This window comes from Mesorhizobium sp. WSM4821, from assembly GCF_055901555.1.
Genome location: NZ_CM148371.1, coordinates 5,042,036 through 5,157,378 on the forward strand (window position 1 = coordinate 5,042,036; position 115,343 = coordinate 5,157,378).

The following is a 115,343-nucleotide window of genomic DNA, read 5'->3' on the forward strand; positions in this document are numbered from 1 at the left end:
GCTGGCGGGTTCAGCCCGCGCGCCAACCAGGAAAGCGTCGACATCACCCGCGACATCAACGGCAAGGTCATGACCGGTCGCGTGCCCACCTCCGACCCGCTTCTGCCCGGCGATACGATCTACGTCCGCGAACGCCTGTTCTAGACCACGTGGCGGACACACTAAGGATCGTCCACTGCTTTCGCTCACCTGTCGGAGGGATTTTTCGTCACGTGCGCGACCTGACCGAGGCGCAGGTCGCCGCTGGGCATTCGGTCGGCATTGTCTGCGATTCGACGACTGGCGGCGACTTCGAGGAACATCTGTTCGGACAGATGAAAGGCAGAATGGCGCTCGGCATCCATCGCACGCCGATGCAGCGCCATGTCGGGCCGGGTGATCTCGCCTCGGCCTGGCGCACTTTTGGGATCATCAAGGAATTGCGGCCGGACGTGCTCCACGGGCACGGCGCCAAGGGTGGCGCCTATGCCCGCCTGTTCGGCTCATTGTTGCGGGTATCAAGGTCTCGCGTAGCCCGCCTTTATTCGCCTCATGGCGGCTCTCTCCACTATGACGAGACCACCGCCATGGGGAAGCTGTTCTTCGCGCTCGAACGGTTCATGGGGCGTTTCACCGATTATCTTCTGTTTGTCTCCGATTATGAAAGGCAGACATATCGCAGGAAGGTCGGCGAACCGCCCATCCCCAACAACCTTGTCTACAACGGCCTGCGCGCCGCCGAATTCGAGCCGGTGCGGGTCGAGCGGAATGCGGCCGATGTCCTCTATATCGGCATGATGCGCGACCTCAAGGGGCCGGACATCTTCATCGATGCGCTGGTTCTTGCCGGAACGCGGCTTGGCCGCCCGTTGAAAGCGGTGATGGTCGGCGACGGCGACGACCTGCCGCGCTACCATGCACAGGTGAAGCGGCTCGGGCTCGAAGGTCATATGCGCTTCCTGCCGCCGATGCCGGCGCGCGAAGCCTTCGCGCTGGCCGAGTTGGTCGTCGTCCCCTCGCGCGCGGAAGCCATGCCCTACATCGTGCTGGAGACGCTCGCCGCCGGCAAATCGATGATCGCCACCGCCGTCGGCGGCATACCGGAAATCCTGGGCACCGGTTCTCCGGCGCTGATCCGGCCCAATCCGCGCGAACTCGGCGACAAGATGAGTACGGCGCTGGCCGACCTCACGGCCTACGGTAAATTGATGCCCGACACCACCGACCTCAAGGCGCGATTCGGCGCCGAGGTGATGGCCGGCGCGATCGAGACGGCCTATTTCGCAGCACTCAAGCGCTAAACCCAAAGCCGCTCCAAAGCCACCTGTTGTTTCAAGGGTTCCTTAGCTCTCTTTTGCTACTCACCTGAGGGAAGCTTTGCGGATACATCATGAACGAGATCGACCCCGCTCGCCGCTTTTCGATAGAGGCGGTGCGCAAATTCGACGGTTCTGCCGAGGACCCGACGTCCGGCGGCATGAATGACGTCGCCCGTCAGGTCGCGACGCAGTACCGGCGCGATACCATGTCACCGATCATGGTCAGCGGCGTCTTGCGCATGGTCGAGTTCGCACTGCTGTTCCTGTCCGGTCTCAGCCTCTATTTCCATTATGTCGGCTTCTTCAACCATCTCGCCTGGCAATATCCGCTGACGATCGCCGCCGCCTCGTTCCTCGCCGTGGTGCTGTTCGACGTCACCGACTGCTACCAGATCGTCTCACTGATGCGGCCGATCGCCAATTTCGGCCGTCTCCTGCTGGTCTGGGCCGGCACCTTTGCCTTGATGGCGCTTACGGCATTCATCATGAAGATGTCGGAGGATTACTCGCGCCTGCTTTTCGGCACCTGGTTCGTCGTCGGTTTCGTGCTGATCTTCGGTCTCAGGCTCATGATGTCCAAGCTGATCCGGCGCTGGGCGCGCGACGGGCGCATGGAACGTCGCGCCGTCATCGTCGGCGGCGGCACGGCGGCGGAAGTCCTGATCCGCTCCGTCGAAAAGCAGCCCTACAACGACATCCGCATCTGCGGCATCTTCGACGACCGCGGCGACAAGCGCTCGCCACCCATCGTCGCCGGCTATCCGAAGCTCGGCACCGTTTCCGAGCTCATCGAGTTCGCCCGCATCGCACGCATCGACATGCTGATCGTGTCGCTGCCGCTGACCGCCGAATCGCGCGTCCTGCAGCTTTTGAAGAAGCTGTGGGTGCTGCCGGTCGATATCCGGCTCTCGGCGCATTCGAACGCGCTGCAGTTCCGGCCGCGCTCCTATTCGTACATCGGCTCCGTGCCGATGCTCGACATCTTCGACAAGCCGATCAACGACTGGGATTCGGTCGCCAAGCGCGCCTTCGACATCGTCTTCTCGATCATCGGCATCATCGTCTTCTCGCCGGTCATGCTGGTGACCGCGATCGCCATCAAGCTCGACAGCAAGGGACCGGTGCTGTTCCGCCAGAAGCGGCACGGCTTCAACAACGAGATCATCGAGGTCTACAAGTTCCGTTCGATGTATACGGACAAGGCGGACCCGACAGCCAAGCAGACGGTGACCAAGAACGACCCGCGCGTCACCCGCGTCGGCCGCTTCATCCGCAAGACCTCGATCGACGAGCTGCCGCAGTTCTTCAATTCGCTTTTCGGTTCGCTGTCGCTGGTCGGCCCGCGTCCGCACGCCATTGCCGCCCAGTCGCACAACCTCCTCTACAATGAGGTGGTCGACGGCTATTTCGCGCGCCACAAGGTCAAGCCCGGCGTCACCGGCTGGGCGCAAATCAATGGCTGGCGCGGCGAAATGGACACCAACGAAAAAATCCGCATGAGAACGGAATACGACCTCTACTATATCGAGAACTGGTCGCTGCTGTTCGACCTGAGGATCCTGTTCCTGACACCGGTCCGGCTGCTCAACACGGAAAATGCCTATTGAGCGCCGTCACACGCGAACTGCCGCCGGCCGCGATCAACGCCAAGCTGATCGCGCTGATTGCGTCGGGCGCGGTTTTCCTCGGCGTCTTCCTGTCCGGCTTCGTCATCGACGAGCCGGCGCCGTACGACCTCTACATGGCCGGGCTGATGGCGGTGTGGACCTTGTTCGGCCTGCGCATATCGCGCGCCGCAGCGCCGCTGCTGGTGCTGCTGGTGATCATGAATATCGGCGGCATGATCGCGATGACCCAGATGTCGGATATTGCCAGCACCCCGCTCTATCTCTCCGTGTCGCTGTTCCTTGCCTTCACCGCGGTGTTCTTCGCCTCGGTGACATCAGTCCAGCCCAGTCTCTACCGGCTTATCTTCCTGGCCTATGTGATGTCGGCGGTGCTGACCTCGCTGCTCGGCATAGCAGGCTATTTCCATGCCTTCCCGGGGGCGGAGATCTTCACCAAATACGACCGCGCCGCCGGCGCCTTCCAGGATCCGAACGTGTTTGGGCCGTTCCTAGTGCTGCCCGGCATCTACCTGCTCTATCTCCTGCTGACAGGCCCCGTCTCACGCATGCCCTTGCTGGCGGTGCCGCTGCTGATCATCGCGGCCGGCATTTTCTTCTCCTTCTCACGCGGTGCCTGGGGCATGTTCGGCGTTGCGGCGATCCTGCTCACTGGCGCCCTGTTCCTGCAGAGCGCCAGCGGCAAGTTCCGGCTGCGTGTCGTCGTCATGATCGTTGCCGCCATCTCGCTTCTGGTCATCGCGATGCTCGTAATCCTGCAGCTGCCGGGCGTCTCGGAGATGTTTTCCAGCCGCGCCCAGCTGGAGCAGAGCTATGACACGGCCCGCCTCGGCCGTTTCGCCCGCTATACGATCGGTTTCCAAATGGCGCTGGAGCATCCGCTCGGCATCGGTCCGCTCGTCTTCGGCACGATCTTCGGCGAGGACACGCACGACATCTGGCTGAAAATGCTGATGGACTATGGCTGGCTCGGCTTCGTGTCGTTCCTGACGCTGACCTGCTGGACGATTTCAGCCGGTTTCCGCATTCTGCTGCGCGACAGGCCGTGGCAGCCCTATCTTCTGTGCGCCTATGTCGCCTTCATCGGCAATATCGGATTGGGCACCTTCATCGACATCGACCACTGGCGCCACGTCTATCTGCTGCTCGGACTGATCTGGGGCGCCATCGCGCTCGAATACCGCCATCAGCGGCAGTTGCGGCCGGCGGCGCAGCCCACGCCGGCGGCCGCAATTCCATCTGGCAGAAAAGCCGCCGAATTCGGTTGACCGGAACCGGGTTATCACGATACATCGCGACCGGTCCGGAGTGTAGCGCAGCCCGGTAGCGCACTTGACTGGGGGTCAAGGGGTCGTCGGTTCGAATCCGGCCACTCCGACCATTAAGCCCTTGAAGTCCAAGGCTTATTGAAATCCGGGGAACTGGGGACGCGCAAGAACTGGAAATTGGGCCTTTCAGGGCCTCTTCCTTGTCCGGCCGCCATGGCCTTTTGGGGCCGTGCCCTCCAGCCGATCAGCTCGCGTCAAGCCCAGCATCAGCTCAGTCTTTTTGATACAACGCCGATGGATACCACACACCAAAGGGGGATCAAATGTGGGCGGTCCATCGAAACCGGCATCGAATGTAGCCGGCAAATACTCCCATGAGCATGCATGACGTATGTCAGGACTGAGGTATCTTTAGGCGCGGGAGTGTCTAACTTTCGCTTGACCGGCGCTGCCAGGCATCCCCTACACTTGCTGCGCCGGTCACCCTTGTTCTTGTTTCCCAAGGGCTTCCTGGGCGTGGAGGACACGGACGCGCTGCAGTCAAGGAATCGGAGCTCAAGCCGCGCGGTTTCGAACCCAGCCATTTGATGCCGCATGGTTCTTCGCCGTTCATTTGCTGTCGGCACCAGTTTACCTGGGACGCAACCCCACCGACCATGATGCGGCAGGCCGCCCCCCTTCTCGAAGGCGGCCGCCGCCGTTGGACGGCCACAAAACGGCCATCAGATCCGGGGATCGAGAGCTCGCCGGTTCGAATTCGGCCGCTCCGACCCCACTGGTGTTGCTGCTATGAGATGGGTCGATTTTCCGCGGGTTGTGCAAGCACGGCTGTATCGATCAGCGCGTTTTCCGGCAGTCGAAGCGCAGACGCTATTCGTCGAAGCTTCGACGGGTCGGCATTCCTGCCGTTTTCGATGTCCGCGATCTCATCGATCGCCAGGCCGCACGTCAGAGATAGCTCTTCCATGCTGTATCCCCTGGTTTCCCGGATGGCTCTGAGGGCGCTGTGATCAGGTGCGGCTTCGATTGCCGCCAGTTCGGAGAAGGGTTCTTTTTTTGCTATGTGGGGCATTGGCAACTCCATGGGCTGAAAGAGTTTGATCAAATAATGATGTTGCCTGGGACGGATGCGAGAATGCCCGGACATTAACGATTTGCCAAGCACCAAAAAAACCGTCACGGCATCGTGATACCGACCGGCGCAGCCCCCGGCATAGGCCGCAGCGACGCCGACGCGGGATGCCATTCCGAGCAGGTTCTTTTGACTGGTCGATCGCCGACTCGTTCGACGGCTCCGAGCCGCTCGCCTGTCAAGCGACTGTCCCTCGCCACCAGCCCGTTTCGAGAGATCGGATCAGCGGCGGGAAGTTGATGCAGGCGCAAACGCATCAGGCGCCGCGAATTTTTTTGAAGCCGTGTGAACCTTTCCTCTGAGAGCCGCACCAAGATGGCATGGACGCCAAGAAGGCGGTCCCCAACCAGAAGGACGCCAGGACGGCGGTCCTCGATCCAGAGAAGGAAATGCTCAAATGACCAATATCTCGAACTTCAAGCGCCTTTCGCTCGCCGCTGCCATCGCCGTCTCGGCATTCGGCTCGATTTCCGTTCCGAGTTCGGCCTTCGCCAACGGCACACATCCCACCGGCAACGGCGGCGCGGTTTGTAAGGGCGCCGGCCACTGTCTGGTGCTGCAGCTCGACTGCAAGGGCACATACACCGACGCCACCGACTCCAACGGCACCGTCTACGGCAAGTGCAGCCAGGTCATGAAAGTCGACCCGAAGAGCCGGCTCAAGCTCGCGCGCTGATCGACTGTCACTGACAAGAAATGGCGGTCGTCCGCGGGACGGCCGCCATTTCCGTTTGTCTCAACGAGCCGATCTCGATGTCGGTCGCGACGTTCTCTGCTGTCGGCTGAGCAACAGACTTGCGATAAGCCCGACCACAACCAGCCCGACAGCAGCCGCTGTCGCCGGATGGTCGCGCGCCGTCTTCTCGACCGCCCTGCCTTGCCTCCGGATCGCGGGCAGAGCGTTACTGAAGCGCTCGGCAATATCCGAGTAATAGTCCGATGCGGCCTCACGCCCATCCTCGTAGTAGGAACCGCCCCGCCTGGACACGGCTTTCCTCAGCGCCGCCAGCTCCCTGGAGAGGGCCGCGACCTGCTTTTCGAGATCGATTTCGGAGAGGGTCGAAAATAATGCCATGATGTACGTCCTTCCTTTTGCGGAAAGAACGCATGATTCCAAAAGCAGTTCCGACATCTGCCGGCGATCGATCGGCGCTTAAAGCGCTTGTAGCACTTTAACTTTGCGCATGATCCTTTCCCAAACAGATTTCGATTTTCGGGGTCATGCGCTAGCGCACCTGGTCGAGCAGGCGCTTGCATTCCAGAAGGTCGAACAGCGCTTCCTGCAGCAAGGCACGATTGTCGCGCGAGAGTTTCGACGTGCCCGGCTGCACCGGGCCTTCGTCGTCGGTCTTGCCCAGGCCGAAAAAGCGCCGGCTGGGTTTCACCTTGGGCTCGCCGACCAGCATCTCGTCATCCGCGCCGCGCGGCTGGGCAGCCGGCGTCAGCGGCACAGCGTCGGCCTGCCGGCGTTGCGCGATCGCCTCGACGGCCGCCATGTCGCCATTGCCGATGGCGACCAGGAAATGGTTCCCGTTCTCGCGCAGCAGCTTCTGCACGCCCTTGATCGTGTAGCCCTGGTCGTAGAGCATGTGGCGGATGCCTTTGATGAGTTCGACATCCTGCGGCCGGTAGTAGCGACGGCCGCCGCCGCGCTTCATCGGCTTGATCTGATTGAAACGCGTTTCCCAGAAACGCAGCACGTGCTGCGGCAGGTCGAGATCTTCCGCGACCTCACTGATGGTGCGGAAAGCATCGGGGCTCTTGTCCATGGGCGAAATCCTCACGCTGGAGCATGATCCCGAAAAGTGGAATCGGTTTTCGGACAACACCATGCTCAACAAAGAGTCATTCCGATCCGGCCTGTCCTGCCGAATCGGGCTTTATTTCAGCGGTTTATGAAACAATATTCAAGCCCGGCGTCAAAGGGGGCGGCTGTTTTCAACCGAAGTCTTGAAAGCAGGCGCTACTTACCGCCCTTAGCCTTGCTGTTCTGGTGGGCGCGCAGGATGCGATTCTTCAGCACATTCGACGATTTGAAGGTCATCACGCGGCGCGGCAGGATCGGCACTTCCTCGCCGGTTTTGGGATTGCGCCCGATGCGCTCGTTCTTGGAGCGGACATGGAACGTCGCGAACGACGATAATTTCACCGTCTCGCCGCGAACGATCGCTTCGCAAATCTCGTCCAGAACCGCTTCGACGAGTTCCGCCGATTCAGTACGCGACAGGCCAACCTTGCGGTAAACGGCTTCGGCAAGGTCGGCGCGCGTAAGTGTCTTTCCCCCCATGCGAACCGTCCCATCAGCTCAAAAACATAAATCGATACAAGCAAAGGCAGAGCCTAAGTAATTGATCCGGCAAGGTCAAGGACCGAACCTGTCAGTTCGGCACTTACCAGCGAACCAAGACCGCGCCCCAGGTGAAGCCCCCGCCCATCGCCTCGAGCAACACCAGGTCACCCTTCTTGATGCGGCCGTCGGCGACGGCCACCGACAGAGCCAGCGGCACGGAAGCAGCCGAGGTGTTGCCGTGCAAATCGACCGTAACCACCACCTTTTGCTCTGCTATTCCGAGCTTTTTGGCGGAAGCGTCGATAATTCGTTTGTTGGCCTGATGCGGCACGAACCAGTCGAGATCCTCAGCGGTGATGCCGACAGCCGAGAACGTCGCCTCGATGACGTCGGTGATCATTCCCACCGCGTGCTTGAACACTTCGCGGCCTTCCATCCTGAGATAGCCCACCGTTCCGGTCGTCGATGGTCCGCCATCGACGAACAGCTTGTCCTTGTGGGTCCCGTCGGAGCGCAGGCTGGCCGCCAGCACGCCGCGGTCGGCAATGCTGCCCGTCCCCTCTCCTGCCTCCAGTATCATCGCGCCGGCGCCGTCGCCAAACAGGACGCAGGTCGAGCGGTCGCTCCAGTCGAGGATGCGCGAGAAGGTTTCCGAGCCGATCACCAGCACGCGTTTGGCCAGGCCGCCACGGATATAGAGGTCGGCGGTCGTCACCGCGTAGACGAAGCCGGAGCACACCGCCTGCAGGTCGAAGGCGAAGCCGTGATGCATGCCGAGCCGGTTCTGGATGTCGACGGCGGTCGCCGGAAACGTGTTGTTGGGCGTCGAGGTCGCCAGCACGATCAGATCGATGTCGGCGGGCGTCAGGCCGGCATTGTCGAGGGCCGCGCGCGCCGCCGCCTCGCCGAGCGAAGCCGTCGTCTCGTCGTCGGCCGCGATATGGCGCTGGCGGATGCCGGTGCGCTGGGCGATCCACTCGTCGGAGGTCTCGACCATGCCTTCGAAATCGGCATTCTTCATGATGCGGCGGGGCAGCGCGGCGCCTGTGCCGCGCACGACTGATCTGATCAAGGCTCTGTCCTATTCCTTCGCGTCGGCAACGACGTCGGATTTTCTGGATGTCTGGGCATGCGGATTGCGCGCATGGAACAGGTCGAGATCGGCTTCGATGCGATCGAGCAGATTGTTGCGCACCATGTCGTAGCCAAGCTCGATTGCTGCCGCGAAGCCATCCGAATCAGCCCCGCCATGGCTCTTCACCACGATGCCGTTCAGTCCCAGGAAAACGCCGCCGTTGGAGCGGCCGACATCCATCTTCTCGCGCAGGCGATCGAAGGCGCCCTTGGCGAATATATAGCCGATCCTGGCCATCAGCGTCCGGTTCATCGCGGCACGCAGGTAACCGGCGATCTGTCTTACCGTGCCTTCCGCCGTCTTCAGCGCGATGTTGCCGGCAAATCCTTCGGTGACCACCACGTCGACAGCGCCCTTGCCGATATCGTCGCCCTCGACGAAACCATGGTAGTTCATCGAGGCCATGTTGGCCTCGCGCAACATGCGGCCCGCCTCCTTGACCTCTTCCTGGCCCTTGATCTCCTCCACGCCGACATTGAGCAGGCCGACGCTCGGCCGTTCGATGCCGAAAACCGAGCGCGCCATGCCGGTTCCCAGAATGGCGAAATCAATCAGTTGATGCGCATCCGCGCCGATGGTGGCGCCGACGTCCAGCACCACGCTTTCGCCCCGCAATGTCGGCCAGAGCGCCGCGATCGCCGGGCGGTCGATGGTCGCCATGGTGCGAAGGCAGAATTTCGACATCGCCATCAAAGCACCGGTGTTGCCGGCCGAGACGCAGGCATCGGCAGTGCCTGCCTTGACTGCCTCGACCGCTTTCCACATCGACGATTTCCAGCGGCCATGGCGCAGCGCCTGGCTCGGCTTGTCGTCCATGCTGACCGCTATCTCGCAGTGGATGAACTCGCTCACTGCCGCCAGCTTGGGGAATTTTGCGAGTTCGGGGCGCACCGCCTCCTCGCGACCATATATGACGAAGCGGATGTCGGGACGTCGGGTCGCGACCGTCATGAGCGCCGGGATGACCACGCTTGGTCCGTGATCGCCGCCCATGGCATCGATGGAAATCCTGATCACGCGGTAATCATCTCACAGTTTGAGCGAGCGCCTGGCGCTTGCGACGGTTCGGGGCTCGCGAAGGTTCGGCGAAAATAGCGGTTTTAGGCTGCCGCACAACCGGCTTTTCTCCGATTGGGTCGGGTTTCAGGATTTTCCAAGCAGGGAACGCAGCTTTTGCTGGAATTCGCTTTCCGCAGTCCCGGCATCGTCGGCAGCCTCCAGCGACACGCCTTGCTTGCGCGGATAGGGATCGATCGCCAGTCCAAAGAACTGTTCGGCGAGCGCCCCGACATCGATCGTGTTGCCGGAAAATGTTTCCGGGCTGTCCGGCCCTTCGGCATCGAGCAGAATCTCGCCGCCGCCCTCGAAACCCTGCCGCCCGAGCTTGGACTGCTCCGGCAGGAACAGTCCGTCGACCGCCTCGTCGATATGCGCCTCGACCGGGTCTAGGGTGACGATGCAGGCCTGGGTGATGTCGGCTTCGACACGGCCGCTGACCGTGACGCCATTGCGTTTCCATGGCGCCACCAGCAGCTCGGCGCGGTAGCTCTCGACCGAAAGCAACTCATGCTCGCTTGCCAGCGCGGCACGCTGCGCGGCGTCGGCCTCGATCACCACCGGCAGCCCCTTTTGCGGCAGCCGGGCGACATTGGCCACGAAGGACACGGGGCTCTTGGTATCGGCGTTTTTCATCTTTTCCTTAGATAGTCTTGGCGGCGGGGAATGCCACCGTGCCGGAAACAATCGATTCGGTCGGCTGTTCCGCGAGTTGTCTGGAGACGACGGCGACATAGCCGGCCAGATGCGTTGCTTGCGGCCAGGCGCCGGCATCAGGCCTGACATTGCGGGCAAGGGCTGCAGCGAGTGCATCATGGTCATTTCGTTCCAGCGCATCGTCATAGGCGGCGGTGCGGCCATAGAACATCTTCGCCAGTTTCTTCATGCGCTTCGGCACACCGACGTCGCCGATGCCCAGTTCCCGCAGCGAATCCTCGACATCCATGAAGAACTCGTCGATCAGCACCTGCGCGACCTCGCCTGCAACACCGCCCTCCCCGCGCAGCCGGTGCTGGAACAGGAACATGTGCAGCGACAGCATCTCGAAGCGGCCAAGCGGGGTATCCGGCACATTCCACTCGGAATAAAACAAAGTCTGCCGCGCCGCTGCCACGATTTGTGCGTAAAGCGCCTCGGTGATAGCGCGGTTGGCGTGACGCTCGCGGCCAAAAAGGCGCTGGAACATTGAGGGTGGTCTCCTGGGGACCGTTTGTTGAATTGGCCTTGTTGCATCGGCGAGCAAGCTGGTTTACCGGTTTTGCGGCCCAGCGCAAGTTGCGGCCAGCTAATGGAGTTGTAGTTGCGCGCGCTGAAATTCAAGTCGACTTTTCTGCCCGGCTCCGCCGGCGTTGTCTCGGTGCTGGTGATCGCTTCGGCGCTTTCCGCCTGCAACTCGTCCAAGATGATCGGCGATCTCAATCCCAGCGAGACGCTGACGCAGGGCTATGTCATCGACCAGCAGGCGATCGACCTGGTGCCGGTAGGCTCGAGCCGCGAACAGGTGCTTCTGGCGCTCGGCACCCCGTCGACGAAGGCGACGTTCGACAATGAGGCCTTCTATTACATATCGCAGACGCGCAAGCGTTACGTCGCCTTCGACAAGCCGAGGCTGGTCGATCAGAAGGTGCTGGCCGTCTATTTCGGCGAGGACGGACGCGTCTCCCAGATCGCCAATTACGGCTTGAAGGACGGCAAGGTGTTCGACTTCATCTCTCGGACCACGCCGACCGGCGGCAAGGACCAGAACTTCCTCAGCCAGATCATCAACGGCGCCAGCAAGCTGGCGCCTGGCCTCCCCGGCGGCGGCGGCAGCACGCCCGGCGGCACCTGATCCCTCCGGACAGAATCAGCTCCTCTTCCTTTCTCCTTTCCTGCTTCGCTGGAAGCAGTACCCATCTCAGGCGACCGAAAACCCGCGGGAGCGATCCTGCGGGTTTTTGTTTTCGAGACAGCAGCATTGCCGCAGGTTTCGAACCTCCGACGCTTGAATGCACCCGGACCCGTCACAACATCAAAAACAAGACCCGCGGGATCGCTCCCGCGGGTTTGGTTGTGGATTTCGGCTCTGGAAAGGCCGAGCGGGCTCAGCCGTGCGCGAGCACGGCCAGCAGCAGCAGGGCGACGATGTTGGTGATCTTGATCGCCGGGTTGACTGCCGGACCGGCGGTGTCCTTGTAGGGATCGCCGACCGTGTCACCGGTCACCGAGGCCTTGTGCGCCTCGGAGCCCTTGAGGTGCTTGACGCCGTTCTTGTCGGTGAAGCCGTCCTCGAACGATTTTTTCGCGTTGTCCCAGGCGCCGCCGCCGGAGGTCATCGAGATGGCGACGAACAGGCCGTTGACGATGACGCCGAGCAGCGAGGCGCCAAGTGCTGCAAAGGCGGACGCCTTCGAGCCCGAGATCAGCAGCACGCCGAAATAGACGACCAGCGGCGCCAGCACCGGCAGCAGCGACGGAATGATCATTTCCCGGATCGCCGCCTTGGTCAGAAGGTCGACCGCACGCGCATAGTTTGGCTTCGAGGTGCCGGCCATGATGCCCGGATCCTCGCGGAACTGCTTGCGCACCTCCTCGACGATGGCGCCTGCCGCGCGGCCGACGGCCGTCATGGCGATGCCGCCGAACAAATACGGGATCATGCCGCCGAAGATGAGACCGGCAACGACGTAGGGATTGGAGAGGTCGAAAGAGACTTCGCCCATGCCTTGGAAGTATGGATATCTGTCGCCATTGGCGGCAAAGAACTTCAGGTCGTTGGAGTAGGCTGCGAACAGCACCAGAGCGCCGAGGCCGGCCGAACCGATGGCGTAACCCTTGGTCACCGCCTTGGTGGTGTTGCCGACTGCGTCGAGCGCATCGGTGGATTGGCGCACTTCCTTGGGCAAGCCGGCCATTTCGGCAATGCCGCCGGCATTGTCGGTGACCGGGCCGAAGGCGTCGAGCGCGACGATCATGCCGGCGAGGCCGAGCATCGTTGTGACCGCGATCGCCGTGCCGTAGAGGCCGGCGAGCTGGTAGGTCGATATGATGCCGCCGACGATAACGATCGCCGGAAGCGCCGTCGATTCCAGCGAGACCGCAAGGCCCTGGATGACGTTGGTGCCGTGACCGGTGACCGAAGCCTGGGCGATGGAGTTCACCGGGCGCTTGTCGGTGCCGGTATAATATTCGGTGATCACCACGATGAGGCCGGTCACCGCGAGACCGATCAGGCCGCAGATGAACAGGTTCTTGCCGGTGATGGCCATGCCGGCGACCGTGCCGATCTCGCCCCAGCCAAGCGTCAACGAGGTGGCGCCGCCGAGCCCGACGATCGACAACAGGCCGGTAACGATCAACCCCTTGTAGAGCGCGCCCATGATCGAGCCGTTGGAGCCGAGCTTGACGAAGAAAGTGCCGACGATCGAAGTCAGGATGCAAGCGCCGCAGATGGCCAGCGGATAGAGCATCGTGGCGCCGAGAACGGCGGTGCCGCCGAAGAAGATGGCGGCGAGGACCATGGTGGCGACCACGGTCACCGCATAGGTCTCGAACAGGTCGGCGGCCATGCCGGCGCAGTCGCCGACATTGTCGCCGACATTGTCGGCGATGGTGGCCGGATTGCGTGGATCGTCTTCGGGAATGCCGGCTTCGACCTTGCCGACGAGATCGCCGCCGACGTCGGCCCCCTTGGTGAAGATGCCGCCGCCGAGACGGGCGAAGATCGAGATCAGCGAAGCGCCGAAGCCGAGCGAAACCAGCGCGTCGATGACGATACGGTCGTCGGGCTGAAGGCCCATGAACTGGGTCAGGATCAGGTAGTAGATCGAGACGCCGAGCAGGGCCAGGCCAGCGACCAGCATGCCGGTGATGGCGCCCGACTTGAAGGCGATCTCTAGGCCGGCCGCGAGGCTGTTGGAAGCCGCCTGCGCGGTGCGGACATTGGCGCGCACCGAGACGTGCATGCCGATGAAGCCGGCGGCGCCCGACAAAACGGCGCCGATCAGGAAGCCTATGGCGGCGCTGATCGAAAGCAGCCACCACGCGAGCAGCAGCACCACGACGCCGACGATGGCGATGGTCGTGTACTGGCGCGCCAGATAGGCCTGCGCGCCTTCGCGGATGGCCGCGGAGATTTCCTGCATACGCTGATTGCCCTGATCGGCCGCAAGGACCGAACGTGTCGCCCAGATGGCGTAAAGGACTGAAAGCAGGCCGCAGGCGATGACAGCGAAAATTATGGTCATTGCCGAATTTTCCTCGATTGATGGCCCAAAAGAACCCCTCCCTGGGCCGTTGAGACGGAAAGCGGATTCCGCGCGCGGAATCCGCTCCCTTCGCACCGGCTTATGCGAAACAGGGTTGCGAACGTCAAGATATTGTTCGGTTTTTGCCCGGCTTTCGCCCAAAAGCCATGGGCGGCGACATGTTCGCCAGCACTGCCACCCAATTAGATCGATTGAAATCGGCTGGCGGTCGTCAGCGTTTGCGCAGGTCGCCGTCGGGCTGGACGACGAATATCAGCCCTGCCAGCATGATAGCACTTTGCGCATGATCCTTTCTGGACCTTTGGTTCGGGGTCATGCGTTGGTCTGCCGCGCGTTCGTCATCTTCAACACGCCCAGTGCCACGAAGCACAGCACCGTCACCGGGAAGATGATCCAGTTCAGCATGTCCCAGCCCCAGGCATTGTAGACGGCGCCCGACATCAGCGAGGCGAAGGCGACGGAGCCGAACAGGACGAAGTCGTGAAAACCCTGGACCTTGCCCTTTTCGGATGGCCGGTAGCTGTCGGCGACCATGGCGGTAGCGCCGATGAAGCCGAAATTCCAGCCGAGCCCGAGCAGGATCAGCGGGGTCCAGAACTGCCACAACGCCAGGCCCGAGAGCGCTATCACGGCGCAGCCGATCAGCAACACAAGTCCGGTGGCGACGATCCGTTCGGCGCCGAAGCGATGGATCAGCGAGCCGGTGAAAAAGCTCGGCGCGAACATCGCCATGACGTGCCAGGAAATGCCGAGCGTGGCATCGTCCGTCGACAGGCCGCAGCCGACCATGGCCAGCGGTGCGCCGGTCATGACGAAGCTCATCAGCGCGTAGCTGCCGACGGCGCAAAACAGCGCCGCCACGAACCGCGGCCTTGTCACGATCTCGGAGAGCGGCCGCGCGTCGCCGTCGGCGATTTCCACTTTGCCCGTTGCCTTGGCCGGGATGCGCAGGAACGACAGGATGACGGCCCCGACCGCCGCCAGAACCAGGATGGATGCGAACGAGCCGGCAAACATCACCGGCGCAAACAATTCGCGGGTGAAGATGACGATCTGCGGCCCAAGGATGGCGGTGACGATGCCGCCGGCCAGCACGAAGGAAATCGCGCGCGCCTTGAATTCTGACGGCGCGTTGTCGGCGGCGGCGAAGCGGAATTGCTGGACGAAGGCACCGCCGATGCCGATCACCAACAGGCCGAAGGCGAACAGCCAAAAGCTGGCGTGGAACAGCGCCAGCGTGGCGACCAGACCACCGAGCGCGGTGACGATCGTTCCGGTCATGAAGCCGTCGCGCTGGCCGAGCCGGCGGATGATGGCGGCGGCCGGCAATGCGCCGAGCGCCACGCCGACGTTGAAGCCGGTGATCGGCGCCGTCGCCAGCGACTTGTCGGCGGCAAGCAGATAGTGCCCGGCCAACCCACCCATGGAAATGGCGATGGGTGCGGCCGAACCGATGATTGCCTGCGAAGCGGCGAGGATGAGCGCCGTGCGGCGCGCTTCCCTGCCAGCATCGGTGATGACGATGGCCGTCATGAGGCGTCCTTGCCACGCCCCTCGCCGCGCACCCGGCGCGACACGCGATCGAGCACCGCGTTGACCAGCTTCGGCTCGTCTTCTTCGTAAAACGCCTTGGCGATATCGACATATTCCGAAACGATGACGGCCACCGGCACGTCCGCTCGCTTCATCAGTTCGTAAACGCCGGCGCGCAGGATGGCGCGCAGCGTCGAATCGAGCCTGGACAACGGCCAGTCCTCGGTCAGCGCCTGGCGGATGATCGGATCGATGGTCTTCTGGTTCTCGACCACGCCGGCGAGGATGGCGCGAAACCATTGCGCGTCCGCCTCGCGATAGAGCGCGCCGTCGACTTCCTTGCCGAGCCTGAATGCCTCGTATTCGGCGGTGATCTCGAAGATGCCGCTGCCGGCCACATCCATCTGGTAGAGCGCCTGCACGGCGGCCAGACGGGCAGCACCGCGCTTGTTGGCGTGGCGTGTCGCGGGCTGGCCGGGTGATGCGGGTTCGCTCACGATCGCTCTCCCAGCCGTTGCTTCAGGGCAATCATAGTCAGCGCCGCGCGCGCGGCAAAGCCGCCCTTGTCGCCCTCCGAACGCCTGGCCCGCGTCCAGGCCTGCTCGTCATTTTCGGTGGTCAGGATGCCGTTGCCGATGCAGACCGCTTCCTGCACGGAGAGGTCCATCAGGGCACGGCTGGATTCATTGGCGACGATGTCGAAATGATAGGTGTCACCGCGCACGACGGTGCCGAGGGCGACAAAACCGTCATAGCTCGGCCCGCCTTCGGCGGCGCCGTCGAGCGCGAAGGAAATCACCGCGGGAATTTCGAGCGAACCCGGGACGGTGACGACATCGTATGTCGCGCCCGCTTCCTCGAGCGCGTTTGTCGCGCCTTCCAGCAGCGCGTCGGCAAGATCGTCGTGGAAGCGCGCCTCGATGACAAGAAGGTGGGCCTTCTTCTTCGGGCGGATGAACGCTTTGCCGTGTTGGGATGTGCCAGCCATAGATGTCTCCGGGATCGCCGGTGACTTAGGCCGAAGCCGGTTTGATCGCAAGCGGAAGATTGCCGGAGACGAGCCAGGCTTATCGCATCTTTGGGCGAGATGCAGAGCGGGGCAGTCTGTACCGAGGCTTTCAGCCCAGGCAAGAACGGCTTCGTGATCCACCACACGGGCCGTCATCCACATCGGCCAATGCTTCGCGCGTCAGCCGCTCTTCCGCTTGGGACTTCCTGCTGTCCATCAAAGTCTCTTCCTCATTTGAACAGCTCTGCGATATCGGCCATCGGCCGGAACAGCTTCACTGGCTGATCTGGGAACGGCAGAAAGCTCTCGCGTTGATAGAATCGGCGTGCGTCTTCGCCTTTGACATCGACGACAACGGCGAACGAGGCGATCTCGCTTCTGACGCACCGGGAGAGTGCATCGGCCAAGAGATAGCGACCATGGCCCTGCCCTCGATATCGCCGATCAACGGCGAGGCGACCAAGCAGCGTCGCTGGAATGAGGGGGTAGCGAGGAAGCTTGCGGATGGTCTGGGCGGGCCACTCGCCAATATCCACGGCAGTCGCCGACAACGTGTAGTAGCCGGCGATGGTTCCGTCCGGCAGGACAAGAACAAACGGTGCCGCGATGTTCTTGCGCGCGTCCTGTCCAGCCTGCATTCGGAAATATCGATCGAGCGGCTCTACGTCGCTCTCGAACGAAGTCCTTTCGTGCTGTGGGCCAAGCACCTCAACCCCAAGGGAATCCTCCTTGGAAGCGCTCAATCGTCAGGTGCCGGTGGCCTGACGATACCGACGCACAGTATCGCGCAAACGATCGTTCACCGGCTGCGGATTGATCAGGGCATCGATGAAGGCCCGGCTGTCGCGGACAGACAAATCGAGACGCTGATGCTCCTCGATGGCCCTGCGGGCGGCTTCTTGCACACTGGTCAGCACGAAATCCGTCACCGTGCGGCCCTGCAGGGCCGCAGCATGTTCAATTAGGCTTTTCTGGTCGGCGGTAACGCGCGTTTCCAAACGTTCGCCACGGACACGGCCGCGAGGTCGGTGTGCATGTGCTGTCATCGTCATTCTCCAGCCGACGATGTACGGCCAACGGCCGGAAACTTCAAGACTGCCTCAAAGCTCCTCTTTCGTGGCTTCCACCAGGCGCGCCGCGTAGCGGGCCATGGTGTCGATTTCCAGGTTTACCCGGTCGCCGACCTGGCGTTCGCCCCATGTGGTCACCGTCAGCGAGTGATGGATCAAAAGCACGTCGAAGCGCGTGCCTTCGACCTTGTTGACGGTGAGCGAGGTGCCGTCGAGCGCGACGGAGCCCTTTGGCGCGATGAATTTGGCCAGGTCGCGCGGCGCTTCCAGCGTGAAGCGCACGGCGTCGCCCTCCTCCTTGCGCGCCAAGATCTCGGCCATGCCGTCGACATGGCCCGATACAATGTGGCCGCCGAGCTCGTCGCCGATCTTCAGCGCCCGCTCCAGATTGATCCTGGTGCCGGATTTCCAGCCCATGGCTGTCGTCAGCCTGAGCGCCTCTTCCCAGGCCTCCACCTCGAACCAGCGCGCATTGGCGCCGCTTTCCGGCAGCGCCGTCACCGTCAGGCAGACGCCGCCGCAGGAAATCGAGGCACCGATGGCGATGGTCTGCGGGTCATAGGCGGTATCGATGCGCAGCCCGACGCCCTCTCTCAGCGGCTTCACGACGGCGACGGTGCCGACATCGGTGACAATCCCGGTAAACATCAGACTCTATCTTTCAGTTTGACCATGATCCTGTCCAAAAACCTTGGGATCATGGTTTTATCCACTCGGCATAACTGTCTTCGCCGAAACGCATGTCGCGCAATTTGCGAAATCCTGCCGGGATATGATTGGCGTCGATGGGCGATGCAATCCCGCCCTTGCCGATCGGCTCCTGCCCCTGGAACAGCACGATGCGGTCGACCAGCCCTTCGGCAAGGAAGGCCTTGGCCACCTTGGCGCCGCCCTCGACCAGCACGCTCGCCATGCCGAGCGCGGCCAGATCCTCGACCAGCTCCGGCAGCGCGATATCGCCTTCATAGGTCTCGGTGCCGATGAAGCGCACGCCGGCGCGTTCGAGCGCGGCCCGCCGTTGCGGGTCGGCGTCGGCGCAGGCGGCGACGTAGAGCGGAACCCGGTCGACGCCGGCGACCAGTTTCGACGTCTCCGGCAGCCTGATCTGGCGGTCGAGCACGATGCGCGCCGGCGAACGGTTTTCCAGCCCCGGCAACCGCACCGTCAGCGCCGGATCGTCCTCCAGCGCCGTGCCGATGCCGATCAATATGCCGTCTACTTCGGCCCGCATCAGGTAGACTTCGCGCCGGGCGACGTCGCCGGTGATCGAAACCTGCCCCTCGCCTTCCATACCGATCTTGCCGTCGCTGGAAAGCGCAAGTTTCAGAATCACCTCCGGGCGCTTTTTGAGAGATCGAATCATATAGCCGGCCATCTGCTCGGCGGCCTCGGCCGCGAGCACCTTTTCGACCACCTCGACACCGGCGGCGCGCAGGATGGCGTAGCCCTCGCCGGACACGCGTGGATCGGGGTCGCTCGCCGCCCCAACCACCCGCGCGACGCCGGCATTGACCAATGCATTGGCGCAAGGCGGCGTGCGGCCGTGATGGGCGCAGGGCTCCAACGTGACATAGGCGGTTGCGCCGCGCGCGAGCTCGCCGGCCTCGGCCAACGCCTCGGTTTCGGCATGCGGCCGGCCGCCGACAGCGGTGACGCCGGTGCCGACGATCATCGGCCCGGTGCCGTCGTCGCGCACGATAAGCGTGCCGACTGAGGGATTGGTCGAGGTCCGCCCGGCGTTCTTGCGCGACAGCCTGAGGGCGGCCGCCATGAAGCGGCGATCAAGAACCTCTTGTTCGGCTTGGCTGCAACCGGACCCCGCCATGCTCAGCCGGCGTCCTCTTCCTTGAGCTCGTCACCCTTCAGTTCACCCAGCACGTCGTGGAAATCCTTGGCCTCGCGGAAATTGCGATAGACCGAGGCGAAGCGCACATAGGCGACGTCGTCGAGCGACTTCAGCGCCTCCATCACCAGGCGACCGACTTCGCCCGAGGCGACTTCGGTCTCACCCGAGCTTTCGAGCTGGCGCACGATGCCGGTCACCGCGCGGTCGATGCGCTCGGGATCGACATTGCGCTTGCGCACCGCGATCTCGACCGAGCGCAGCAGCTTGTCACGGTCGAACGGCACCTTGCGTCCAGACTTCTTCACCACCACGAGGTCGCGCAACTGCACGCGCTCGAAAGTGGTGAAGCGACCGCCGCAATCGGGGCAGACGCGCCGCCGGCGGATCGCCGCGCCGTCTTCGGCGGGGCGCGAATCCTTCACCTGCGTATCTTCGGACTGGCAGTAGGGACAGCGCATGGAAAGCCTTCGGTTCGCGATTCTTAGAGCATGATGCCGAAAAGTGTGAAGCGGTTTTCGGACGACATCATGCTCTTTCTATTTGATTTAGAGCCGGGTTCAGATTTCAGGTCGATTCGACCTGAAATCATCCGGCTCTGGTGAGCGAAAGGCTTAGAGGTTTTTGCCGCAATGGCAAAGTGTCGGGGACCAGCCTCTCGCGCCTCAGAGATAGCGAGGCGCAAGGAAAATTGCCAGCATCATACCAGACGGCAACACCGGCCGATCATGGCGCGACGTCATCGGTCGGGAAGCCGCATGATGCGCCGAGGCTGCGATAGGCCTTGGTGAAGCCATCCATCGATACCGTCGCGACCGGCTTGTCGGCGAATGTGACGTCGAGCGCGCCGGCACGGCGCATGGCACGCAGCAGCGCCAGGCTGGTCTCGGTCTTATTGTTCATCATCCACCGTCCGCCGCCATCCGAAATGGTTTTGACGGTCGCCTTGACCTTGCCGTTGGTATCCCCGAACACCGCCGCAATGTTCTCGCCAGTCGGCAGTTCCTTGTTTTTCATGGCGATGACAAGGGTCGGATAGCCCTCGGGCGGCAGGGCGTCACCGTCCGAGATGGCGAGCGTCAGGGTGCCGCTGGTACCGCTCGCGTCGAGAAAGGCGGTCGAGGCGGCGCAGGTCTTGCGCACATCCTCGCCGGTGTCGACCTCGTCGACGATGGTGGACCATTTGCCGAAGGTCTCCATCCTGGGCGCCGCCTGGGCGGGCGCGTCCTGGGTGGACGCAGCCTGCGCCAAGGCGAATCCGGATAGCGGCAAGAGGCTCGCTGTGGCGAGAGCGCCAAAGCGGGCAAGACGGAAAATTCGTATCATCGTCAAGGCTCCTTCCGGGACCGCGCACTTGTATCCGGCCGACAAGGGATGACTGCCTGCGTCAGGTCAACCGAGATACGGATAGAGCGGAAAACGATCCGTCAACGCTCCCACCTTCGCCTTCACCGCTGCCTCGACGGCCGCATTGCCCTCGTCGGAATTCGCGACCTTGAGCCCGTCCAGCACCTCGGCGATCAGCTTGCCGATCTCGCGGAACTCGGCCTGGCCGAAGCCACGCGTGGTGCCGGCCGGCGTGCCGAGCCGCACACCGGAGGTGACGAACGGCTTTTCGGGATCGAAAGGAATGCCGTTCTTGTTGCAGGTGATGTTGGCGCGGCCAAGCGCTGCCTCGGCACGCTTGCCGGTGGCGTTCTTGGGCCTGAGGTCGACCAGCATCAGATGATTGTCGGTGCCGCCGGAGACGATATCGAGGCCTGTCTCCTGCAGACTGGAGGCCAGCGCCTTGGCATTGGCGGCGACGCTCTCGGCATAGGTCTTGAAGCTTGGCTTCAGTGCCTCGCCGAGCGCTACCGCCTTGGCGGCGATGACATGCATCAGCGGCCCGCCCTGCAGTCCCGGAAACACCGCCGAATTCATCTTCTTGGCGATGCCCTCGTCGTTGCACAAGATCATGCCGCCGCGTGGGCCGCGCAGCGATTTGTGCGTGGTGGTCGTCACCACATGGGCATATGGCAGCGGCGACGGATGCACGCCGCCGGCGACAAGGCCGGCGATGTGGGCCATGTCGACCATCAGATAGGCACCGATCGAGTCGGCGATCTCGCGAAAGCGCTTCCAGTCCCAGACACGCGAATAGGCGGTGCCGCCGGCCAGGATCAGCTTCGGCCTGGTCTCGTGGGCGGTCTTCTCGATCGCATCCATGTCGAGCAGATGGTCGTCCCTGCGCACGCCGTAGGAGACGACCTTGAACCATTTACCGCTCATGTTGACCGGAGAGCCATGGGTCAGATGCCCGCCCGAGTTCAGGTCGAGCCCCATGAAGGTGTCGCCGGGCTGCAGCAGCGCCAGGAACACCGCCTGGTTCATCTGGCTGCCGGAATTCGGCTGGACGTTGGCGAAATTGCAGCCGAAGAGTTTCTTGGCGCGCTCGATGGCCAGTTCCTCGGCCACGTCGACGAACTGGCAGCCGCCATAGTAGCGCTTGCCCGGATAGCCCTCGGCGTATTTGTTGGTCATGATCGACCCTTGCGCCTCCAGCACGGCGCGGGACACGATGTTTTCCGATGCGATCAGCTCGATCTCGTGGCGCTGGCGGCCGAGCTCGTTGCGGATCGCGCCGAAAATCTCCGGATCGGCATCGGCCAGCGTGGTTTCGAAGAAGGATTCGAATTTGTTCGACACTGCCGCTGCTGTTGCCATGGCTTGCTATCCTTGAGGTCCCGGGGGGTCTGCCGCGCCATTAACACAGTTGCTCTTGCCCCGCCACGTTTGCAGCGCGAAATTTGCTGGCCGGATTGCGGCAGCGCTGGTCCGCGGTTGCTATTTCCGCGCCTGCTGGCCCTTCAGCAGGGCCTCGGTGAGGGTGATCTCGGTAAACAGCGCCCGCATCGTATGATCGTTGATTTCGCGGCTGCGAAACATGGCGCGCACGGCCGCGCGCTCTGCCTCGATGCCGGCGAGGCGCAGTTCGAGCTCCAGCCGCCCGGCTTCGCGGGCCTCGGCGCGCGCCTCGTCGGCCTCGTCGGAAGCTGCAATGCGGCGCCGGTAGCCGGCGACGATGCTGTCGGCTATCGCCAGCCGGGCGCCGGCCTCCTCCCCTTCGCTGCCGTCATTGGCAATGCTCTCGATCCGGGCGATTGCCACGTTGGCCGCGCCGACACGCGCCAGCCGCTCCTCGGCAGCGCCTGGATCCTCACCCGGCTCGACCAGCCCGCGCGCGATCTTCGGCAGGGCGAGGCTGGCGATCACCAGCGAGCAGATGATGACGCCGGCGGCGAGGAAGATCACCACGTCGCGCGCGGGAAACGGCGAGCCGTCGGGCATGGCGAGCGGCAGCGACAGGATGCCGGCCAGCGTGATGGCGCCGCGCACGCCGGCCACCGAACCGGCTAGCCGCACGCGCAGGCCGAACGGCTCGGCCTTGCGTTTGCCGAGCCGCGCAGCGAGGCGCTGCGCCATGTCTCCAACCCAGATCCACAGGAAGCGCAGGCCGATCAGGCACAACGTCAAGACCAGCACCGTGGCGACCGGCTCGATGAGCCAATGCCGGCTTGTGAGTTCGGGCGGCACCTTGCGGATGATGTCGGGAAGCTGCAGGCCGAGCAGGATGAAGAGCGCGCCGTTGAAGACGAAGGACAGCGTCGTCCACAGCGACATCGCCTGCATGCGCGCCGAGACGCCGAGATAGCGGAAAATCCTGGAACCTCCGGTCAAGAGGCCGGCGGTGACCGCCGCCAGGATGCCGGAGGCTCCGGCATGTTCGGCGCCGAGATAGGCGATGAAGGGCATCAGGATCATGACCAGCACCTGCGCCTCGGCCGGCACGCCGCCGATGCGGCTCAAGAGCTGCAGCGTCTTGGCGGCGCCGATCAGCGCCATCACGCCGACCAGGATGCCGACCGCCACGGCATAGAGGAAACTCAGCGATGCGGCGGCGAAGGAGAAGCTGCCGGTCAGCGCTGCCGCCACGGCGAAGCGGAACATCACCAGCCCCGACGCGTCGTTGAGCAGCGACTCGCCTTCCAGAATGTGCATCAGCCGCGCCGGAACCACATTCCTGTCGACGATCGAGGATACGGCCACGGCGTCAGTGGGCGACAGCACGGCCGCGAGCGCGAAAGCAACGACCAGCGGGATGCTCGGCACCAGCCAGTGCAAGGCGTAGCCGAAACCGACGATGGTGAAGAAGACCAGCCCGATGGCAAGGTCGAGGATGGGGCCGCGCAGCACCAGCAACTCGCGCTTGGGTGCTGCTACCGAATCGCTGAACAGCAGCGGCGGGATGAACACCAGCAGGAAAAGCTCGGGATCGATCTCGACATGGATGCCGCTCACCGGCCAGGCGAGTGCGGCACCTATGGCAATTTGCAGCACCGGCAACGGCACCCGCACCAGCGCCCCGGAAACCGCGACGAAGACGAGCACAATCAGGATGAAGATGGCGACTTGCATGGCCCTCGTACCAACGGCGCTTTCCGGCCACTGTCCAAAGCGCGCCCTCCAGCCGGATACAAAAAGGCCGCCGTCACCGGCGGCCTTTTCGGAAAAAAGATCAGTCGCTTAGAGCGCAGAGGTGATCTGCAGCTCGTTGGCTCCGTCGAGCCCGTAGATGTCGTCGCGGAACTGGACGACGCCAGGTCCCGTCGACCAGGCCGAGATGTAGAGGAAATAGACCGGAACCGGATTGGTGACCTGCACCGGGATGTTCTCGCCGCTCTTGATCGAGGCCTCGAAATGCTGGCGCGTCCAGCCCGGCGTGTCGCGCAGGATCCAGGTGACGAGGTCGCGCACGTTCTGGACGCGCACGCAGCCCGAGGAATCGAAACGCATCATCTTGCCGAACAGGCTCTGCTGCGGCGTGTCGTGCATGTAGACGCCGTCCGGGCTCGGGAAATTGATCTTGACCGAGGCCATTGCATTGCCGGAGCCCGGATCCTGGCGGAAGCGGTACTTCTCGGCGTCGTCGGTCGACCAGTCGACGGTCAGCGGATCGACCTCGCTGCCATCCGGTGCGAACAGACGGATTTTGCTGTCCTTGAGGTAGTTGGGGTCCTTCCGCATCAGCGGAATGATGTCCTTGCGCACGATCGAGACGGGCGCGTTCCAGTAGGGATTGACGATGATCTCGTTGATCTTGGAATCGACGATCGGCGTCTGGCGGTCGATCTTGCCGACAACGGCAGTGTGGCGCAGCACGACACGGTCGTTCTCGACCGCCTCGATCTGGGCGCCCGGGATATCGACCAATACATAACGGTTGCCCAGCGTGCCGGCGCGCTCGTTCAGCCGCTGCAGATTGGTCTGCAGCTGGCCAAGCCGGACCTGCGCCGAAACATTCATTGCCGCATAGGTATATTGGCCAAGGGTCCCGTCGGCGGGCAGGCCGTGACGCGCCTGGAAGCGCTTGACCGCCGAGTCGACATAGGAATCGAAAGCTTCCGAAATGCCGGCGCCCTGCGCCAGGTCGCCCGAAATCATCAAGCGCCTCCGCAACGGCACCACGTCGGGGTCGACGACGCCGAGCTGCAATTTCTTGGTGTCCGGAACCGGCCCCCAACCGCCCTGCGCAACAATGTTCTGATATTGCGCGATCGCCTGCTCGGTATACGCAACGGTCTGCAGGCTGACGATCGGCAGCGTCGAGGCCACCTTGCCGCCCTGGCTGGCGCGAGCGTCGAACTGGTCGTCCCAGTTGCTGCGGCCCGAGGATTTCAGGATATCCGCGATCACGTCCTGCGCGCTGGCGCCACCGGCGACCATCGTTGCTGCCAACGCGGAGGCTCCGGAAAGGAAGAAACGGCGACTGGTTCTCATGTACGCTCCAGACAATCTTGTAACAATTCTTTCACCGGGCGATCCCGCCCGCACTCTAGAGTTGGCATGCTTAACAATTAGCCAACCATGGCCCTGCCACTTCGGTGTAAGAACGCGCCGGGCGCGACGCGCGTTCAGGGGACGCTTGGGCTCTTGCCGCAACATCACTCGCATTCTCGCTTCCACCGGGATTATGGCGGCAACGTGACCCTGACCGCGATTTGGATCGGCTGGCCTCGCGAAACGGAAAGACCGATGCTTTTCGGCACCGGTCTTCAGGTCATGGACTTGCTCTGCGACCGCGCTTCTTCGGCGCGGTTTTCTCTGTGGGATCTGCCTTACATCCGGTAAGCGATCGTGTCGTTCCAGAAGCGGTCGAGCCGCTGCAGGGCGCGGTTCATCTGCTTGAACTCTTCCGTGTTGATGCCGCCGACCTGCTCGATCGAGCCAACATGGCGCTCGTAGAGGCCGCCGACGACTTCCGCCACCTCGTTGCCCTTCGGCGTCAGCGAGACCCGCACCGAACGGCGGTCGATGCGCGAGCGCTGGTGGTTGATGAAGCCGAGATCGACCAGCTTCTTCAGATTGTAGGAGACGTTCGAGCCGAGATAGTAGCCGCGCGAGCGCAGTTCGCCGGCGGTCAGCTCCGAATTGCCGATGTTGAAGAGCAGCAGCGCCTGGATGGCGTTGATGTCGGAACGGCCGTTACGGTCGAATTCGTCCTTGATCACGTCAAGCAGACGGCGGTGCAGCCGCTCCACCAGCTGCAGCGATTCCATGTACAGCGAACGGATTGCCTCGCGGCGGTCGTCGGATACGTTGGCGGTCTTCGCCGCCGGACGGGAATTGATCATTGTCTTTGCCTCTCGTTTGTCGCCTGGTGATTTTTTGTTTTTCACCTTGATCGCGACACTATCGAATACTCATAAAATTCGACTTAAACGCTAGGGCTAACAAGAGCTTACCGGTAATAGCTTTCGAAAGAGGCTTAATGAAGGGTCACCCGAACAAGGATGATTAACCTAAAGATTTAGCCAATGATTTCGGGCCGCCTGCCCCATCACCGGGTCCGGCGTTTCTGCAGCCAGATCGCCACGCGAAAAACGATGTAGATCAGCGCCACCGCCGCATGCGAGGCGACGATCAGCGGCCGGCGGCCGAAAAGCTCGGGAAAGCCGGCATACATGATGGTTTCGGTCACCGCGCAGATGAACCAGATCACCGGCCCCCACGAGGCCAGCATCCACAGGCCGGCGGCGGCGAAGGGAAAGAAGACGGCGAGCATCACCGCCGCCACCTGCCAATGCACCGGCATCAGGTCGAAGCGCCACAACGAGCCGGGGTAGAAGCCGATCAGCCTAATCCAGTACAAGATCCCGAATAACAGGCAGTAGCCCGATATGGCGCGCTGGAACCAGGCGAAGATGACCTCGACCATTGTGGGTTGGAGCACGACGCGTCTCGACGTGACCTCGCTCACAGCTCGAGTTCCCGTTCGCCGAGCGGCGCGAAATAGGCATCGACGTCGGCGGCTCTGACCTGATCGATGCCTGCCGGCCGCCATTGCGGCGTCGAACCCTTGTCGATGATGGCTGCGCGGATGCCTTCGTAGAAATCGTGGCCCGCAAGCATGCGGTCGAGTATGCGGAACTCCATCCGCATGCATTCGTCCATCGACAGCGTGAGCCCGGCGCTGATCTGGCGCCAGGCGACATGCAGGCTGGTCGGCGAGCGGGTGCGGATCGTCGCCAGCGTCTTTGCCGCGAATTCATCGGCGGGCGCGGCGCGCTCCAGGCTTTCGATGACATCCCCCAGCGACGGTTGCGCGAAATGCCGGGCGATCGCGTCCAGTGTCGGACTGTCCGTCTCGCGCCGGGCCGGGACGGAAAAAACACGCAGCGCCGATTCCGGGTCGCCGGTCGCAACCAGCCGGTCGAGAATGCCGGCCTGGTCCTGCGCCTTGATCGTATGCGTCGCCAGGCCCGACCACAAAGCATCGCCATAGCGGATACGGTTTCCGGTCAGGGCCAGATACCTGCCGAAACCGCCGGCAAGGCCCGGCAGCAGATGGCTGGCGCCGACATCCGGGAAAAAGCCGATGCCGACTTCCGGCATGGCGAACTGGGCGTTCTCGGTCAGCACCCGCTGCGAGCCGTGGAACGAGATGCCGACGCCACCGCCCATGACGATGCCGTCGATCAGCGCGACATAGGGCTTGCCGAACCGCGCGATGCGGGCGTTCAGCCGGTATTCGTCGGCGAAGAAATCGACAGGCGGCTTTCCCGCCCGGCCGGCCTCGTAGATGTGGAGGATGTCGCCGCCGGCCGAAAACGCCCTGCCCTCGGCCTTGACGACGACGACTTCGACGCCGTCGTCCCGCTCCCAGGCGCGCAGCGCCTTGTCGAGTGCCCCGACCATGCGATGGGTGACGGCGTTGAGCGCACGCGACCGCGTCAGCGTGACGATGCCAGCCCTGCCCAACCGTTCGAAGCGGATCTCGTCGCCGCCACCAAAATCCATCGCCTGAGAATCCCTTCCCCCGCGCCTGCGGGACTGAAGTGCTAAAGCGTGGCCTATGGGTGCGTCAATGCCGGCGGCGCCTGCCGCCTTGGCCGCCGCCGGAGGCCGATGCTAGAACTGACCATCTTGATGACGGGCTTTCGAACCGGACGGTGAGCCATGCCGCAGTTTTTGCGCCTTGCCCTGGTGGTGATCGGCCTGATGGCGGCAGGCGCGGCCGCTCGTCCCGCATCGGCCGGTGACGATCTCTACCGCGCGATAACCATCGTCACTGGACAGGGCGAGGAAAACCGCCAGATCGGCTTCAAGGCCTGCCTGGATGCGGTTGTGGTCAGGGTCTCCGGCGATCAGCGGTTGCCGAAAAAGCCTGAAATGGCGGCACTGCGCGACAAGGCTGGCAGATTCGTCGCCGAATTCCGGTACCGCGACCGGATGGAAGGCATTCCGATCCACGACGAGCAGGGCACGCATGACCGGCCGCACGATCTCACTTGCCTCTACAAACCCGCCGTCATCGACCCGGTGCTGGCATCGCTCGACAGCAAGCCGTGGCTTGCCGAGCGGCCGCGGCTGGCGATCTTCCTCGCAACCGAGCGGGCCGCAATGCATGTCACGCTGGCCGCCGACGACGAGCGCGGCGCACCGATGCGCGAATCGTTCCTGAATGCAGCCGAACCACTGGCGATGCGCATCACCTTTCCCGAGGCGTCGCTGCTCTCCGAATCCGGGCTGGACGACAAGGCACTGCGTGAGACTGACATGGCGGCTCTGGACAACGCGGCCAAACAGGCCGGTGCCGACCAGGCTCTTGCCGGCAGCATCGTCTGGAGCGACGGGGAATTGGGCTGGATCGCCGATTGGCGCCTTGCCACGGGCGGCCAGACCCATCACTGGCAGGTGCGCGGCGTCAGTTTCGACGAGGCGTTCCGCGTCGCCATGCGGGGTGCCGCGCAGGTGCTGTCCGGCAACGGGCAGCCTTGAAACGCAACTCCCCTTGTGGCTCCACAGAGAAGAGACAAGGAGATGGCTTGCAAGACTTGGGTTCCTCGCCCCCGCAAAGCGGGGAGAGGTGGCCGCGAAGCGGTCGGAGAGGGGGCCTTTTCGCAGGGCGCAGTTCCCCCTCTCCGTCTCGGCTTCGCCGAGCCTCCCCCATTCCATGGGGCGAGGAACCCAAGCTGGAAAGCTGGCACAATCGTGTCGCATTGGTCAGCGGCGAAGGCTCGTGGTAAAGCTGCCCGATCCGGAGTTTTGGCGATGAATAAATTCGACCCAGCAAAGCCTGCCGGCGCGCGCAGCGTCGACGAGATCACCGGCAGCCGCCGTTTGCGCCGCATGCGCAAGGCCGACTGGTCGCGCCGCCTCGTCCAGGAGAACCGGCTGAGTGTCGACGATTTGATCTGGCCGATTTTCGTCGTCGACGGGAAAAATATCCGCGAACCGATCGCTGCCATGCCCGGCGTCTTCCGGCTGTCGCTCGACCTAGCCATCAAGCAGGCCGAGCGCGCGGCAAAGCTCGGCATTCCGGCGATCGCCACCTTCCCCAATGTCGAGCTCGGCCGGCGCGACGAGACCGGATCGCACATCCTCGACCCGGAAAACGTCATCAACCGCGCTACGCGCGCCATCAAGCATGCGGTGCCCGAGATCGGCATCATCACCGACGCGGCGCTCGATCCTTTCACCTCGCATGGCCACGACGGCATCTTGCGCGACGGCATCATCGTCAACGACCAGTCCGTGGAGCAGGTCACGGCGGCTGCCGTCATCCAGGCCGCGGCGGGCGCCGATATCATTGCCCCGTCCGACATGATGGACGGCCGCATCGGCGCCATTCGCGATGCGCTCGACGCCAACGGTTTTCAGGACGTGGCGATCATGTCCTACGCGACGAAGTTCGCCTCCGCCTTCTACGGTCCTTATCGCGAGGCGGTCGGCACCGCCGGGCTGCTCAAGGGCGACAAGAAGACCTACTATCTCGACCACGCCAATTCCGACGAGGCCGTGCGCGAGGCCGAGCAGGACCTAGCCGAGGGCGCCGACATGCTGATGGTCAAGCCGGGCCTGCCCTATCTCGACATCATCCGACGGCTGAAGGACGAATTCCGGATACCGACCTTCGCCTATCAGGTATCGGGCGAATATTCGATGATCAAGGCGGCCGCCGCCAATGGCTGGATCGACGGCGACAAGGCAATGCTGGAATCGCTGCTGGCCTTCAAGCGCGCCGGCTGCGACGGGATTCTGACCTACTTCGCGCCCGAGGTGGCGGAGATGCTGAAGGGCTGACGCGCATCTGTAGCGTGGGCGCCTCGATGACCGCGGCGCACCCAGCTAGCGCTCAATACTTCTCCGGCACATACAGCTCGCGCGGCAGCACCTGGCGCTCGTATTCGGGATTGAAGACGCGCTCGGGCAGCGTGATCTCCTCGTGCGGGACTTCCTCATAGGGCATCTGCTTGAGGAGATGGTCGATGCAGTTCAGACGCGCCCGCTTCTTGTCGTTGCCCTCGACGATGAACCAGGGGGCTTCGGGAATGTTGGTGCGGGCGAACGTCTCTTCCTTGGCCTTGGTGTACTGCTCCCAGCGCACGCGCGACTGCAGGTCCATCGGCGAAAGCTTCCACTGCTTCATCGGGTCGTGGATGCGCATCAGGAAGCGCATCTGCTGCTCCTCGTCGGTGATGGAGAACCAGTATTTGACCAGCGTGACGCCGGAACGAACGAGCATGCGCTCGAACTCCGGGACGTCGCGGAAGAACTCCTCGACCTGATCGGGCTGGGCGAAGCCCATCACGCGCTCGACGCCGGAACGGTTGTACCAGGACCGGTCGAACAGAACGATCTCGCCGCCTGCCGGCAGATGCGGAACGTAGCGCTGGAAATACCATTGCGACTTCTCGCGCTCGGTCGGCGCCGGCAGCGCGACGACGCGGCAGATGCGCGGGTTGAGCCGCTGGGTGATGCGCTTGATGACGCCGCCCTTGCCTGCCGAGTCGCGGCCCTCGAAAACCACCACCAGCTTCTTCTTGTGGTAGGCCACCCAGGACTGCAGCTTGATCAATTCGGATTGCAGCGTGATCAGGTCGCGAAAATATTGCATGCGATCCATCGACGGCGGATGCGCGTTCTTGTAGATTTTTGCGATTTCCAGTGACAGCGCCGGTTCCGACATTTCCAGCTCGTAGTTTTCGTCGAGCGTGTCCGCGAGCTCCGCTTCCAGCCAATCCCTGGCCGGGGAATTCTGTTTCGATTCGGTCATTTGCGCTGCTCCGCGTGCAAGCCCCTGCCGGGCGCCCCGCCGCCCGGCCTGCCGGCCGAGATGGACTCCTGAGCCGACTTGCATACAGGCCGGCAATGACGGTTTTATTGCAGCTGGCCCGCGTGCCCTTCACGCGCTTCCGATCCGCGAGATGTGATCGCTCCGTCTTGCGTCACGGGGCGACAAGCCGTGCGAATTGTCCTACAAATGCCAGGCTTATTTCGGGCTGCCCTTGAAGCCCTCTCCCAACACAATCGTGAGGATCTGACATGGAATACCGCACACTCGGCCGTTCCGGGCTGAAGGTTTCGACGCTGACCATGGGCACCATGACCTTCGGCGGCGCCGGCGCATTTTCGGCGGTCGGCAAGACCGATCTCGACGAGGCGCGCCGGATGATCGACCTCTGCATCGACGCCGGCATCAACGTCATCGACACGGCCAATGTCTATTCGAACGGGCTTTCGGAAGAGATCATCGGCGAAGCGCTCGGCGGCAAACGCAAGGGCGACGTACTGATCGCCTCGAAAGCGCGCATGCGGATCGGCACCGGCCCCAACGACGAGGGCCTGTCGCGCTATCATCTGATCCGCGAGTGCGAGAAGAGCCTGAAGCGCCTCAAGACCGATGTCATCGACATCTATTTCCTGCACGAATGGGACGGCACGACGCCGCTCGAGGAAACCATCGCCGCGCTCGACACGCTCGTCAGCCAGGGCAAGGTCCGCTATGTCGGCTGTTCGAACTATTCCGGCTGGCAGGTGATGAAGGCGCTGGGGATCAGCGACCGCCAGCACCAGCCGCGCTTCGTCACCCAGCAGATCCACTACACGCTAGAAGCGCGCGAAGCCGAGTACGAGCTGCTGCCGATCTCCGTCGACCAGGGGCTTGGCGTGCTGGTATGGAGCCCGCTTGCCGGTGGATTGCTGTCCGGCAAATACCACCGCGACCAGGCGACCTCGCGCCAGCTCAGCGGCTGGTCGGAACCGCCGATCCGTGACGAGGACCGGCTGTGGCGGATCGTCGATGTCCTTGTCGAGATCGCCGAGAGCCATGGTGTGTCGGCGGCGCAGGTGGCGCTTGCCTGGCTGCTCGGCCGGCCTGCCGTCAGTTCGCTGGTGATCGGCGGCCGGACCGAAGCGCAGTTCAGGGACAACATCGCCGCTGCAAGCCTGGTGCTTGCCGACGACGAACGCAAACGGCTCGATGCGGTGAGCAGGCCGCCAGTGCTCTACCCCTATTGGCACCAGCAGTTCACGGCAAAAGACCGGTTCGGCCCGGCCGATCTGGTTCTTTACCGGGATGACATCTGAAGGATCGCCGCGGCTGTGGTTTCGGGATTCTGCATCCGCGGCAGCATTAGCTGACTGCCCTTCCGCAATGCTGCTGCAATCTTGGTGGTGGAAACACCGGTTGCGGAAAAAGCGGGAAGGCGATGAGAATCCTACTGATAGAGGACGAGAAGGAAATGGCGGATGCGCTGTCGGTGGCGCTGGGCAAGCACGGCGTCGTCACCGACCACACGATCCATCTCGCTGACGCAATCGAATTGACGCGCCAGAACATTTACGATGCGATCCTTCTGGACCGCCGCTTGCCCGACGGCGAGGGATTGACCTTTATCCCGCAGTTGCGGCGGACGGGAACCGACACGCCGATCCTCGTGCTGACGGCGCGCAACGAGCCAATGGAACGCGTCGAAGGTCTCGACGTCGGCGCTGACGATTATCTGGGCAAGCCGTTTCTCGTCGAAGAGCTGATGGCTCGGTTGCGGGCTGTTCTACGGCGGCCGGCAAGCCTGACGGAACTTCACATCACCGTGGGTCGAATGGCGATCGATCCCCTGCATTTGAGCGTGACCGTCGAGGCGATCCCGCTCGACCTGCCCAGACGCGAACTTCTCGTTCTGGCAGCGCTGGCCAAGCGGAAGGACAGAACCGTCCTTCGGTCGACGCTCGAGGCGGCGGTCTACAATTACGAGGAAGAGATCCAGTCGAACGCGCTCGATGCGCATATTTCCAGGCTGCGCAAGCGGCTGCTGGATGCTGGCGCCGGCATTGCGATCCACAACATCCGGGGCGTCGGATATCTCCTGAAGGAAGAATGATGCCCGAGGCGAACATGTCGAACCCCTCACTTTGGTGGAAGCTCAGCTGGCAGCTCAGCCTCGTCATCGTCGCCGTGGTCGCCGCAGTGATCATCGGGCTTTGCATGTGGGCGACTACGGTCATGTCGCCGAACTTCGCCATGGAGCGCAAAATCACCTCGCTGATGGTCGGGGCCGTTGAACGCGACCCGCAAGGAAAGTTAGGAATACGCGATACGCCGGAGCTGAAGTCGCTTAAGCAACAGAACAGTGGACTTTGGTACGTCGTGGCCACCACGGACGGTGCTTCCATATCCTACGGCACCATTCCCGCAGCCTATGCTGAGCTCGTCCATCTGGCGCACCTGTTCCAGGACGCAGATATCAGGGGATCGGCCGGAACAGATGAGATTGCCTCGGTCGAAAACGTCGAGACTGTGGCGGGTGAGGTCCGGATTCTTTTTGGCGGCTTCGCTGACAAAGGCTGGCCCGGTCTCGCCATTCTGGCCCACAGTTACCCGATCTACATCCCTTTGATCGCGATTGCCTTGCCTGCGATCTTCCTTGCCGTCCCCCGCATCGTTGGGCGCGGCTTGGCCGGTGTGAGCGACGTCGCCGACAAGGCATCGCAGATCGAACCGCGCCGGTACGGAGTACGGCTGCCGGTGGACGGTATTCCCAAGGAAGTCGCTCCGCTGGTGACCGCGTTCAACGGAACGCTCGAGCGGCTCGAGAACGAGTTCCGAAAACGGCAGCGTTTCCTGATCGATGCGGCGCATGAGCTCAGAACACCCATCGCCATCATGCAGACGCGGATCGATGGGATGCCCGAGGGCCAGGATCGCCGGCGATTGTTGGCCGACGTTGCTCGTCTGGCTGAGACCGCCGAACAGCTCCTCGATTTTGAGCGCAACGACCAGGCGGCCGACCTGCATGAAACGGTCGATCTCGTCGAAATCGCACGGACCGCCGTTGCCGACCTCGCACCGCTGGCGATCGCCGCCGGCTATCAGATTTCTTTTGAATGTGACGTGGAAAGCCTCCAGCGGCGCGGCAGTCCTTCCGCTTTGCCGAGAGCGATCAGCAACCTGGTTCGCAATGCAGTCGACCATGGCGGCAATGCCGGAATGATCACCATCTCGGTCTCAGCCGACGGAGAGATCAACGTGGCCGATGAAGGACCAGGCATACCGGCGGAGCATCGGGAGCTGGTTTTTGAGCCCTTCTATCGCATCACCCCGCGAAGCACCGGGGCGGGCCTTGGTTTGAGCCTGGTGAAGCAGATCGTTGCGAACCACCGCGGTCAGGTAAGCATGACAAGCGGCATGACCGGGACGCAGGTGGCGATCCGGCTCTGAGACCTGCCCCCCTTTTGGCCTCCGAGCAATCTGGAGCATAGGTTTGCGCTTCGCTCGCTGTGCCTCAGTGACGGGCTCCTCGATCTGCCAGCTGGCGATACGCACCGGCGATATCCGTCACTGCTCGAAATGATCCGTAATGCTGCGGCAATCCTACCCTCGCACGGTCATCCCGGAACACCCGCGACGGAGGCTAGAAAACGTGCGCAGCAATTCATCGATATCGATTGAAGCAACCCTCCGACGTGTCGGATCCCCACCAACATTTCCGCTGAAATCCCTATGCCTGGCATTGCCCCTGATCCTGGCGGTAGCCGGATGTGCCGCGGTGCCTCTGACGGAAGGCGGCACCCTCACCTCCTACAGCAATCTTGGCGCGCCCAAGGGCAACTTGTCCAAGAAGCGTATCTTTGTGGACGGGCAAGCTCTGGCGGTTGCGAAGACGGCGAGGATCGTTCCAGCGACTTTCGTCTTCAGCGCCGCGTCGCGGGTGAAATCGGCAGCCGATCGGCGATTGGTGGCGAACGCACTGGACCGGGCGCTCTGCGTCGCGCTCAGCGACAAGTATCAAATGGTCTCGGCCGGCCAGCCGGCCGATGTGACGATCCGACCGGTCGTCACCGATATCGTTCCGACGAACAAGGTGATGGCGGGGGTCTCAACCGTCGTAACCGTAGGCAGCGGTTTTGCATTGCCCTCCAGCGTGCCCGTCAGTGTGCCGCGCCTGCCCTTCGGCCTCGGAGGACTTGCGGTCGAGGCGGAGGCCGTCGACAGCAGTGGCGTCCAGCGCGCGGCAATGGTCTGGGCTCGCGGGGCAAACTCGATCCAGGACAACCCCCGCTTTTCGGAGGTCGGGGACGCTTATAGCCTCGCTTCGAGATTCGGCAGTGACTTTTCCCGAATGCTCATCACTGGCAAGGAGCCTAAAGTCTTCGACATCTCCATTCCTACCAAACAGCGGATCCAATCCTGGTTCGGCGGAAAACCGAAATACGCCGCGTGTGACACATTCGGTCGAATGCCGGGATTGCTGGGGGCCGTGGCGTCCAAGTACGGTGCGCCGCCGGAATGGACGGACAAGAAGCCCAAACCGCTGGCGACGAATTGAAGTGCCCTTCGCAAGTGCGCCTGGTTCAGGTTCAAGACCTATAAATTGACCAAAGGTGTCCGATGATGGTTCCGAACCCCTAGCGGACAGCGTCTCGGTGGTCTTTTTGGAACACCCGGCACCGTTCGACGGTCCCGGGCGTTGTCTGATTACAGCGTTAGCCCGCAAGCCCGACGGATGGCGACTTGGACCGGCGAAGGGGGCAAGGCCGGGTCAAAGTCACCCGTTGGTAGCAGCGGTGGTTGTGCCATGAAGCGCGGCCGCTTCCCTCGGTGAGATTGCGCGGCATGAACGAGGAATGGATGGCACAGATAGACAGTGCCTGCCGCACCAGTTGCCAGTTCAACCTTGCAATCTTGCGTAGAAGCGTAACCATTGGCAGAGATCTGCCTGAGCGTCGCGCCCGCGTCGCCATAGGGCAGCAACTCCCTCGCAATGGTGGCATGCGAACCTTTCCGTATCTTCGTGGGCGCATCATCAGCGCCAACATCCGATAACAGGAAGAGCATCAGCAATGCGCGTCCGCTGCTCTTCACGTTGGCACGCCATTCCATGAAATCCGGATTGTCGGTGCCAAAACTCATGTCCACATGCCAGCCATCATCCCCAGGAGATTCCGGTGAGGGAAAGCGGATCGGAAAGGTTCCGAGGCCTTTGGGTGCAAGCCAGCGGCGATCACTGACGAGTTGATCGTAGGCTTTGTGCAGGACCGGCGTGTTGGCGGCTTCAATGAACGGGGGAGAAGCCTTGAACCCCACGCGAACAACTGGCTGAATCCAGTTTTCAGGTTCGTCTGGCGACAGACCAATATCCGCCCACAGCTCGTCCCTGCATTGCTTTGCAAGGTGGGTGCTGAAGGCATTTCCGATTTTGACGAAACCGTCGTCGATGAAGTTCTGGACCTGATGGCAGGTCAGGCCGATGGGCTCGGTTTTGGGCATTACACATTCTCCGTTCGGCCACCGCGTCAGCGCAGCGTTTGATCTGATTGGCGCGGATGCGCCGGGACGACTTGGGCCGCTCAGATCAGGGGGAAGAATGTGGACACGAACATCATGATGGGAACGTATACCGAGGCGGAGGGCAGAAGCAAGATACGCAGGACATGCTTCGCTGAAGCGATCATCTTCCGGCTCTGATCAATGGGTGCTGAGCCTAGCTAGGCCGAGCCTGAGATAAAACGCCAGACCTCGGCATCAGGCTCGATCTGGCCGCTGAGCACGAAATATTTGTAGAGCACGAGCAGGCTGATCGCCTGCTCGGCCCGCTCATCGGCGAACTTGCGACAATAGGCGTTGGCCGCGGCAATGATGCGTTTGGCTTCAGCCGGATGCCGCTCGAAATAGCGGACCCGTTCGGCAATGTCCGAGAAATCTGGTTCGAGCGGTGCGTAATGGACGTTGGCCTCGATCTGCTTTTCAGCGAACCATGTCTCGGAAGTTGGCGGCGGCATCAGGCACAGCGAATTCGAACTCATGATCCATTTGAGATTGGTCGCCACGTCGTTTCCTTCGAGCGAAATCACGTAGCGGTAGCGAAGCTGCTGAGCGATGCTCAGATAGGGCTTGCGATATTCCGGCACTGCCGTCGGTTTGGGCGTGCCGACATCGCAAAATGGCAGATCGCGCGCGACCTCCAGAAGCAAGGTCCGTATCGGATTGTTGAGCTTGCCGCGCCAGACCGCGAGCGGGAGCTTGTCGGCGAAGGCAACATCGTCGGCGGGCATGTGGAAGTGACGGAACTTGTTGAGCTTGAACAGGACCCCGTTCCTGTTGTCGCCGGCAATCGGCCGGGCCTTGACGATCGACGGCACCCTCGGGACTTTGTTGATGTCACCGAATTGCAGGTCGATCAGCAAATCGGGATCGAAGTAGCGGGTGAATTCCTTCAGATCGTAGTAATACATACTCCGGTCTGTCGGCAGCCGGCTGACCGGCATGGCATCGGCGCCCGGCGCGAAAGCGTCCTGCAACATGTTGTAATGGTTGAGACGCGCGCGAACCGATGCGTCCGAAAGCCTGGCCCGGTCGAGCAGCCCGGCGAGCCTGCGGCGGAACAGTGCCTGCGGTGCGATATCGCGCACGGCGTTGCGCGCATAATAGAACAGCTTCTGTGCACTTCTTTGAAGGGTGGCCATCGGTCACTTGGTTTAAAACAGGTCGGCTTGTGATTGTATCGGCGGTCTCTCCTACACCATTGTGCGACCCGTCTTGCAAGCCCGGACCGCGTGGAACCCGCGTCGCCGGTCTTCGAGGGAATTTCGCAGGTGTTGTGCCCCAGGGCTATTGCACCTGCACATGCTGGCCGGATATAGCTCTGATTGGCACTGGGGGCGCTCACAATATGTCGCGAAATCCGTGTTTCTTCTTCGCTGCCGATCAAAACTATTTCCCGTACGCCTGCTTAGCCGCGCGCCGTGTGTTGGATGTATCCGGCCCTATCAAGGGCTTTGTCCTTCAGACTGGTGTCGGCGCAAAAGACTTGGAGGTCGGTGAACGCTTGCTAGGGTCCGCGGTCAGTATCCTCGACGTGTCGAACTTCATGGAAGCTACGAATTTTAATCCGGGCCATCTGACCTTGGCGACCTATATCAGGCTGTTCGCAGATCAATTGCCTGAATTCGAGCCTTATGATCACATTGTCTATGCCGACAGCGACGTGCTCTTCAATCGATCGATAGCCGACCTAGCCCATACACAACTGCAGGCGCCATTATTGGCCGCTCATGATGAGCAATGCTATTTCGACACGAAGTACCGCCGACGCCTGCCGATGAAGCCCGGCGCGCCGAAATTCAATGCGGGCGTGCTGGTATTCAACATGCCCATGGTGCGGCGAGAGGGGCTATTGCAGAGGACTCGCGAACTCGCCTCGCAGCGCATCGATGAAATGGACCAAGGTGCACTCAATGTCGCTTTTGAAGACAGATGGCAGACGATGCACCCCTACTGGAACGTCATGACGAATTTCAACAGCCAGGTACGATTCGACAAGGCATTTGCGCGTCATTTCTCGCGTGGGAAGCCCTGGTCGAATCGTCCGATCGGTGTCGAGTTGGAGGCGTTGGCTATCTATCGTCATCTTGCAAAGGACACGCCTTGGGCAGGTCATTTCGCCCGGCACGCGCGGTTCGCTCTCAAACAGTTTACCAGGAAGCTTGATGGCATAATGGGTTTCCTCGCCAACGACGAAAAACGCCGACGCAGATCCCTGTTCGACGCTGAACAGACCAGCAGGATTTTTGCAGACCACGCGGATCGGTTGATGATGGCCGTGCAATATCCCGAACGCGTTTCGGGAATTGAAAGGTAAAAAGCGCACGCCGGCCTCGGCACTCAGGCATAATGAATCCCGAGGTCCGTTACGCCTGATGAATGTAGAGAGCAACATCAATTGCCACGTTCGGAGTTAGACGCGCGGACCGATGCGTCCGAAAGCCTGGCTTGGTCGAGCAGCCCGGCGAGCCTGCGGCGGAACACCACCTGCCGTGCGATATCGCGCGTGGCGTTGCGTGAATAGTAGAATAGCTTCTGTACGTTTCTTTGAAGTGGCCATCTGTCACTTGGAAGAAAAGTCGGCTTGTTATTCGTACCCCGGTCTCTCCTACACCCCGGTCTCTCCTGCATTGCCGTACCAGCCATCTTGCAAGCTCGGAACCGCGTGGAGCCGGCCCTGCCGGCTGTCTATGGAGCCGATCGCCCATTGCGGTGTTGTGTTTGTAGCCCAATGCTCCTAGGCAGGGCTACGGCTTTCAGAATTGTGAAAGGAACAGATATGGCGCGAGCACCGAATTACGGCCAGGAACGCAAGGAACGTGACCGGCAGAAGGCCGCCAAGAAGGCGGAAAAGCTGGCGGCCAAGGTCGCAGCCAAGGAACGTTCGAAGCCCGAAGACGAGACCACGTCCGAGACCGAAGCGGCAGAGTAGAACGGCATCCGGCCGCGAGGCGGGCCGGATTTCGCCGTGTCTTCAGACCGGCGCCTTGTCGCTTACGAAGACGTTCACTTCACGCGCGGCGGCGATGAAGGCGCGCCTTGCGGTCATCGCCGGTTTGTCGCCGGCCAGCGCATCATGGCAGGCCTGCAGCGCTTCGCGGTGCTTGGGGCTGCGCTTGCCGGGCCAGCTGTTGAGCAGGTAATCGGAAGCCTCGCGCACCGTACGCAAGAGCTGATTGGTTCCCGCCGTGCCCTTGACGGTCACGGGGGTTTCAAATCGGTTGTTTTCCATCGCCGCTCTTACGCCATCGGCGCTCGCGAAGCGAGGGCCAAAGTGGTTGCCTCGGCAATCAGGCCGCGACGACGGCAAATCCCCTGGCGCGCAAACCGCGCCGGTCATTGTGCAATGATGTCACCAGCCGGTCGCGGCTGCCGACGATATGGGCCGAAAGCCGACGTGCTGCTTCACCGGCATCACCAGCCCGCACCGCTGCCAGAATGGCACGGTGTTCGGCCCAGGCACGACCGAGCGCCGCCTCGTCGCGCACCTCCAGCCAGCGGGCGCGCGACAGGCGCGTCATGGCATCGCGGACAGCCCTGAACAGGAACTCGTTGCCGGACAGGCGTGCCAGCTCGATGTGAAAATCCATGCCGACGCGGTGCCATTCCTCGCGCGGGGTGCCGGCGTCGCAGGAGTCCAGCATCGCCTCGATGACGTCGACGGCGCTCCTATCCTCGAGGGCACAGGTCAGCCTGAGCGCCGCGACCTCGACCGCCTCGCGGTAGACGGCGATCTGCTCGAGTTCGGCAAGATTGATGGGCGACACCGCCCAGCCGCGCCCGTCGCGGCAGACCAGGCCTTCCGTTTCGAGCCGCAGCAACGCTGCCCTGACCGGCGTGCGCGAGGCGCCGAAGCGGCTTTCGATCCAGCGTTCCGTCAGCCGCTCGCCCGGACCGACCTCGAGACCGAGGATCATCTCCCGAAGCTGCTTTTCGACATTCTGCATCTGCGACATGGCGGTTCCGTTCCGGCCATTTTCTTCTGGCAATCGGGTCGCTGGCCAGCGTCTACCGATCACGTTTGAGAAGGCCGCATTGACAGCAGCCGGGCTTGCGTCCATGACGAATACCAGTTTGGTATCCCAAAATGGTATCCGCAGCAAGTTTTCATGCGAGCCGGCCGGACAGGACGTGACATGCCGCAAGACAGCACAGCGCAAAGCACGCACAACATCCATTGGCGGCGCAATCTCGCCGTGTGTTTTGCCGGGTCGTTCAGCACGCTTGTCGCCATGACTTTGCTGCTGCCCTTCCTGCCGCTGTATGTCGAGCAGCTGGGTGCCGAGGGGCACGTGGCTGTTGTGCAGTGGTCCGGCATCGCCTATGGCGCGACGTTCTTTGCCGCCGCCTTGGTGGCGCCGCTGTGGGGACGGCTGGGCGACCGCTACGGCCGCAAGCTGATGCTGGTGCGCGCCAGTTTCGGCATGGCCATATGCATGTCGCTGACCGGCCTTGTCGAGACTGTCTGGCAATTGGTGCTGCTGCGCCTGCTGATCGGTTTCGCCGGCGGCTATTCCTCGGGCTCGACCATTCTTGTCGCCATGCAGACCCCGAAGGAACGGTCGGGCTGGGCGCTCGGCGTGCTGTCGGCCGGCATCACCGCCGGCGCCCTCGTCGGTCCCCTGCTCGGCGGCGCGCTGCCGCCCCTGATCGGCATCCGCGCCACCTTCCTGCTCGCCGGCGGCGTCATTTTCCTGGCGTTTCTGGCAACGACTTTTCTCATCAAGGAGAACCCTCGCCCGGTAGCCGACAAGGCAGCACTTACCGAGAAGCCGAAAGGCGGCTGGTCGCAAATTCCGGACAAGCGCCCCGTCGTCGCCATGCTGGCGACAGGCATGCTGCTGAGCTTCGCCACCATGTCGATCGAGCCGATCATCACGGTCTACGTCCAGCAGCTCATCGAGGACCAAAGCCTGTTAACGCTGACCTCCGGCGTCGTCATGTCGGCGGCGGCACTTGGCGCCATCCTGTCGGCCTCGCGTCTCGGCAAGCTCGCCGACCGCGTCGGTCACTGGAACGTCATCATCGGCGCGCTTGCCGTCTCGGCGCTGCTCTTGATCCCGCAGGCCTTCGTCACGCAAAGCTGGCAGCTCGTCGGCCTGCGTTTCCTGATGGGGCTGGCGCTCGGCGGTCTCCTGCCCTGCATCACCAGCGTCATCCGCCACAATGTTCCGGACGGCGTCGGCGGCAATGTGCTGGGACTGTCGATCTCGGCGCAATATGTCGGGCAGGTCGCCGGGCCGCTGCTCGGCGGCTTCGTCGGCGGTCATTTCGGCATGTGGGCGGTGTTTCTCGGCACATCCGTGCTGATGGCGGGCGGAGCGGCGTATAACTGGCTGGTCCAGGCGCGCCGCGAACGGGACATGCTGGTGCAGGCGGGCGAGTCGTGACACCGTTTGCGAGCCATCATTACTTCACGGAGATCAAAAACATGAGCACCGCCGAGCAATCAGCGAGCGGCAGCGGCCGCATCCTCGTTTTCGCCGGCGGCCTGTGCGGCGCGGCCGGCGTGGCGCTCTCCGCCGCGGCGGCGCATCTCGGCGGCGCTTTCGTCAGCACGGCGGCGTCCTTCCTGCTCATGCATGCGCCGGTCCTCGTTGCCGTCGGCCTCGTCGGCGCAAACCGGATCCTGCGGACCGCAAGCCTTGTCCTTCTTACCGGGCTCGTCTTGTTTTGTGGCGATCTCCTCGCCCGGGACTTCCTCGGCTCGCGGCTTTTCCCGATGTCGGCGCCGATCGGCGGCAGCTTGCTGATCGCCGGCTGGCTGGCGGTTGCCGCCTCGGCGCTGGTGCGCCCGCGCTCCTGAGGCGTGATCCCCGCATCCTTCCCGCCTCGCAGGCAGATCTCCCCACAAACCCGGTCAATCTTGCCGGCGTTCGGGCCGCGCCGGCAGGTCGCGATTGCGCGCGGCCGGAGTGGTCAGGCGCAGCCGCTCCGGCCTGTCGGTGGCCGGCGAGATGCCCCAGTAGTTGCGATAGATGTCTTCGAACAGCTGATTGATCGGATGCATGACCCGGTTTCCTTTCACTTGAATCGATCCAATCGGCAGGCCTGAAAAAGCGCCGCCGATCAGCTCCGCTTGCGCTCCACGAAGAAACGCAGATCGCGAATCCACGGACCGGCGCCGCCGCGACGTGTCCGGGTCGCGGCGTTCGAGGTGATGCTCCAGTCGTTGCGATAGATGTCTTCAAACAAGTAATTGACGGGATGCATGGCTCTCTCCTTCCTGAATCGATCCAATCGACCATTAGGCGATACACTTGGATCGATTCAAAAGTAGACCTCAGTCCGCCGATGTCAAGCAAAATTTGAATCGATCCAAGGAAAATGCTAGACAGCAATCCGGAGGCAGAGAAGAATGGCGTCATCCACCGAAGGCAACACAAGACCGGTCCGGCTGGCCGACATCGCCAGGGCCGCCGGGGTTTCGCACGGCACCGCCTCCAACGTGTTCAGCCGTCCCGAGATCGTGCGCGAGGAAGTCCGCGAGCGGGTCAAGGCGGCGGCCGAGGCGATGGGCTACGCGGGTCCGGATCCCAAGGGCCGGCTGCTGCGCGCGGGCAAGGTCAACGCGATCGGCGTCGCCACCACCGAGCCGCTGTCCTATTTCTTCGACGATCCCTTTGCCCGCACGATGATGGCCGGGATTTCCGAGGCGTGCGACGCCACCGGCGCCGGCATAGCGCTCGTATCCGCCGGCAATGAGGAGAAGCTTGCCTGGAACATCCAGAGCGCGCTGGTCGACGGCTTCATCCTGTTCTGCATCGAGGGCGGCTCACGCCTTGTCGAACTGACGCGCGAACGCAAACTCCCCTTTGTCGCGCTTGAACTCGGCTTCGACGACGCCACCGTTTCGGCAATAGGCGTCGACAATGTCGCCGGCGCCCGTTTGGCGGCGCAGCATCTGGCCGGGCTTGGCCACCGGCGCTTCGCCGTCCTGGCGCTGCCTTTCGCCGACGGCAGCACCGGCCCTGCCTCGCCGGAGCGGATCCGCACGGCCCTCTACACCGGCACGCGCGATCGCCTCGTCGGCTATTTCGAGGCGCTTTCCCGGTTCGGTGTCGATACCGCTGATGTGCCGGTCTACGAGACCGAGAACGACGAAGCCAGCACAAAAGCCGGTCTTGAAACGATCTTCGCCTCGGCGGAGCCGCCGACAGCCATCCTGGCGATGTCGGACCGGATGGCCATGGTGGCAATCGAGTGGTTGGCCGCGCGGGGCATGGCGGTTCCCGACGACGTTTCCATCGTCGGCTTCGACGGCGTGCCCGACGCCGCACTTTGCGATCCTCCGCTCACCACGGTCGCCCAGCCGATCGCCGAAATCGGCCGCAGGGCGGCACGAACGATCCTCGATTTCGACGGCACGGTGCGGCGCGAGACGCTCGGCGTCGAGCTCGTCGTCAGGGCATCTTCCGGGCCGCCGCCCAAAACAGCTTGAGCCCAGAGGCCTATCCATTTGTTTTAGCCGCATTTCTGCGACGCCAAGTTTTTCCACTTGGCTGCAAAACGGCTACGGGTTGCTAGTCGCCATACCCGCCGCGCCGAAGGACGCATCGACACGCGGCGCCTCGACGCGCACCGGCTTGCTCTTGCCGCCGATACCCGACAGCCATTCGAGGTAATAGGCAAGCGCGAACTGCATGGCGATGCCGGCGGCGAGTAGCAGGCTGTCATAGGCAAATCCGCCCGGGTTGATCAGCTTCATCACCTGCGCCGCCATGGCAATCACCGTGCCGGCGATGAAAACCGGCAGCGATCGTTTGCCCAATATGGCGAGCGGATGATCGCGGCGCGTGCGGAACAGGTTCGAGACAGCGGGAAAGGCCACGATCAGATAGCTCACCGCCAGGATGTGCAGCAGCCTCGACAGCGACAGGAATGTCTTGTCGAAACCGGTCAGCACCACGGGCAGATCCAGCCACGATACCCGCCCCCACAGCGGACTGTGTACCCACACCAACGCCGCGACGACATAGGTTGCCGCCGCGCCGACCAGCCAGCGATTGACCGGAATGCTGCCGCCGCGCCTGATATGCAGCATGCCAGCCATGCCGATGGCGAAGAGGAACTGCCACGACAGCGGATTGAGGAACCAGAAGCCGGGCTCCGGGTAATTCGGCGGGGCGATCTGGTAGATCCCGGCAACCAGCCACAGGGCTGCGGACAGTGCGAGCGCCGCCAACGGCCTGTAGCTGACGAACAGCAGAAAGGCCGGCGCCATCAGCAGCAGCACTGAATAGACCGGCAGGATGTTGTTGTAGCCGAGCTGATGGCCAAGCGCGACGATGCCGATCAGCGCCTGCGGCGCGTTGCTGATCAACGGCTCGATATTGACCATCGTCAGCATGTCCGGCCGCTTCGCGAACACCGCCGCCGCGCAGAAGATGGCCACCACCACCATCGTCGTGACGATGTGGGCGGTATAGAGCACGCCGGCGCGGCGCCACAATTTCAGTGTGGCCAGGAGCCGGTTTCCGGGCTGGAATTTTGAGCCGTAGGCCAGCGCGACGGACATGCCCGAGATCAGCACGAAGGCCTCCGCGGCATCCGAAAAACCGAAATTCTTGTAGGTCAGGGTTTCGAAAACGGTGCCCGGCACGTGATCGACAAATATGATCAGCAGTGCGAGAGCACGGAACACATCGATACGCGTATCGCGTTCCTGTATACCCGTATCCCGGACACGCATGGCGCGATCCGGGATATGCGCATCCCGTCCCTGTGAAATCGGCATGGTCATCGATAAAAGGCCTCAAAGCTGGTTGTTCATGCCCGCAGATCGATGCGACCGCCCGGCGCGCCGCTTCAATTCCTGCCACAGGAGGAATATCAGCGAAAAACGGGTTGAAATGCGCCCGGTTCAATCAATTTTGTAGGGGCTCGAAAATATTCTGTTTTGAAGCCGGCAAATTAAGAAAAACCGCATGGAATCAAAAGGATGCAACTGTGGTGGAAAAACCTCCGGAAGATGGCTTTTTGCGGCGCGACCTGGCCTTTTCCTACCGGCTTTACCGACCCGCAAAACCAAGCGGCGAATGCCTTTTCCTGCTGCATGGATCCGGCGTCGACGAGACGACGCTGGTGGCGCTGGCGCGTCAGATCGCACCGGGAGCCGTGCTGGTGGCGGTCCGCGGCCGCATAGCCCAGGAGGACGGTTTCCGCTGGTTCGCTCGGATCACGCCGACGCGCTTCGAACAGCAGAGCATCCGCACAGAAGCGGACGCATTCGCGGGTTTCATCACCGAGGCCGCGAAGCGCCACGGCCTCGATCTCTCCCGAACGGTTTTTCTCGGCTATTCGAACGGCGCCAACCTGGTTTCGACCGTCATGCTGCTCAATTCCGGCCTCATCGAACGGGCGGCATTGCTGCGCCCGATGCCGGTGCTGGACGACGTGCCCGCGGCCGACCTCGGCAAGGCGCGCGTGCTGATCATTGCCGGCGCCGCCGACCTGACCTACGCGCCGTTCGCGCCGGCACTGGTCGTGTTGCTCAGCCGGCACGGCGCCGGGGTCGATGCCCGCATCATTGCCTCCGGCCATGAAATCGGCGACCGGGATGCCGAAATCGTCAGGCAATGGCTGGCAGGATCGGGCCTGGCAGGCCCAGCCATTGCCATTGCGCAAGCGAATTGACGAGCCGAGATCTTACCCTCGCCCCATCCGGTTCCAGGCATCCAGCCCGGCAATCTTGTAGGCTTCGGCCAGCGTCGGATAGTTGAAGGTGTTGTTGACGAAGAAGTCGACGGTGCCGCCGAGATTGATGACCGCCTGGCCGATATGGATCAGTTCGGTCGCGCCCTCGCCGACGATATGCGCGCCAAGCAGCCGGCGCGTTTCGATCGAGAACAGAAGCTTCAGGAAACCGGTGTTGACGCCCATGATGTGGCCGCGCGAGGTCTCGCGGAAGCGCGCCACGCCGACCTCATACGCGCCGCCGCTCTCGCGCACTTGCTCCTCGGACTGGCCGACGGTCGAGATCTCAGGCACGGCGTAGATGCCGTACGGAAAGGTTTGCGGCGGCGGCGGCAACGGCTCGCCGAAAGCGTGGCAGGCGGCCACCCTGCCCTGTTCCATCGAGGTCGAGGCGAGGCTCGGAAAGCCGATGACGTCGCCGGCGGCATAGATGTTCGGCGCGCTGGTCCGGAAGGTCTGCGGATCGACCTTGATGCGGCCCCTGGAATCGGCCTCGATGCCGACCACGTCCAGGCCGAGCGCGCCGACATTGCCGTTGCGCCCCGCGGCATAGAGCACCATCTCCGATCGTATGGTGCGGCCGTCGGCGAGCGTCACCTCGGCGTAGTCGGGTTTCGAGGCGATCTCCTTGATGGCGCTGCCCAGCCGGATCGTCATGCCGCGGTCACGCATCTGATGGATGAAATCGTCGACGATCTCGCGGTCGACGAAATCGAGGATGGTGTTGCGCGGCTCGACCAGCGTCACGGGCACGTCGAGCGCCGAAAAAATCGTCGCGTATTCGACGCCGATGACGCCGCCGCCGATCACCGTGAGCGTCCGCGGCAGGCGCTCGAGCTCCAGCATCTCGTCGCTGTCGAAGACACGGGTCTTGTCGAAGGGCACGTCGCGCGGCCGGTGCGGGCGGGTGCCGACCGCGATCAGCGCATGCGCGAAACCGACTTCGCTGTAGTCGCCGGCGTCCGTCGTCAGGCTCGCTCGGTTGGGACCGAGAAACTTGACCGCGGCGCGCGCGCTCCTGACCGTGTTGCGCATGAACTGGTGCTGTAGCACCTCGACCTCGTGATCGAGCGTCTTGTGCAGGCGCTCGATCAGATCGCCGACCGAAATGTCCTGCTTGACCCGGTAGCCGCGACCGTAGAAGCCGCGTTCGCGCCAGCCGGAGAGATTGAGCACAGTTTCCCGCAGCGTCTTCGACGGGATGGTGCCGGTGTGCACGGAAACACCGCCAAGACGCCGGCCCCTGTCGGCCACCAGCACGGATTTGCCGAGCTTGGCCGACTGCACCGCGGCACGGCGCCCGGAAGGCCCGCTGCCGATGACCAGCATGTCATAGTCCATGTCGCCCGTCCCTCGCCCGCCTGCGCTCTGCTGCGCCGCAGCAAACTAAACGCCATCCGCGCTGCGAATTCAACCGATCCGGGCTGTGTTCGGGCTGCTTCCTATCGCCTGCCGAAAACGACTCGATCTTGATTCCGCCGCAAGACTTCACCATTTCAAAACCAGGCGGCCCGCACTCTACCCCGGGCCTGATTACGAGGAAATGACATGAACGCGCGCGTTCTCGACGGCGAAATCATCACCACCAGGCTCGACGATGTCAGGGCCTATGACGGCGTGCGCACGCGGCGTGTCCTCGCCTTCATCATCGACTATTGCATCGTCGCGCTGCTCACCATCCCGTTCGCGATCCTGGTGTTCTTCCTGGGACTCTTGACGCTCGGCCTCGGCTGGATGCTGTTTTCCGTCCTCGTGCCGGCCGTCGCCATCCTCTACATCTGGAACACGCTCGGCAGCGCCGACCAGGCCACGACAGGCATGAAGATGATGGGGATCCGGCTCGACCGTCTGGACGGCACCCGCATCGACGGGCTGACGGCGGTGGTGCATTCGGTGCTGTTCTGGGCCGGCAACGTCATCCTGACGCCGCTGGTCCTCCTGGTGACGCTGTTTGCCGACCGCAAGCGCACCCTGCACGACCTGCTGCTCGGCACGGTGGTCAGCCGCAGCGACCGCTGAAACGGCTTTTCACGAGTTCTCACGAGCGTTTATGCGCAAATATCAGGCGTCCTGTCAGACGCGCCTTCACAATCCTGTTGAATTTTTCGCCATCCGCGCCAAAGGTAGAGGGATTCGCAGGAGTGTTTCCAAGGTTCGATGACGCACCATCCTACCCAGTCGCCGCAGTTCTTCCTGACCGCGCCGTCGCCATGCCCGTATCTTGAGGGCCAGTTCGAGCGCAAGGTGTTCACGCATCTGGTCGGAGACAAGGCGCCGGAGATGAACGACCTGTTGACGCAAGGCGGCTTCCGCCGGTCGCAGAACATCGCCTACAGGCCAGCCTGCGAAACCTGCCGCGCCTGCGTTTCGGTACGCATCCTGGCCCAGGAATTCACCACCAGCCGCAACATGAGGCGGGTGATACAGCGCAATTCGGACCTCGTCGGCGCCATGCACGACGCCCAACCCTCCACCGAGCAGTATTCGCTGTTCCGCAGCTATCTCGACGCCCGCCACCGCCGCGGCGGCATGTCCGACATGACGGTGCTCGACTACGCCATGATGGTCGAGGACACGCATGTCGACACCAAGGTCATCGAGTACCGGCGCCGCGGTCCCGACACCTTCATCACCGGCAAGGGCCAGGGCGAGCTGATCGCGGTGGCGCTCACCGACAAGATGGCCGATGGCCTGTCGATGGTTTATTCCTACTTCAATCCGGACTTCGAGGACCGCTCGCTCGGCACCTTCATGATCCTCGACCACATCGCCCGCGCCAGGGCGATGGGCCTGCCCCATGTCTATCTCGGCTACTGGGTCAACGGCTCGCGCAAGATGAACTATAAGATGCGCTTCATGCCGCAGGAGCATCTCGGCCCCAAAGGCTGGGAACGCTACGACCACGAAGCGGTTTCGCGCTGATCCGCCCTCTCGCCAATCAACCTTAAAACCGTTCCCAGGAGGATGCTGCTGGCTTTCCGGCCGATTGGCCGGAGGGACAGACGTTGGCCAATTTCGTGCCCGGCCTCCGAACTCATAGCGAGAATTGCCGCATGTCGTCTCACATCGACCACCAGAAGGGTCTTCTCATCACCGCCATCGGCGGGCTGACGCTGACCGTCGACATTCCGCTGATCCGGCTCGCCGACGGCGAGGCATGGACGATCCTGCTGCTGCGCACCGGCACCACCTTGGTCGCGGCGCTGATCATCTGGGCTGTCTGGCGCTCGCTGAGCAAGAACGCGCCGCAGCTCATCCCCGGCTGGTCGGGCCTCGTCGTCGCCATATGCTACGGGCTGACCTCGGTCACCTTCGTCACCAGCATCTATCACACCACGACCGCCAACCTGGTCTTCATCCTGGCCTTCAACACCGTGTTCGCGGCGCTGCTGTCCTGGGTGGTCCTGAAGGAGCGGCCGCGGCCGGCCACGGTGGTCGCGATGCTGGTCATGATCGTCGGCGTCGCGATCATCGTCGGCGATTCGATCGGCACCGGGCACCTGTTCGGCGATTTCATGGCGCTGTGCTCGGCTTTCTTCATCGCACTGGCCATCACCCTCTCGCGCGCCAGCGGCAAGGACATGGGATTCGCTTCGCTGATCGGCGTGATCCTGCCCCTGGGCGTCGCGGTGTTCATGGTCTCGAGCGAAGGCCTTCAGGTGAACGCGCCGTGGTGGATCGTCTTCAACGGCGCCGTCATCATGCCGATCTCGTTCTTCTGCCTCGCCAACGGACCGAAATACATTTCCGGGCCTGAGGTGGCGATGTTCTATCTGCTCGAAACGGTGCTGGCGCCGGTCTGGGTGTGGATGGTCTTTGCCGAAACGCCGTCGCGCCACAGCCTGATCGGCGGCGCGATCCTCATCGTCACGCTGGTCGCCCATTCGCTATGGCAGCTGCATGCGGGGCGCAAGCGTCGCGCCGCCCTTGCGGTCAGTCACCCGGCCTGAGACTTGTTCTCGACAACGATTTCGATTTGCGGCGGAGCACCTTCCAGCTCCGCCGGGGCCGCGGGGGCAAGTTCGTCGGCCAATTCCACCTCGCGCAGCCATTCGCGCCAGATCGCGACCAGCAATGCCATCAGCACAGGACCGATAAACAGGCCGAGAAAGCCCATCGTCTTGACGCCGCCGATCAGGCCGAAAAAGGTCGGCAGGAACGGCAGCTTTATCGGGCCGCCGACCAGTTTCGGGCGCAATGTCTTGTCGACGATGAACAGTTCGACCGTCCCCCAGATGAACAGCGCCAACCCGGCCATCAGCGATCCGCTGGCGGCGAGATAGATCGAGACAAGCGTGAAGGACAGCGGGGCACCGCCGGGGATCAGCGCCATGATGCCGGTCAGGGCGCCGAGCGTCACCGGGGACGGCACGCCGGCCAGCCAGTAGGCCACGCCCAGCACCAGCCCCTCGCCAATGGCGATCACGGTCATGCCGGTCACCGTCGAGGAAATCGTTGCCGGCACGACGCGTGAAATCCGCTCCCACCTGGCCGGCAGGATGCGTTCGCCGAGACGGTCGACCTGCCCTGCGAAATGCTCGCCGTCGCGATAGGCAAAGAACAGCGCGATCATCATGAACAGCAGCGCCAGCAGAAGCCCGAAGGCGCTGCCGCCGGCGGCCAGCACGCCGCGATAGATGCTGCCGATGTTGGCGCCGCTGATCAGCTGGATCAATTCGCCGATGCCGCCGGGATGGCCGAGATTGCGCGTCCACTGCTCGTTCATCCAGTCGCCCACCACAGGCAGCGTGACGATCCAGTGCGGCGTCACCGCGCCGTCACGGTTGGTTTCGATCGCCCAGCCGACCCATTCGCGGACTTCATTGGTGGCGTAGGCGCCGGCGAGCGCGATCGGCACCACCAGGAAGGTGAGGATGAACAGGATCGCCAATGTCGCTGCGATCGTGCGGTTGCCGCCGACAGCGGCGAGCAGCCGCCGATAGAGCGGCCAGCTGGCAAAGGCGATGACCAGCGCGGCCAGCACCGGGACCAGAAAACCATGAAAGAAATAGACCCCGGCAGCGACGATCAGCACCAAGAGCCAGCGCGCCGCCGACAGCGGCGGAATGACGGCGGATCTGACCGGCGTCGACAGGCCGAACAGGCGCTGCTGCCCTTCCGGTTTCCGAATCCTAGCTTCCTTCAAATGCCCATCTCTCCCAATCGCATCCGCCCCGCCTCATGTAGCGATGCTTATGCAGGATCATAGTGCAGCAATCGTGACGATAGTCCAAATGATTGGGGATCTCCCCCCTCGAGGGGGAGATGGCCGGCAGGCCAGAGGGGGTCGCAGCGCGTGAGGCGCCAGCCTCCTCTGTTCGCGATTGGTCGCGTCAGGACGTACCGACCCCCTCTGTCGCCTTCGGCGACATCTCCCCCCAAGGGGGGAGATTAGCGGCGCTACCCGAACTTCCCCGTCCTTGGGAATCCCTTCGGCACCATGCGGCCGGCAGAGGCCCGGGCGCCGATCCATTCGACCAGCTCGTCTCGCGATTTGATGAAGGTGCGGTCGGCCGAATCCTGCCAGGAGAGCCCGCTTGCAAGCGTGAAGGTCTTGAGGTCGAGGACGCCGCCATCCTTGTACTTCTGCAGGCGAACGCCCTTGCCTCGCCCCATCTCCGGTATTTCGGCGAGCGGGAAGACCAGCATCTTGCGGTTCTCGCCGACGATGGCGAGATGGTCGCCGGCTACGGCCAAGCAGCGCTGGGCTTCGTCGGGCGCCTTGACGTTCATCACCTGCTTGCCCTTGCGGGTGTTGGCGACGACCTCTTCCTCCGGCACGATGAAGCCGTTGGCGCCGTGGGACACCAGGAGCAGCTTGCGCTTGGGATCGTGGACAAAGGCAGTGACGATGTCCTGGTCGTTGTCCATGTCGACGATGATGCGGATCGGTTCGCCATGGCCGCGCCCGCCGGGCAGCCGGTCGGCGCCGATCGTGTAGAACTTGCCGCCGGTGGTGAAGACCAGCACCTTGTCGGTGGTCTGGGCGTGGAAGGCGAGCTTGAGGCTGTCGCCCTCCTTGAAGGTCAGGGCCGAATGGTCGGTCAGGTGGCCTTTCATCGCCCTGAGCCAGCCCTTTTCCGAAACCACCACGGTGACCGGTTCGCGCTCGATCATGGCGTGGGCGATGTCGGTCAGGTCGTGTTCAGGCGCGTCGGCGAACTGGGTCCTGCGCTTGCCGAGCTCGGTCTCCGGTCCGAATTTCTCACGGATGCTGGAGACTTCCCACTTGATCGTCGCCCACTGCTTGGCGTCGCACGCAAGCAGCGCCTCGATCTGCTTCTTCTCGGTGATGAGGCCGTCGAACTCCTTGCGGATCTCGAATTCCTCGAGCTTGCGCAGAGCCCTGAGCCGCATGTTGAGGATGGCTTCGGCTTGGTTGTCGGTGAGCGACCAGCGCGCCATCATCACTTGCTTGGGCTCGTCCTCCTCGCGGATGATCCTGATCACCTCGTCGATGTTGAGATAGGCGATCAGATAGCCGGCGAGGATCTCCAGCCGCCTTTCGATCTCGCCGAGGCGATGCTTCGAGCGGCGGATCAGCACGTCGCGGCGGTGCTCCAGCCATTCCTTGAGCACGCCTTTCAGCGACAGCACGTTGGGTATCTTGCCGCGCGACAGCACGTTCATGTTGAGCGGAAAGCGGCTTTCGAGCTCGGTCAGCTTGAACAGCGATTCCATCAGGATGCCGGGATCGACCGAACGGCTCTTGGGCACCAGCACGACGCGGATGTCCTCGGCGCTCTCGTCGCGGATGTCCTCGAGCAGCGGCAATTTGCGCGCCATCAGCAGCTCGGCGATCTTTTCGATCAGCCGCGCCTTCTGGACGCCGTAGGGGATTTCGGTGACGACGATGTTCCAGGTGCCCCTGCCCTGGTCCTCCTGGCTCCATGTCGCCCTGACCCGGAAACCGCCGCGGCCGGTTTCGTAGGCTTCGAGGATCGAGGCACGGCTGTCGACGATGATGCCGCCGGTCGGGAAATCCGGACCTTGCACGAAGTCCATCAACGTTGTCACCGGCGCATCCGGATGCTCGATCAGATGCAGGGCGGCATCACAGAGCTCGGCGGCATTGTGCGGTGGGATCGAGGTCGCCATGCCGACGGCAATGCCGGACGAGCCGTTGGCAAGCAGGTTCGGGAAGGCGCCGGGCAGCACGACCGGCTCCTCGTCCTCCTCATTGTAGGTCGGCCGGTAGTCGACCGCGTCCTCGGTGATGCCGGAGAGCAGTTCGGTCGCCACATCGGTCATGCGCGCTTCGGTGTAGCGCATGGCGGCGGCGTTATCGCCGTCGATATTGCCGAAATTGCCCTGCCCGTCGACCAAGGGATAGCGCATCGAAAAATCCTGCGCCAGCCGCACCAGAGCGTCGTAGATCGACTGGTCGCCATGCGGATGGAACTTGCCCATCACCTCGCCGACGATGCGGGCGCATTTGGCAAACCCCTGGTCGGGGTTGAGCCTGAGCAGCCGCATGGCATGCATGATGCGGCGATGGACCGGCTTCAGCCCGTCGCGGACATCCGGCAGCGCCCGATGCATGATGGTCGACAGCGCATAGGCGAGATAGCGCTCTTCCAGCGCTTTCTTCAGATCGACCGGCTCGATGTTGTCGCCGCCGCCATCTCCAGGCGGCAAAAGCCTTTTTCCCATGGGCTGGGACTAGCCGAGCGGGTGATTCGCGGCAAGGGGCAAGGCCCCTTCTGCAACACGAACTGGACATGCGGCAGCGCCGACCAACATCAACCGGTTACAGGCCGCACCTATGTCAACGCGATGGACTGAGCCCGATGGACCGGGCGCGATGGACCGGATTTGCGTTTCGTCGCGTTTTTCGACCATTGTGCGGGGAGAGCGCCTTCCTCCCGTCCAGTTCGTCACGAAAGGGTGACGGCGCAAGGAATTCGAGAATAATTTAGGACACACTCAAAACACTTCAGGACATGCTCAGGGAACTCGCCATGACGATCAAACGCTCGACACTCAACAAACTCGCTTTTTCTACCATTTTACTGACGCTGCCGCTGAACGCGGCCTTCGCGCAGGATGCTGCGGTCGCCGACCGGCTGAAGGCGGCTCTCGCCGCTCAGGGCGTCGACATCTCCTGGACCGGGGTGACGGGCGATGCCTCCAGCATGGTGCTGCAAGGCGTGGCCGTCAAACCGGCGGCCGAGAACGAGGCGCTCAAGATCGGCGACGTCAAACTCGAAGGCGTGACCGAAGCCAATGGCGGTTATGAAATCGAAACCGTCTCGACTTCGGCGTTCCAACGCAGCGAGGACGGCGTGACGATCGACCTCAGCCCCTTCATCATCCGCGACATGACGGTTCCCGCCGACGGCGCCACGGGTCCGCTGGGCTCGCTGATGATGTACAAATCGGCCGAACTCGAGAACATGACGGTCAAGGTCGCCGACAAGACCGCCTTCTCGATGGACGGGCTCGCCATCGAAATCACCCCGCCGGCCGACGGCAAGGCGATGGAGTTTTCCGGCACCACGGAAAAATTCAATGCCGACCTGACGCTGATCGAGGACCCGAAGTCCAAGGACGCGATCAACGCGCTCGGTTACCAGAACATCACCGGGAACCTTGCAATGGAGGGCACCTGGCAGCCTTCGGACGGCAAGATGGAGCTGTCGAAATACGACATTTCCGTCGACAATGCCGGAACGCTCGGCATGACCTTCGGCCTCGGCGGCTACACGCTTGACGTCATCAAGTCGCTGCAGGAGATGCAGAAGAAGATGGCGGCTCAGCCCGAAGGCGCCGACAAGTCGGCCGAGGGCATGGCCATGCTCGGCGTCTTGCAGCAGCTTTCGTTCAACAGCGCTTCGGTCCGCTTCGACGACGATTCGCTGACCAACAAGGTGCTGGACTATGTCGGCAAGCAGCAAGGCATGTCCGGCAAGGACATCGCCAACCAGGCCAAGGCGATCGTGCCGTTCGGCATGGCGCAGCTCAACAATCCGGAATTGACGGCGCAGGCGTCGGCTGCGGTCGGTAAATTTCTCGACGATCCGCAGAGCATCGAGATACTGGCCGAGCCGCCGGCAGCGGTGCCGTTCGCAATGATCATGGCGGGCGCCATGTCCAATCCGCTCGACCTGACGAAAACGCTTGGCGTGACGGTCAAGGCGAACGAGGACTGACTGACCGGAGCAGTCGCTTGAAAGCAAGAAGCCCGGCAGCGATGCCGGGCTTCTTTGTGAATCAACAGAATCGGTTGCGGGAGGTTTTTAAGTCTCTTTCTTGGTCACCGCGACGCGCAGCGACAATTCGCGAAGCTGCTGCGGGCTGGCTTCCGACGGCGCGCTCATCAACAGGTCGTAGGCCTGCTGGTTCATCGGGAACATGGTCACCTCGCGCAGGTTCCTGGCGCCGACCAGCAGCATGACGACGCGATCGATGCCGGCCGCCATGCCGCCATGCGGCGGCGCGCCGTACTGGAAGGCGCGGTAGAGGCCACCGAACCGTTCCTCGACCGTCTCGCGATCCAGCCCGACGATCTCGAACGCCTTGACCATGGTTTCGGGCAAATGGTTACGGATGCCGCCGGAGGCGATCTCGAAACCATTGCAGACCATGTCGTACTGGAACGCCTTGATCCCAAGCGGATCCTCGCCGTTGAGCGCATCGATGCCACCCTGCGGCATCGAGAACGGGTTGTGGCCGAAATCGACGCGCTTCTCGTCCTCGTTCCATTCGTAGAAGGGAAAGTCGACGATCCAGCACAATTCGAAACGGTCGCGGTCGACGAGGTTCAGCTCCTCGCCGGCGCGGGTGCGCGCCGCTCCCGCGAACGAGACGAATTTCTTCGGGTCGCCGGCGACGAAGAAGGCGGCGTCGCCATCGGCAAGGCCAAGCTGGAGGCGGATCGCCTCGGTGCGCTCCTCGCCTATGTTCTTGGCGAGCGGACCGGCGCCTTCGAGCTTTTCACCCTCCTTGCGCCAGAAGATGTAGCCGAGGCCCGGCTGGCCCTCGCCTTGCGCCCAGGAATTCATGCGGTCGCAGAAGGCGCGCGAACCGCCGGTCCTTGCCGGAATGGCCCAGACCTCGGCCTTCGGATCGTTGGCGAGGATGTTGGCGAACACCTTGAAACCGGAATCACGAAAATGATCGGAGACGGCCTGCATCTCGATCGGGTTGCGCAGGTCCGGCTTGTCGGTGCCGTATTTGCGCATGGCGACGTCATAGGCGATGCGCGGAAACTCCTGCGTCACCGGCTTGCCGGCGGCAAAGGTTTCGAACACGCCCCGCATCACCGGTTCCATTGTTGCCAGAACGTCGTCCTGCTCGACGAAGCTCATCTCCAGGTCGAGCTGGTAGAATTCGCCCGGCAGGCGATCGGCGCGCGGATCCTCGTCGCGGAAGCAGGGCGCGATCTGGAAATAGCGGTCGAAACCCGACACCATGATCAGCTGCTTGTATTGCTGCGGCGCCTGCGGCAGCGCGTAGAAAGTGCCGGGATGGATGCGCGACGGCACCAGGAAGTCGCGTGCCCCCTCCGGCGACGAAGCGGTCAGGATCGGCGTCGAGAATTCGGTGAAGCCGACCTCGTTCATGCGCCTGCGCATCTCGGCGATGATTTTCGTGCGCGCCACGATGTTCTTGTGCAGCGTGTCGCGGCGCAGGTCGAGGAAACGGTATTTGAGGCGGATGTCCTCGGGATAGTCCGGCTCGCCGAACACCGGCAGCGGCAACTCCCTGGCCGCCGACAGCACTTCGATCTCGCGTGCGAAAACCTCGATCTCGCCGGTCGGCAGGTTGGCGTTCGCCGTCTCGGCCAGGCGCGCCTTGACCTCTCCATCGACGCGGATGACCCATTCGCCGCGCACGGTCTCGGCGATCTTGAAAGCCGGCGAATCCGGATCGGCGACGATCTGGGTCAGGCCATAGTGGTCGCGCAAATCGATGAACAGCAGGCCGCCATGGTCGCGCACGCGGTGCACCCAGCCCGACAGGCGAACGGAAGAGCCGACGTCGCTCTTCCTCAACTGGGCACAGGTATGGCTGCGGTAACGATGCATTGTCATTGGTAAGTCCGGATGTTGGATTGCGGCCAAGGCATGAATGGCCCAGCCTGAAAATTTGCGCGAAAAGCACATGAGAGGCCGCCTTTGTCAAGGCAGACGGCGCTCAGGCGGCATCTCGGTTCGAATTTCGGCCTTCGAGCGAGGCCGCGTGAAAACGTGTCGCGCGATATTGAATGGTGCGGGATTGCTCTCTGCGGTGATCAGCCGGTGCTCTGGCCGGGTGCGGGGCTCGGGTAATATCTGAAGAGAGCGGACAGGAGTGAGGTTAATGAGCTTCGAACTGGTGATGCTTGCAGCAAGCTGCGTGCTCTGTTTGATCCAAATTATTATTTCCTCCCATGCAACCAGTCTCCAGCGAGGTTACCGCTGGACGGCCAGCTCTCGTGATGCCGAAACGCCCCCGCTCGCCGGAGTCGCGGGCCGGCTGGAAAGGGCGCTTCGAAATTTCCTCGAGACGTTCCCGGTATTTGTGGCCGCGGTCTTGCTTGTCCATGTGCTCGGCCGCGAGAGCGCGCTCAGCGAATGGGGAGCCGGTCTCTATCTTTCAGCCAGGCTGGTTTACCTGCCGCTCTACGCAGCAGGCGTCCCCCTGCTTCGTTCTCTGGTCTGGAATGTCGCGTTCGTCGGAATTGTCCTGCTTTTGCTGGCGTCAGCCTGGCCCGAGCTATAGGACCCGCACGCGACTGCCGTCCTCTGCTTTGATCGTGATTTGGGTGGTCAAGCCGTGTACAATGGCCGTCACATCGATGGGAGGGACTACCATGCGCATTCGCACATTGACTGTCCTGATGACGCTGCTCGTCGTCACCTGCACATTTGCGCACGCTCAGACCAAGCCGATGTCGATCGAGGTGTTTCCCTTCGAATTGGAGGACAAGAGCGCCGGGGCCGGAATAATCCCTCCGGATGAGCACGACAGGCGCTATCTGTCCGAGTCGGCACAAATTGCGAAGGACATGCTCTCCCAGTCCGGTCGCTTTACAATCGTCGATGCGCCAGCCGGGGACAAGCAGGCGGTTGCGCCGCACGGATTGCGCAACTGCGGGGGCTGTGAAGGCAAAATTGCCAAGGAGCATGGCGCGTCCCTTGCCCTGCTGGGCGTCGTAACGCGCGTCAACCGGACAGAGCATACCATGTTCATTCGCATCCTCGACGCTGAAACCGGGAGACCTGTCTCGCAGGGTTTTACCGATCTTCGCATGGGTCCGAACTACGCGTGGCCCCGCTCCGTGAAATGGCTGATGACAAACAGAATTCTGCGGTAGGGCACGCCGGCGCCAAAAATTTGCTGCGAGAAAAAGAACATCGACCTGCGGTCGTTAGCCCATCGATAGGCCGAGCATCCGGAAGATTGCCTGTCGCAAGGGGGACGAGGACCGCCCGCCACCCCAGCGCGCCATCGGTGGTGCGCAAGATCGATTCTAAGCCGAAATTCGAAGTGGGAAGCTGATTGCCGGTGCTGGCCCAATACTGCCGGGAATTGCCGCTGGCATTGGCGCGGGCGATGGTTCAAGAAGGATCAACGACAGGCCTTCCTTCATGTCCTCCATCCGCCCGCTGATCCCGCTCCTCATTGCCGCCGGCATCCTGCTCGGCGGCAACGGCCTGCAGAGCACCCTGATCGCGCTGCGCGGCGCGCAGGAGGGGTTTTCGGCCTCGACCGTCGGCCTGATGGGCACGTTCTATTTCGCCGGCTTCCTGCTCGGCTGCCTCGCCGTCACCCGCATCATGAAGGCCGTCGGCCATGTGCGCGCCTTTTCCGCGCTGGCGGCGATAGCTTCCGCCGGAACATTGCTTCTGGTGCTGGTCATCGACCCGGTCATGTGGTGCGCGGTGCGCTTCGCCGGCGGGTTCTGCTTCGCCGGCCTGTTCACCATCATGGAAGCCTGGCTCAATTCCGGGGTCGCCAACAAGGACCGCGCGCGGGTGCTGGCCATCTACAGGATGGTCGACATCGGTTCGGTCACGGGCGCACAGTTCCTGATCCCGATCGTCGGCGCCGGCGGTTTCGCCATCTTCGCCATCATGTCGATCATGATCACGCTCTCGCTGGTGCCGGTGTCGCTCGGCGACCGCTCCAATCCGACCCCGCCGGAGGACGTCAAGCTCGACCTGGCCCGCGTCTGGCGGATTTCCCCGCTCGGCTGCTTCGGCTGCATCGCCGTCGGCGTCACCAACAGCGGCTTCCGCACCTTGTCGCCGGTCTATGCCGAACAGATCGGCATGTCGGTCACCGACGTCGTCACCTTCGTCAGCGTCGGCATCTTCGGCGGCGCCATCATCCAGTACCCGCTCGGCTATCTGTCCGATCGCTGGGACCGGCGTTCCGTGCTGCTGATAACGACATGCTGCGCGCTGTTTGCAGCACTTGCGCTGGCGTTCCTGGCCGGGAGCAATCCGTTCCTCAACTTCCTGACCGTCTTTGTCTTCGGCTGCTTCGCCATGCCGCTCTACTCGCTGTCGGCTGCGCATTCCAACGACCGCGCCGACAAGGGCGAGTTCGTGCTGATCAACGCGGCGCTGATGCTGTTCTATTCCTTCGGCGCCATTGGCGGGCCGGTCGCCGCCTCGACGGCGATGCAGTATTTCGGGCCAAGCGCGCTGTTCCTGTTCTGCGCCATCGTCTATGCCATCTTCGTCGTCGTCATCCTGTACCGGATGCAAGTGCGATCCGGCGTGCCGGCGGGCAAACGCAGCCGTTTCATAGCGCTTTTGCGCACATCGACGGTTTTCGCCCGGCTGGCCAAGCGTAACGACGATTCCGAAGGGCCCGGCAAGCATCGATGAAGGGCCTGCGGCTTGACGAAACCCCGCGCGGCTGAAATTGAAGGAGACCTTACCCTTGCCAAAAGCGATTTGATGCACGTCATCACCACCCAGGAAGAACTCGAGACCGCTGTCGCGGCGTTTGAAAAGTCGGATTTCGTCACCGTCGACACCGAATTCATTCGCGAGACGACGTTTTGGCCGATCCTGTGCCTGATCCAGATGGCGGCGCCCGGCTTGACGGCGTTGATCGATCCGCTGTCGCCCGACATCGACCTGAAGCCGTTCTTCAGGCTGATGGCCAACGAGGCCGTCGTCAAAGTCTTCCATGCGGCGCGCCAGGACATCGAAATCATCGTTCATCTCGGTGATCTGGTGCCGCATCCGGTGTTCGATACCCAGGTGGCGGCAATGGTCTGCGGATTCGGCGACAGCGTCTCCTATGACCAGCTCGTCCAGAAGATCACCGGCGCCCGGCTCGACAAGTCCTCGCGTTTCACCGACTGGCGTCACAGGCCGCTGTCCGACAAGCAGCTCGATTACGCGCTTGCCGACGTCACCCACCTGATCGAAGTCTACCAGCACCTCAGCGCCGAGCTGGTGAGGGAGGACCGCGCCCACTGGCTGAACGAGGAGATGGAGGTGCTGACCGCCCGCGCGACCTACGATCCACATCCGGAGGACGCCTGGAAGCGGCTGAAGATGCGACTGCGCAAGCCGCAGGAGCTGGCGATCGTGCAGGCGGTGGCGGCATGGCGTGAGCGCGAGGCGCGCGAACGCGACGTACCGCGCGGCCGGGTGCTCAAGGACGACGCCATCTACGAGGTGGCGCAGCAGGCGCCGCGCGATGCGGCAGCACTCGGCAAGCTGCGCACCACGCCGAAAGGCTGGGAACGCTCGGCGACGGCAACGGCGCTGCTTGGCGCGGTCAACGCCGCGCTTGCCTTGCCCAGGGAAGACATGCCGAAGCTGCCGAAGAGTTTTCAGCCGCCCGAAGGCTCCAACGCCGCCGCGGAACTGCTGAAAGTGCTGTTGCGGATCGTCGCCGAAAAGGAAGGCGTCGCCTCGAAGGTGCTGGCCTCCAGCGACGACATCGACCGCATCGCCGCCGAGGGCGACGCCGCCGACGTGCCGGCCTTGCAAGGCTGGCGACGCGCCGTGTTCGGCGAGGCCGCGCTCAAACTGGTGCGCGGCGAAATCGCGATCAAGTTCGACAAGCGCAGGATCGCGGTGTTCGATTTGTAGCGCCTGCCCGATCCTTCTCCCCTGGGGAGAGCGGGGAGTCAGCGCCGCCGCCGCTGACCCGTCAGATGGAAAACGACGATGACGATCGCCGGTATCGCCAGAAGCGCGAATTTGGTGACGATCAGCGCCGAGGCGAAGGACTGCGAATCCGGATTGGCCGACTGGAAATCGGAGAGCAGGCGGGCGACCGCGATGTTCTGCGCATAATCGGCGAGCATGTAGGGCAGCACCAGGACAAGCGCGAACAGCGACTGGAGCTGCGCGGGCTGAGCCCGGAAGTTCTTCAGCCTCCGCCCCGTGGCCAGGATCAGGCTGACCAAAGTCAGCGACAGCAGCGCCGGGAACAAGAGGTCGAAGGTCAGGTAGTGCCAGACCAGAATGATCTCGCTGCCGCGCCGGCCGAGCGCCGTCAGCCAGGCCATGCCCTCATCGGGGGTGAAACCGGTGAAGCGCATGTCGAGCGACGGCAACCCGCCGCTCACCTGGCGGAAATAGAGGAACTCCATCGCCGTCATGGCGGCGAAAACCGCGACGCAGACAAAACACAGTGCTGCGGCGTGGCGTGACAGCCGCAGCATCGTCGCCGCCAGGCTTCGCGCGAGCTGTTCAGGCTCCGCCGGGGTAATTCGGGCTTTCGCGGGTGATCGTGACGTCATGGGCGTGGCTTTCACGAAGTCCGGCGTTGGATATGCGCACAAAGGTGGCGCGTTCGCGGAAATCGGCAAGGTCGCGACCGCCGACGTAGCCCATAGCGGCTTTCAGGCCGCCCGCGAGTTGGTGCAGCACGCCGGACACCGGTCCCTTGTAGGGAACCTGCCCTTCGATGCCTTCCGGCACCAGTTTCAGCGTGTCGCGCACCTCGGCCTGGAAATAGCGGTCGGCGGAGCCGCGCGCCATGGCGCCGACCGAGCCCATGCCGCGATAGGCTTTGAACGAGCGGCCCTGGTGCAGGTAGACCTCGCCCGGGCTCTCATCGGTGCCGGCCAGCAGCGAACCGATCATGGCGGCACTGGCACCGGCGGCAAGCGCCTTGGCGAGATCGCCGGAATATTTGATGCCGCCGTCGGCAATGACCGAGACGCCCGATTTCTGCGCCGTCTCGACCGCGGACATGATCGCTGAAAGCTGCGGCGTGCCGACCCCGGCGACGATGCGGGTGGTGCAGATGGACCCCGGCCCGATGCCGACCTTGACGGCGTCGGCGCCGGCATCGATCAGCGCCAGCGTGCCGTCCGACGTGGCGACGTTGCCGGCCAGGATGCGGACCGAATTGGACAGCTTCTTGGCCCGCGTCACGGCGTCGAGCACGCGTTGCGAGTGGCCGTGCGCGGTGTCGATCACCAGAAGGTCGACGCCAGCGTCGATGAGGCGCTCGGCGCGCTCGAAACCGTCATCGCCGACGCTGGTGGCGGCCGCCGCGCGCAAGCGTCCCTGCGCATCCTTGGTGGCGTGCGGGTTGAGCTGCGACTTCTCGATGTCCTTGACGGTGATCAGCCCGACGCAATTGCCTTCCCTGTCGACCACGACCAGCTTTTCGATGCGGTGCTGGTGCAGGAGCCGCTTGGCCTCGTCCTGATCGACGTTCTCCTTGACCGTGATCAGGTTCTCACGGGTCATCAGCTCGTAGACCTTCTGCGCCGGGTCCGAGGCGAAACGCACGTCGCGGTTGGTCAGGATGCCGACCAGCCGTCCGACCGTATGCCCGCCGGCGCCGCCATTCTCGACCACCGGAATGCCCGAAATGCTGTAGGTGCGCATCAGCCCTAAGGCGTCGGCGAGCGTCGCCTCGGGGCCGATGGTGACGGGGTTGACCACCATACCGGACTCGAATTTCTTCACCTGCCGCACCTGCTCGGCCTGTTCGGCCGGCGAGAAATTGCGGTGAATGACGCCGATGCCGCCGGCCTGGGCCATGGCGATGGCGAGACGCGCCTCGGTGACGGTATCCATGGCGGCGGAGAGGATCGGCACGTTGAGGTCGATGTCGCCGGCGATGCGGGTGCGGATATCGGTCTCGCCGGGCATGACCTCGGAATGACCCGGCTGCAGCAGCACGTCGTCAAAGGTCAGCGCCAGTGCGCCCGTGGACGTTTCGATAATTTTTGCCATGGCCAGCCCTCGGAATGCATGAAAAGCGCTGGACCGGATGGACAGCGCCGACTCGTATCTTCCCTTTCAGGATTGGCGCTGGCTCGTAACACGTCCGATCGCCGATGAAAAGCCGGTTTGCTTGCGAGGGGCAGCGCCATAATCGGCAATCGGTCTGAAGCGATTGCCCTGACGCAGGCGCGCGATCCATATCGTGTGGGTCGATTCTGCTTGCTTTGTGACGTCAGTTTTGCTAGGAATTTATTCATGGTGCTGATTTGCGCCAATGCCCGCCTTGAGGCCCCGCCGCCGAGGCGGGTTTTTATTTGGGTGCCATTCCTCGCAGAATTCCGAACTGGCGCGGCTGCCAGGTCGCATAAATGTGACGGCACGTTAAGGCGACATCCGACCCAACCCGTGATAACCGCCAGCCTGTCGGCTTGCCCCCGGTCGGTTGCGTAACATTCAAGTCTGGACACATTCCATGAACCGCACCATTCCGCTCATCCTGGCGGTCGCTCTCTTCATGGAAAACATGGATTCGACCGTCATCGCGACCTCGCTACCGGCGATCGCCATCGACATCCAGACCAGCCCGGTGGCGCTCAAGCTGGCGCTGACCGCCTATCTGGTGTCGCTGGCGGTCTTCATTCCGATCAGCGGCTGGATGGCCGACCGCTTCGGCGCCAAGAATGTGTTTCGGGCGGCGATCGCCGTGTTCATCGTCGGTTCGGTCGCTTGCGCGGTGTCCAATTCGCTGCCGGCTTTCGTGGTGTCGCGGTTCCTGCAGGGCATTGGCGGCGCCATGATGACACCGGTGGGGCGGCTTGTGCTGGTGCGCGCCACGCCGAAAAGCGAGCTTGTCGCCGCCATGTCCTGGCTGAGCATTCCGGCATTGGTCGGGCCGCTCGTCGGTCCGCCGGTCGGCGGTTTCATCACCACCTATTTCACCTGGCACTGGATCTTCCTGATCAATGTGCCGATCGGGCTGATCGGAATTTGGCTCGCCACGCGCTTCCTGCCGGACACCGAATCGGCGCAAACACCGCCGCTCGACTTCACCGGCTTCGTGCTGAGCGGGCTGGCGGCATCGGGCATCGTGTTCGGCCTGTCGGTGGTCAGCCTGCCGGCCCTGCCGCCGATTGCCGGCTTCCTCACCGTGGCTGTCGGGCTGATGTCGGCCGGGCTTTACCTCCTGCATGCGCGCCGCGCCGAGAATCCGCTGTTGGCGCTCGAGCTGTTCCGCAACCAGGTGTTCCGCTCCTCGGTCCTCGGCGGCGGACTGTTCCGCATCGGCATTGGCGCGGTGCCCTTCCTTTTGCCGCTGATGTTCCAGATCGGCTTCGGGCTGACGCCGTTCCAGTCGGGAATGATCACCTTCGTGGCGGCGATCGGCGCCATCGGCATGAAATTCGTCACCGCGCTGATCTTCAGGGTCGCCGGGTTCCGCCGTGTGCTGATATCAGGCTCGCTGATCGCGGCGGCGTCGATCGCCATCAACGGGCTGTTCACGCCGGACACGCCCTATCTGCTGATCCTCGCCGCCCTGCTCGCCGGAGGCTTCATCCGCTCGATGTTCTTCACCGGCATCAACGCGCTTGCCTATGCCGAGATTTCGACCGCCGACACCAGCAAGGCAACGCCGATCGCCGCGGTGTTCCAGCAACTGTCGATCGCACTCGGCGTGGCGCTGGCCGGCGGCGTCCTGGAAGTGTCGACGGCAATCCATGGCGGGCCGCTCACGCTCGCCGACTTCCACATCGCGTTCTTCATCGTCGCGGCCGTCTCGGCGGCCGCATCGCTGTCGTTCCTGCGGCTGGCGCCCGATGCCGGCAACGCCGTGTCGGGGCATGGCGAGCTGACAGCGCCGAAGGCGCTGGAGGTGAGCCCGCCGGGGAGTTAAGGGCGGTGCAGCCTCCTCAGTGCTGCTGCGCAGAAAACCTTCCCACCCCCCTCTGTCCTGCCGGACATCTCCCCCGCAAGGGAGGAGATTGGCAGTTTTGGCGCTGCGCGATTCCTGCAACGCTGGAAATTGGCGGAAGCGGCTAAGACGACTGATCTCCCCCTTGCGGGGGAGATGTCCGGTAGGACAGAGGGAGTGCTGTCCCGCCAGCGTCTAAAGCTGAGGCACCCTCACCCCTTAAAGTCCTTCGCCAGCAGATAAAGCTCGACCGACTCATCGCGCGAGGCCGGCGGCTTGACATGGTGGACCGAGCGGAAATTCTGCTTGAGCCTGGCGAGCAATTCGTTCTCGGCGCCGCCCTGGAACGTCTTGGCGAGGAAATGGCCGCCCGGCTTCAGCACCGAAAGGGCGAAATCGGCCGCCACCTCGCACAGATACATGGTGCGGATGTGATCGGTCCGGCGATGGCCGGTGGTGGGGGCGGCCATGTCGGAGAGCACGATATCGGGCTGACCGCCCAGCGTCTCGGCGAGCTTTTCCGGCGCCTGCGGGTCGAGGAAATCCATCAACAGCACCGGCGCGCCGGGCACCGCATCCATTTCGAGATAGTCGATGCCGACGACATGCGGATGTTCGGCCGTCGATTTCGTGCGCGCGGCGGCGACCTGGCACCAGCCGCCGGGTGCCGCGCCAAGGTCGATGACCTTCATGCCGGGCTTGAGCAGATGGTGCTTGTCGTCGATCTCGATCAGCTTGTAGGCCGCACGCGAGCGGTAGCCGTCGGCCTTGGAGCGCTGGACATAGGGATCGTTGATGTGGCGCTGCAGCCAGCGGCGCGACGATTCCTTCAGGCCGCTCTTCTTCTTGATCCGCGTTTTCAGCACGCGAATGCCGGCGGAACCTGGCTTCTCCGGTTTCTTGGTCATTGCCGGCCACGCCCGCTATTGCGCCAGACGCCGTCGTCGGCCATCAGTTCGCTCAATATGCCCTCGCGCAGGCCGCGGTCGGCGACGCGCAGCCTTTCCGACGGCCACATCGCGCGGATCGCTTCCAGGATGGCGCAGCCGGCCAGCACCAGGTCGGCGCGATCGGCGCCGATGCAAGGGTTGGCGACGCGCTGCTGGAAATCCCAGCCGACCAGTCTCTCGACCATGCGGTCGACGCTGTCGCGGTCCATCCACAGCCCGTCGACCCGGCGGCGATCGTAACGTTCCAAGTCAAGGTGAACGCCAGCCAGCGTCGTCACCGTGCCCGAGGTGCCGAGCAAATGGAATTTCGGGCTGGCGAGCACATGGCTCAGACGGTCGCGCCCGTCAAAGGCGTGCAGGCGCACAGCCACATCCTCGACCATGGCGGCAAAAACCTCGCGCGTGACGGTGCGGCCGCCGAAGCGCTCGGCCAGCGAGACGACGCCGACCGGCAGAGATGTCCACGAGACGATGTGGTTGGCGAGCCTCGGCGAGCGGTGGCCGGTGAGGTCGATCAGCGCGATTTCCGAGGAGCCGCCGCCGATGTCGAACAGGACGACGCCTTGCGTGTCGCGGTCGACCAGCGAGCCGCAGCCCGACACCGCCAGCCGCGCCTCGGTCTGACGGTCGATGATCTCGAGCTTCAGCCCCGCCTCGCGCTCGACGCGGTCGAGGAACTCGGCTCCGTTCGCGGCCGTGCGGCAGGCTTCGGTGGCAATCAGCCGGGCCTTTCTGATCTTGCGGCTGCGCAATTTGTCGCCGCAGATCTTCAGCGCCTCGACCGCACGGTCCATCGCGGGCTGCCCGAGCCGGCCATTGGCGGTGAGGCCCTCGCCCAGCCTGACGATGCGCGAGAAGGCGTCGATGACGCGGAACTGGCCATGCCGCGTCGGGATCGCCACCAGCAGCCGGCAATTGTTGGTGCCGAGGTCGAGCGCGGCAAACACCGGCAGTTCCTGCAGCGGCGGGCGGCGAACACCCTGCTCCGGCCTTGCCTGCGGGGTTGAAGGCAAAGGCACGACGATCGCCTCGGGCGGACGGCTGGCTGGAGCGCCGGTGGCAACGGGCGGCGACAGTCCGGCCGCTGCGAGCTGAGCGTCATCGCGCGCGAAAACCTTGCGGCCGCGCCGACGCTTGCGCCGCTTCCTTGTCTTGGCCTTCTGATTCTGGCCATTCTGGTGCTGGGACGCGTCGCCTGCCTGGCCGGACCAAGGCTGCACCGGGCGGCCATTCTGCCGGCCGGCGGATGGGCTTGCCTGGCCCGAAGGCGGCGGCGAAGCCGTCGACACGCCCACTGCCGGCGCGCCGGCGCCGGTGTCGTGGTCTTCCACTTCAGTTCCTTCCGGCGCCGCGCGAACCGGAGACCGGACGCAGCAGGCGCTTTCACATGTTTTAAGTTGCCGCCAGACTAGCAGCGCCGGGCTGGATCACCAAGAGCGGTCCGGGCGAATTTTGGGGGCATAGTCTCGCCGCTCCGCTCGACCCGATGATTGCGGGACAGCGCCCCCCTCTGTCCTGCCGGACATCTCCCCCACGAGGGGGGAGATTGGCAGCTTCGGCGCTCCGCCTAACCTGCAAACGTTGGAGATTGGCGAAAGCCGACGTCACGTCCGATCTCCCCCAAGTGGGGGAGATGTCCGGCAGGACAGAGGGGGGCGCGAAGGATCGCCAAGCGTCCTTCTTCCCGCAGCACGCCTTCGCGGTTGAATAGCCGGCTTCGATAAGGCATTTCTGAAATGAAGGGATGGAACATCCGGAATCGCGCACAGTTCTCCTGAAGCGAACCGAAATGGGCAACGGGCTGCAACGCATGATCGTTACATGATGAACTGGAGGCGCTATTTCTGGCCGGTCGTCGGCATTGCGGCGGTCGTCTTCTCGCTGTGGCTGCTGCTGCATGAGTTGCGCGGCATTTCGCTCGACGACGTCTGGGACGGCATCGTCGCCATCCCTGCCCGCGGCTGGCTGCTCGCCGCGCTGAGCTCGGTCGTCGCCTATGCGTCGCTGGCCGGCTACGACCACATCGCGCTCCTGCATATCGGCAAGAAGGTCTCTTGGCTGTTCGTCACCCTGTGCTCCTTCACCACCTACGCGCTGTCGCACAATATCGGCGGCTCGGTATTTTCAGGCGCGGTGATCCGCTACCGCGCTTACGGCACAAAGGGGCTGACCGGGCAGGATGTCGGCATCCTGGTGGCGATCTGCTGGATTACCTTCGTGCTGTCGACGATCCTCGTCTCCGGCCTCGTGCTGGTCTTCGAGCCGGAGATTATCGACCGCTTTTCCGGCGTACCGCACCATGGCCTGGCCATAGCCGCGGGCCTCGCCATGCTGCTCGTGGTGGCGGCCTATGTCTTCGGCAGCTGGCTCCATCTCAGGCCGCTGAAGATCGGCAGCTTCCAGGTCCATTATCCGGCGCTGCCGATCGTCGCACGGCAGTTGCTGATCGGCCCGGTCGAGCTCCTGGCGGCGGCGGCGATCATCTTCTTCGCCCTGCCCGCGGCTGGTAATCCCGGCTATTTCGTCGTGCTCGGCGTCTTCCTGGTGTCGTTCTCGGTCGCGCAGATCTCGCATGCACCGGGCGGGCTCGGCGTGCTCGAGGTCGTCTTCCTCGCCGGCCTGTCGCATATGGACCCGGTCGGCGTGCTGGCGGCACTGCTGGTGTTCCGGCTGTTCTACCTGATCATCCCGCTGCTGATAGCGCTCGGCGTGGTGCTGTACTTCGAGCACTCGCAGCTCGGGCGGGATGGGGATTGAGGGCGCGAAAGACGTGGCGACCGGACGCCGCGATTAAAACGCGGCGATTGAAAGGCCAGCAGGCTTGACTATTTTCCGGCGGCGGCTACAAGGCAGCCCTTACAGCGACTTGGCCACAAGCCTGCGTGGTTCTTCAACCACGCCTGCTGGGGAATAGGTTAACGGTAGACCCACGGACTCTGACTCCGTTAGTCCTGGTTCGAATCCAGGTTCCCCAGCCATACCTCTTTTTTAGTTATATTTCAAACACTTAGCAAACATTAGAAACTGCTAAGTGTTACAGACAAGCGGATGATCCACATGGTGTTCTATCCGCATCACTCGGACCGGCAGGCGGCATGGATCTTCGATGGTCAATAAACCTGCGTGAGGACGGCGCTGTCGTCACTCAGGAAGGCGAATATCTCGGAACTTGGGGAATCGATGAATCGGACGCGATATATGAATTAACGCCAGACGGTGCACTTTTAAAGCGAGACGTAGCCCGCTGGCCGGGCGGGCCTCCCTTAGAACTGTCATATAGCTTTGCCGCCGGGATTAAGGCACATTGCCGTAGATGCGCAATCTATACGATACCATCACCCCCGGCCAACAGGCGGTTCGCGCGCGGACCTGCGCTTGCTTTTCACTAATTACGGCTACGCCGCTGTTGTTTGCCCTCAGTGGCCCAGTCCGGGCGGACACGGCCGTCGAGCAGATGCTTGCTAAAATGGCCGGAACGCTCGACGTTAACTAGAGCCATACATGAACGGCGGAAAGCTTTCTGGCTGCACGTTAGCCTTCGACGCGATCGCGCAAGATTGGAGTTATCGACAAGGCGGCTACATCAAAGTGTCGGGCAACGTTGGCTTTCTTCGAGCAGGTGAAACGGTCGGAGCAAACGTCAAGGTGGTGGTCCTTGAAATCGATCCCAGTGACCCGACTCTTGGCCTCCGGCCCTCTCCACCATCTCGGGCTTACCTGATTGACAAGGACTTGAAAACCAACCTCTCGACTTTACAGCGCGCGTCTCAGTCGGACACCCCAGGTGCACTGTTTTCGATATTCGAATTCTCTCCCACTTTCCAAATAGTCGTCGATGGCCTGACCAGCAATGAATTGACAGTCGCCTTCAACAGCAAAAACGGGACACCGACATTCAGCTCAAGCTTGAGCTTGATGTCCAGGACGTGACTCAGTCTGGGGAGCGGGTCCGATCAGATAAGATGAAGTCGGACTTTGCAAGGTGTCTGCAAGCCTTGGCAGATACACTCTCATGGGCCGACCCGGAGATGTCGGCCGGACCGCCGAGTTTAGGAGCGGGCCGCGTTCCCCCGGCCAATACTGTTTTGTGCTCTGCGGCGCGGGTGCCATATCAGTGACTTCGCGCATGCAGTTATTTCTGCCGTAGTTCGTGGTCTAACTGCCAGAGACATGATACAGTTTGATTGTGGGAGGAGCTTTCAGCGATGAAGTTCTGGACAACATTCGCCGTTATGTTCCTGGTATTCGGTGACGTGGCCTTGGCTGACACTCCCGCTGTTGCCGTTCGCGAAGGTAGTGGCGGCTCCGGCGGCAGTGGAAGGGCACTAGCACCGGAGGACAACGCCAGTTGCAACAAGCAAAAACTTTCGGCGTGTAGAGCCGAGAGAAAGCAGGGCATAGATGGCTGCAAATTGAATCGTCTTGTCGACTGCAGGGGCCATGTCTCCCTTGAATACTCGGAGTGCAAGGTAGACGCCGGATGTTAACAAGGCTGGCAGGCTCTGTCGTTGCTATCCTGGCCTTAAACGATCCAGCGTTTACCCAGGCGTCCTGCAACTATACCGATCCTCTCTCTGTGATGAGGAGAACTAGAGAGCTGTCGGATATCGCAGGCCTCTACTTCAACAACGCGTTTTCCAGCAGCGATCCGGTAGAATCGTGCGAAGATATGACTTCGGCGGTAGCGGTGTTGACAGAGGCTTATGAAACCGAAATAGCCTGCGGCGAGCAGCAGAGTGCCATCAGAACGATAGGGCTCATCCGCACATACAATTCGATGCGGAGCAGTTACTGTGCGGAGGCCAAGGCCGACGAAGACGATACTGGCGACGACTCTGGCGGCGACACTGACTAACGCCACCGTTTCAGCGAAAGGCGTTGAGGGCGTTGTCGATCTGTTCGGCGGGTCGGGCGCCGCAATAATCTGATGCCCTTATGTGTCTTCCCGCATATCGGCTCTAATCCAGCCCTGCACGATGTCTCTAGCCACAAACTCATTCGTGGCGTCCGACTCACTGGATTAATGTAATGTCCAGAATTCCCAGCCGCCCTCTTTTTCTCAATAAAATCAAGAATTTATCGAGATAGCAAGAACCGCAACGGAACACTTTCCGGGGCATAGAACCGGCATGATTGCGACTCGGCGACAATGCTGCAATTCTCCGACACCATGAAACCAGAGACCCTCCACACACTTATAGTCGCCCGGACGTTGTTTGATCAGGTGAATGATCTTTCGGTCGGAGAAGAAAAACACGCTTCGTCGGCTGCGCTGGTAATCCTACAGGATGCCATCGAACTCATCATGTATGCCGGTCTTACCGAGATTGGTGCTGACGACAATGTTGCGATAGAAAAGCTCGACTTCGACGGATTGATTGCAGAGCTTAGGAAAAACAACATAAAAGTTCCTAAAACCGGGACGCTGAAAGCGCTAAATAAGGAGCGAGTTATTGTTAAACATTATGGACAGCTATCCGAGCCTGCTACAGTTATAAACTATGTGAATACAGCCAGGATGGCTGCCGACGAAATTCTCCGTCAGATTGTAGGTTTCGGACTACAGAACGTTCTTGTTCACGAATTCTTGCCTGATGGCGAGACAAAACAGTTAATTAAAAGCGCAAACGACTCTATGGGAGTAGGAGATTATTTCGAGTCGTTGCGTTACATAAGAATGGCCTTGTTTTTAGAGATTGAGCTTGATTACGTTGTTGAGGGGTGGAAAAATGACGATTTGGACAAGAACCCTTTTTCTTTTTTGGGAAAAGGTGGTTTGAAGGCGCCCTATCACACGAAGAATAAACAATGGATTTCTGACAACGTTAACGATCCGTTTGAATACATTCAATTGGATCACGAAAAGATCCGCCTTGACTTGTTAGAATGGGGAATAAGGACGCAAGATTTTTGGAACTTGTGGCGGTTAACCCCACCGGTCTATCGCACTAAAGGAAGCAACAATTGGCTCACAAAATTTGATGGAAATAGACTAACTGCCACTAAGCAGGATGCTGAGTATTGCCTTGATAAGGCCGTTTCACTCATAGTTAGGAAGAAAAATCACTTTAGTTCTGCAAAATTTTATGAGGATTACCTTGGGAGAATGATGTCTGTCAAAATAAACGGTGGCTCAAACATATACAAAAAAGCTGACGCTGAGTCTATTATATTAATGTCAACCGATGCTGAGACGAAATACATGGTTGTCGCTGTTTTGGGTGGATTGGACGGAGAGACATACTTTCACGTGGCTCATTTTGAGAAGGACAAGCCTTATGTCTCTGGATACGTGAGAGGCTCGGACTGTGAACTGCTTGGCTAAATACAGCTTAAGAGCGAGCTAAGGGCTAACCAAGGGCATTAGCGCCACGCGGCTCGCCTATCTGCGAAAGGCGCGAGGCTTACACACGCGCAAGCTTTCCTTAACCGCGTCGCCCGATGCAACCCACCAATTTCGGACCACATGATACGCTCTGACTTCGCATCGCGGAGATTTTGCATGCACCGGGCCGTTCTATTACTTTCCGCCCTCTTTTGGACGTGTAGCCTGGCTTCAGCAAGTGGCGAAGAAAAATGGCCGTCCATCATCTACTACGGTGAAAGGACGAATGAGCGGATCGATGGTCCACTGTTTTGGGAAGGCGAGGCCGGGCTGCTCGCACAACAGCGGCTAGTCGAGAAGAGCCATGGCGCGGCAACCGGCTACGGTGCCATTAGCAAGGTGACGGGAAATCGTAGAACCATACCCGTCAGCGGCTACACGAAAGCCAACGGAACGCGGGTCGCACCATATTACAAGAGCCGGCGATAACTGCTCTATGGCGAGCGCAAACGAAGCCCGCCGGGGTGAGCGGCGGGCTTCCGGTAGGTCGGGCGATGCACAGGAAATCGACGTTTGTCTATAGGATCGGGGTTCGCAAGCCATGGCCATCAGCCGGCGCGCTTGCCAGATACACCGCGACAACCATCTGATGGGATGGTTGTCACACCAGCGAATCGAGGTGTCGCGAGACAGGCGACCACAGAGCCGCGACTTTCGTCGGTTGGCGCTATACCCGCAAGGGAACGGGCGGGCAGGATGATATCTGCCCGCCCGGTTTCCTTTTCTAATCGGACTTGATCACTCCGTATTTTAGTAAGATCGGCGTCGAGTCGAAGTGCCCTTTTCGTTCGGGGCCATCGGCCAAGATCGATCGGATTATGTTCGCTTCATCCTGTAAATGCCGCACCAGATTTGCGCGCCAGTTTGTGTCGTTGGGCATGTTGCTCGCGTAATTCGCAGCAATTGCCAAGCCTTTCGCCCCTCTGATTTTGTTGGCGACAATTTCCTGGAGGGCAGCGTCGGGTATCCTTTTTACACCGACGCCGTTGTCTCGGAGTTCTTTCTTCAATAGCGCAAGGCCGGAGAATTCTGCTGATATAAAGTAAGTCGCCGCTATTCTAGATATCCACCGAGTAGAACTGCGCCGACTAATATCAGCACTACCCACACCCACGTTGCCACGTTACCCCCCCCAATTCGCTAAGGTGATTTTGGCCATCACTCTATAGCTCTCCCGAAGCGAGGCAAGTCTTCGCCGGCAGGCCTCGATTGCCGGTGCGTCTAGGGCGGCCGGAGCATCCTTTCCGGTCAACCCCTTAACGTAGCCTTCAAGAAAGATGGCCCTTTCAAAAATCTCCCCTGACGACATTAACTCATAGCGCTTCCACTACTGATCAGCACAACGATTCACATGGTATCCCGTCGCCGTCCCGATCGAGCTTGCCGCCCCAAGAGCAATTCTCAAGATACCACCGTGCCTCACCGCAAGAGCTGATTCGAGAACACGTTAACCGCGGCTGGCAAGACCAACTCTGCGCGAGCACCGTCGGCCGGGTCGTCATTCGTGAGAATTGAGTCCCCGCGCTCGAAACAACGCTCGGCGGTTCCTTCGCGTGTTCCACGCGTAACGGTGAGCTATTCACGGACAACACTGACAGAGCCGTAACCAGGCTAATCACTAATTGCTTCATTGTTCCCCCACGCCTCGCGCCTTGGTATATCGCCCACACTTACGCAAAAGCGGCCTCCCTGCCCCAGATTCCTATCGCTTCGATCGTCGCCACCCCGCAGAACGGGCATCTGCTTCTGAGCAAAACCACCGTTCGCCTTTTGATTCCGAGATTCGGCTCACGTCGTAGAATTTCTGTCCTGGCATGTGATAGATGCGCTCGCCTTCGGCTGAAATGTTGCCTTTGATCTTGCACCCGATGTTGCCCAACGCGAAAAGCGGCGCGCCGGTGGACTGCCCGTTGTCGCGGTGCTCGGCGCGCCACTCCCACGGCACCTGGAACGATCCCGACCAGATTCCGCGCGCCGCTGCCTTGGCGAGCGCCTGCTGACCTGCATAGGCGCCGCCGCTATATTTCGGCCAATCGAGGGCGTTCCCGTTCTCGACCAACCAGCCTGCGATATTGATTCCGTCGCCTCGCGAGCAATTGCCGACGTAACGGCGATAGCTATCCCAACTGACGAACTCGCAGCGCACCGAGCGGGATTCCGAAAGAAACCGATCAAGAGCCGCTGCTGACTTCGCGCCGCATTGATATCGGAAGCCCCTTGCGTCGTCGCATTGTTGGGAAGACTCGGGCGCATCAATGCCATTGAAGCGGATCCGCTGGCCGTGAATTTTGCCGGCGGCAACGGAACCTTTATCGGTCGCTAATCTTCATCCACGAGCAGATATCGTCCCCCTAGGTGTCTGCTCAAGACCGGGTGGGATCTGGAATCCAGCCGTGGTCTTCGCCAGGTCTTTGGGCGTTTGTATCGGATCTCTTCTTGCCGTCTACCTCGATACGCAAATTGGAATACGATCCAGAGCGCAAAGTCCTCTCGGTGTGGTTCGTCGCCAGCGGCAAACGATACGAGTTTGAGGACGTGCCGCCGGAGACCTTCGCTGCGTTCAAAGCTGCCTTTGCCAAGGGTCGCTATTTCAACGAACATATCCGCAATCACTTCCGGTATCGGCAAGTTGCGCCCGGCGACGACCCGGACTGACGGAATGTCCGTGAAACATAGGCAGGAAGTCGTGCCAACTGCCGGTTGGTAGACGCGGCACCGCCGACGCGCGTATGATTTTCGACGATCCGTGCACCGGGCACACCCGATCCCCGCCCACACCCTGCTTGGTGAATGACTGATCGCCCGCCGAGCCGAAAGGTGCGGCGGGCTTTTTGCAACATTGCCGCCGCGCTTGAAGAGTTCCCGGGCCGGCCATCCGCCGGCGCTGAATTACTGCCCCGGCATTCAGGTTCTTCGAAGAGCCGAGGAGGCTGGTGTTTTCGATCCATCCGACCTGGCGATACTGGGCCGCGTGTTCGATCGGTTGAAGGTTGACGGCCAATCTGCGCATCAACCTAATACGCTCGCGTCCCGAATTATTGCCAACTACATGGCCGGGATGGTGGACGAGGAGGAACTTATTTCGGCTTCCAGACAGCCGCTGGGACGGTAGGCGGCCGGCACCGCAACCCGACCTCTTCCGCCTCGGCTCTCATGAATCGAACTCCAGTCGAGTGTGACCAGGTTGTTCGTGCCAAATGACCTGTCGAAGATCGCGCCGATCGACTGCCTGGCCGCAGGTTGGGCAGGAATAGAAATGTTCCCCCTCATGCTTCACGGGTTCGCCGTGTCGCGTGCCGGTGATCGGCGGCCCCAGGTCGGAGAGTTTGGTCATCATATTGCCGGCAATGCCTTCGCGGCCTCAGTCAGGATTGCCCGATCGCTGCCGTGCTTGCGGATCAGCTCGCGCACCTGCTCCGGCGTGATGTTGTTCTGCAGAGCGAAAAAGTTCACCTCATAATCATCGTCCGCCGATACCTTGTTGCGGTCGCGGAAGTCGCGTTTGCTTTTGTCGTCTGCCATATCGCATGTCCTTTAGATCTCGTTATGTTCACTATGGCTAATATACGCCTGTGACCTAGACTAGGTTCCATGCGTAGGCGGGCTGGTGCTGGCACAGACCGGCTGGAGTTCATCGATCCGTTGCTGCCGACCTTGGTGGAGAAGCCGCCCCAAGGGGACAACTGGATTCACGAGGTCAAGTTCGATGGGTATCGCTCGGAGATTGTCATCGATGCCGGCGGCGTGCGCATCTTTACCCGCAACGGGCTCGACTGGACGAAGAAATACCGTGACCTGGTTGAGGCCGCCAAGGCCCTGAATATCGAAAGCGCGATCATCGACGGCGAGATCATTGTCCTTAACGAGGCTGGCCTGTCGGATTTTTCAGAATTGCGGAAGGCGATCACCCGCCGACAGCACGACCTCTATTTCGTCGCCTTCGATCTCCTCCATTTGAGCGGCCACGATCTTCGTGACATGGCGCTAGAGGACCGGCGTGAGATCCTGGCCAGTCTGATCGAACCTGGCAGCCGTATTCAATTCAGCGAAGCGCTGCCGGGAACGGCTAAGGCAGTTTTCCACCTCATTGAGCAAGCGGGGCTCGAGGGCATGGTGTCTAAGCGCCGCGACAGCAAATATCGTAGCGGCCGATCGACGAACTGGCTCAAGGTTAAGGCTCTGACGGAAAGCGAGTTCGAACTGCTTGGCGTCGAGCGCGAGAGAGGCAAGCCCGCATTTGCGCTTATGGGCGAGCCGGGCACCCGAAAGTATGTCGGCAGTGCCTTCGTCAGCGTCAATCGCGAGATGCGGGAGCGGCTTTGGAAGCGAGTGCAGGAACACGCCGGGCCGGCGCCCAAGGGCATGAAGAAGCGACCGGCAACGCAGTGGGTGAAACAGGGCATCAAAGCCCGCGTGAAGCATCTAAAGGGCGAGGAAGATCTTCGGCACGCATCGCTGCAGGATTTCTGGGATGAAGACTAGAACGCCGCTTGTAGCTTAGGCCGCAGACGGCGGCCTTCGCGGGCGACGCGGCCCGGGTGACGACCTATCGTGCTTAGCGAGAACGCGACCGAGCCGACCGTGGTGGGATGCACCTCGAACAGGCGGGTTTGTCTTCGTATTGCGCTCAGCTGAGTTCTTGGGCAAGTCCAATCAAAAGCCCTTCAGGCCCGCGGATGTAGCAGAGCCGATACACGTCCTTATACTGGACGACTTCGCCCACGAGCTGCGCGCCGCGATTGCGGAGCCTTTCAAGCGTCTCGTCGATGTCGTCCACGGCGAACATGACGCGGAGGTAGCCTAGAGCGTTCACCGGGGCGCTGCGGTGATCTGCAACGACAGGCGGTCTGAGGAAGCGGGAGAGCTCGAGCCGGCTGTGGCCGTCCGGCGTGCGCATCATGGCAATCTCGACACGCTGATCGCCCAGTCCAGTAACACGTCCGGCCCATTCTCCTTCGATCGTGGTGCGCCCTTCGAGCTCCAGGCCGAGTTCGCGAAAGAAATCAATCGTCCCTCCGAGGTCTGCGACGACGATTCCTACGTTGTCCATCCGCTTGAGCGCCATGTTTCCAATCTCCACGGCGCGAGCAATCGCGAGCTGCGCCTCGACCTTAGCGTTTTCTTTTTGCGGTCATGTTGTCCGCGGCGATCAGCAGCTTCAAAGACCGCATGATCTCTCCACGCGTCCATCCGGCTTCGATCATGCAGTCGACGATCGCCTGGAAGCAGGGTTTCATGGCCTCCTGGCAGTCGATATGCGCGATCGGCATATTCGCTTGGGTGCCTGGGACGGTTGATCATGCATTTCCATCCACGCTGCTCTCCTCCTCCAGAGCGTAGGGGACCGGCGGATAGGCATTGGTCACGAGCCAATCGCCCACAATCGTCTTGATCAGATCCGATTTTGAGGCCCCATTTCGGCCGCGAGGCCAACAAGTGATTCATCAACATTCGGTTCCAAGACAATGCCTGTGACGTTCCTGAGCACGAGCGCTGCCCTGCGAAGCATGACCTGAAGATCAGCTCGCGAAACATCCGCAATCTGATCGGCAGCAATTTCAAGCTCTTCTGCGATGCTCAAGCGGGTCATTGCTGGTCTCCTGTCAAAGGAAGCGTTCGCCCTCGGCACGGTGTTCGAAGCAAAACCAACGTGGTGCCTGCTTCGGCTTGGCAAAGCCCCATCCTGCATCCTTGCCGCAGCCTGGTTGTTCGCAGAAATGGTGCTGGATGCCAGGTGCCGTGATGTGCTCTTGCCTGGAACGCCTAATTTCTTCGCTCATACCGCCAGTGAACGAAATGAGAACAAAAGAGTCAAGCGCACCCTTGACGGAACAGGAATATGTTCCTTATTCGTCATGTATCGGAGATTGAAAAAGGGGACAAGTGCGCGGCTGCTGGAAAAGCGTCGACCGGCGAAGCGATGGCAAAAAGGGCGGAAGACAATTTTCGAATTGAAGTTTGGGATCGCGACGAAAAGCAACTTGTCGAGACGATCTGTCGGTCCCCCGATTCCATGGTCAGCCAGGCCACCTGGCAGGCCGCAATCCGGCGCCGCCCGGGGATGCTTTTGATCCACTACAACAGTAGGCATGTGATGGAGAAGATCCTGACACCAGGCGAGGCCAAGGCCGACCCGCAAACCATCGTCGATGGCAGCGTGCACGCGGGCGTCGATGTCGCCCTTGGCGACCTGCGCGAGTGGCATAAGCTGCGTGCCTGGTGCAAAAACTGCTCGCATCACGCCGAGGTAAAGCCAACCGCGCTTGTTCGGCGCTATGGCAAGAATGCGCTGTTTAGCACGGTCGAGAGGGCGCTTTTCTGCACGAGTTGTGACAGAGGCGGACCGGTAAGGCTGGAAATTCACAAGCTGCCTCGGAATTGAAGGCCAGAGAAGCACATCGATGGCGACTCGCACCGATGTGACGCCAGGCTTAGCGCGATAATCAACGCTAGGCTCAGCGGGCTGCGCATTCCGCTGCCAGGAGCGCGGCCCAAAGCGTCTTCCACGAGATAGTTCTGGCACGTTGAACGACTCGCTTTTTGTCCCGTTCTCAGCTTCACTGAAGAGTGAGTGGGGGAAGAGAAATGGCACCAATATTAAAGCGCCCGTTGCGCGAGCTATTTTCTGCATTCATCATCGGCGCTGCACTGTTGATTTCCGGGTGTGCTACTCCTTACATCCCACCGAAGATTGAAGAGCCTGGCCAGAACAACGCGTCTAGCTTTGGCGGCATAATGAGCTTTGCCAAGCAACAAGACCTACGGGTTGTATGGGTGCATGGGATGTGCACTCACGAAGAAGACTGGGCAGATAATCGTCATGCCCTTCTCCAACAGGCAATCCCAATTGGGTCGTCTAGGCGAAACACAGTGTATGGCCCAGAGCGCGCCGCGCGCGTCACGTTTAACCATAGTGTGAAAGGGAATGCCCTCGAACTCCGTTTTCTCGTTTGGTCACCCCTCGCCGCCGGCGCAAAAATCGCGATTGGGCTTGATCACAACGATGAACTTAAGCGTGCCAGCCTGAACAGGGATCTCAAAAAAGGGCTGATCGACGACTGTTTCTCCGACGCCGTGATTTACACGGGCACGGCTGGCAACCCAACCAGATCTTGGATGCGTTCTGAAGTTTGTGACGCTCTGGGCGGCAATATTTCAGCCGCGGGCAAGTGCGTTATCGACGACAGCAAGCCGCGGCGGAAGACTGTGCTGGTCGCCGAAAGCCTTGGCAGCAAAATACTCTCTGACGCGATCGTATCGATATGGCAAACCACTCCGGCAGCGGAACAGTCGCGGATTGCCCAGCGCCTTGGCGATGTCCAGATGGTGTTCCTGCTGGCAAACCAGATCCCTCTCCTGAACGCCGCAACCTACTCTCCAGGCACAGCCAAGTTTGCAGCTGACAGATCGGCGGATCGCGCCAGCGGATCGCTCCTCGACGTGTTCGCGAGCGCACGAGTTCGAAAGAACAAGGCGTTTGTCGCGGAGCCGTCCGGCCCCATCCGCTTTGTAGCTTTCACGGATCCAAATGACCTATTGAGCTATCGGCTCTTCCCCAAAGCGTATCTGCCGGAAGAGATGAAGATTACCAACGTGATTGTCTCAAACGATCAGACATACCTCGGGCTGTTGGAGCGCCCGGACACCGCCCACTGCGGTTACGGCTGGAATCCCGCGGTGATAGCTACGGTCGCGGAAGGCTACGATGGCAAACGGCTAGGATCGATCCCGATCAATGTCCCACACTCTTGCGGGCTCGGCGGGTAGCAGGCTGCCCCGTCGCTACACGACTTGAGACCCTTGGCTACGGATAGACGGCGGGCCGACCAGCTCGGCACAATGCCGTCGGGCGACTTCGCCCTGATGGTCTAGGCGGCCAGTGTGCATACACCACCAACGCACCTCAACCCTACGCATTGTCCTACCGAATGGGCCGGTCATGCGGACGGTTCATGTGCGTTGGAACTCGACCCCCAACCCTTGAAATATGGTAAGGTCATTTGACGGGGTTGGAGCATTATCTGATTGGGGCGACGACGCATCCCATGATCGAGTTCTGGTTTTCCATTGGCAGCACTTACAGCTACTTATCGGTGATGCGCCTGGCCCAGGTAGAGGCGGCGACCGGGGTGCGCTTCAACTGGCGGCCCTTCAATGTCCGCACCATCATGATTGAGATGGACAACATTCCTTTCGGCACGAAGCCTGTGAAGGCCGCCTATATGTGGCGTGATGTTGAGCGGCGCGCTGCGCTCTACGGTCTACTGCCGAAGCTGCCTGCACCATACCCGCTCGCCGAACTGGAGCGTGCTAATCGTGTCGCTATCGTCGGAGCGGCTGAGGGTTGGTGCCCGGCCTATGCACGTGAGAGCTACCGACGGTGGTTCGAAGCTGGGGAGCCTGCGGGTAGCGAGCCCAACCTTTCAGCCAGCATTAGTGCTGCCGGGCAGGACGCGGAGCGCGTGCTGCGGCTCGCTGATTCCGACAAAGGGAAAGCCGATCTTGTCCACGCCACTGAGCAAGCCAAAGCCCTCGGCATCTTCGGCTCCCCGAGTTTTCGTTGTCGACGGCGAGTTGTTCTGGGGGGACGATCGCCTCGACGACGCGGTTCGCTGGCTGCACCAGATGGAAAGTGGCCCGCCGGACTGATTTTTCCCCACGGCAGCATCTTCGATCATGGCATTGTCTCGACTGGATGAGACCGAGGCCCTGGCCGAGGGTGCAGTGTTAGCCGGCTGATTTACCACACATCATTGCGCGCACTTGCTACTTAGCCCGCTGAGTGTTTCATATATTGAAGCTCGCCATGGGGGGCGAAAAGTGCTGAGTTCGATTTCGTATTGCGTGACCCGGTTGCTGCCGGTCGCTTGGATGTTGGCGGTTCAGTTGTGTTCCGCCCACGCTGCTGTGAAGTCGTTTGGCCCCTTTACGGTCGATGACGCCCATTCGGATATTATCTCTCTCGATGGTGAGATTGATGGAGGGGCGGCGCTCAACTTCCGCCGCGCGGCCGAGGCCGCACCCAACGCCAAGCTGCTTATTCTCAATAGCCCTGGCGGTGTGGTCCAGATCGCTCTTTTGATCGCAGACGACGTGCATGAGCGGAAGCTCGCGACCTACATCCCGAAAAAGGCAGGGTGCTATTCGGCATGCGCGTATATCTTCCTTGCGGGTGTGGAACGCCAGGTCGATGGCGAACTTGGTGTCCATCAGATTTCGTCTGACTCGACCGATCTTGTCAGCGCTCAGCTCTCAATCTCAGACATCATTGATCTTCTCAATCGCTTCGACACGCCTGTCGAGGTGTTGACGGTGATGTTTAAGACACCTCCGAAGGACATGCATGTCTTCACACCTGATGAGGTCGCGCGCTATGGGATCGATCGCAGGCAGGGCAGTCAGACAAATACCGCCTCGAGTGAGATAAGCCGGCCGGCCGGATCGTCTGATCCTTCTTCGGCCACGACGGTCCAACCGGCAGCTCCAACGACAAAGGAGATGGATGCAGTCAATGGCTCATCGCTCTCCAAACTTTCCTCAATCGAGGAATACACACGTCGCCCGACGCGGATGGCTGTCTTTGCGGGGCTTGATCTATTTGGCGACGACATCACTTCTCAACGAACGGACGATGCCGCAAATTGCGCGCGCGCCTGTCTCTCCATGGACGGTGAATGCAAGGCATTCACATTCAATGTGAACCCGCATATCGCAAGAGGTCCAAACTGCTTCCTGAAAGCCAGCCCAGGCAAAGCCGATGGCAACTCGGCTGCTATCTCGGGCCAGTTTCTGAGCAGCGCGGATCCAGACCCGAACACATTCTCCATGGGCGTGATCGACCCGAAGACCGCCGTGTTCAAAAACGTCGATCTGCCAGGTGGAGATCTGTCGCGGAAACCTTTTGGGAGGAATGTGACCGCGCAGCAGTGCCGGCTTGCCTGTGTCGCAAACAATCGTTGCATCGGTTTCACTTACATGAAGCGCAAGAGCCAATGCTGGCTGAAAGGCGCAATTGGCACGCCGCGCTATGCCGAGGGTATGATCAGTGGTCTCAAAAAGATGATGAGCTTTGCACCTGCGTCGATTATCAGTCTCGAGTGACGGCTTAGGAAAGCTGCAGACCCGCCCGCGGGGTCTGTGAAGAGACGCGCCTCGATCGAGTTTACCAAAATGAACGTCTGCCCCTGACGACCACGGCATGATCGGGAAGTTGAGGGATCCTTTTGACGCGGCTCAGGCCCTCCCGCCCTTCACCGTCATATTTTCAACAGCTCTTCCGGGTCACTCTGAACCCAGTCTTGGTTGTCTAACAAACGATCTGGGATTCAAAAGCGGGGCTTGGAAGAGGATTACACTCCCGCAGTATTGGCGAGAGGTAATATTCGCCGTAGTGTAGGAAGAATGAAGTGGGGGGACTTCCGTGGGGACGCTTATTTGGCATGGGCTCGTTCGCATCGTCCTATTTTGGATATGCGTAGCCGGAACGATCGCCCTAATCGACAAATTTACCGCGTTGGACATCCAACTCGTGGTATCGCGGATCGGCGCGGTGCTACCGGGCCTGGTCGGACAAGAGCTTCCCGAATCAGCCATCGAAGCATTGAGCGAGCAAGGGTTCGCTTTCTCCCTGGCTGGGTTACTATTTTCGGTTGGCTTTGGGTTGATCGTCGCGTTTGCGATGATGCATGCAATCGCCGTTCGCTTCTCGCTGCACAGGGCAACCCGCCTCATTCGACGATACAAAGACCGCCACTCATTTGCACAAGCATACGAAGCCGACATTTACCCCAAGATGACGGCTCATCCTCTCCTTGGACACGCGTGGCGCGAGTTCGATGAGACATTGCTGAAGAACGACGTGGAAACCGGAGGGGTCATCGGCAATACGGTCAGACCACAGAGTTTTATGAACTACGGTTTGGTCCGAGAACGCCTCATGGGCCTGAAACTCATCGGTAGCATTCCCGGGTATTTTATCGGTGTTGGTCTCCTGCTCACCTTTACGGGGATCGTTCTCGCATTATCGAAGGCAAGCGAAGCGACTACCGCCTCGCTGGTCCTAAACGATACGCCAGGCATGATGAAGGCGATGACTGATCTCCTTCGGATCGCCTCCTTCAAGTTCGCGACGTCAATCGCCGGCTTGGGTGTTTCCATATTACTGGCGCTCATGTTCAAGGTCTTTACCGTCTCGATTGAGCGAGGCTTCACCCGATTTGGCGAGCGGGTCGAGTTTCAGCTTCGATATACGGCACCTCAGTCAATCGCCGCTGAAATGAACGAAATGTCGAAAGAACAGACTGTCCAGCTAAAGGCGATAAACAGTGATCTGTTTTTCGGGCGCATGGGGGAGAAGCTCTCTCCCCAGATCGGTAGCGCATTCGCAGGTGCGATTACGCCTCTCTCTGACAGTATCAGCGAGGCAATCCGCGCAATGTCCCAACGGAGCGAAAGCGGTGTCAGTGATCTTCTGGACCGCTTCTCCACATCTGTCCAAGGCAGTGCAGGCACTGAGCTGAAGCAGCTGGGAGAAACGCTCGCCCGCATGCAGGCTACGCTCGAAACTACTCAAAAAGGTCTTCACGGAACGGGCGAGGAGTTTGCGAATAGAATGGCCGAGGCCACGGCGTCTTTAAGGGCCACATTCGAAAGAGCGAACACGCAACTTGACACAGAGCTGGGTTCGGCTGCTTCGGGCGCCTCCTCTAAGATAGAAGAGGCCATGGGGCGCGTCCTGGAACGTCTTGAAGGGCAGCTCGGAACGTTCATGTCCAGCCTTAGTGATTTTCGGACGTCGAGTGTCGACTCTGTTGGCGAGACGCGAAAAATAGTCGCGGACGCTCAGCAGGCGGCCGTTGCAGGAATTGCCTCCTCGTCGCTCGAAGCATCCAAGGCATTGGAGGTAGGGCTGGCGGATGCGCTTCAGCGGATCGCTGGTGAGATCGAGCGTTTCGCGACGGCGATGCGTTCGGGCGAAGCTGCCATGACGCAGCAAGCAGTCGCTATCGGCAGTGCCACTGAACAGACCCGACAGGTCGCTGGTGCATTTGGCCAAACAGCCCAAGATATTCGTTCCGCCACCGGTCCATTGCTGCAGTCCAGCGAAAGATTCACTGGAGCAGCCGATCAAATGGGTCAATCGGTCGAACTCGCTGCGTCGAGCTTCGAACGCGGCAGCAGCGCTGCGAGCGAGTTAGCCCAGTCCCTAACCGATCGGATATCCGAGCTTACTGGCATTTGGGAAGGTTACAAATCCCAGTTCGATCGCGTGGATGAGTCGTTGGCAAGAACTGTCCAGCAACTCAGCGAGGCTACGGGCGCCCAAGCGGAGACGCTCGGTCGATACGCCAAGGACATGAATACCGATCTCGCGGCGGTCATGGACAGTCTTAGGCCGCTTCTTGATGGGCTGGAGCAAAATACCGACGCGATTGCTGATAGTGTGGAGCAGTTAGCAAAGCGCTTCCCCTTGTTGGCTGCGGAGTAAGCCTAGATGTCGAGCTTCGACGACGTCGGATCCGCTATCGAAAACCATACAGAAGAAGACGAAAATTACTTCATATCGATGACCGACATGATGGTCGGAATCCTTTTCATTTTCGTCATCATGCTTATGGTTTTCGCATTGAATTTTCGACAGCAGACGGACGTGTCCCTCGAGCAGATCAAGCTTTTGCAGAAGGCGAAACAACAAGCTGAAATTGTTGCTGATCGGCTTGAATCTCTCCGAAATAAGATCGGGCTTGAGCTCGAACAGCTCGACAAATCGAATCAGGTCCGTGCCGATCTCCTGCAGGAGATTCAGCAGCGACTGATGGATCAAGGCGTTGTTGTCGAAATTGACCCAGCGAATGGCGTGCTGCGACTTACAGACAACGCGGTTCGATTTCCTTCCGGCATCCCAACCCTATCGGGCGACGCGACTGACAATGTGCGCAAGATTGCCGCCGCGTTAAATGAAGTGCTTCCCCGCTATACAGCATGCAGGACGACGGATCCAACGTGCGATAACACTGGAACGCCATCAGTCGAGACTGTCTTTATCGAGGGGCACACCGACACGAGGGGTCGAGACGACGACAACTGGACGCTGTCAACGTCACGTGCCGTCAATACCTATCGCACAATGGCACAAGCCCAACCTTCGTTGCTGCAACTGCAAAATCATGCTCGACGGCAGCTTGTTTCGGTTTCTGGTTACTCGTCCACGCGCCCTCTTATCGATGAGCAAACCAAGGCCGCATACGATACGAACCGACGTATCGATCTGCGGTTTGTCATGGAAATTGGCGATCGACAGAATTTGACTGCTGTGGTCGGCCTAACGAAAGAAATGGAAGCACAGCTACGCCAACTTCGATCCGCGATCGACAAAGCTAATGGCAAATAGTCTTCACGACACCTGTCTTCGTATCGCCAACGGTCTTGCTACGCTTAAGCATGGGCCGCTCTCGATAACACCGCTGTCGAAGCTGGCTGACCAGTTGCAACAGTCTGGCGGGGCTTTGGAACGTCGAGCCGCGAAGGACTACGACGCGATTGCGCGGTCGCTCACGCAAGCTATCGTCGCCGGTGCGGGTCTTTCGAACCGTCAATTGAGAGACGCGGCATGGTGTTTGTGGTCGACGACACCCGCTCTAGCCCAGAACAAGGCGGCATCAGATACGCTTCTGCAGTGCTTTCTGCTTGCGGACAGTCCCCGCCCCTTTCTAACGCTGGCCTCATCGTTCATGGCGTCTTTTAGCGATCAAATGCCGGCGCAAAAACAGACGTCTGATACCCTCGCTGCCTTGGCAATTCGTTGGGGTGGACCGTGGGGTAGTCTCCAGCAGCAATTCAAGTTTTTCGATCTCACGCAAGGGCCAAGGCTGCTGGCGCGAGCGGTCATCAATCAAGACAAACCTGCAACCGACATTCTGAATGAGGCTGGTCTTAGCGCAATAAATGCGAAATCAGGTTATGCAAAAGCCGTAACTGTTTCACTGCTTGCTGAGCTCGCACTAGGAGGCGAGAAAGACCATATCGTCAGGCTCGCACGTATCAGACGTTATGCCCTGACGGAAGGCGGCAAGCCGCTCTATGAGGATCTGCGCCCGAACCTTATCGAGGCCCTATTGCGGCCATTCGAGAACGTCACGGCTGAGAAACCGGTCCGCGACCTGTTCTTGGAAGTAGTCCTCTACTTGTTCGGCGATCCCAGACTGAACCCCGGAAATTGGTCGTTCGTTCCGGCGGTTCTTCGTGAGATCGTGCAAAGGTGGTTGACGGAACAATCCTTGCGTCAGTTCCTAGATATTGTCGACCGCGTCGCAGACGATTCCATGTGGCGCTACAGACGGGCTTTTTGGGAGGGAGTGTTTAATAAAGGGCTGATAGACGACGCTTGGGTCGCCTTCGGCCCTGACGGCAAACGCTTGGCTAAAGAACTGTTCGGAAGAGAAGCCAAATTCGCGTCGCTAGAGACCGAGGGTCGCCAGATCGAACCGGGCCACGCAGTTTTGCTTCTTCAGATCGGTGACGGTGTAGTCGCAGATTGGAGTCACAACGGAAAATGCAACATCTGGTCCGATGCAACAGACCGATCGGCCCCCCGCCTATTCAAGCAGTCTTACGGCTCGGACGAGATCCGTATTCGAAAGGGGTCGGGCAACTATGAGACGGATACCCTTCTAAGCCTCATGCATTTGCATTCCCCGACTTACCATTGGCAGGGAAAAGTGGCTGAGAGGCTGCGTCTGATGACAGGCGTCCAGATCAAGCAACCCGATTACCGGCTTCGCAGATGACGCTTACTTTCTCGGCAGTTCCAAGCTCGGACGGCGCTAAAATCCGTCTGGTCGATAGAAGATTGTTTCGCAGCAAGCCCCTCGACTATTCATCGTGGACGGTGGCTGCAGAGCCAGAGCTGTCGGCACTACGCTTGGTGAAGCGCTTCGTCGCCGACGGGCAGGCACGAGCCACCGACGACGAAGTCTTTATTGGCGCGGAGGCCGTCACGAACTTGCCAGCAAAAATGGCTTTTGCTTTGGGCTTTCCCCCAATCGCAGATGTTACCTTGACGCTTTCGGTAGAAGGTCGGATCGAAACCCCAGACGGTCGCATCAGGCTAGCATGGCAAGATCGCAATCTCCGACGCACTACGCCGACAATTCTCGGCCCATTCGTGACAGTCGGAGGGACGACGGGTCGGCTAACCGCGCCTGTCTACAAACTTCTGAAGTCAGTCGACGTCTACAATCATTCGTATGGCCAGCCCGGCGAAGCCAGGATCACGCCATGGCTAGGTGTTCAGGAGGCCCTCGGGTTGGTGACGGGGGAAGCTGTATCGGCCGACGGCACGATCCAAAATCTGCGTATCTATCAAGCGGGTGCCTTTGCCCTCGATGTCAGAGAGGCAGCAAACGGTCCGCAAATCACACCGATCCTGATGTCGCATGGGATGCGACAATCTTTTGCTGACGACACAGACGCACCAGAGCTCGTTGCAAATGCGGAAACGCCTAGCAGGCCATCAAGTCAACTGCCGGACAATGAAGCAAATGCGCTACTCGCGCCTGAGCTGCAACGCAAATTTGTGGAAGAGTTCGCGAAGCAGAGCGGAAAGGCACGTCCAGCGTTTGTTCTGGGTCGCAATACTTTCGTCGTCCTAGAGCCCGAATTGCAGATGGCACTCGATGTTGTCAAAGCCGCACAAGGGGCGCCAGCGAGTGAGCGCCGCAATTTTATCGCAAACCCCCGCGCCTATCTCGAACGTGAAATCGGCGACCTCGCAGCTGGCGACGAGGGGTCAGTATTTGTGGAGACGCGGCAATACTCAGCGCGTGTCCTGGGCCTCGGGCGGTGGGAGAAGCCAAGCCTCGACTGGCTCACCAAGAACAGCACCAACTGGCTGCCCGAGAAATTTGTTCTTGCTATCGGTCCCCACCGGTTCGACGTCACGAATGACGATGTCGAAAATCTGAAGGAGGAGGTGTCGAAGGCGACCGCTGCATTTAAAGACACCATCACGTTCAAGGGCCAAGCGCTTGGGACCCTTGAGACAATCGACGCACTGGAGTCGCTGCGCGATATGGCAGCGCCAAGCAATGGGGAGACCGAGCTAGATGGCGCTCAAGCGAATGAACTGGTGGTTGAAGATAAAGACGTTCTTTTAATCAAAACCAATATCGAGAGCCCCGATTTCGTGATCGGCGGCCCACCTCGCAAAGCTCCGCTTTTCGACGACTTCCCGATGCATCTTTTGCGCGAAACAAGACCCAAGCGCCACCAAGTGGAGGGGTTCGCCTGGCTGCTCGCGGCGTGGCATGCCGGCACGTCGGGCGTTCTGCTCGCTGATGACATGGGCCTTGGAAAGACCTTTCAGGCGCTAAGTTTTCTCGCATGGTTTCGCGAGAATCAGCAGGCTGCTGGCACCAAGAGCAGGGCATTTGACGGCCCGATCATCATCGTCGCTCCAACGGCTCTGCTTAGGAACTGGGTGGCTGAGGCAGACCATCATTTGGTCCTGGATGCCTTGGGGGATCGCCTCGACGTATTTGGCGCCGGCCTATCCCGGATCAGAAGCAAGAAGCACGCAAGCTGGACTCCGGAAGATGCCTTGAACGTGGAGCAGCTTCGCGCTGCGGACTGGATTCTTACGACCTACGAAACACTAGCAACCTATCACCGTGCTTTTGCTCGAGTGCACTACTCGGTTGGCGTCTTCGATGAAATGCAGAAAGTGAAGGCGCCCGACACGCTGAACACACACGCTCTCAAGGCGTTGAACGTCGATTTCGTTCTCGGAATGACGGGAACTCCGATCGAGAACCGGCTGGAAGACTTGTGGTGCATAATGGACCGTATCGGTCCCGGGTATCTCGGGGGACTACGAGACTTCTCCAGTCGGCATAAGGATGCGTCAACAGAGACCCTGAAGGAGCTGAAAGCAAAGTTGGATCAGCCCGAGGGCGGGCGGCCTCCAATGATGATGCGCCGTATGAAAGAGCACATCCTAGAAGGGCTGCCGACAAAGACGCCATATACTTACCGGGAGCAAATGCCGAAGCAACAGTCGCTCGCCTACGAGCGCGCCGTTGCCGCCGCAAGAGGCGGGGAGCGGTCGATGGGTGCTATGCTCAAGGCCATTCACGCACTTCGCGGCATCTCATTGCATCCGTTGGGCGGCCAAAATGTGGACGTCTACGACCCGGAAGCCAGAAAGAACTGGATCGGCCAGTCCGCGCGAGTCAGAAAAACGTTTGAGATCCTCTCTGAGATCAAGCGAAAAGGCGAGAAAGCGCTCGTCTTCATTGAAGATCGTGCGGTTCAATCTACATTCGCGGCTGCAGCCGCTGCCGAACTTGGGTTAAGCCAAGAGCCCGAAATCATAAACGGGGAGATGCCAGGTGAAAAACGCCTTGCAGTCGTTGATCGGTTTCAAGCTTTGCCGAGCGGATTCGCGATGCTGGTCCTGTCGCCCAAGGCAGCAGGTATTGGGCTTACCATCACCGCTGCAAACCACGTCATTCATCTAAGTCGCTGGTGGAATCCGGCAGTCGAGGACCAGTGTAACGATCGCGTCTATCGGATTGGTCAGAGACTGGCCGTATCGGTCCATGTGCCGATTGCTATCCACCCAGCATTGGATGACGCCTCTTTTGACGTAAAACTCGACGCGCTATTGACCCGCAAACGTGCTCTGTCGCGAGACATGCTGGCGCCACCAACCTCGGCAAGTGACGTATCCGACCTGTTTGAAGGTTCCATAGAACAGGAGGCGTGAGGACCTCGGAAACTCAACTGGTCGTGGGCCCTGGCCATATTTGGAAAGCGGCCTCGAAGAGCACTCCTGCCCGTTCGTTTATCTGCTCCTCGCTCCAGACATCCGGCCATTGATCGAGCAGCTTCGCATTCATCTGCAATTTCGAGTGAGCCTTAAGCGCGACAGATTTGCAGTTTGCCTTGCCATCGACGCGCGGTGGGAGCTTCCAGGCCGAATTTGACAGCGACGGGTTCAGCGCATCGCTGACCAGCGTTAGGTTGCCGATACCATGAAGCGCGCGGTCCCTGTTGACCCTTTCGGTCTCATCGCCTTCGAACGGCCAGTGGTCCCGCCATTTCTGGGGCATGATGTGCTCGATTGTGAGCTTGGAGAAATCGAAGCCAATCACAGGTTCGCCAAGTGCTCCCGGCATCTGGTAGTGCTCTTCCAGAGCCTGCAGGATCATGAGGACGCGCCCGCGGCGAAAATAACCGTAGAAGACCCGGCTGCCCCATTCCGACTTGAAGCGCGTGTCGTCAGGCCAGAACAACGTGCCTTTGATGTCGGTCAAATATTTAGAGACCGCAGGCGCAACGGGCATTGCGCCATCCACGGCGTGAATAACCTCGATGAGTTCGATCGCTAAAGTTCCGTAGCCCCTGGTCTGGGCACCGCAAACCATGCGTCTGACCAGGTAACTCTCCAAGATCTCCGCCACTGCATCCCTATCGGCGCCATCAGACCCTTTGCGGTCCATGACGGCCAGTAACACCGGTTGAAACACCGACATGTCCAAAGGTTTCAGCCGCGTGCAAAAGGTCGCGAAGCGCGACCGGCCAGTCGGTTGGTCGATTTGGCGGAAGAGTTTGCCATGCACTTGAATCTCATTCATCAGGTGATGAACAGACTCCACAACTTCAGGAGAAACTCGCGGCTCAGCGTATTTGAGGAATTGATCGTATAGGTGGTTCGCCGAGATCGGCTGACGAACTCGACAAATGAGCCAGTTTTGGAGAAACGTGTCGACACGGGCACGGGCCGCATGCCCAGTCCCTATTTTCTGGCGCCAATAGCCAGGATCACGATCGAAACTGCTCCAGTATTGCTCATAGGGCGCGGTCGCGTCGACGTTTCGTCTTGCGAACTGCCACAGAAGCCAATTTTTGATCAGATCAGCCGGCAGCAGCGGTGTGCCATGGGCGTTGAGCGTCTCGAAGATTGCCTGGGGTTCGTCAGAACTGTCGAGATCGAGAACAATCAGACGGAGATGGTCTTTGAGCGCGGACGATAGCGCCGGCACGCGCTGCTCTCTCGGCCCCTTCCCCAGCCAGGTGCGCATCGAGTCGACAAAGAACGTATAGGCTTCTGCCATCCGTGTCTTTGCGCCGGTGAGGTCCTGGGGACCGGTAGCATCCATCACCTGTCGAAAGGCAGCCCTGTCTTCATTCGTTGGCCAGACTTTGTATTTTTCCTCCTCCTCATAGCCTGGTGGGTTCAATGTCAGTGCCTCGATCCGTGTCATTTCGATCCGCGCGGATCTCTCAGCAGGCTCATTGCCCGAACCCAGAAGCTCGCCAAAAGCATGCTTTGCAGCCTGAAGCACGATCTGCAGTGTCGTGAGCCTTTGCTGACCATCGATAACTTCGCGCCTTGTCACACGTCCACTCGGAGTGTGCGCTTGCTCGAGAACGACCGTGCCCAGAAAATGGCCTGCTATCGGCCGATCGCCAGCTGCAACAACGCGATCCGCCAGGTCAGAGACGTCTTCCCAGAGCGGCTCCCATTGTTCTTCCTTGCCCCATACATATGGCCGCTGAAACAGAGGCACCAAATGTCTGGTTTGAGTTCCAAAAATGTTGGCAAGTGGATGATAGGCAGGTTGCAATCCGAATCCCCCCAGATTCTTGTCGTTTATTGGACATCTAAATCATACCGGGCTTATCATTAGCAACGGTATTCGCCCACTGAAATACTCTTTGCTGCTCCTCTCGCAAAAATTCGTGAGGTTCCAGGACGGAGCGCCCGAGTTCACGCGCTACGGAAACGAAGCCGGCCAGACTGTCTGGCTTCAGGTTTCCCGATCCGACATTTTCCTCATTGACAACAATGGCCGACAGCAGCGGCCAACCTCGTCGATGCGCGTATTCGCAGAGCCTCGTCAAATGGTCGCCCATCTGCCAGTGCACCTTTGACCACTCAGCGCCACTTTCGTCTGCGATCTGCTTATAGCTAAGAAAATGCCCTGCACCTGCCGCCCGGCGAATAACTGCGAGGGTTATTTCGAAATCAAGTGAAGGACTCTTCAACCGCTCTCTCGCGGCCAGGATAGCTGGAAAGATCGCGTCGCTTTCGCGCCCCTCTCGTCGGTAATTAGCGACTAGGTTTTCGAGTTGATCGAGTGAATAGCTAGCAAGCTTCTGAGTGTCCATGTTCGTCCTCAACCTGCCCCAAACGACCTATGCGAAGCCATGGCGGGTGCGGTGCCAGGCAAGGTTTTTGAAATGACTTGATGTCAGACCGAGCAAGGGAGATGACACCTCAGTGCGCAAGGCAAGTCGCGCCTCTTCACCGAGGGACGGCGAGAGCACTGCCGAACCATCATCCCTGAAGGAGACCAGCCCAGCGTCGAATGCGGCGTCCCACAAGACCGACAGGAGCAAGCCGTTGTGAACGTCTAGCCGCTGGGCATCGCTGTCACATAGTGCCCAAGGAACGATATGGGAGGCCCGCAACAGCGCCGGTTCGCTGATCCCTGTGAGCGGGCAGCGATCTCGCCAATATATCAAGAGGGACCTTCGGAAAATGTCCTGGCCGACCCGTTGGATGACCAGGCGCTCCGCCTCGGTCCTGCCCGAAAGGCCTTTGACCGCCGTCTCGAATTGCTGCAGCGGCGCGTCCGGCAAGCTGTCGCCAAGACGGTAGACTTCCGCAAGGGAGTTATAGAGTTCGGCGAGTATCGGGAAGGTGTAGCGAGCAAGTCCAGGCCCGGATATTTCCGAGTGCGGCAGCCCGAGTTCACCAACTACCCCGGGATGATCAACCGCGAGATACCATGGTCCGGAATTGTCGGCGCTCGCCAGAAAAATCTGCCCGTGTGCCGTGGTGGACGCATATGCCGCCCAGCCGTCCACTTCGCCTCGCTCGATGCGAAAGCCATTGTTGAATGCTGCCTTGCGCATCTCCGTTCTAGTGACAAAATTTGCCGGATTTTGGGGCGCCACTATCACGGCTAAAGATCCATTCCCAGAAGCCGCTCTTCAGGAGGGGACCCTTTGACCAGAAGACGCAACCAGGGGTCGGAACAGAACTCTTCAGGTGGTTCAGTCGTCGTCGTGACGATGTATTGAAACAAAGGAGAAGGGCCGAACTCTTCCATTTTCTTCGCCACATCAAACAGGCCAGTATAGATCGATCCGCCGAGATCAGCCTCCCGCGGGCTGTCATGAACGAGGAAGCCAGGATGGCGCGTTGTGCCTTCGACAGCCATCGACATGACGGCCAGATCAAGCACGGCAATTTTCAGCGAACCAATCGCTAAACCATCGGCTGGGACCCTCAGCCCAAATCCGTTTCCGTCGAGCTTAACGCTGCATCGCGCGTCCGTCGGTGTCACTTCGCGAAACACGGCATCGAAGCGATCGGAAAGCTGAGTTACGACATCGGTGATAGCGGAGCGATGGACCTCGACTTCCTCACCAAGAACCTTGAAACTGCCCTCGCTCCGCGCCACGGCATTCTCTGCAGCCTCGAGTTCAGCGCTTGCTTGGTCGAACTCGATTGCCCTGTCCAGTATCCGTTCTGCACTACGGATCTCCTCGGACCGATCCTGTGCGGTGCGCTCAAGCTGCGCCAAACTGTGACGTCGCTGTTGTAGGCGTTGATCGGCGACCGCCAATCTGCCTTGAAGCGTGGCCAACTCAGCTTGCAAGCGAGCTGTTTCGGCAAGGGCGTTTCGGCGCATCTCTAGTTTTTTGCTGACCTGAAGACGAAGAGCTTCGAGATCGCAGGTGTGTTCTGAAATGCCGCAGCCCTCTGCCCGAGCTTTGTCGATCAGCACGCCGCAGACCGGACATACCGGGTGCTCCAATCGTTGATTCTGAGCGCTCAGTTCCGGGAGTTCGTCCCCCAATACTTTTACCAGAAGCTCTTCAGACGCCTTCTTGTTGCTTGTTATCTCGATCGCGGCTTTGGCCTGCTCTTGGTCTCTGACAGCGCCTTCCACTTCGCTCCGTGCAGCGCGTAGGCGATCGAGAGTGGCCACGATCGGAAGACCCTGCACCCTTGCCAACTGTTCGGAGGCTCTCGTTTTGATGATCGTGGCGTCGAGGCCCGAGGTGTTGTCTGGATTGAGGCTAAGATTCCTCGCCAGTCCTCTCCTCAGTCGCGCAAGGTTCCAAGCTAACTGTTCGGCCTCGGTGCGCTGCTTGCTTAAATCACTGGCTACGGCGTCCCGGCGTCTGCCTGCGTCAATTTCCTCGGGCCGCAAGGCGTCCAGCACAATTCTCATGACCGCCAAGCGGTCCTCTTGCGACCGGTTGCGCCCACTAACGGGAGAATGCGAGCCGCTGTCGGGGCTTCGCCAATCGAGCATATTGCTGAAGCGGCATTCCTGGTCGCGGGTCATCCAGGCAAGCAGCGCCTGCCAAGCTCCATCGCTGCCGATAGATGCCGGCATGAGTTGCACCGCGCCGTCCAGAAACGAGCGCGTAGCAGCGTCCGTGAAGGGGCGCATGCCCGTCGGCTCGGATGGAAGACTCAATATCTCCGCGAATGAGGGACCTTGAAGAGCGTAGTCCTCCTTGTGAAGGCCAAGGGCTCGCCGTATCAACCATGTCTCGCCGTCGAGGCGCACTTCGGCGCCGACCTGTCCAGCAGGCATCTTTTCCAGAACAGCGCGCCGCTGCGCATCCGGCCCGTATCCGCTTTCTCCAAGGCAATAACGCAGAAGACGGCAGAAGGTCGTCTTGCCGCCACCGTGACCGATCTGTCCCCTTCGCGATCCTTCATCCGGTGACCAGATAACATTGAGCCCAGGCTTCAGCGGGATGTTACGGATCTCCTTGCCCGGCTCTTTCCAAATGATCAGCCGTTGCACCCAGAGCCGTGGCTCGACCCACCCACCTGAAGGTTTGAGATTGAGATCGTCGATGGAGAACAGGTCACGCTGCAAGGGCTTCTAGTCCTGCCTCCTCTTCGGCCGATGGAGTAAAGGCCGAGTCGATTTTCAATATCGCTGTCATGGCGTCGAGAGAAAAGCGGGCTCGCTGCGGCCACGAGTCCGTAAAATACGCATCAAGACCTTTGCCAGACGCCCACGTCTGAGCCACGCTATCCTCCACAAGACTGCCTGTGGCAGTCAGAAGGCGCACAGCATCGCCCCATCCGCTAGCTCCCCCGAGCCCCAGAGCCGTGATGCCCGGTCGAGGTTCCGCCTCCACTCCGACCAGGCGCTTCCACTCAACGCGTCTCGCTTCACTCAGATGAGGAGTGAGTAGTCGCGGTTCCAAGGAATAGAGCGCGACGGAGCGCGCGAGACGGACCGGGGTCGGTCCAGGAAGTGCCTTTAGGACTGCCGCGATTTGGGCCAATGTTTTGTCTCGAACACTGCCGCCCACAGGCGTGGCCCAGGCTCCGTCCGGCAGCGCTGTAGTGTTGATAGGCGCGAGGACCGGGGTCGAAGCGACTACGATGCGCGTCGGAACATCGGCGACTTCGCCTCGCTCCATCCTATCCCATGCCTCCAGCACCAGCCGGCGGGTGCGGTATTCGCCGAATTTCCTCATCTCGTTGTTCTTGAGCACGCGGAAGGTCTCGGATGGATAATCGGGGCCTTTCACGTCGGCGGGGTCGAGGATGTAGCGCAGCTCGTCGCGTGTGAGGCCATATGCGCGAGCGTAGAAGGCGTCGAGCTCGGCTCGTAGCATCGCCCGGCGTTCCTCGCCCCAAGAGAACGGCGTTCCGTGATAGCCGAGGTCGCGTGCAAATGGCTCCATGGAATGGCTGGTATAGGTAAGCTCCAGCACGCGCTGAACGATAAAGTCGAGATCCGACTCAGTATAGAACGACGGAGGAATAATAGGAAACTGATTAATGAAATAGAAACTCATGTTTGACCCGCTAACCTTCTGGCGAGCGACAAAATCAAAAGGGAGACTATTCGAGTTTGCTAAAAGCGCCGAGAAAAGCCGACTTGAGCGAGCGACATTCAACAGAAACAGGCTATCGCCTACCCCGAAATCTGACGCTATTGGTTGGGAAATCATAGTGCGCTCGTCTGCATTTCGGGCGTTTCGGCGCCACCCAATAGACCAACCGCGGTTCCAGCCTTTAGCGGCAAGGCGGGCCAAAGTAACTTCTTCCGGCACCCAGTAGCGCGGCTCGACCTCAAAGCTTACATCCTGCTTTTCGGCGAGCGTCGCGTCACGACTATCGGTTCGTTCATAGGTCGCCCAGCGATGATCGAACTGGTGGATCATTTTAGCTTCGTAGAGAGGCACGTAGCGCGCCGCGCGCCGCGCGCTGCCGCCCGGCAGGTCAAGGCTTAGGGCATCGCGGCCGCCGGCGAGGTCAAGCGCGGTCTGCGCCGGTCGCAAGCCTTCGGGAGTTATCCAATCCGTGCCATCCCGCACCAGCCCAATCGCTGCCAGCTGAGCGGAGGTGCGAAAAATGCCGCTGTCGTTCGACATGTGGAACATTGCCATGAACGACGCGCCCCACGGATTCCCTCGGTCACCTTTTGTCTCGTCGATCAGAACCGGGAGGCGCGCATAGATCTTCGCCGTTAGGTCGGCGTCGGCGCGGGATCGGAAGACGGGCGCTGTCTTGGTATTTGGGTTGATGCCCGCTATTTGCTCTGGTGAGAGAGTGAATTTGCGGTCCGGCTCTGCGAGTTCCGCCGGTTCGTTTAGGAAGAAGGCAAAGGCCGCCTTGGCTATTTCCCGCCCAATAGTTAGCAGACAGAACGGATTCCGGTCATCAGTTGATATGAAAAACTTCCTTATCTCAAAAAAACTAAACAGCGACGCCAACCGCTTCTCATCAATCAGTGAGCCGAAGAACGGCGCCGTCGTGGCATCGGTCGCGATGCCGGTTGGCACGATCACACCCGCGCGACCGCGTGGACCAGAGAGCATCGAGAACAATTCCGCGAAAAGCGCGTAGGTGTTGACGTCGCCACGGCCTGAGAGCGCGAAGCGGCCACCCTGCTCGCCCGGCGTTCGCACGAATGTGGAGGCTGCCTCTGCGAGGCGCTTGGCGAACTCGAACGCTTCGTGCAAACCGTGCTCGCGCGAACCCTGTTCGGCTTCGGCGAGTGCCGCAATCATCCTTTCGCGCGCGGCCGCGTTCGGCGCTTGGGCTATCTCCGGTTCCTGCGCCGCAAAGAACTCCTGCTCCTGCAGCTTGATACGTTCCCACGGAGGATTTCCGAGCACGCAATCGAAGCCGCCACGCTCCATTACGTCGGGGAATTCCAGCGGCCAGTGGAATGCGCAAGCGGCGCCGGCAAGATCCTGCGTGCGGCCGACAAGTGGCCCGTAGACTGCGCCGCCAGACAGCGCCTGCCAGACATGGCCGGTCGTCGGGATCGTGACCTGCCCACTACTCACCGGCACGCCGCCGGTCTTCGGCGTCAGGAAGGCCGCGACATAAAGATCGGCGGCGATACGCCATGACCAGCGTCTTGGATCGCGCTCGGCAGCGGCCCAGCCTCGCTTCTTCCGCTCGATTTCTTCGACTGTATCTTCTGGCAGCGCACGCAGCGCTTCGGCGGTCCGGCCTAGCGGCGGGGCGGTCGGAAGCCTGCCCCCGCCGCCTGCGAAATCCAGCGAGCCTTGGCCTTTCTTCTCCGCCTTGTTGCGCGCGGCGAAATGTTTCGCGGTCTCCTTGTCGTCGCCGGTGAGCGGCTTGTATGCCCCGTCGGGAATACCTTCCTGCAGCGCATCGAGATCGAAAAGGCCAAGCAGCGCATCGCCACAACGAATGTTTGCGTCGAGGAAGCCAAGCGGTTTGCCCGGTTCAACGGTCTCGATCCACAGCGCGACCTTTGTAAGTTCCACGGCCATCGGATTGCGATCAACGCCGTGGATGCAGGTGCGAGCCACGTCGCGCAGGGCATGGCGATAATCCGCCGCGCTTGCCACTCCAGCCGAGCGGGCGCGAGCAAGCCGCGTTGCGATGCGTCTGGCTGCTGCAAGCAGGAAATGACCCGAGCCGCAGGCGGGGTCAATAACTGTCACTTTGGACAGCGCATCGGCTGGGTCCTCCGCCTCGGACTCGATGCGGTCCAGCACCGGGTCGAGCGCGCTATCCAGCAACGTCTGCACCAGACTGTCCGGCGTATAATAACTACCTGTGGTCTTGCGCTGGTTGCCCTTGGTCTCAGCGCCTTCGGTGAAGGCCATGGCGCGGCCTTCATTTATGAGGCGTGGGGTCAGCTCCAGCAGGCTCTCATAGACGGAGCCAAGCTCTTCGGTCTCCATGTCACGCCAGTTTACCGGCTGCAGCGACGATGCCTCCTTCAGCCAGGCGAGGCGATAGATGGCCTCCATAAGCGCCTTGTTGGAAAGCCGTGCCTGCTCCAAATCCGGAACTTCGCCACGCGCGAACAGCCCGCCCAGCGACGGCAGACCCAGCAACCTCTCGCCACGATCCAGCGCGGCAAATGTGATCTTCAGCCCTTCCCAGCGATCATGATGAGGGTCCCATGCGGAGCGGCGGATCGAGCGCTCGCGCAAGGCTGCTAGCGAATAGCCCTGCACGTAGAGCTTTCGCGCAGCGGTCGGCGCCGCGGGCGGATGCAGCAGATCGCGGTCCTCCGCTGCCATCAGGAAGATCAGCCGGTAAACGAGCCGCAGAAGCTCCGAAAAGAAACTGGTCAACGGCAGCTCACCGGAAGTGATCCGGGCGCGCAGACTTGAATTCTCGGCGAGAAAACCCGTTCCCAACACGACCAGCGCGGTCTCGACGCCGTCGCGGAGCCGGTCGCGAGCAACCATGCCCTGCTTCGAGCCCTGTTCGCGCCAATTTTCCAGTGCGCAATCAGTCACTGGCGCGGAGGGCTGGCCGAAGCGGCTCGCATGGAGCAACAGCCAGGTTGCCGCAAAGCTGGCGAAATCCTCCGCCTCGAATATCTGACGCAGATTCGCCTCAATGTAGGTCGGCCGCGTAAAGCTCTGGTTGTCGCGCATCAGGCGCAGTTTTTCGCCATTTGAGACGAGGCCCCAAAGTGCTGCGTCGGAATGGTTTAGCCAATCCTGCATTGCGGTGGCAGCCGAACGCTTGCGGCCATCGGTCGGCAGACTTTCACTGGCATGGTCGAGATCGTCCGGCAGGGGAACGACAATTGTCGGCACGCGGCCCGCCAGCGCTTCGAGTGTTACGGCAAAGAGTCGGTGGCCCTCCGTCCGGCTGCCAACCCGGGCAATATTGGAGAAGCCGAAGACCTGGTTGAGAAGCTGCTCGACGAAGCGGGTCGTGGCGATCGATGACGGTGCTTCGACCTTGGCAAAATCCTCGAACAATGCCTGGCCGATGCGGAAATAGCGCGCAATCTCGTCGCGCACGGTGAGGCCTTTCGGCACGCCGTAATCCGCCTCGGTCTGATTGCCTGCACTTCTGCGGTCGATTGCCGACAGCATCGCGGGCGAAATCAGGTTTCCCTCGATCTGTAATGCCGTAAATTCCAGTGCGACAGATTTCTTCTTCATCAGCTTACAGCGGGAACGAGGACAAAAAGGCCGATGACGTCGGCTGGCCGGACTGGCTCCACGGATACGCGCGAAAGGAAGCGACTGGCGTCCGCGCCCGCTCGTCGCAACCGGTCGTGATCCTCGGCAAGGGCCTGCGCGCGAGCCTGGGCGTGTTCGGCGACAGGGTTGTCTATAAGCGCTGATATGCGGGCCAGAGCGGCCTCAACGAGGCGGGTTCGCGCGACATCCGCCAGATTGCCGGCAGCCTCCGCGTCGAGCAGCTTTCGCGCAGCCTCGCCGGCTGCGACCATGCCTCCGGGTTCGAAGGCAATCGCGCTCGCCTCCTCCACAAGCAGCATGCGCTCAACTCGGCCATGCACGGTGAGTTTGAAGCGAAGGCGCAGCAGCGCGACGGTCGTAAGAACCTTCACTGAAGACGACGACCACGCGCCAGCGCGTCCGATCGCGTTCAACGGGCTGGACACCGGGTCAAGCGCACCCTCAAGAAGGGATTCGGCCAGCGTTGAAGGGAGCGGATGGCTGCGCGTGATCACAGTGTGGCCGGGCAACGGTGGCTCGTCGAAGGACAGCTTGATCGTGCCCTCAAGACCACGCGAGGCGAGACGCTCAGCAATCTGTTTCGGCAGTTCGCTTAAATGGGCGCGATATGAGTTATGTTTCTGCATATCGAGTTGCACGTCGAGACGGCTCATGGCGCGGCCGGTGAAGCGAAGCAGTTCCGCCGGACCACCCAACAGCTCGCGCCACTTCTTCCACTCAGGCGCGACCTCCTCCGGCTTCATCGAGTTCTGGGCAAAGCGTGCGCGGGATGCTTTCTCGCCTTCCTCGGCGTCGCGCCAGCGCGCCTCGAAATTCCTGGCATCCTCGTCGAGGCCGAAATCGAGCGTCAATTGCCGGGCTCTACCTTTTCGCAAAAGCACGGCGTTCATAAGGGCGCCGGTAACCGCGCCGCGCTCTTCGGGCAGCGGCACGCTTACACCGGTAGCCTTCCGGATGGCCTCCGCCTTTCGGAGAATTACCTCCAGCACCGCGCCGTCGATGGCACTGTCAGGCGAAAACAGAAGAACCGAACGCACCAGAGGTGCGGGCTGGCCGAAACGGTCGACACGCCCCTCGCGCTGCTGGTGTCTGGTTGGATTCCAGGAGAGGTCATAATGGACTACTGTGTCGAAGAGGTGCTGCAGATTGATACCCTCGGACAAGCAATCCGTGGCGACCAACAAGCGCTGTGCGTCGTCTGCCATGGCTTCGACGCGGGCACGACGCTCGTCACCGGTCAGGGCGCCGGTAACCACTTCGATCCGCAGCTTCGGGAACGCCTTGCGCAGCCCGTTGGCGACGTGATCGGCAGTGGCGATGTAGCGACAGAACACAACGGGATTGGCACCGGCCTTGATAAGCGGCGCCAAGACTTTCACCGTCGCCGCAATCTTGGGATCCGGCGAGCGGGCCAGATGTTCCGCCTGCGCTACGAGGGACGCAAGCGGTCCGGTATCGAGCCCCGAGGCAGGTTCAACATCGATCGCATCCTCGTCCTCTCCGTCGTCGTCGAACACATGATCACCCAAGCGATCTGGATCCGACTTGAGGCGGTTGCGGAGCGCGCTTGCGGCGGCGGCCGGTGACGAGCCGACACACCTCATCAGCGCAAGCGTGCCCCAGAATGCCAAGCGTCGCTCGCGTTGGCCTGCTCCGGCGCGCTCCACAACACCGAGGCAATAGTCGAGAACCGCATCATGGAAGGCACTTTGTGCGTTGTCGAAGCTGTAGGGACTCTCGCTCGTTTCGTGACGAGGAAATGAGCGCTCCTCACCCCATTCCCGCGAAGTGACATCGATGCGCCGCCTTTGCACAAAATGGCGGGCAAGTCGGATCCGCGACCGTTCATCTTCGAACGCGCGTCCGGAAAACTCCGGATCTATCAGTCCAAGCAGGCGCTCGAACGCCTCTTCGTCGCCGCTATGCGGCGTCGCGGTCAGCAGGATGAGATGGCGGGCGGCATCCGAGGAAAGCCGCATCAGCAACTCGAACCGCTGATGACGGCCTTGATGCGTGCCAACACATGCATGCGCCTCGTCCACGATTACGAGATTGGGGCAGGCCCTTGCGAAAGAGTCGCGACGCTTTTCCGCTTTGATATAATCGAGGCTGACCACCGTCTGCGGATGGGCATCGAATAGCGTCATGTGCTGCGGCAATCCGCGCTCGAGCCTGGCCGCCGACGCAGCCGTGACGGCCACCGCGTCGATGTCAAATTTTTCCTTCAGCTCTCCCGTCCATTGCTCGACCAGATGCGGCGGGCAAAGAACGGTGAATGCGTCAGCTTCGCCGCGATCGATCAGCTCGCGCAAGATCAGCCCGGCCTCGATCGTCTTGCCGATTCCCACGTCGTCGGCGATCAACAGTCTGACGGTTTGAAGCCTCAGCGCCATAATAAGCGGAACAAGCTGATATGCTCGAGGTTCAAACGAGAGGCGAGCCGCGGAACGAAACGGTCCGGCGCCTCGGCGTAGAGAAAGTCGCAAGGCTTCCGACAAGAGTTGGGCCGCGGATTGAGTCGCTAACGGCTCCCGTTCAGGGAGTGCAAATCGAGCAGGCCTGGGTTTCTCGGTCTCGAGATCGGGGTGTATCAGTTGGATGTCCGCCTCGGCGCCTGAAAGCGGCCGAAGGCATAGCCAACCTTCTTCCGGCGAAGGCAAGGCCACCCATTCGCGACCTCGAGCGTAGATGAGGTCTCCAGGAGAAAATGCCGCCGTCAATCGTCCACCCCCAGCAACCGACGCAATTCCGCCAATGCAGACGTCGAAGGCGTATGCGGCAATTCAACAAGCGCAAACCCCAGCGCCTCGATCTCGGCAAAATCTTCAGGTCCCATCGACGAATCGATCGCGGCCACAAGATGCGTTCGCCACACGAACGGCAATGTCTGTGAACCGATTTTCAAAGGCTCTGCATCGGGGCTTAAGATGCTTCCCTCATTGAATGCGGAGGCCCAGGTCCCGTTTACCGCGTCCGAGGGGCGCCTGACCGGTGCAACTTCGCTGCAAGCCAATCGCAGAAGCATGCGCTTCGCATCGTTGTCCGTGCGATCTATAAGTTCCTGATCCGGCTGGTTGTAGTAGGACAGCAGACAGCGGTAGCACCCCTTCACGCAATTCGCGTCCGGCACATCCACCAGCATGTCCGAGTCGCGGGAAGCGATCGCTTCGTCCACCTTGTCGAAATGCATGAGTTGCAATGCAGTTCTGGCAACTCTTCTTATAGCCTCTGGCTCGCCTACAATCCGCCCAAGAACGCCGGCACCTCCCTCTGTCGCCTCGAAAGCGAGTAAGGCGCGACGGTTCTCGCGACCCGGCACTGGCTCAGTGAGGACTTCACCTTCTTCGAGTTGGAACGCGATCTCGATACCGCGTGTCAGTGCGTGCTGAACAGTGGTAATAGCCGTTTCGCTGAGGTCCTCGTCGGAAGGGCGAATCAGCGCTGTATTCTTATTGTCCTGCACGATCGGCACGACCCGCTGCGTTACCGGCCCGTCTGGTGTGTCGACCTCATCGCCATCGTCGTCAGGAGTCTTGGTCCATCGTCCGGTGGCGGCGTCGATGCCGAAACCGAGAATGCTCTTTTCCTTTCGCCTCCGAAGGCCCTTGTTGATCCGGCTGATCAGCGCGCCATGTGCATAGTGGATGTCGGCAATCGGACCATACCGATCCTGCAGTGTCGCCGAGGTCACATCGATCTGACCATCGCGCAGCGGCCATGAGAAAACGGTCTGAATCTCGAACCCCTGCCTTTGCCGATCCTCGTCGTTTGCTGTTATTCGCTCGGCAGGCGTCGTCTCGACATTGTCGATGCGCAGGATGTTACGGATCGGATGGATATCCGCGATCAATGCACCGCAGGCATGGCATCGATCCTGTTCCCGGTCGTGCGCAGCGCCACATCTGTCGCAGATGTAAATCTTGGTCGTCATGAGCTTGCCGTCTGTCGTGCCACGCATATCCGGCGACAGCTTGGCCTTGTAGACACGGTAGGCGCGGCCCTCGTGGTAGATGAGACTCCGAGGTCCGAATTCGGCGATGGCTAGAAACCGTGCCCGTTGGAGATAAGCCGCTTTGGGTCCGCCGGCACCGATGGCCGGCACGTAAGCGTAGAGTGGCAGCCGTGGAAAGTTATAGCCTGGCAAGAAGCCTTCGGTCGCCAGGTAGCGATATGTGTAAAAATCGGATCCGCCAGTTGCTCTCCCCCTCTCGAGAAGAGCGAGCTGCTCGTTCGCTTGCGCCTGCGCGATCTTGGCGTCTCTTCGTTCCTGCTTTTCGAGGCCGTGCATCTCCGACTTGCGATTGGCTTCGATCAGTTGCGTGCGAGCCCCTTCGTAAAGCTGACGCCAACGCCCGAAAGCCTCGGAGAATCGCTTGCTGGCGTTTGCGACAACCGAAGCCAGGAATTCCTCCCGTTCACTCGCCCAGCTTGCTCCGGAAGCCGTAAGCTCGAAATCGATGCTGTCGAGGACCCGGCGCATTGGGTCTGCAGCCCGTTTGGCCAATGCATCGGAGCTAAGGTTTTCAGCAATTGTCTGAGCTACTGGAAGGCCCGGCTTTGTGAGGTCCAAAACGTGCGGTATGTCAGGCGACAACTCCTGGCCTGCCTCCGCAATCCAAACAGCGTGGAGATGGGCCTCGATCAGGTCCCGATTGGCAAGATCGAGAGCTGGTGGGCGAACAATTCCACCCACCATCTGGTCTCGGCGTGAAAAGTAATACTGGTCATGCGGGCTTTGGGCCGCGCAGTAAGTGACGACAAGCGCCGCCTGCCCAGAGCGTCCAGCTCGCCCGGATCGCTGCGCATAGTTTGCCGGAGTTGGCGGAACATTTCGAAGATAGACGGTATTAAGCGCCGAGATGTCGACGCCCAATTCCATCGTCGGTGAACAGAACAAGGTCGGCAGGAACTGATCCGGTTCTTGCGCAATCCGCATCTCCTCCCGATGCTCTGCGATGCGAGCCCGATCGTCTGTCCCAAATCGAAATCGCCATTCGCGCCATTCTCGTCGTTCCTGGTCAACCTGCGCTGTGTGCTCGCGGCTTTCCAAGCCGAACAAACCATCCCCACCAGCGTCCAGCGCCGCCGCGAGATGATTGTAGAGTTCAAGAAAATAGGGGTTCGGTTGCTTCTCTTGAACCGCAGGGCTTCCAGCTACCAGTCGAACCGCGTTAGCTGCCAGCTGCCAGCCTTCGACATCAAAGACTGTCTGAATAGGCCGGACAAGCTGATACTCAGCGGCTGCGCGTAGCAGCGCCTCGAGGACTTCTTGATACCTGGTCCCGGACAGCCGTTCGCCCCAGATGCTGGAACGGTTCAGTTCCCTGGCGAGCCTGCTCCTAGGTCCGCCACGAATGATTAAAGACTCACTACGGAGATTGGTGTCGTTCTTGCTCGGTGCAACGACGATCAGTGCGGCCGCCGACCGCAGATTCTCGCGGTCTGAAATCGTCCAGGGTTCCCGCAGGAACTGCCCGGCGGAACGCATCGTCGTCTCCAACGCCTGCAGGTCGAGCGTTTCTGCCGAAATAGCGAGCCCTTGCCGCAATGCTTCGAACAGAATGCGCAGGACATTTCTTCTTCGCTCGGGCGCCAGATTCCGAAGCTCTGCTGGCGCGCTCGTAAACGCCTCATCATCTGCGGCCAATTCGTCGATTGCAGCGTATTCGGCCGATATCAATCCGAGCTCTTCGAGATTGGGATTGGTGAAGCGCCAGCCGCGTTTTTGGTCGGCCCAAACCCGATAGGTCAGAACGCGTGATAGCGCACGTTCCGCATCCTGACGATGGATGCCTTTTGTCTCTGGAGCGATCATCCACTCGTGGCGACGTTCGTCTTTGTTGGAAACAAATCCTAGTTTTGCCTGAACCCTCCGGCCGAACTCCTCTTCACGTAGTCCTTCGCTCCCCGCGGCCCGTATCGCCGCCAAGAGTGCAGCCCGTAGCAATGTCACGAAAAGGAAATCGTTGAAATTGCCGGCCTGAAGCGCTGCGTCCTGTCGATTGTCCGTGAACCCAAGCAGCTTTCGCTTGTCCTGCGGGATGCCATTTTCTTGCCTATTCATCCAGCGTAGCGTGCTTGATACGAGAAGAGTTGTGGCCGAACTTCGTCCTTCGGCAGAAAGACTGGCGAGCTTGTTTCTCTCGCGCGCCCTACTGGAAGGCTGATGCCCGCAGGCCGGACAGAACCTGAATTTCCCAGAGAGAAACAAGCCATGCTTGCCACTTTCGCCGAGCTGCCCATCGACCTGAACGGTGAGTGGGTTCGGCACCCATTTTCGCCGATCTTTCCGCAACTGAAGACCTTTTGGTCCAAGCTCCGTCCAATCTTCGGGAAAATCTTCGGGCGATCCGCTGAAGCTGAAATCAGAGTCGCCTTCAGGAATCGGCATGAAGTAGCCGGCCTCATCTTCGCTATCGGAGTCATCAACCGGCGGGTCGTCAATTGATCGTGGCAACGCCCGCCGCACCCCCTCGTCATCTGCAAGCGTTACTGAATGGAATTCCTGGCCACACCCTCTGCAAAAGAAGGTCGGATAAAGTCTGGCCTCCGTGTCCTCGGGGTCGAAACGCTGCCCGTCGAGCGTGACCCGTCGGTCGTCCGCTCTCAGCGTCGCATAGACGCCGCCCGCCCCAGAAAAGAACCTGTGCAACTTAAAGGCTAGGAACGCGCGGTCTCCAGATCCGCCCCTATCTTTCCCAGACCGGCTCATCAAAGTCAGCATCGCCTCGATCTGCTCACGGCAAGTCTTTTCCGCGCACCCGGTGAAGTCGGCGAGCTTCCGAGCAGCCCCGGATATCGTGGTCGGTGGGCGTCGGCTCAGGGTTTGTTTGTCAAGAAGTCCGATCTCTAACTCGATCCAGACAGCCAGCGGATGCTTCCAAAGAGCAGCATCGTGGAGGTCGCTGACGATACCCTTGTTGACGACATCGGCGAGAAGTGTCTTCAAAGCATCAGTCTTGATTGACTGATCGGTGGCCCTCTCCAGAGTCTCGTCGATCACCGCATCGGGTGAAACGTTGGTTCCGAACAGCCTGGTCGCTACGGCAGCCACCACCTCTGCACGCTTTGTGTCAGATCCTTCACTCGCCATTGTGGCCGATGTTCCAATGCACACCGGCTCCTTATTGGAGCAGAGCCGATCTCGGACACGACGCACGAGCATCGCCACGTCAGCACCTTGCCGGCCGCGGTAGGTATGCAACTCGTCCAGAACGATGAAATCCAGGTCTCGCGCATTCATGATCACCGTCTGGTCAAGCGAATTTTGACGGGTCATCAACAGTTCCAACATCATGAAGTTGGTGAGCAGGATGTCGGGTTTTGCGCGGCTTATAAGTTCGCGTTCCTCGGCGGACTCCTGGCCGGTGTAGCGGGCAAAGGTCGGGCGAAGCCTAGCTTCGAGCCCGGACTGCTCCACGAACTTTTCGAGTTCCTTGATCTGGCTGTTGGCCAGCGCGTTCATCGGATAGACGATAATGGCGCGCGTTCTCTGCGGTTCGCCTGCGGCCCGGGCGCGAATAGCCGCGTCTATGATGGGAACAAAGAAGCAAAGCGACTTGCCCGAACCGGTTCCGGTTGTAACCACAAAGGATCTTCGGGAGATCGCCTTGGAAACAGCCTGTTCCTGGTGCCGGTGCAATGTGATCGGAGCGCCGCCCACCCGAAAGACTTTGCCGGTTTCGGGATGAAGCGAGCCGTCCTTGACCAGGTCAGCTATTCCGGCGCCACGTTCAAAATGAGGGTTGATCGAGATCAGCGGCTCGGGCCAGAATCGCCCGCTCGCATAGATCTCGTCAACGCTGCGGCGGATATCGGCTGCCCTGATGCGCGTGAATGACCGGGAAAAGCGCTCGTAGTCGTTTACGAGAACTCTGTCGAGTTCGAACACATTCATGGAATCCCCCGCAGCCAAGCGCTGCCCTACCAGTGGACGATCTTTGGCGAAAACTATTCTGGGGTCAATCTTTCGAATTAGACGCCCTCTTCCAGGTCGAGAAGCTATCGTTCTTCGGAAAGAACGGCGAGAGTGGTCCCGCCGTTCTTTTCGAAATCGCTATTCGACGGCTAATACGTTTTTCCTTCGAAGAGCAAATTTCCGGCGCGACGCAAGGCCTCCGCCTGCAGCTCGAGACGGTTGGCCCGCCGGAAAAGCTTTCTACCCTCTCGCGCCACTGCCCTATCAACAGCTTTCTGGTCTTCAATGGCGGCATAGTCAGTGTCGTCGTCGAGGGCCTCATCCTCGCTTCGAGAATATTTCGCTGTCGTTTCTGCAACAATCTTTTGCAGCGCGGGATTCAGCTTGCCTGTGCGAACAACGTTTGGTTGCCCAACGTAGTCGCCGAAGTGGCGCGCGACTTTATAGACCCGAGCGAGCTTGCGGCGCGAGTTTCGTAGCGCCTTTGTTTTCGGTATTCCACCCCAAGTGATGACTTGGCCAGATTCGAGCGCTTCGATTTTATCGCGAAGATCATCTGCAAACGCCGAAAGGGTGGACCACCGATTGTTACTCGACATTGCCTCGAGCGTTTTGCGCGTCGGAAGCCGATTCATGCGGCTTCTCCCGTCTGGCAGGGGTTGACCTCGGATCGCGCTATCGGATCGCACGCTGAACAGCGGTCCTCATCTGCCTCATCATCGTCTACCTCGCGCTCATACATCATATCCTGGAAGTGCTTTCGCACCATCGCGACTTGTCTTGCAGCGTCCAATAGATCGCTTTCGGCAAGTTCCAGGCACAACGAGGGAGATTCGTCCTGTTCAAGCTGGTCCCGCAGGTGTTCAAAGCAGTCAGAGAGAAACTCCAACACCTCAGTATAGGGGGTGAACATCTCGTCCGCTGAAATTGTCGACCTTATCCTGCCCGAACGATTGAACAGCGTGATGCCGTCCTGCAGGAATTCTGCGAATAGCTCCCGCTCGGAAACCGTTGCGGGTGTGTGGTAGCTGGTGGTAATATTGCTCATTGAGATATCTCCTGTTGATGAGCGTCTTCGGGAAATTTCAATCTGCGGCATGGCCTTGGATGCACCCTCGGTCATGCCGTTTTCGTTTTACGCGTTCGACGTTTCCTAGCCTCCTTTCACCTTCCATTCCGGCAGCGTCCACCGGACCTGCTTGTCGAGCCGATCAAGAATTTTCCTGATCCGAAATGAATCGGCCTCGGCCTTGGACCTAATGAACGGGTCATGAAGCCCGACCCGCTCAAGATCGAGCAGCGTGTCGTTCAACTCCTTGCGCTTGTAGCGATTGATGATGCCGGCCAGGGTCGTCGCTGCATCCAGCAAGCACTCTACGGTTAGCTCGGCGCGGCCGATCGAGTCTGTCAGATGCGTTGGCAGTTCCAAGCCGTCCAGGTCGGACGGAAAGTCCGGCCCGCTGTCGTCCTCAAATTCAGGCGGGTCGATGCCTGCCATGCGCAAGGCAATCTCGGCATCTGACCAATTGGAGTCGGAATGAAGGAAGGCGAAAAAGGGCTGCCTCAGAAATGGCCGCGTCATCTCCGCGGCTTCACTCTTCGCCCTCGCCGCTGCCTTCCGGCGCTCGTAATGCCGCCGCTGTCGTTCTGCATTTGAGAGTGCCATATTTGCTCGCTCCTGATTTCAGGTCGTTAGTATCAGAACATAACGGTCGTGTCAATCAGATTCTAACGGAGCATCGTTGCATTTTATGCCAGCCGGCCATACAGCAGCATCCATCAGCGCCGCCACCACCTCATCGCGGCGGGTCCAGCCTTGTGCTTGAGGGTCGAATGGGCCGGCGAGGCGATCGACCAGGGCATTCCAGGTTTCGTCAGGCAGATAAGCGTCCATATCGGAACTCCTTCGTGTTTAGACGCCCGATATGTGAATCGTTCTGCGTCGCAATTCAAGAAAAAAATTCAATTAAAACAATACGTTAGTCACTAGTGAGTTACACTGGTCCGCGAAAGGGGGAGAGTTTTCATGAGCTTGATGACTTCCTGAAGCTGGCCGGAAAAGATGCAATCGGCCAGCCGGCGAACTGGCTTTGTCGCGAAATACCAATCGCCATTGATCGGCCGCGCGATTCCTGCGAGCCGGCCATGCTGCGGTAGCGGCCGAATGAACATCCACCTCTTCGAGCTGTAGTTGGCCCAAACGACGCTCGGCTCGTTCTTGGTGCGGGCCTGGTGCTGACGAGTCGTCTCCCACTCGCCTGCAGCCAGACGCAACGCCTTCCTCGCCGCCTCGGCCTCTTTGGGTGCAATCTGAAGCTCGCCATGCAAGTGCAGCCGATGATGATCGGAAACCTCCAATGCGAACCAACAATCGACGTCACGGCCAAGCGCTGCCTCAAGACGCCGGGCGATGCGCTTCGACAGCCAGCCGGCGGTTGATGACGCGGCCCTGGCCTGGGCCTCAATGTCCCGAGACAGGTTAAGCGTAAAGCCGTGCACGTGGCCGACTGAGCGAAGGGCGTGGTGGAACCATTCGAGACGGGCCGGGTCGCTTAGATCGCGCCAAGCCGCCGGCAGGACGTGCTCACGCAGGCCAGGCAGTCTAACGGCATAGTCGCGCCAGAAACGGGCTTGTCGAAGCTCTTCGGCGTCGGTCAGAGTCTCGGGCTTGTAGGACGATGAGACGTTCGGGTGCGTAGGAGAGTTGGTTAGGTGGATGACAGGGTAGAGAGGGTGGGAGGGAGTGACGTGGGTAACTGAAGTCCCCCCATTCGCCCGCAAGTCGTCCAACACCGCAACCGCTTCGAACAATGGGCGAAATAGGGCATCACGAAAGACGGATTTGACCCTCCTTCGTTTTACTTTGTTGTCAACGCGGGCCTCTGCGTCGAGGGCTTCGAGCGGCTTTAGATCGTCGTCGTTGAGGGTATCGAAATCGATACCATCGGGGCGCTTTGCCTGCGGGTCAGCCTGACAAGCAGGCGCGAAACTGCTATAATTCACGTCATCACCATCGTTGACCGGTCGCCTTCGCGGAAGGTCGGCCGGTCTTTTTTGTCTGCCGATATTATAGCGAAAAACGCCCCGCCTGTCGGTCGGACTTGTCACCTTCTACTCGTTGCCACACTGAAGATCCGGGTCCCTAGACCCTCAGCCAATCTGCGCAAGGCCGGATGACCTCGGTCCTTTGGCCGACATAGCTGTGGCCCGTCTCGCCATCAGAATTTGGCTCTGCGACGCCGCTGGCGGAGTTTAGCCTGTTCGCTTTTGTGCGCAGCTTTCTCCTCAGGGGTCATACTGGAAAGGTCTTGATATGGCCGCACAGCACGACCCTGCTCTGCCTGGATCTGAATCGCATATTCAAGCCGCTTTTGCTCGCGATCGGCCTTGCGCTTCTTAGGGTAGAAGTCCGGCGTGTTCTTCTTCGTCAGGGCCTTGTATTTCGGAATAGCCTTCTGGATCAGCGCGAGCCTGGCAGCCTTGTCGGACGCCTGGCAAGCGGTCGCATTGACTCCGGCCGTCGTATGCGAACCCTGGGCGGGATGGTGGTCGAGGATGCTCCAATCGACGTCCGGACCGTCGCCGCCTAAGTCAAGTTCGAGGACCGGACCATCTTCTTCAGCCTCGAGGTTACATCGAGCCGCCTGCTCCATCTCTTCGTCGGTTAATGGTCGTGACCGGTCACTAGGCTTTGACATGTGGATCTCTTCATTCACGTCGGCATGTCACGCTTTTCTCCTAGTGTGTAGGTAATTACAAGTTCTACAAAGATTCTAATAGAGACCGAAAAGCGTGACACGCTAACCAAGCTTGTCGCGCCTGCGGCGCGACGGGCTGCGCTCCGGTTCCGGCGCTCGCTTCGCTCGCTTGTCACCTCCGCTAGCCCGGCGATTTGAGATCACCGGAAGAGTGCGGACGAAACAGAGAAAGCGCCCGGTGTGGAATCTCGCCCGGTGAACCAAGAGGCACTCACGACGAAGCTTTTCCGCCGTCCGGCGTCAATGCCGTCCGGCTCTGACAAATCGGCTCGACGGCGTTGGGCGCAGGCAAGCTCTCTGGGGCGCTCCGCCGCCGACGAAGCTTCCCCTCGCGCAGACGGCACGGCAGCGCTTGGTGAGCTCCCCTGGCGCGAACAGAGCGAACCCGCGTGCTGGTATGGCCTGTGCCCAGTTCTTTGTGGTGAAGCTCCTCTTCCAGGCATCTGAGATCGAGAGCCTGGCCGCACGCCAGACAGGCGACGAAATACTCCTCCTCGCGGCGTGGCGATGCGTCGTGAACGCCTTGAGGCATGAGGATGTCGTTGCATTCGTCGGACACCGGATCCGCCGGCATTGCCGCCCGCTGTATCGGAACGCCTGTCGGGAGAATCTGTTTCGAAGTCAGCGACGTTAAGCCGAAGAAGGCTCTCGGGCGAGCCGAGGAGAGGCGCCTGGTTGAATTTCAAGGCGTCGAAGGCGATGAGGCGGTGCTGAAATTCCGAAACTAGAGGGGTTGATATATATTTTACGGACAAGCCATTCGATGGTCTCCTCAGACCGGTTGAGCTCCGACAACTGCGCTGATGTGCGTCACGGATCCCGTCCGAGTGGATTTCCCGAACTCTGCCAGGCGCTGTTCCAACACGCGGATCGAATACCTATTCGCCTTGGCTTTCTGGCATTTTGGGTCTCTGCCACCACTATCGCTCGGACAAGGGGCGGCCTTTGTTTGATAGCTATTCCGTCCGCCGGACGCATGGTCGGAGCCGAGGGGAAATCATGAGCAGAAGCGTCGCTGAACGGGAGCAGATCCACCACATGCCGGTAGTTTACATCGTCGGGAATTTTTTTTGAGATCGTCCGGACGACAACCTAGGGGAAACTTAGCGCAACCAATAAGTCGAAATCCATCTTCGGGTCGATGATGATTGAACAGAATCTGGTTTACGTCGGCAACCTGAAGTCGATTAAGGTTACCCGACCCCAGTCACTCTGAACGACCGATTTCGGACTATCTAAGACTTCCGCCGCGAGAGCCGGAACGATGCAGTTTGATCCCGATGGCGATTCATGCCAACAGTTCGTCAACGATAGCTTTGCGCCTAACGTCGGTCTTAAGACTGATCTCGCCATTTCTCCAAACGGGACGATGGGAGTGCTAGATTACTTTCCGACAAACTCCATCACATCGGCGGCAGCTTTCAGGCGTTCTATGATCGTGGTTTGAGTCAACCCGTCCTTGTGGAGGCGACCCTTCGCTTCGTCCTTCCAGAAGAGGTCGCTGTTCGGCGGCAATTTCGCTTTCAGGTCCCTGACCGTCTGAACGGCCCTCTTGGCCCATTTCTGAAAATCATCGACCGACCAGTAAAGCACCTTCTTCAGTGCGGGCTTCGCACCGATCCCCGCCTTAACGCACGGCGTGATGAGAACAGCGGTCATGCTCAACTCGTCCGCTCCCGGCACGTTTTCCTTGATCCAGTCGGGGTGCATCGCGGCCTGTTTCGCCTTTTCGGCCCCAAACACCGACGTGGCGCTGCCATTAGCGTGATCCTCGAACACAATACCTTTGGTTTCCCCGAGCCACCAAGGATCGGGCGCAGCGTCAGATTCTTCATTTCCCGAGATGAAGCCGAGCAATTCCCCCAATTCGCGGTGGCCCTCTTCGAAAGTCTCCGGATTTCCTAGATTTTTGAGGATGCGCTTAGCCTTCTTCTCGAACGCACGGTCGTTCGCCGTGCCCATCGCCAGCAGCGCTGCTTCAAGACGTTCGACTTGGACGATGGCGTCCTCATCCACGATCTCGGCCTCGGTTGCCTCGTCCGCCGATTGCGCCTTTGCAAGTCGAGCCAGCCAGCCGACGCCCGGAGCGGCCTTCATCGCTTCGCTGAATTGCTCCCGCGCCGCCTGCCGGGGCGCGTCATTTGCGGCTTTCGACATGGACCAAGCGACGGCGCCGGCAAGATAATGCCACAGGGCGCGATAGCCGCGTAGTTCAGGCGCTGTCAGCTTTGCCGTGATCGCCCGTGCCTCGACGAGCGCCGTGTCCGTGTCTCCCATCCACAGCGCCTTCGAGTAGCGCACCTCGTGGGCGACTACATCTTCGAGAATGTCCATCGCTGGATAGGGAGTCTGTGTATACTTCTTCGCTTCGTCCAGGATTTCGGCGTTCGCCTCCGCCCAGTCGTTCTTGTTAGCAAGGAAGCTCTTGAAGTTGTCGATGAGATCGTCCGTCTCGACATCCTTCGACTGCTCGACACCGAAGGCGAGTTCCGCCTGAAGCTCGGGATGGAAATGCGCCCAGTTGCGGTCGTCGGCGAGATATTCGAGGAGTTCATGGCCGGTGACGAACACTGCGGAACGATCCTGAAGCGCGCGGGTGCACCGGCCGGCCGCCTGCAACACGCGCGTCTGAAGCCGCTCGTTAAAGAGCGCCGTCGCGCTCATCTTGGTCATCAGAAAGCGCTCCTGGGCGTTGGTCGCCTTGGGCAGACCGTCAAGGCACAGCAGGCGGCATTCATCGTTGGGAAAGTCGATGCCGTCGAAGCGACCCGCCATGATGGCTGCTGCCTTCTCGGCACCGACGAAATCCTCCTTCGAGTTCTCGATGTCGGCGGCGTTAAAGATCTCGAAGCCGTCCAGTTCCTCGACCTGCTTGCGGATTGTCTTCGCCGCCGCGTCGTTTGGTGTCAGCACGACGGATCGTCCGGCGAGCTTCTGCATTTTCAGGCGCAGCTTCTCGCATTCGGCTTGCTCGAGCGACAGGCCCGGAAATATGAAGAAACGACGTCCGACGCCCGTCGACCGGAAGCCTTCGGGGGCCGGCAGGCGCTTGATCGACGCGGTGCCCGTCAACCGCTCCAGATCGCCACCGGCACCCAGTGTCGCGGACATGAAAATGCGCTGCTTCGCTTTGGCGAAAGGAGCATGGGTCCACACCGGCGGTATCAGCGGGCGAATGAGGATTTCACGGGATGCGAGATAGACGTGGCAGGACCGCAGGTGATCGCGCAGCAATCGCCAGCGGAACGTCACGTCGTCGCTGGCGTCGGAATTGGCGTCCAAGATAGCAGTGAGCTTCGGTGCGATCTCCTGAAGGACGGTGGAGGGCAGTTTGTCCACCCAAGTTGCATCGGAGGGGTCTCTCCACTCCCCGGTTAGACGCGCATGGGATTGGCTGGTCAGATAGGGGCGTAACAGATCACTGATGGCGGCATGA

104 protein-coding genes and 2 tRNA genes (2 of these 106 running past the window's edge) are annotated in these 115,343 nt (G+C 60.9%); 45 read left to right on the forward strand and 61 right to left on the reverse strand.

What is annotated here, in order from left to right; translation table 11 throughout:
* From AC0NID_RS24645 to AC0NID_RS24665, 5 genes are all read left to right on the forward strand, one after another.
* On the forward strand, nt 1-144 hold the end of the coding sequence (locus tag AC0NID_RS24645) for a polysaccharide biosynthesis/export family protein (RefSeq protein WP_473452966.1). It extends 420 nt beyond the left edge of the window; the window shows 144 of its 564 coding nt (coding positions 421-564); its start codon lies off the left edge, out of view; the stop codon is at nt 142-144.
* A gap of 5 nt (nt 145-149) precedes the next feature.
* Nucleotides 150-1,280 carry a glycosyltransferase family 4 protein gene (locus AC0NID_RS24650; RefSeq protein ID WP_473452965.1) on the forward strand — a complete coding sequence of 377 codons (1,131 nt, stop codon included), beginning with the start codon at nt 150-152 and terminating at the stop codon, nt 1,278-1,280.
* An 89-nt stretch (nt 1,281-1,369) separates the two neighbouring features.
* Nucleotides 1,370-2,905 carry an undecaprenyl-phosphate glucose phosphotransferase gene (locus tag AC0NID_RS24655; RefSeq protein ID WP_473452964.1) on the forward strand — a complete coding sequence of 512 codons (1,536 nt, stop codon included), beginning with the start codon at nt 1,370-1,372 and terminating at the stop codon, nt 2,903-2,905.
* Nucleotides 2,902-4,191, forward strand: coding sequence for an O-antigen ligase family protein (locus AC0NID_RS24660; protein WP_473452963.1), 1,290 nt, complete (start codon nt 2,902-2,904; stop codon nt 4,189-4,191). Before AC0NID_RS24655 ends, AC0NID_RS24660 begins: the two co-directional genes overlap by 4 nt.
* 36 nt (nt 4,192-4,227) lie before the next feature.
* Nucleotides 4,228-4,304, forward strand: a tRNA-Pro gene (locus AC0NID_RS24665).
* A gap of 674 nt (nt 4,305-4,978) precedes the next feature.
* Here AC0NID_RS24665 and AC0NID_RS24670 read toward each other — a convergent pair.
* Nucleotides 4,979-5,437, reverse strand: a complete 459-nt coding sequence (locus tag AC0NID_RS24670) for a helix-turn-helix domain-containing protein (protein ID WP_473452962.1) — start codon at nt 5,435-5,437, stop codon at nt 4,979-4,981.
* 283 nt (nt 5,438-5,720) lie between these two features.
* Between AC0NID_RS24670 and AC0NID_RS24675 the strand changes: the two genes are divergently transcribed.
* Complete coding sequence (locus tag AC0NID_RS24675) at nt 5,721-5,999, forward strand: hypothetical protein (protein ID WP_473452961.1); 279 nt, start codon at nt 5,721-5,723, stop codon at nt 5,997-5,999.
* A gap of 60 nt (nt 6,000-6,059) precedes the next feature.
* Here AC0NID_RS24675 and AC0NID_RS24680 read toward each other — a convergent pair whose 3' ends face one another.
* A complete protein-coding gene (locus tag AC0NID_RS24680; protein WP_473452960.1) occupies nt 6,060-6,398 on the reverse strand; it encodes a hypothetical protein in 339 nt (112 codons plus the stop codon).
* A 151-nt stretch (nt 6,399-6,549) separates the two neighbouring features.
* Nucleotides 6,550-7,092, reverse strand: coding sequence for a MerR family transcriptional regulator (locus tag AC0NID_RS24685; protein ID WP_145720830.1), 543 nt, complete (start codon nt 7,090-7,092; stop codon nt 6,550-6,552).
* Between AC0NID_RS24685 and AC0NID_RS24690 the strand changes: the two genes are divergently transcribed.
* The gene (locus AC0NID_RS24690) at nt 7,091-7,222 is read left to right on the forward strand and encodes a hypothetical protein (protein ID WP_473452958.1); all 132 of its coding nucleotides are present in this window, start codon (nt 7,091-7,093) and stop codon (nt 7,220-7,222) included. The genes AC0NID_RS24685 and AC0NID_RS24690 overlap by 2 nt on opposite strands.
* A 64-nt stretch (nt 7,223-7,286) precedes the next feature.
* On the opposite strand, the gene AC0NID_RS24695 is transcribed toward AC0NID_RS24690, so the two are convergent.
* The 5 genes from AC0NID_RS24695 to AC0NID_RS24715 all read right to left on the reverse strand — a co-directional run bounded on the left by AC0NID_RS24695 (nt 7,287) and on the right by AC0NID_RS24715 (nt 10,990).
* Entirely contained in the window at nt 7,287-7,610 is a 324-nt protein-coding gene (locus AC0NID_RS24695; protein ID WP_126041188.1) for an integration host factor subunit alpha, read from the reverse strand.
* A gap of 103 nt (nt 7,611-7,713) precedes the next feature.
* Nucleotides 7,714-8,685 (reverse strand): beta-ketoacyl-ACP synthase III, encoded by a 972-nt coding sequence (locus tag AC0NID_RS24700; RefSeq protein WP_473452957.1) that lies wholly within the window; start codon nt 8,683-8,685, stop codon nt 7,714-7,716.
* 9 nt (nt 8,686-8,694) lie between these two features.
* Entirely contained in the window at nt 8,695-9,765 is a 1,071-nt protein-coding gene (gene plsX, locus AC0NID_RS24705; RefSeq protein ID WP_145720832.1) for a phosphate acyltransferase PlsX, read from the reverse strand.
* A gap of 126 nt (nt 9,766-9,891) precedes the next feature.
* The gene (locus AC0NID_RS24710; RefSeq protein WP_473452956.1) at nt 9,892-10,440 is read right to left on the reverse strand and encodes a YceD family protein; all 549 of its coding nucleotides are present in this window, start codon (nt 10,438-10,440) and stop codon (nt 9,892-9,894) included.
* A 7-nt stretch (nt 10,441-10,447) separates the two neighbouring features.
* Nucleotides 10,448-10,990, reverse strand: coding sequence for a ubiquinol-cytochrome C chaperone family protein (locus tag AC0NID_RS24715; RefSeq protein ID WP_473452955.1), 543 nt, complete (start codon nt 10,988-10,990; stop codon nt 10,448-10,450).
* Between the two features lie 114 nt (nt 10,991-11,104).
* On the opposite strand from AC0NID_RS24715, the gene AC0NID_RS24720 reads away from it, so the two are divergent.
* Nucleotides 11,105-11,635: an outer membrane protein assembly factor BamE gene (locus AC0NID_RS24720; RefSeq protein ID WP_473452954.1), complete on the forward strand. Its 531-nt coding sequence runs from the start codon at nt 11,105-11,107 to the stop codon at nt 11,633-11,635.
* Nucleotides 11,636-11,888: 253 nt separating this feature from the next.
* Here the strand turns inward: AC0NID_RS24720 and AC0NID_RS24725 are convergent, their stop codons facing one another.
* The 16 genes from AC0NID_RS24725 to AC0NID_RS24800 all read right to left on the reverse strand — a co-directional run bounded on the left by AC0NID_RS24725 (nt 11,889) and on the right by AC0NID_RS24800 (nt 27,846).
* Complete coding sequence (locus tag AC0NID_RS24725; RefSeq protein ID WP_473452953.1) at nt 11,889-14,030, reverse strand: sodium-translocating pyrophosphatase; 2,142 nt, start codon at nt 14,028-14,030, stop codon at nt 11,889-11,891.
* A gap of 333 nt (nt 14,031-14,363) precedes the next feature.
* Entirely contained in the window at nt 14,364-15,584 is a 1,221-nt protein-coding gene (locus AC0NID_RS24730) for an MFS transporter (RefSeq protein WP_473452952.1), read from the reverse strand.
* Nucleotides 15,581-16,081 (reverse strand): transcription antitermination factor NusB, encoded by a 501-nt coding sequence (gene nusB, locus AC0NID_RS24735; protein WP_473452951.1) that lies wholly within the window; start codon nt 16,079-16,081, stop codon nt 15,581-15,583. Before nusB ends, AC0NID_RS24730 begins: the two co-directional genes overlap by 4 nt.
* Nucleotides 16,078-16,572, reverse strand: a complete 495-nt coding sequence (gene ribH, locus AC0NID_RS24740; protein ID WP_473452950.1) for a 6,7-dimethyl-8-ribityllumazine synthase — start codon at nt 16,570-16,572, stop codon at nt 16,078-16,080. The genes nusB and ribH overlap by 4 nt, the downstream gene beginning before the upstream one ends.
* Nucleotides 16,573-16,823: 251 nt before the next feature.
* The gene (locus tag AC0NID_RS24745) at nt 16,824-17,336 is read right to left on the reverse strand and encodes a GNAT family N-acetyltransferase (protein ID WP_473452949.1); all 513 of its coding nucleotides are present in this window, start codon (nt 17,334-17,336) and stop codon (nt 16,824-16,826) included.
* A gap of 3 nt (nt 17,337-17,339) precedes the next feature.
* Entirely contained in the window at nt 17,340-17,645 is a 306-nt protein-coding gene (locus tag AC0NID_RS24750) for a type II toxin-antitoxin system TacA family antitoxin (protein WP_473452948.1), read from the reverse strand.
* Nucleotides 17,646-17,693: 48 nt separating this feature from the next.
* Nucleotides 17,694-18,311, reverse strand: coding sequence for a riboflavin synthase (locus AC0NID_RS24755; protein ID WP_473452946.1), 618 nt, complete (start codon nt 18,309-18,311; stop codon nt 17,694-17,696).
* A 49-nt stretch (nt 18,312-18,360) separates the two neighbouring features.
* On the reverse strand, nt 18,361-19,488 hold the full coding sequence (gene ribD / locus AC0NID_RS24760; RefSeq protein ID WP_473452945.1) for a bifunctional diaminohydroxyphosphoribosylaminopyrimidine deaminase/5-amino-6-(5-phosphoribosylamino)uracil reductase RibD: 1,128 nt from the start codon (nt 19,486-19,488) through the stop codon (nt 18,361-18,363).
* A 2-nt stretch (nt 19,489-19,490) separates the two neighbouring features.
* Nucleotides 19,491-19,967: a transcriptional regulator NrdR gene (gene nrdR / locus AC0NID_RS24765; RefSeq protein WP_023798407.1), complete on the reverse strand. Its 477-nt coding sequence runs from the start codon at nt 19,965-19,967 to the stop codon at nt 19,491-19,493.
* Between the two features lie 265 nt (nt 19,968-20,232).
* Nucleotides 20,233-20,832 carry an invasion associated locus B family protein gene (locus tag AC0NID_RS24770; RefSeq protein ID WP_473452944.1) on the reverse strand — a complete coding sequence of 200 codons (600 nt, stop codon included), beginning with the start codon at nt 20,830-20,832 and terminating at the stop codon, nt 20,233-20,235.
* 66 nt (nt 20,833-20,898) lie between these two features.
* A complete protein-coding gene (gene glyA / locus AC0NID_RS24775) occupies nt 20,899-22,212 on the reverse strand; it encodes a serine hydroxymethyltransferase (RefSeq protein ID WP_473452943.1) in 1,314 nt (437 codons plus the stop codon).
* 120 nt (nt 22,213-22,332) lie between these two features.
* A complete protein-coding gene (locus tag AC0NID_RS24780) occupies nt 22,333-23,964 on the reverse strand; it encodes a Na+/H+ antiporter (RefSeq protein ID WP_473452942.1) in 1,632 nt (543 codons plus the stop codon).
* Nucleotides 23,965-24,072: 108 nt separating this feature from the next.
* Nucleotides 24,073-25,326, reverse strand: coding sequence for a L,D-transpeptidase family protein (locus tag AC0NID_RS24785; RefSeq protein ID WP_473452941.1), 1,254 nt, complete (start codon nt 25,324-25,326; stop codon nt 24,073-24,075).
* A gap of 338 nt (nt 25,327-25,664) precedes the next feature.
* Nucleotides 25,665-26,180 carry a transcriptional regulator LdtR gene (gene ldtR / locus AC0NID_RS24790; RefSeq protein ID WP_126106904.1) on the reverse strand — a complete coding sequence of 172 codons (516 nt, stop codon included), beginning with the start codon at nt 26,178-26,180 and terminating at the stop codon, nt 25,665-25,667.
* Between the two features lie 206 nt (nt 26,181-26,386).
* Nucleotides 26,387-26,806, reverse strand: a complete 420-nt coding sequence (locus tag AC0NID_RS24795; protein WP_473452940.1) for a DUF6163 family protein — start codon at nt 26,804-26,806, stop codon at nt 26,387-26,389.
* A complete protein-coding gene (locus AC0NID_RS24800) occupies nt 26,803-27,846 on the reverse strand; it encodes an enoyl-CoA hydratase/isomerase family protein (protein WP_473452939.1) in 1,044 nt (347 codons plus the stop codon). The genes AC0NID_RS24795 and AC0NID_RS24800 overlap by 4 nt, the downstream gene beginning before the upstream one ends.
* Before the next feature lie 159 nt (nt 27,847-28,005).
* On the opposite strand from AC0NID_RS24800, the gene AC0NID_RS24805 reads away from it, so the two are divergent.
* Together AC0NID_RS24805 and hemB are read left to right on the forward strand one after the other, a co-directional pair.
* The gene (locus AC0NID_RS24805) at nt 28,006-28,827 is read left to right on the forward strand and encodes a DUF2066 domain-containing protein (protein WP_473452938.1); all 822 of its coding nucleotides are present in this window, start codon (nt 28,006-28,008) and stop codon (nt 28,825-28,827) included.
* A gap of 273 nt (nt 28,828-29,100) precedes the next feature.
* Nucleotides 29,101-30,132 carry a porphobilinogen synthase gene (hemB, locus tag AC0NID_RS24810; RefSeq protein ID WP_473452937.1) on the forward strand — a complete coding sequence of 344 codons (1,032 nt, stop codon included), beginning with the start codon at nt 29,101-29,103 and terminating at the stop codon, nt 30,130-30,132.
* 52 nt (nt 30,133-30,184) lie between these two features.
* On the opposite strand, the gene ppk2 is transcribed toward hemB, so the two are convergent.
* Nucleotides 30,185-31,105 carry a polyphosphate kinase 2 gene (gene ppk2 / locus AC0NID_RS24815; RefSeq protein WP_473452936.1) on the reverse strand — a complete coding sequence of 307 codons (921 nt, stop codon included), beginning with the start codon at nt 31,103-31,105 and terminating at the stop codon, nt 30,185-30,187.
* 269 nt (nt 31,106-31,374) lie between these two features.
* Here ppk2 and AC0NID_RS24820 point away from each other — a divergent pair, with 269 nt between their 5' ends.
* The 4 genes from AC0NID_RS24820 to AC0NID_RS24835 all read left to right on the forward strand — a co-directional run bounded on the left by AC0NID_RS24820 (nt 31,375) and on the right by AC0NID_RS24835 (nt 35,657).
* Nucleotides 31,375-32,418 (forward strand): aldo/keto reductase, encoded by a 1,044-nt coding sequence (locus tag AC0NID_RS24820; RefSeq protein ID WP_473452935.1) that lies wholly within the window; start codon nt 31,375-31,377, stop codon nt 32,416-32,418.
* A 122-nt stretch (nt 32,419-32,540) separates the two neighbouring features.
* Nucleotides 32,541-33,212 (forward strand): response regulator transcription factor, encoded by a 672-nt coding sequence (locus tag AC0NID_RS24825; RefSeq protein ID WP_473452934.1) that lies wholly within the window; start codon nt 32,541-32,543, stop codon nt 33,210-33,212.
* Nucleotides 33,212-34,549: a sensor histidine kinase gene (locus AC0NID_RS24830; RefSeq protein ID WP_473452933.1), complete on the forward strand. Its 1,338-nt coding sequence runs from the start codon at nt 33,212-33,214 to the stop codon at nt 34,547-34,549. The genes AC0NID_RS24825 and AC0NID_RS24830 overlap by 1 nt, the downstream gene beginning before the upstream one ends.
* A gap of 139 nt (nt 34,550-34,688) precedes the next feature.
* Complete coding sequence (locus tag AC0NID_RS24835) at nt 34,689-35,657, forward strand: DUF3313 domain-containing protein (RefSeq protein ID WP_473452932.1); 969 nt, start codon at nt 34,689-34,691, stop codon at nt 35,655-35,657.
* 149 nt (nt 35,658-35,806) lie between these two features.
* Here the strand turns inward: AC0NID_RS24835 and AC0NID_RS24840 are convergent, their stop codons facing one another.
* Together AC0NID_RS24840 and AC0NID_RS24845 are read right to left on the reverse strand one after the other, a co-directional pair.
* Nucleotides 35,807-36,598, reverse strand: coding sequence for a phytanoyl-CoA dioxygenase family protein (locus AC0NID_RS24840; protein WP_473452930.1), 792 nt, complete (start codon nt 36,596-36,598; stop codon nt 35,807-35,809).
* A 218-nt stretch (nt 36,599-36,816) separates the two neighbouring features.
* Complete coding sequence (locus AC0NID_RS24845) at nt 36,817-37,794, reverse strand: glycosyl transferase family 90 (RefSeq protein WP_473452929.1); 978 nt, start codon at nt 37,792-37,794, stop codon at nt 36,817-36,819.
* Between the two features lie 206 nt (nt 37,795-38,000).
* Between AC0NID_RS24845 and AC0NID_RS24850 the strand changes: the two genes are divergently transcribed.
* On the forward strand, nt 38,001-38,969 hold the full coding sequence (locus tag AC0NID_RS24850; protein ID WP_473452928.1) for a glycosyltransferase family 8 protein: 969 nt from the start codon (nt 38,001-38,003) through the stop codon (nt 38,967-38,969).
* Between the two features lie 462 nt (nt 38,970-39,431).
* A complete protein-coding gene (locus AC0NID_RS24855) occupies nt 39,432-39,584 on the forward strand; it encodes a hypothetical protein (RefSeq protein WP_473452927.1) in 153 nt (50 codons plus the stop codon).
* A 42-nt stretch (nt 39,585-39,626) separates the two neighbouring features.
* Here AC0NID_RS24855 and AC0NID_RS24860 read toward each other — a convergent pair whose 3' ends face one another.
* Together AC0NID_RS24860 and AC0NID_RS24865 are read right to left on the reverse strand one after the other, a co-directional pair.
* Complete coding sequence (locus AC0NID_RS24860) at nt 39,627-39,884, reverse strand: DUF982 domain-containing protein (protein WP_473452926.1); 258 nt, start codon at nt 39,882-39,884, stop codon at nt 39,627-39,629.
* A 58-nt stretch (nt 39,885-39,942) separates the two neighbouring features.
* A complete protein-coding gene (locus AC0NID_RS24865; RefSeq protein ID WP_473452925.1) occupies nt 39,943-40,608 on the reverse strand; it encodes a GntR family transcriptional regulator in 666 nt (221 codons plus the stop codon).
* A gap of 180 nt (nt 40,609-40,788) precedes the next feature.
* Between AC0NID_RS24865 and AC0NID_RS24870 the strand changes: the two genes are divergently transcribed.
* On the forward strand, nt 40,789-42,042 hold the full coding sequence (locus AC0NID_RS24870) for a multidrug efflux MFS transporter (RefSeq protein ID WP_473452924.1): 1,254 nt from the start codon (nt 40,789-40,791) through the stop codon (nt 42,040-42,042).
* A gap of 41 nt (nt 42,043-42,083) precedes the next feature.
* Entirely contained in the window at nt 42,084-42,458 is a 375-nt protein-coding gene (locus AC0NID_RS24875) for a DUF423 domain-containing protein (RefSeq protein WP_473452923.1), read from the forward strand.
* Nucleotides 42,459-42,512: 54 nt separating this feature from the next.
* On the opposite strand, the gene AC0NID_RS24880 is transcribed toward AC0NID_RS24875, so the two are convergent.
* Complete coding sequence (locus AC0NID_RS24880; protein WP_473452922.1) at nt 42,513-42,662, reverse strand: hypothetical protein; 150 nt, start codon at nt 42,660-42,662, stop codon at nt 42,513-42,515.
* A 59-nt stretch (nt 42,663-42,721) separates the two neighbouring features.
* Nucleotides 42,722-42,865 carry a hypothetical protein gene (locus AC0NID_RS24885; protein ID WP_473452921.1) on the reverse strand — a complete coding sequence of 48 codons (144 nt, stop codon included), beginning with the start codon at nt 42,863-42,865 and terminating at the stop codon, nt 42,722-42,724.
* 145 nt (nt 42,866-43,010) lie between these two features.
* Here AC0NID_RS24885 and AC0NID_RS24890 point away from each other — a divergent pair, with 145 nt between their 5' ends.
* The gene (locus AC0NID_RS24890; protein WP_473452920.1) at nt 43,011-44,093 is read left to right on the forward strand and encodes a LacI family DNA-binding transcriptional regulator; all 1,083 of its coding nucleotides are present in this window, start codon (nt 43,011-43,013) and stop codon (nt 44,091-44,093) included.
* A gap of 72 nt (nt 44,094-44,165) precedes the next feature.
* Here the strand turns inward: AC0NID_RS24890 and AC0NID_RS24895 are convergent, their stop codons facing one another.
* Nucleotides 44,166-45,395 (reverse strand): OpgC family protein, encoded by a 1,230-nt coding sequence (locus AC0NID_RS24895; RefSeq protein WP_473452919.1) that lies wholly within the window; start codon nt 45,393-45,395, stop codon nt 44,166-44,168.
* Between the two features lie 206 nt (nt 45,396-45,601).
* Here AC0NID_RS24895 and AC0NID_RS24900 point away from each other — a divergent pair, with 206 nt between their 5' ends.
* A complete protein-coding gene (locus tag AC0NID_RS24900) occupies nt 45,602-46,288 on the forward strand; it encodes an alpha/beta hydrolase (RefSeq protein ID WP_473452918.1) in 687 nt (228 codons plus the stop codon).
* 12 nt (nt 46,289-46,300) lie between these two features.
* Here the strand turns inward: AC0NID_RS24900 and sthA are convergent, their stop codons facing one another.
* Nucleotides 46,301-47,689, reverse strand: coding sequence for a Si-specific NAD(P)(+) transhydrogenase (gene sthA, locus AC0NID_RS24905; protein WP_473452917.1), 1,389 nt, complete (start codon nt 47,687-47,689; stop codon nt 46,301-46,303).
* Nucleotides 47,690-47,896: 207 nt separating this feature from the next.
* On the opposite strand from sthA, the gene AC0NID_RS24910 reads away from it, so the two are divergent.
* The 3 genes from AC0NID_RS24910 to AC0NID_RS24920 all read left to right on the forward strand — a co-directional run bounded on the left by AC0NID_RS24910 (nt 47,897) and on the right by AC0NID_RS24920 (nt 50,298).
* Nucleotides 47,897-48,367 (forward strand): RDD family protein, encoded by a 471-nt coding sequence (locus AC0NID_RS24910; protein ID WP_473452916.1) that lies wholly within the window; start codon nt 47,897-47,899, stop codon nt 48,365-48,367.
* Nucleotides 48,368-48,505: 138 nt separating this feature from the next.
* A complete protein-coding gene (locus tag AC0NID_RS24915) occupies nt 48,506-49,270 on the forward strand; it encodes an arginyltransferase (RefSeq protein ID WP_145720333.1) in 765 nt (254 codons plus the stop codon).
* A 131-nt stretch (nt 49,271-49,401) separates the two neighbouring features.
* Nucleotides 49,402-50,298, forward strand: coding sequence for a DMT family transporter (locus AC0NID_RS24920; protein ID WP_473452915.1), 897 nt, complete (start codon nt 49,402-49,404; stop codon nt 50,296-50,298).
* Here the strand turns inward: AC0NID_RS24920 and AC0NID_RS24925 are convergent.
* Together AC0NID_RS24925 and parC are read right to left on the reverse strand one after the other, a co-directional pair.
* Nucleotides 50,286-51,494 carry an AI-2E family transporter gene (locus tag AC0NID_RS24925; protein WP_473452914.1) on the reverse strand — a complete coding sequence of 403 codons (1,209 nt, stop codon included), beginning with the start codon at nt 51,492-51,494 and terminating at the stop codon, nt 50,286-50,288. The two genes, AC0NID_RS24920 and AC0NID_RS24925, sit on opposite strands and share 13 nt — an antisense overlap.
* Nucleotides 51,495-51,748: 254 nt before the next feature.
* Nucleotides 51,749-54,001 (reverse strand): DNA topoisomerase IV subunit A, encoded by a 2,253-nt coding sequence (parC, locus tag AC0NID_RS24930; RefSeq protein WP_473452913.1) that lies wholly within the window; start codon nt 53,999-54,001, stop codon nt 51,749-51,751.
* Between the two features lie 308 nt (nt 54,002-54,309).
* Here parC and AC0NID_RS24935 point away from each other — a divergent pair, with 308 nt between their 5' ends.
* Nucleotides 54,310-55,500: a hypothetical protein gene (locus AC0NID_RS24935; protein ID WP_473452912.1), complete on the forward strand. Its 1,191-nt coding sequence runs from the start codon at nt 54,310-54,312 to the stop codon at nt 55,498-55,500.
* Nucleotides 55,501-55,587: 87 nt separating this feature from the next.
* On the opposite strand, the gene aspS is transcribed toward AC0NID_RS24935, so the two are convergent.
* Nucleotides 55,588-57,378: an aspartate--tRNA ligase gene (gene aspS / locus AC0NID_RS24940; protein WP_473453314.1), complete on the reverse strand. Its 1,791-nt coding sequence runs from the start codon at nt 57,376-57,378 to the stop codon at nt 55,588-55,590.
* Nucleotides 57,379-57,652: 274 nt separating this feature from the next.
* On the opposite strand from aspS, the gene AC0NID_RS24945 reads away from it, so the two are divergent.
* The 4 genes from AC0NID_RS24945 (at nt 57,653) to rnd (ending at nt 61,395) form a co-directional block, all read left to right on the forward strand.
* Nucleotides 57,653-58,054, forward strand: a complete 402-nt coding sequence (locus AC0NID_RS24945; protein WP_473452911.1) for an MAPEG family protein — start codon at nt 57,653-57,655, stop codon at nt 58,052-58,054.
* A 91-nt stretch (nt 58,055-58,145) separates the two neighbouring features.
* Nucleotides 58,146-58,649 carry a DUF3280 domain-containing protein gene (locus AC0NID_RS24950; protein WP_473452910.1) on the forward strand — a complete coding sequence of 168 codons (504 nt, stop codon included), beginning with the start codon at nt 58,146-58,148 and terminating at the stop codon, nt 58,647-58,649.
* A gap of 274 nt (nt 58,650-58,923) precedes the next feature.
* Nucleotides 58,924-60,171 (forward strand): MFS transporter, encoded by a 1,248-nt coding sequence (locus tag AC0NID_RS24955; protein ID WP_473452908.1) that lies wholly within the window; start codon nt 58,924-58,926, stop codon nt 60,169-60,171.
* Nucleotides 60,172-60,243: 72 nt separating this feature from the next.
* Nucleotides 60,244-61,395: a ribonuclease D gene (gene rnd / locus AC0NID_RS24960; protein WP_473453313.1), complete on the forward strand. Its 1,152-nt coding sequence runs from the start codon at nt 60,244-60,246 to the stop codon at nt 61,393-61,395.
* Nucleotides 61,396-61,433: 38 nt separating this feature from the next.
* On the opposite strand, the gene AC0NID_RS24965 is transcribed toward rnd, so the two are convergent.
* On the reverse strand, nt 61,434-61,973 hold the full coding sequence (locus AC0NID_RS24965) for a hypothetical protein (protein ID WP_473452907.1): 540 nt from the start codon (nt 61,971-61,973) through the stop codon (nt 61,434-61,436).
* A 28-nt stretch (nt 61,974-62,001) separates the two neighbouring features.
* Entirely contained in the window at nt 62,002-63,504 is a 1,503-nt protein-coding gene (gene guaB / locus AC0NID_RS24970; protein ID WP_473452906.1) for an IMP dehydrogenase, read from the reverse strand.
* 463 nt (nt 63,505-63,967) lie between these two features.
* Here guaB and AC0NID_RS24975 point away from each other — a divergent pair, with 463 nt between their 5' ends.
* The gene (locus AC0NID_RS24975; RefSeq protein WP_473452905.1) at nt 63,968-65,386 is read left to right on the forward strand and encodes an MFS transporter; all 1,419 of its coding nucleotides are present in this window, start codon (nt 63,968-63,970) and stop codon (nt 65,384-65,386) included.
* A 230-nt stretch (nt 65,387-65,616) separates the two neighbouring features.
* Here the strand turns inward: AC0NID_RS24975 and AC0NID_RS24980 are convergent, their stop codons facing one another.
* Nucleotides 65,617-66,312, reverse strand: a complete 696-nt coding sequence (locus AC0NID_RS24980) for an RlmE family RNA methyltransferase (RefSeq protein WP_065008018.1) — start codon at nt 66,310-66,312, stop codon at nt 65,617-65,619.
* Nucleotides 66,309-67,685, reverse strand: a complete 1,377-nt coding sequence (locus tag AC0NID_RS24985) for a Ppx/GppA phosphatase family protein (RefSeq protein ID WP_473452904.1) — start codon at nt 67,683-67,685, stop codon at nt 66,309-66,311. Before AC0NID_RS24985 ends, AC0NID_RS24980 begins: the two co-directional genes overlap by 4 nt.
* A 493-nt stretch (nt 67,686-68,178) precedes the next feature.
* Here AC0NID_RS24985 and AC0NID_RS24990 point away from each other — a divergent pair, with 493 nt between their 5' ends.
* The 6 genes from AC0NID_RS24990 (at nt 68,179) to AC0NID_RS25015 (ending at nt 73,168) form a co-directional block, all read left to right on the forward strand.
* Nucleotides 68,179-69,111, forward strand: a complete 933-nt coding sequence (locus tag AC0NID_RS24990; RefSeq protein ID WP_473453311.1) for a lysylphosphatidylglycerol synthase domain-containing protein — start codon at nt 68,179-68,181, stop codon at nt 69,109-69,111.
* Between the two features lie 147 nt (nt 69,112-69,258).
* Nucleotides 69,259-69,332: transfer RNA gene (locus AC0NID_RS24995), tRNA-Gln, on the forward strand.
* A gap of 523 nt (nt 69,333-69,855) precedes the next feature.
* On the forward strand, nt 69,856-70,284 hold the full coding sequence (locus tag AC0NID_RS25000; protein ID WP_473452903.1) for a hypothetical protein: 429 nt from the start codon (nt 69,856-69,858) through the stop codon (nt 70,282-70,284).
* A gap of 550 nt (nt 70,285-70,834) precedes the next feature.
* Nucleotides 70,835-71,209, forward strand: a complete 375-nt coding sequence (locus AC0NID_RS25005; protein ID WP_473452902.1) for a hypothetical protein — start codon at nt 70,835-70,837, stop codon at nt 71,207-71,209.
* Nucleotides 71,210-71,503: 294 nt separating this feature from the next.
* On the forward strand, nt 71,504-72,679 hold the full coding sequence (locus AC0NID_RS25010; RefSeq protein WP_473522243.1) for a hypothetical protein: 1,176 nt from the start codon (nt 71,504-71,506) through the stop codon (nt 72,677-72,679).
* A gap of 177 nt (nt 72,680-72,856) precedes the next feature.
* Nucleotides 72,857-73,168, forward strand: coding sequence for a hypothetical protein (locus AC0NID_RS25015; protein ID WP_473452899.1), 312 nt, complete (start codon nt 72,857-72,859; stop codon nt 73,166-73,168).
* Nucleotides 73,169-73,463: 295 nt separating this feature from the next.
* Here AC0NID_RS25015 and AC0NID_RS25020 read toward each other — a convergent pair whose 3' ends face one another.
* The 3 genes from AC0NID_RS25020 to AC0NID_RS25030 all read right to left on the reverse strand — a co-directional run bounded on the left by AC0NID_RS25020 (nt 73,464) and on the right by AC0NID_RS25030 (nt 75,026).
* Nucleotides 73,464-73,748, reverse strand: a complete 285-nt coding sequence (locus AC0NID_RS25020) for a hypothetical protein (RefSeq protein WP_473452898.1) — start codon at nt 73,746-73,748, stop codon at nt 73,464-73,466.
* Nucleotides 73,749-74,073: 325 nt separating this feature from the next.
* The gene (locus AC0NID_RS25025) at nt 74,074-74,370 is read right to left on the reverse strand and encodes an excalibur calcium-binding domain-containing protein (RefSeq protein ID WP_474033334.1); all 297 of its coding nucleotides are present in this window, start codon (nt 74,368-74,370) and stop codon (nt 74,074-74,076) included.
* Nucleotides 74,371-74,441: 71 nt separating this feature from the next.
* A complete protein-coding gene (locus AC0NID_RS25030; RefSeq protein WP_474033481.1) occupies nt 74,442-75,026 on the reverse strand; it encodes a thermonuclease family protein in 585 nt (194 codons plus the stop codon).
* Between the two features lie 149 nt (nt 75,027-75,175).
* On the opposite strand from AC0NID_RS25030, the gene AC0NID_RS25035 reads away from it, so the two are divergent.
* Nucleotides 75,176-75,394, forward strand: coding sequence for a KTSC domain-containing protein (locus tag AC0NID_RS25035; RefSeq protein ID WP_473452897.1), 219 nt, complete (start codon nt 75,176-75,178; stop codon nt 75,392-75,394).
* A gap of 678 nt (nt 75,395-76,072) precedes the next feature.
* Here AC0NID_RS25035 and AC0NID_RS25040 read toward each other — a convergent pair.
* On the reverse strand, nt 76,073-76,261 hold the full coding sequence (locus AC0NID_RS25040) for a DUF3606 domain-containing protein (RefSeq protein WP_473452895.1): 189 nt from the start codon (nt 76,259-76,261) through the stop codon (nt 76,073-76,075).
* A gap of 69 nt (nt 76,262-76,330) precedes the next feature.
* Between AC0NID_RS25040 and AC0NID_RS25045 the strand changes: the two genes are divergently transcribed.
* Nucleotides 76,331-77,221: an ATP-dependent DNA ligase gene (locus tag AC0NID_RS25045; RefSeq protein ID WP_473452894.1), complete on the forward strand. Its 891-nt coding sequence runs from the start codon at nt 76,331-76,333 to the stop codon at nt 77,219-77,221.
* 145 nt (nt 77,222-77,366) lie between these two features.
* On the opposite strand, the gene AC0NID_RS25050 is transcribed toward AC0NID_RS25045, so the two are convergent.
* The 3 genes from AC0NID_RS25050 to AC0NID_RS25060 form a co-directional block, all read right to left on the reverse strand.
* Complete coding sequence (locus AC0NID_RS25050; RefSeq protein ID WP_473452893.1) at nt 77,367-77,804, reverse strand: VOC family protein; 438 nt, start codon at nt 77,802-77,804, stop codon at nt 77,367-77,369.
* A gap of 46 nt (nt 77,805-77,850) precedes the next feature.
* Nucleotides 77,851-77,976, reverse strand: a complete 126-nt coding sequence (locus tag AC0NID_RS25055) for a hypothetical protein (RefSeq protein ID WP_473452892.1) — start codon at nt 77,974-77,976, stop codon at nt 77,851-77,853.
* A gap of 155 nt (nt 77,977-78,131) precedes the next feature.
* Nucleotides 78,132-78,329 carry a hypothetical protein gene (locus tag AC0NID_RS25060; RefSeq protein WP_473452891.1) on the reverse strand — a complete coding sequence of 66 codons (198 nt, stop codon included), beginning with the start codon at nt 78,327-78,329 and terminating at the stop codon, nt 78,132-78,134.
* A 249-nt stretch (nt 78,330-78,578) separates the two neighbouring features.
* Between AC0NID_RS25060 and AC0NID_RS25065 the strand changes: the two genes are divergently transcribed.
* The 8 genes from AC0NID_RS25065 (at nt 78,579) to AC0NID_RS25100 (ending at nt 90,503) form a co-directional block, all read left to right on the forward strand.
* Nucleotides 78,579-79,121: a hypothetical protein gene (locus tag AC0NID_RS25065; protein ID WP_473452890.1), complete on the forward strand. Its 543-nt coding sequence runs from the start codon at nt 78,579-78,581 to the stop codon at nt 79,119-79,121.
* Nucleotides 79,122-79,324: 203 nt separating this feature from the next.
* Entirely contained in the window at nt 79,325-80,506 is a 1,182-nt protein-coding gene (locus AC0NID_RS25070; protein WP_473452889.1) for a hypothetical protein, read from the forward strand.
* Between the two features lie 278 nt (nt 80,507-80,784).
* Nucleotides 80,785-81,438 carry a DsbA family protein gene (locus AC0NID_RS25075; RefSeq protein ID WP_473452888.1) on the forward strand — a complete coding sequence of 218 codons (654 nt, stop codon included), beginning with the start codon at nt 80,785-80,787 and terminating at the stop codon, nt 81,436-81,438.
* A gap of 121 nt (nt 81,439-81,559) precedes the next feature.
* Nucleotides 81,560-82,840, forward strand: coding sequence for a PAN domain-containing protein (locus AC0NID_RS25080; protein WP_473452887.1), 1,281 nt, complete (start codon nt 81,560-81,562; stop codon nt 82,838-82,840).
* Between the two features lie 319 nt (nt 82,841-83,159).
* On the forward strand, nt 83,160-85,226 hold the full coding sequence (zorA, locus tag AC0NID_RS25085; protein ID WP_473452886.1) for an anti-phage ZorAB system protein ZorA: 2,067 nt from the start codon (nt 83,160-83,162) through the stop codon (nt 85,224-85,226).
* 6 nt (nt 85,227-85,232) lie between these two features.
* Entirely contained in the window at nt 85,233-86,129 is an 897-nt protein-coding gene (locus AC0NID_RS25090; RefSeq protein WP_473452884.1) for an OmpA family protein, read from the forward strand.
* Nucleotides 86,119-87,525, forward strand: a complete 1,407-nt coding sequence (locus AC0NID_RS25095; protein ID WP_473452882.1) for an EH signature domain-containing protein — start codon at nt 86,119-86,121, stop codon at nt 87,523-87,525. Before AC0NID_RS25090 ends, AC0NID_RS25095 begins: the two co-directional genes overlap by 11 nt.
* Nucleotides 87,522-90,503: a DEAD/DEAH box helicase gene (locus tag AC0NID_RS25100; RefSeq protein WP_473452880.1), complete on the forward strand. Its 2,982-nt coding sequence runs from the start codon at nt 87,522-87,524 to the stop codon at nt 90,501-90,503. The genes AC0NID_RS25095 and AC0NID_RS25100 overlap by 4 nt, the downstream gene beginning before the upstream one ends.
* Before the next feature lie 13 nt (nt 90,504-90,516).
* On the opposite strand, the gene AC0NID_RS25105 is transcribed toward AC0NID_RS25100, so the two are convergent.
* The 14 genes from AC0NID_RS25105 to AC0NID_RS25170 all read right to left on the reverse strand — a co-directional run.
* The gene (locus AC0NID_RS25105) at nt 90,517-92,367 is read right to left on the reverse strand and encodes a DUF262 domain-containing protein (RefSeq protein WP_473452878.1); all 1,851 of its coding nucleotides are present in this window, start codon (nt 92,365-92,367) and stop codon (nt 90,517-90,519) included.
* Between the two features lie 37 nt (nt 92,368-92,404).
* A complete protein-coding gene (locus AC0NID_RS25110; protein WP_473452876.1) occupies nt 92,405-92,911 on the reverse strand; it encodes a hypothetical protein in 507 nt (168 codons plus the stop codon).
* 27 nt (nt 92,912-92,938) lie between these two features.
* Nucleotides 92,939-93,661, reverse strand: coding sequence for an HNH endonuclease (locus tag AC0NID_RS25115; RefSeq protein WP_473452874.1), 723 nt, complete (start codon nt 93,659-93,661; stop codon nt 92,939-92,941).
* 50 nt (nt 93,662-93,711) lie between these two features.
* A complete protein-coding gene (locus AC0NID_RS25120; protein ID WP_473452872.1) occupies nt 93,712-95,652 on the reverse strand; it encodes a hypothetical protein in 1,941 nt (646 codons plus the stop codon).
* On the reverse strand, nt 95,642-100,189 hold the full coding sequence (locus AC0NID_RS25125; RefSeq protein ID WP_473452870.1) for an Eco57I restriction-modification methylase domain-containing protein: 4,548 nt from the start codon (nt 100,187-100,189) through the stop codon (nt 95,642-95,644). Before AC0NID_RS25125 ends, AC0NID_RS25120 begins: the two co-directional genes overlap by 11 nt.
* Complete coding sequence (locus AC0NID_RS25130) at nt 100,189-102,594, reverse strand: helicase-related protein (protein WP_474033335.1); 2,406 nt, start codon at nt 102,592-102,594, stop codon at nt 100,189-100,191. The genes AC0NID_RS25125 and AC0NID_RS25130 overlap by 1 nt, the downstream gene beginning before the upstream one ends.
* Nucleotides 102,595-102,947: 353 nt before the next feature.
* Nucleotides 102,948-108,128, reverse strand: a complete 5,181-nt coding sequence (locus tag AC0NID_RS25135; protein WP_473452868.1) for a DEAD/DEAH box helicase — start codon at nt 108,126-108,128, stop codon at nt 102,948-102,950.
* Between the two features lie 170 nt (nt 108,129-108,298).
* Complete coding sequence (locus AC0NID_RS25140) at nt 108,299-108,784, reverse strand: hypothetical protein (RefSeq protein WP_473452866.1); 486 nt, start codon at nt 108,782-108,784, stop codon at nt 108,299-108,301.
* Nucleotides 108,781-109,272, reverse strand: a complete 492-nt coding sequence (locus tag AC0NID_RS25145) for a hypothetical protein (protein WP_473452865.1) — start codon at nt 109,270-109,272, stop codon at nt 108,781-108,783. The genes AC0NID_RS25140 and AC0NID_RS25145 overlap by 4 nt, the downstream gene beginning before the upstream one ends.
* Before the next feature lie 30 nt (nt 109,273-109,302).
* Nucleotides 109,303-109,647, reverse strand: coding sequence for a hypothetical protein (locus tag AC0NID_RS25150; protein WP_473452863.1), 345 nt, complete (start codon nt 109,645-109,647; stop codon nt 109,303-109,305).
* Between the two features lie 219 nt (nt 109,648-109,866).
* Complete coding sequence (locus AC0NID_RS25155; protein WP_473452861.1) at nt 109,867-110,043, reverse strand: hypothetical protein; 177 nt, start codon at nt 110,041-110,043, stop codon at nt 109,867-109,869.
* A gap of 92 nt (nt 110,044-110,135) precedes the next feature.
* On the reverse strand, nt 110,136-111,152 hold the full coding sequence (locus AC0NID_RS25160) for a hypothetical protein (protein WP_473452859.1): 1,017 nt from the start codon (nt 111,150-111,152) through the stop codon (nt 110,136-110,138).
* 215 nt (nt 111,153-111,367) lie between these two features.
* Nucleotides 111,368-111,865: a hypothetical protein gene (locus tag AC0NID_RS25165; protein WP_473452857.1), complete on the reverse strand. Its 498-nt coding sequence runs from the start codon at nt 111,863-111,865 to the stop codon at nt 111,368-111,370.
* 1,425 nt (nt 111,866-113,290) lie between these two features.
* Nucleotides 113,291-115,343, reverse strand: partial view of a DEAD/DEAH box helicase gene (locus tag AC0NID_RS25170; protein ID WP_473452856.1) — the 3' portion only. The gene runs 542 nt beyond the window's last position; the window shows 2,053 of its 2,595 coding nt (coding positions 543-2,595); the start codon falls outside the window, past its right edge — the gene reads right to left on this strand; it ends in the stop codon at nt 113,291-113,293.

Bases quoted from the DNA above. Each gene is read 5' to 3' on its own strand.
- AC0NID_RS24750 (WP_473452948.1), bottom strand. From the start codon at position 17,645: ATGACGATGACAGCACATGCACACCGACCTCGCGGCCGTGTCCGTGGC.
- AC0NID_RS24840 (WP_473452930.1), bottom strand. From the start codon at position 36,598: ATGCCCAAAACCGAGCCCATCGGCCTGACCTGCCATCAGGTCCAGAAC.
- AC0NID_RS24785 (WP_473452941.1), bottom strand. From the start codon at position 25,326: ATGAGAACCAGTCGCCGTTTCTTCCTTTCCGGAGCCTCCGCGTTGGCA.
- AC0NID_RS24955 (WP_473452908.1), top strand. From the start codon at position 58,924: ATGTCCTCCATCCGCCCGCTGATCCCGCTCCTCATTGCCGCCGGCATC.
- AC0NID_RS24820 (WP_473452935.1), top strand. From the start codon at position 31,375: ATGGAATACCGCACACTCGGCCGTTCCGGGCTGAAGGTTTCGACGCTG.
- AC0NID_RS24680 (WP_473452960.1), bottom strand. From the start codon at position 6,398: ATGGCATTATTTTCGACCCTCTCCGAAATCGATCTCGAAAAGCAGGTC.
- AC0NID_RS24890 (WP_473452920.1), top strand. From the start codon at position 43,011: ATGGCGTCATCCACCGAAGGCAACACAAGACCGGTCCGGCTGGCCGAC.
- AC0NID_RS25155 (WP_473452861.1), bottom strand. From the start codon at position 110,043: ATGGACGCTTATCTGCCTGACGAAACCTGGAATGCCCTGGTCGATCGC.
- AC0NID_RS24950 (WP_473452910.1), top strand. From the start codon at position 58,146: ATGCGCATTCGCACATTGACTGTCCTGATGACGCTGCTCGTCGTCACC.
- AC0NID_RS24910 (WP_473452916.1), top strand. From the start codon at position 47,897: ATGAACGCGCGCGTTCTCGACGGCGAAATCATCACCACCAGGCTCGAC.
- AC0NID_RS24770 (WP_473452944.1), bottom strand. From the start codon at position 20,832: ATGATACGAATTTTCCGTCTTGCCCGCTTTGGCGCTCTCGCCACAGCG.
- AC0NID_RS25140 (WP_473452866.1), bottom strand. From the start codon at position 108,784: ATGAATCGGCTTCCGACGCGCAAAACGCTCGAGGCAATGTCGAGTAAC.
- ribH (WP_473452950.1), bottom strand. From the start codon at position 16,572: ATGGCTGGCACATCCCAACACGGCAAAGCGTTCATCCGCCCGAAGAAG.
- AC0NID_RS24885 (WP_473452921.1), bottom strand. From the start codon at position 42,865: ATGCATCCCGTCAATTACTTGTTTGAAGACATCTATCGCAACGACTGG.
- AC0NID_RS25025 (WP_474033334.1), bottom strand. From the start codon at position 74,370: ATGAAGCAATTAGTGATTAGCCTGGTTACGGCTCTGTCAGTGTTGTCC.
- AC0NID_RS24975 (WP_473452905.1), top strand. From the start codon at position 63,968: ATGAACCGCACCATTCCGCTCATCCTGGCGGTCGCTCTCTTCATGGAA.
- AC0NID_RS25000 (WP_473452903.1), top strand. From the start codon at position 69,856: ATGAACGGCGGAAAGCTTTCTGGCTGCACGTTAGCCTTCGACGCGATC.
- AC0NID_RS24855 (WP_473452927.1), top strand. From the start codon at position 39,432: ATGGCGCGAGCACCGAATTACGGCCAGGAACGCAAGGAACGTGACCGG.
- AC0NID_RS24675 (WP_473452961.1), top strand. From the start codon at position 5,721: ATGACCAATATCTCGAACTTCAAGCGCCTTTCGCTCGCCGCTGCCATC.
- AC0NID_RS24690 (WP_473452958.1), top strand. From the start codon at position 7,091: ATGGGCGAAATCCTCACGCTGGAGCATGATCCCGAAAAGTGGAATCGG.
- AC0NID_RS24920 (WP_473452915.1), top strand. From the start codon at position 49,402: ATGTCGTCTCACATCGACCACCAGAAGGGTCTTCTCATCACCGCCATC.
- AC0NID_RS24880 (WP_473452922.1), bottom strand. From the start codon at position 42,662: ATGCATCCGATCAATCAGCTGTTCGAAGACATCTATCGCAACTACTGG.
- AC0NID_RS24990 (WP_473453311.1), top strand. From the start codon at position 68,179: ATGAACTGGAGGCGCTATTTCTGGCCGGTCGTCGGCATTGCGGCGGTC.
- AC0NID_RS24695 (WP_126041188.1), bottom strand. From the start codon at position 7,610: ATGGGGGGAAAGACACTTACGCGCGCCGACCTTGCCGAAGCCGTTTAC.
- AC0NID_RS25010 (WP_473522243.1), top strand. From the start codon at position 71,504: ATGCTGCAATTCTCCGACACCATGAAACCAGAGACCCTCCACACACTT.
- AC0NID_RS24730 (WP_473452952.1), bottom strand. From the start codon at position 15,584: ATGACGGCCATCGTCATCACCGATGCTGGCAGGGAAGCGCGCCGCACG.
- AC0NID_RS24825 (WP_473452934.1), top strand. From the start codon at position 32,541: ATGAGAATCCTACTGATAGAGGACGAGAAGGAAATGGCGGATGCGCTG.
- nrdR (WP_023798407.1), bottom strand. From the start codon at position 19,967: ATGCGCTGTCCCTACTGCCAGTCCGAAGATACGCAGGTGAAGGATTCG.
- AC0NID_RS24715 (WP_473452955.1), bottom strand. From the start codon at position 10,990: ATGTTCCAGCGCCTTTTTGGCCGCGAGCGTCACGCCAACCGCGCTATC.
- AC0NID_RS24655 (WP_473452964.1), top strand. From the start codon at position 1,370: ATGAACGAGATCGACCCCGCTCGCCGCTTTTCGATAGAGGCGGTGCGC.
- AC0NID_RS24685 (WP_145720830.1), bottom strand. From the start codon at position 7,092: ATGGACAAGAGCCCCGATGCTTTCCGCACCATCAGTGAGGTCGCGGAA.
- AC0NID_RS24965 (WP_473452907.1), bottom strand. From the start codon at position 61,973: ATGCTGCGGCTGTCACGCCACGCCGCAGCACTGTGTTTTGTCTGCGTC.
- AC0NID_RS25145 (WP_473452865.1), bottom strand. From the start codon at position 109,272: ATGACCGAGGGTGCATCCAAGGCCATGCCGCAGATTGAAATTTCCCGA.
- AC0NID_RS24710 (WP_473452956.1), bottom strand. From the start codon at position 10,440: ATGAAAAACGCCGATACCAAGAGCCCCGTGTCCTTCGTGGCCAATGTC.
- AC0NID_RS24980 (WP_065008018.1), bottom strand. From the start codon at position 66,312: ATGACCAAGAAACCGGAGAAGCCAGGTTCCGCCGGCATTCGCGTGCTG.
- AC0NID_RS24755 (WP_473452946.1), bottom strand. From the start codon at position 18,311: ATGTTTACCGGGATTGTCACCGATGTCGGCACCGTCGCCGTCGTGAAG.
- AC0NID_RS24875 (WP_473452923.1), top strand. From the start codon at position 42,084: ATGAGCACCGCCGAGCAATCAGCGAGCGGCAGCGGCCGCATCCTCGTT.
- AC0NID_RS25100 (WP_473452880.1), top strand. From the start codon at position 87,522: ATGACGCTTACTTTCTCGGCAGTTCCAAGCTCGGACGGCGCTAAAATC.
- AC0NID_RS24830 (WP_473452933.1), top strand. From the start codon at position 33,212: ATGCCCGAGGCGAACATGTCGAACCCCTCACTTTGGTGGAAGCTCAGC.
- guaB (WP_473452906.1), bottom strand. From the start codon at position 63,504: ATGGCAAAAATTATCGAAACGTCCACGGGCGCACTGGCGCTGACCTTT.
- AC0NID_RS24850 (WP_473452928.1), top strand. From the start codon at position 38,001: ATGTCGCGAAATCCGTGTTTCTTCTTCGCTGCCGATCAAAACTATTTC.
- sthA (WP_473452917.1), bottom strand. From the start codon at position 47,689: ATGGACTATGACATGCTGGTCATCGGCAGCGGGCCTTCCGGGCGCCGT.
- parC (WP_473452913.1), bottom strand. From the start codon at position 54,001: ATGGGAAAAAGGCTTTTGCCGCCTGGAGATGGCGGCGGCGACAACATC.
- AC0NID_RS25115 (WP_473452874.1), bottom strand. From the start codon at position 93,661: ATGCGCAAGGCAGCATTCAACAATGGCTTTCGCATCGAGCGAGGCGAA.
- AC0NID_RS25060 (WP_473452891.1), bottom strand. From the start codon at position 78,329: ATGACCCGCTTGAGCATCGCAGAAGAGCTTGAAATTGCTGCCGATCAG.
- AC0NID_RS25015 (WP_473452899.1), top strand. From the start codon at position 72,857: ATGCACCGGGCCGTTCTATTACTTTCCGCCCTCTTTTGGACGTGTAGC.
- AC0NID_RS24945 (WP_473452911.1), top strand. From the start codon at position 57,653: ATGAGCTTCGAACTGGTGATGCTTGCAGCAAGCTGCGTGCTCTGTTTG.
- AC0NID_RS25055 (WP_473452892.1), bottom strand. From the start codon at position 77,976: ATGAAACCCTGCTTCCAGGCGATCGTCGACTGCATGATCGAAGCCGGA.
- AC0NID_RS25095 (WP_473452882.1), top strand. From the start codon at position 86,119: ATGGCAAATAGTCTTCACGACACCTGTCTTCGTATCGCCAACGGTCTT.
- rnd (WP_473453313.1), top strand. From the start codon at position 60,244: ATGCACGTCATCACCACCCAGGAAGAACTCGAGACCGCTGTCGCGGCG.
- ribD (WP_473452945.1), bottom strand. From the start codon at position 19,488: ATGGCGGGGTCCGGTTGCAGCCAAGCCGAACAAGAGGTTCTTGATCGC.
- AC0NID_RS25110 (WP_473452876.1), bottom strand. From the start codon at position 92,911: ATGGACACTCAGAAGCTTGCTAGCTATTCACTCGATCAACTCGAAAAC.
- ppk2 (WP_473452936.1), bottom strand. From the start codon at position 31,105: ATGACCGAATCGAAACAGAATTCCCCGGCCAGGGATTGGCTGGAAGCG.
- AC0NID_RS25040 (WP_473452895.1), bottom strand. From the start codon at position 76,261: ATGGCAGACGACAAAAGCAAACGCGACTTCCGCGACCGCAACAAGGTA.
- AC0NID_RS24780 (WP_473452942.1), bottom strand. From the start codon at position 23,964: ATGCAAGTCGCCATCTTCATCCTGATTGTGCTCGTCTTCGTCGCGGTT.
- AC0NID_RS24895 (WP_473452919.1), bottom strand. From the start codon at position 45,395: ATGACCATGCCGATTTCACAGGGACGGGATGCGCATATCCCGGATCGC.
- hemB (WP_473452937.1), top strand. From the start codon at position 29,101: ATGAATAAATTCGACCCAGCAAAGCCTGCCGGCGCGCGCAGCGTCGAC.
- AC0NID_RS24845 (WP_473452929.1), bottom strand. From the start codon at position 37,794: ATGGCCACCCTTCAAAGAAGTGCACAGAAGCTGTTCTATTATGCGCGC.
- AC0NID_RS25005 (WP_473452902.1), top strand. From the start codon at position 70,835: ATGTTAACAAGGCTGGCAGGCTCTGTCGTTGCTATCCTGGCCTTAAAC.
- AC0NID_RS25125 (WP_473452870.1), bottom strand. From the start codon at position 100,189: ATGAAGAAGAAATCTGTCGCACTGGAATTTACGGCATTACAGATCGAG.
- AC0NID_RS25045 (WP_473452894.1), top strand. From the start codon at position 76,331: ATGCGTAGGCGGGCTGGTGCTGGCACAGACCGGCTGGAGTTCATCGAT.
- AC0NID_RS24725 (WP_473452953.1), bottom strand. From the start codon at position 14,030: ATGACCATAATTTTCGCTGTCATCGCCTGCGGCCTGCTTTCAGTCCTT.
- glyA (WP_473452943.1), bottom strand. From the start codon at position 22,212: ATGGCAACAGCAGCGGCAGTGTCGAACAAATTCGAATCCTTCTTCGAA.
- AC0NID_RS25090 (WP_473452884.1), top strand. From the start codon at position 85,233: ATGTCGAGCTTCGACGACGTCGGATCCGCTATCGAAAACCATACAGAA.
- AC0NID_RS25075 (WP_473452888.1), top strand. From the start codon at position 80,785: ATGATCGAGTTCTGGTTTTCCATTGGCAGCACTTACAGCTACTTATCG.
- ldtR (WP_126106904.1), bottom strand. From the start codon at position 26,180: ATGATCAATTCCCGTCCGGCGGCGAAGACCGCCAACGTATCCGACGAC.
- AC0NID_RS25070 (WP_473452889.1), top strand. From the start codon at position 79,325: ATGGCACCAATATTAAAGCGCCCGTTGCGCGAGCTATTTTCTGCATTC.
- AC0NID_RS24865 (WP_473452925.1), bottom strand. From the start codon at position 40,608: ATGTCGCAGATGCAGAATGTCGAAAAGCAGCTTCGGGAGATGATCCTC.
- AC0NID_RS25150 (WP_473452863.1), bottom strand. From the start codon at position 109,647: ATGGCAGGCATCGACCCGCCTGAATTTGAGGACGACAGCGGGCCGGAC.
- AC0NID_RS24670 (WP_473452962.1), bottom strand. From the start codon at position 5,437: ATGGCATCCCGCGTCGGCGTCGCTGCGGCCTATGCCGGGGGCTGCGCC.
- AC0NID_RS24805 (WP_473452938.1), top strand. From the start codon at position 28,006: ATGCCGCAGTTTTTGCGCCTTGCCCTGGTGGTGATCGGCCTGATGGCG.
- AC0NID_RS25135 (WP_473452868.1), bottom strand. From the start codon at position 108,128: ATGAATGTGTTCGAACTCGACAGAGTTCTCGTAAACGACTACGAGCGC.
- AC0NID_RS24835 (WP_473452932.1), top strand. From the start codon at position 34,689: ATGCTGCGGCAATCCTACCCTCGCACGGTCATCCCGGAACACCCGCGA.
- AC0NID_RS24915 (WP_145720333.1), top strand. From the start codon at position 48,506: ATGACGCACCATCCTACCCAGTCGCCGCAGTTCTTCCTGACCGCGCCG.
- AC0NID_RS25050 (WP_473452893.1), bottom strand. From the start codon at position 77,804: ATGGCGCTCAAGCGGATGGACAACGTAGGAATCGTCGTCGCAGACCTC.
- aspS (WP_473453314.1), bottom strand. From the start codon at position 57,378: ATGCATCGTTACCGCAGCCATACCTGTGCCCAGTTGAGGAAGAGCGAC.
- AC0NID_RS25065 (WP_473452890.1), top strand. From the start codon at position 78,579: ATGTTCCTTATTCGTCATGTATCGGAGATTGAAAAAGGGGACAAGTGC.
- AC0NID_RS24870 (WP_473452924.1), top strand. From the start codon at position 40,789: ATGCCGCAAGACAGCACAGCGCAAAGCACGCACAACATCCATTGGCGG.
- AC0NID_RS24800 (WP_473452939.1), bottom strand. From the start codon at position 27,846: ATGGATTTTGGTGGCGGCGACGAGATCCGCTTCGAACGGTTGGGCAGG.
- AC0NID_RS24935 (WP_473452912.1), top strand. From the start codon at position 54,310: ATGACGATCAAACGCTCGACACTCAACAAACTCGCTTTTTCTACCATT.
- AC0NID_RS24860 (WP_473452926.1), bottom strand. From the start codon at position 39,884: ATGGAAAACAACCGATTTGAAACCCCCGTGACCGTCAAGGGCACGGCG.